This is a genomic window from Rudaea sp., assembly GCF_057139185.1.
In genome coordinates this window covers 1-113,464 of sequence record NZ_DBNHDN010000006.1, presented here as the reverse complement: position 1 = coordinate 113,464, position 113,464 = coordinate 1, and the positions used below count along the sequence as shown (strand labels likewise).

The following is a 113,464-nucleotide window of genomic DNA, read 5'->3' as shown; positions in this document are numbered from 1 at the left end:
CCGATGTCGCCGAAGAAGCCGATGCCGTCGCGCAACGTGGACGGCCCGACGAACGGGATCACGAGGTACGGTCCCGGCTGCATGCCCCATTTCGCCAGCGTCGTGCCAAGCCCGGTCGCCGCCGCCGAAAGACGCAATTTCGCTGCGACATCGAGCAGGCCACCGATGCCCACCGTGGTGTTGATCAGGAAGCGGCCGATGCTGCGCGCGGAGTAGATGAGACGGCCCTGCAGCGCGAAGTTGACCACGCTGTTCAGCTCGCCCAGATTGCCGAAGAAATTGTGCACGCCCCGCTGCAATGGTAACGGCATGCGCCGGTACGCGTTGGCCACCGGGAAGAACACCGCTTCGTCGAAGCGCGCATTGAAGCGATAAGTGAAACGGTTCATGCGCTCCCATGGATCGTAGGTGCGCAGCGAGGGCGCATCGGCGGGCGTGACCGGCGGCAACTCCGCCGCCCTCGCCTCTTTCGTCGCCTGCGCGTCGGCCTCCGCCGCCTGCGCGAACGCGGCGTAGCGTTCCGCCGCGGCCGCGTTCGCCGCTGCGGGCCGATCGGGCGCCAGCGTGCGCAGCTCAACGCGCCCGACCGCGCAGCCGGCGAGCAGGCCGGCGGCGAGCACGCATGCCAGCGCTTTCATCGCGCGGCTCCGCGCCAGCGCCCGCCGAGCATGTCGAGAAGATCGGCAACCTGCCTGCGTTCGCCGAGATTGCCCAGATGCCCGCCGTGGTCGTACACGGCGATGCGCGCGCCGAGCGTGCGTTCGAGCCAGGCGAGCTCGGCACCGTCCAGAATCAGATCGTCTCGGTTGGTCTGCGCATAGGTATCTGGATCGTTGCGCAGCGCATCGCCGATGATGTCGAGCCGGCTCTGCGCGATGAGCGACTCGCGCGTCGCGCCGGCGCGGTGCCGCGTGTAGTACGGCACGAACACGCCGTCGAAATACTCGGCAAAGGTCTTGCCGCGCAGCGCGCGCGCGTAGTGCTCGAGATCGTCGCCCACTTTCGGCGGTTGCGCAGGATTGACGACGACGCCGGCGCGCGCGTACAGATCGCCGGCGAAGAACAGGTTGACGAAGGCGACACGAAACGTCAACGCGATCGCCGCGGAGAACTCCCGGTCGTTCGTCAGGATCGCCGCCGCCGCACCGAGCAGGAAGTTCGCATCGAGCTGCACGGCGTCGGACGCGCGATACGCATTTGCCAGTTGCGCATACAGGCGCTGGTAGAAGCGCTCGACCGCGCCCTCGTCGGTGCCGATGCTCTGCGCAAAAAGCCGGTCGAGGCGACCGATCGAGGCGATGAGACTGACCGGCGGGTTGATCATCACCGCGCGGCGGATACCGAGCCGATGCTCGCGCGCGTCGATCGCCTTGACCACCGCCGCGTGCGCGCCGCCGAGGCTGGTGCCGACGACGTCGATCGCGGAGATCTTCGTCTCGCGCGGCAGATTCGCGCGCAGGACCTCGATCGTCGCGTACAGATCCTCGCTGTCCTGCCACAGGTCGCCGGCGACACCGGTATGCGAAGCCGCAACGATGAAGCCGGGAAATGTCGGCGACGGCAAGGTCAGCACGTGATAACCCGCGCCATAGAGCACCGCACGCAACGTCGCATTGTTTGCCGAGTTGCCGCCGCTGCCGGTGCCGGCGATGACCACGGCGAGCGGTGCCTCGCCCGGCTGCGCGGAAAACCACGCGCGCAGGCGGACATTGAACCAGAAGACGGCGGGAGCTGGCAGCCGCCACGGCAGCGCGATATCGACCTCGGTCAGCGGCACCGTCGCCGGCAGCGGCGCCATGTCTTGCGGCGGCGTGCCGAACACGGTCGCGCGCAATCCCGCGGAATCGGCCAAGCCGACAACCGGAACCGCATACGCAGGCGGTGCCAACACGGCGACCATTCCGATGCAACCGACGGCGAGCAGGGCACGACACACGCCCGCGCGGCAGGCATTTGCCGCCCGACTACGCCCCCGGGTGGGCGAGGCGCGCCGAACCACTCAGAACGGAATTTCGTCGTCGTCGAAGTTGTCGGCCGGCTTCGGCGCCGGCGCGCTGCGCGGTGCGGGCGCGGATTGCGGACCGCGCGCGGGACCGCGCTCGCGTTGCGCGCCGTAGCCGCCACCGCCACCATAACCGCCACCCTCGCCGCCACCGCCCTCGCGGCCACCGAGCATCTGCATCTCGTCGGCGACGATCTTGGTCGAGTAGCGCTTGACCCCGTCCTTCTCGTATTCGTCGGTGCGCAGGCGGCCTTCGACGTACACCTGGCGGCCCTTCTTCAGGTACTCGCCGGCGATCTCGGCCAAGCGGCCGAAGAAATCGACGCGATGCCACTCGGTGCGCTCTTGCTGCTCGCCGGTCTGCTTGTCCTTCCACGACTCGCTGGTGGCAATGCGGATCGAAGTGATCGCTGCGCCCGACGGCGTGTAGCGCGTTTCCGGATCGGCACCGAGATTGCCCACGAGGATGACCTTGTTGATGCCGCGTGCCATGTGTTTTCGTCTCCGGTCCGGTGCGATTGCGTGAGGCAAATCATAGCATGCGCGCGAACGGCCACTGTACGAAACGGCGACCGGTCGGCGTAGGATATCGCCGACATCTGGACTACCGTGCCGGCACCACCGGCAGCTCGATGTAACTCGCGTTGGCACCGCCGCGGTAGACGCGCTGTGTCGCCTTGACGTAGTCGCCCGGCTTGGCGAAGAACAGGTTCGGCACGAAGGTCTGCGGGTTGCGATCGTAGAGCGGGAACCAGCTCGACTGCACCTGGACCATGATGCGATGCCCCGGTTCGAACACGTGGTTCGCGGTCGGCAGGCCGAATTGGTAAACCAGCGGCTGGTTCGCGGCAATTGCCTCGGGCTTTGCGAAGCTCGCGCGATAGCGACCGCGGAAAATGTCCATCGAGATGCCGAGCTCGTAGCCGCCCATCTCCGGACGCGACGGCACCGTGTCCGGATAGACGTCGATCAGCTTGACCACCCAGTCGCTGTCGGTGCCGCTGGTCGAGGCGACCAGGTGCACCTGCGGCGCGCCGCCGATATGCAGCGGCTGCTTGAGTGGTTCGCTGACATAGGTCAGCACGTCGGGGCGACCATCGACGAAACGCTGATCGACGACGAGCCAGCGCGTCCACGCGTCGTGGTCGGCGAAGTGCACGGGGCGCGGCTGATACGGTACGGGCTTGGCCGGGTCGGAGACGTATTCGTCGAAGGTGCCCGCATCCGCGGCAGGCGCATCGAACGACAGGCCCTGCCTCGCCGCGAGATACAGCGGCTTCGGTTTCGCCGCGCAGCCGTCTGCGCAGCTCAGCGGCCACGCGGCGTAGCGGTCCCAGTGATTCTCGCCGGTGTTGTAGATGTACACCGGTGGCGTATCGACCTTGGGCGCACCGTCGACGAGGTACTGGTCGAAAAACGGCTTGAGCACGTCGCGGCGGAACTGCAATGCAGTGTCGCCGTCCCACTGCAGCGGGCCGAGCGAGGTGCCGTCGTAGTTGACCTGGCTGTGCCGCCACGGACCCATGACGAGGAAGTTTTTGTCGTTGTGCTCGTCCTTGCTTTCCATCGCCGGGTAGCAGTGGATCGCACCCCACATGTCCTCCTGGTCCCACAGGCCCTGCAGCCACATCGTCGGCACCTTGAGTGGCGTGTTCGCCATGGTTTTGTCGAGTGCCTGCTCGCTCCAGAACTTGTCGTAGGCCGGATGCTCGGTGATCTTGCGCCAGAAGCCGAGTTGGTCGAGTCCCGCCGCGCGCGCGAAATCTCCGGCCGAACCGGCGCGCAGGAAGTTGTCGTAGTCGTCGAAGCCGGCACGCACGATCTTCTTGCCTTCCCCGTGCGCCGTGGTTTGCCCTGAAATGTAGTCGAAATTGGTTTGCCGGAACGCGCCATAGTGGAACCAGTCGTCGCCCATCCAGCCGTCGACCATCGGGCTTTCGGGTGCCGCAACTTTCAGCGCAGGATGCGGATTCACCAGCGCCATGATCACGGTGAAGCCCTCGTACGACGAACCGAGCATGCCGACCTTGCCGTTCGATTCCTTCACGTTCTTCACCAGCCAGTCGATCGTGTCCCAGGCATCGGTGGAATGATCCACCTTGCTGTGGTTCAACGGCCCGATCAGCGGCCGCGTCATCACGTAGTCGCCCTCGGAGCCGTACTTGCCGCGCACGTCCTGGAACACGCGGATATAGCCGGCCTTGACGAACACCTCGTCTCCCTGCGGCAGGGATGCGAGCATGCTGCCACTGACCTCGCGCTCGGCGCGCTTGGCAGCGTTGTACGGCGTGCGGGTCAGGATCATCGGCGCGTTGTGCGCCCCCTTCGGAATCATGATGACCGTGTACAACTTGGTCCCGTCGCGCATCGGAATCATCGCCACGCGCTTGACGTAGTCGTAGTTCTGCGTCGGCACGGCGAAGTTTTTCGGGATGTCGGGCGACAGCGGCGGCGTATCGGCCTGTGCCGAAACGGCACCAACGAGAAACAGCAGCCCGGCGAAACGAATCGGATTCATCGCGAAGCCTCGGTGCGGAAATGACAGGCGATACTAGACGTGAACGCGCCGCGCGCATAGCGCCAAAAGTTGGTTTGAGGCATGTACCAAGTGGCTATGGCTCGATTTGCCGCTGGCGCACGATCTCGCCCGCAATCCCGGCAGCGAGACGCGCGTTGTCGAGCACCAGCGCGATGTTCGCCGCGAGCGAACGGCCTTGGGTCCGCTCGAACAGGCGCTGCAACAGGAACGGCGTCACCGCCTTGGCGACGACGCCCTGACGCGCGGCGTCGGCCAACGCTGCTTCGATCGCCGGCACGATCTCATCGCGCGGGATCTCGGCCTCGTGCGGAATCGGATTGGCGATGAGTTGCCCACCGGGCAGGCGCAGGCGCGCGCGCAGCAGGTGCGCCGCGGCGATTTCGCCCGCGCTGTCCAATCGCAACGGCGCGACCAGCCCCGACGAGCGCGACCAGAACGCCGGGAATTCCTGCTGGCCGACGGCGATCACCGGCACGCCGAGCGTCTCCAGCACCTCGAGCGTCTTCGGCAGGTCGAGGATGGCCTTGGCGCCGGCGCTGACCACGGTGACGCGCGTCTGCGCGAGTTCGTGCAGATCCGCGGAAATGTCGAACGAGGACTCCGCGCCGCGATGCACGCCGCCGATGCCGCCGGTGGCGAATACGTCGATGCCGGCGAGCGCGGCGGCGATCATCGTCGCCGCAACCGTGGTCGCGCCGGTGCGGCCGCTGGCAAGACAAGCGGCGAGATCGGCGCGCGACAGCTTCATCACCTCGCGCGCGCGGCCCAACGTTTCGAGTTCGTCGTCGGACAAGCCGATGCGGATGCGGCTCGCCATCACCGCGATCGTCGCCGGCACCGCGCCCGCGGCGCGCACCTGTGCCTCGACGCGGCGCGCTGTTTCGACGTTTTGCGGATACGGCATGCCGTGGGTGATGATGGTCGATTCGAGCGCGACCAGCGGCCGCGCATCGGAAAGCGCGCGGCGTGCTTCGTCGGAGAAAGCCAGGAGCGCGCTCATGCGCCGACTTCCGGCAGGGACGACGATGAGGCAAGAACGGGCTCGGCAGGCATGTCGTCAACAATACCCTGCCGCCGGCAACTCGAACAGCGCCGCCCGCAGCCGTTATGATCTTGCATCGCTCCGACCAAGGCACGCCATGACGATACGCCCGCGCAAGACTCCGCTCTCCTGGTGCCTCGTCCTCGCCGGCGCATTCGTCGCCCGGACGGGATCGGCCGACGCTCCCGCCGCCGCGGTGGACGGCGCCGTCAATTCGATTCTCGCGCGCACCGGCGTGCCTTCGGCTTCGATCGCCCTGGTGCGCGACCACACCATCGTCTACGCCCAGGCCTACGGCTGCGCGCAGCTCGATCCATGCCGCCGCGCCACGCCCGCGATGCGCTATGCGATCGGCTCGATCAGCAAGGAATTCACCTCGACGGCACTGCTGCTGTTGCAGGAACAGGGCAAGCTCGGCATCGACGATGCGGCCGGCAAATGGCTGCCGAACCTCGGCCCCGCCGCCGACGCGAGCATCCGTGCGCTGCTCTCGCATACCTCCGGTGTGCGCGATTTCTGGCCGCAGGATTACGACCCGCCCGCCATGCTCAAGCCGGTTGCGCCGAAGGACATCATCGCGCGCTGGGCGAACCAGCCGCTCGATTTCCCGACCGGCACGGCCTGGCAATACAGCAACACCGGCTACACCATCGCCGGTCTCATCGTCGAAAAAGCCGCCGGCAAGCCGCTGTTCGATTTCCTGCGCGAGCGCGTCTTCGAACCGCTGGCGATGAAAAGCGTCTACGACTTCGACGCCGCGCCGCTGCCGCCCGGCGATGCGGTCGGCTACATGCGCTACGGCCTCGGGCCGCTGCGCGCGTCGGCGAAGGAAGGCCGCGGCTGGTTGTTCGCGGCCGGCGAACTGGCGATGACCGCGTCCGATCTCGCGCGCTGGGACATCTCGCTGATCGACAAGCGCGTATTGAGCGACGCCGGCTATCGCGACCTCACCGGCGAGATCCGCCTCACCAACGGCGCCGGTTCGCAATATGCGCTCGGCCTCGACGTCAAACTGCGCTCGGGCCGGCGCGTGCTGTCGCACGGCGGCGAAGTCGGCGGCTTCACCGCGACGAACGTGATCCTGCCCGACCAGGGCCTCGCCGTCGTCGTGCTCACCAATCAGGACGCGACTGGTGCTTCCGGGCAGATCGCCGACAGTCTCGAGAAGCTGCTCCTGGCACAAGCGTTTCCGGTCGACACGACGGCGCTCGCCGAAGCCCGGCGCATCTTCGACGAGCTGCGCGATGGCAAGATCGATACCACGCGTCTGACCGCCAACGCGAAGAGCTACTTCACCGCCCAGGCACTGGCCGACTTCCACGCCGGCCTGTCCCCGCTCGGCAAGCCGAAATCGTTCGAAGCCGCCGGCTACAGCCTGCGCGGCGGCCTCGTCACGCGCACGTACAAGGCCAAATTCGCGCAGAAGGACCTGAACATCGTCGTGCGCTCCACAGCGGACGGGCTGATCGAGCAATACACCTTGAGCGCGGAGTAGCACCCTCCGCCCGGCGCTGCCCGGCCGCGCGTGGCGGCACCGGTCGATGTCGTATCGCTTCGGCATGCGCGGGGAACGACGTCCGCGCTACAACGCAGAGAGTCGCATCCGCCTGTTACAATCGGCGCAGAATCCCGCCTCGCCCCGCACATGTCCAGCGTCCGCGTTCTGCCTGCCGAATCCACTCCGCCCCGCTTTGTCGACGCCCAGACGCTGGCCGCGCCGGACATGGCCGGGGTCAATGCGCTGATCCGCGCGCGGCTCGCCTCCGACGTGGTGCTGATCAACCAGATCGCCGAGCACATCATCGGCGGCGGCGGCAAGCGTCTGCGGCCGATGCTGCACCTGCTCGCCGCGCAGGCCGCCGGCTACGCCGGCAAGGATCATGTCCAGCTCGCCGCGGTGATCGAGTTCATCCACACCTCGACCCTGCTGCACGACGATGTCGTCGACGAGTCCGACCTGCGCCGCGGGCGCAAGACCGCGAACGCGCTGTGGGGCAACGCGGCTTCAGTGCTCGTCGGCGATTTCCTCTACTCGCGCTCGTTCCAGCTGATGGTCGAACTCGACTCGATGCCGGTCATGCGCATCCTCGCCGACACGACCAACCGCATCGCCGAGGGCGAGGTGCTGCAGCTGCTCAACATCCACAATCCGGATACCGACGAGCGCGCCTACCTGCAGGTGATCGAGCGCAAGACCGCCGTGCTGTTCGCCGCGGCGACGCGCCTTGGCGGCGTGCTCGCCGGCGTGCCGGCGGCGCAAGAGCAGGCGCTGTACGCCTACGGCATGAATCTCGGCTACGCGTTCCAGATCGCCGACGACGTGCTCGACTACGTCAGCGACGCCGGCACGCTCGGCAAGAACATCGGCGACGACCTCGCCGAAGGCAAGGCCACACTGCCGCTGATCTACGCGATCGAGCGCGCGCCGGCCGCGCAGGCCGCCTCGCTGCGCCGTGCAATCGAAACCGGCGGCCTCGATTCGCTGGACAACATCATTGCCGCGATCCGCGACACCGGCGCGATCGAACGCGCGCGCGCACTGGCCCGGCAGTACGCCGAAGCGGCAAAAGAGAATTTGTATACCTTGCCGCCTTCCACGGCGCGCGATGCGCTCGCCGCGCTCGCCGACTACGCGCTGCAGCGCGACCATTGACTCCGGAGTCCACGATGACCCGCTCGCTTCCCGTTGCGCTGTGCGCAGCCCTCGCAGTGACCCTCGCATCCCTCGTCACGGCGCGAGGACAGCCGGCGCCGGCGCGGCCGATGGCGGCGCCGGTTGCCGTCGCCGGCGAGAACGGCAAGACGCTGGCGCTGGATGTCGCCGCGCTCGACAAACTGCCGCAGCGGCGCGCGCTGGCCGAAGCGCATGGACACAAGGTCGACTGCCGCGGCGCGAGCCTGATCGACGTGCTTGCCCAGGTCGGCGCGCCGGGCGGCGAGAAGCTGCGCGGCAGGGACCTCGCGCTCTACGTGCGCGTGCGCGCGGCCGACGGCTATCAGGTCGTCTACGCGTTGGCCGAACTCGACCCGATGTTCCACGGCGCCGATGTCCCGTTGCTCACCCACGAGTGCGACGGCCAGCCGCTGACCGCCAAGGACGGCCCGTTCCGCATCGTCGCGCCAAGCGAAAAACGCCCGGCGCGCTGGATCCGGCAGGTCACCGCGATCGATCTGCTGCGCGCGCCCTAGCCTGCGGGCCGGCGCCGTTACGAAACGCCTTCCGCGGCCGGCCGCGGGTAGCCTACTTGCGTGAAGCCACCGCAGCGGCGAAGGTATCGACGAAGAATTCCCTCATCTGCGCGAACGCACGCCTGGCTGTCCGCTCGTCGTACTTGCACCCCGGCACCTTGCCGTCGGCGCTGGGGATCGCGAAACAATGCACGGCGCCGCCGTAGCTGAGGAACTGCCAGTCGGCGCCGGCGTCACGCATCTCCTGCTGGAATCCGGCGACCTGCTCGGGCGATTCGAACTTGTCATCGGCGCCATGCAGCACGAGCACCTTGGCCTTGATCTGGTCCTTGAACGCAGGATCGCCGGCGAGGTTGCCGTGGAACGAAACGACGCCGGCCACATCCGCGCCGCTGCGCGCGAGATCGAGCGTGGTAGCGCCGCCGAAGCAGAAGCCGATCGCCCCCCAGTGCTGGCCGTCGAGCGGCGCCTTGCCAACTTGAGCCTTGAGCCGGGCAAGCGCGGCATTGATGCGCGCGCGCAACTCGTCGCGATGCGCATACATGTTCTTCGTCGCCGCACCGGCTTCTTCTGCGTTCTTCGGCCGCGTGTCGATGCCGTAGACATCGGCGACGAGGAGAACGTAGTCCTTGCCGGCAATCTGCTTCGCCAGCGCGATATTGTCGGCGTTGATGCCGAGCCAGTCCGGCGTCATGACGAGGCCGGGGCGTGGCGTCTTCATCGCGTCGTCGTATACCAGCACGCTCTGCATCTTTTTGCCGCCGACCTCGTAGTCGAGATTCTTCGTCACCATCGCGGCATGCGCGGCGGTCGCCGCAAAGCAGGACAGCAGGCAAAGCACCAGCAGGCGTTTCATCACGGTACTCCTCGAGACACGGGCGGAAAGTCGACGCCGACACGCGCGCCGATCTTCCCGCCATGATAGCGCGATCGCGGCGCGCCCTTCGTTGCTGCGTTTGCTACACTCGTCCGGCATTCCGCAACCGCCATGAGGCCGCCATGCTCAAGCCACGTCTGCTCGTCGCCGCTTCCACCCTCGCTCTTTCCGCGCTCGCCTTCGCCCATGACAGCGCGAAGCCGGAAGACGTGATCGACTACCGCCAAGGCTTGATGACCGTGATCGGCTGGAATTTCGGCCCGCTTGGCGCGATGGTCAAGGGCAAACATCCATTCGAAGCCACGGAGTTCTCCAAGCATGCGGGGCGCATCGCCAATCTGGGCGACCAGATCCTCGAGGGCTTCGCCAAGGGCTCCGACAAGGGCAAGACGGACGCCAAGCCCGAGATCTGGGCGAACTGGGACGACTTCCAGGGCAAAGCCAGGGACCTCGACACGCAGGCCAAGCTGCTCGCCGAAGTCGCCAAGGCGGGCGACGAGGCGAAAGACAAGGAGCAGTTCAAGAAAGTCGCGGCGGCGTGCAAGGCCTGCCATGACAAGTACAAGAAAGATTAGGCCGGCAAAACCGGCCCAATTTCCGCCGTTCGGGCGGCCTGCGGCCGCTCAACGCCGGCGCTATTGGCCTTGGCTGGCCAACGCCAGCGTCAATGCCGCGACGACGAGGAACAACAAGAGTGCGCGCCAGCCGCTGACGAAACGCATCGGCGCGGGCTGTGCGGCAGGCTTGCACCCGGTGATCATCGGCGTGATCAGATCGTCGTGCTTGAGCAGCCGGTGCAGCAGCACCGCGGCGATATGCAGCGCGATCAGGATCAGCAGCACGTTTTCACCGAGGTGATGCAGCCGCGTGGCGAGCTTCACCGTCGCACCCGACACGGCGTCGACGAACGGGCCATCCTCGTCGATGCCGTCGCTCGCGAACAGGCCGCTCGTCGCCTGCGCAAGCACGCACAGCAGCATCGCCACGACCGACCAACCGCCGAGCGGGTTGTGGCCAATGTGTGCCGGTACCGAAAACATCGCCCTGACATAGCCCGCGACGGCACGCGGCCCGCGCACGAAATCGGCGAAGCGGCTGGTCTGCGAGCCGGCGAATCCCCACAGCACGCGGAACACGATCAGCGCCAGCGTCGCCCAGCCGAAGCGGTAGTGCCATTGCATCGAGAGAAAGCCGAATTCGGCGGTGGCGAACTGCAGCGCGATCAGCACGACCAGCGCCCAATGGAACAGACGCGTCGGCAGGTCCCAAACGCGCACCGATTTTTCTTCCGTGTTCATCGCGTCACTCAGTTCAGGTAGGCAGGGAATTTTGGCAGTGCGGTGAAGTCGGCAGGATCGTGCTGGATGACGAAACGCGCGTGCAGGTTCTTGACGATGGTTTCGATGCGATCCATGGAGGCCAACGTGTCGGCGCGGCTGTCGTTGAACGCGGGCACGCGGCGGAACTGGCGACTCTCGCGTGCGTGGTACAGATCACCCGACAGGACCACGACGCCGGCCTTCTTCAGGCGCAGCAGCAGTACCTGGTGGCCGGGTGTGTGGCCCGGCGCTTTGAGGATCAGCACGCGACCGTCGCCGAACACGTCGTGGTCGCGCTCGATCATCTGCTTGTTCGCCGATTCGTAGACGCTGAACGTCGCCGGGTCGACCCCGATCGGCGTCGGCGTTGCGCTCGCCCAGGCGATCTCCTTCGCGTTCATCAGGAACGTCGAACGAGCGAACAGGTTTGCGTTGCCGGTGTGATCGGCATGCAGGTGCGAGAACGCGACGAACGTGACGCTCGCGGGAGTCAGTCCGATCGCCTGCAACTGGTCGACGAGGCGCACGTTCACGCTCAGGTGCGTGCCGCCGTCGTCGACACCGCCCTTGGCCTCGGCATATCTGTCGCCGAGCCCCGTGTCCCAGAGCAGCACGCCCTGCGGATGGCGGATCACGAAGCACGGCGCGCTCATCGTGCGCGGCTTGCCGTCGTACTCGCCGGTATCGGAGTAGCCGCCGAAGCTGCTCTCATCGATGCGTCCGCAATCGAGCGCATACAGCCGCACTTCGTTGGCCGCCAGAGCATCGACAGCCCTCGGTTGCGGCGAAGACGCCGGGTGCGCAGCCGGCCTGGCTGCGGGCGGCGAGGCCGCCGATGCACAAGCCGCAAACGCAAAAAGCAGCGAAGCCGAAACTCTCTGCCAGCCTGTCATCGCACAACACCCCCGCATCGAAACCTGCCCTGCGCCGTGCACGCAATCCGGCGCGCCGGCTTATGCGACCGCGAACGGGCCGGCGAGTTCACGCAATGCCCAAGCCCTCGACCTGCATGATCGCCGCCGGGTCGAAACCGGCGAGGCGGGCGAACTCCCGGCCACGTTCGGCGTAGTCGTTGAATTGATCGAAGCTCGGCGCACCCGGCGAAAGCAGGATCGCACCGTCTTCGGGCGTGAGAGAGAGGGCGCGCGCGAACGCGTCGGCCAATGCATGTGCCGAAGCAAGCTCGAATCCGCGATGCGCGAGGCGGGCCAGCGCCGCTGCGATCGCATCGCCGTTGGTGCCCATCGTGACCACCGCGTGCGGCGGGCGCCGCGCAACGAAGTCGGCGAATGGCTGCCAGTCGATGCCGCGATCGAAGCCACCGACCAGGATCGTCGTCGTGCGGCCATCGAGACTGCGCAGCGCCTCGATCGCTGCGTATGGCGTGGTCGAGATGCTGTCGTTGACGTAATCGATGCCGCCGCGAATGCCGAGGTGCTGCAGGCGATGCGGCAACGGCTTGAAGGTGGCGACATGGCGCGCCAGCGCTCTCGCATCCTCGCCCGCCGCCTCGATCGCCGCGAGCGCGGCGCAGACATTGAGCGCATTGTGTTCGCCTGACAACGGGATCTGGCGGCTTGCAAGCACCTCCTCGTTGCCGCGCCAGACCGCACAGTCGCGCAGATGCCAGCCGTCGAAATGGTTGAACGCATCGTTCAGATTCCACTGCCCCAGATCGACCAGCTTTTCCTGCCGCGCATTGACGACGACGCGTTGCGCTTTCGCCGCGATGCGCAACTTGTCCTTCGAATAGTTTTCGCTCGTGACATGCCAGTCGAGGTGCTCCTCGTAGAGATTGTTGATCAGCGCCACGGTCGGCGCTCCCTCGAAATCGCGCGCCTGAAAACTCGACAGCTCGATCACCCACCAATCCGGTTCATGTGCGGGCTCGAGCAGATCGAGCAATGGCAAACCGATATTGCCCGCCAGTGCCGTCAGCCTGCCGCTCTTGCGCAGAAGATGCGCGATCAACGCAGCGACGGTGCTCTTGCCCTTGGTACCGGTGATGCAGATGGTCCTCGCTTTTGCGTGCTCGGCGAACCAGATCGCCGTACCCGAAGTGAAGCGCACGCCCATGTGTTCCGCGGAGAGATGCGGTTCGCGATACGGGCTGATGCCGGGCGACTTGACGACGATGTCGAAGGCCGCCAGCACGGCCTCGTCGACCGGCGTGGTGACGACGAGTACCCGCGTGCCGCGACCCCCGGCTTCCCTGGCGAACAGGTCGGAAGATTGCGCGATCAACGCGGCCGCCTCGGCCTCGCTGCAAAACAGGGTGAAGCACTCGGCGGGAAATTTCTGCGTCAACACCGACAGCGCAGCCCTGCCCTCGCGGCCATAGCCCCAGACGGCGACGCGCCTGCCTTCGAACTCAGAGAGGCGCATTCGGCAGCGAAGTGAAACGCGTAGGCAGGAAATGTTCGCCCGTCGGGGCAAGCAGTGGCTCGAGCGCGAGCGCGGCACGATCGAGCTGCGGCAGGATTTCGTTCAAGAAGCGGGCGACGAGTGCGTCCTCGCGCCATTCCGCGCGCTGGGTCAGCGCGTACATCGCCGCACGCGATTCGCCACCCTCGCCGACGCATTCGAACGGCTTGTGGTCGCGATATTCGAGCAGCGCGTCGAAGCCCGGCGCGAGCGCCGCATCGTCGAGCAGGTTGCGGCCGAAGATCCTGAGCAGGCGCGGCTTGGCGACAAAAGGCGCCAGCGCGAGGAAGACGAAATGACACTTCGGGCACTGCCCGCACCAGCGATCGGACGGGTGCTCGCCGAGGATGCGGAAGTTGCGGTTGCAGCTCGAAAACACCGCATCGTACTGCGGGTGCTTCGCGAATTCGCGCGCCACGGCCAGTTCCGACCAGGGCCGCAGCAGCGAGAAATAGTCGAGGTCGGCTGCAACGTGCGCGTGGACCTGCGCGCGCAGCAGGCGCTCGAAGTCCAGCGATTTGCTCCACTGGTGGTTGATCTGGCGACCGAGGTATTCGAGCGTCGCGCTCGACGCGGAACGTTCGTTGGAAAACGCGATCGCGTCGTAGCCATACAGAATCGCGGCGCACACGAGGATCGCCGAGTTGATCGCGGTGACCGGCACGTGACCGTTCCACGCGCCCTGGCGGTTGTACTCGAACAGCGCCGGCGCGATCTGGCGCTTGATGTTGAGCAGCGGCAGGCCGCTGCGCTCGGCGCAGGCCGCGATCAGCGCGGAATCGCCGATCCAGACCGCCGTCGCCGGCTCGTCGATGCTTTTGCACATTTCCACGCTGACCAGCGAGTCCTTGCCGCCGCCGATCGGCAACAGCGTGCGGCGCGGCAGATTCAATGCAGGCGCTTTTTTTTCGTCATTCCCACCTTCGCGGGAATGACGAACAAGAGTGGAGAAGCGTAAACGCTCCGTCAGATCGAGCTTGTTCTGATAAGCGAACTCGGCCAGACCGTGGAAATACAGCTCGTGCAGAAACCCTGCCGTATCCGTGGCGAGCGCGCCTGTCTCGACGCGCAACTCGGGCGGAATGCCGGCCTTGTAATAGCTGACCCCGGCGACCAGATGCAGCAGGCGCAGCGCTTGTGCGAATGCGTCGGCGCGTTCGGCCGGCAGCGCCGGCGCGTCGGGAAACACCACGCGCTCGGTCAGCAACGGGCCGTCGTCGAAGGCATACGCGAGGCTCGCCGTGCCACTCGCCGCGTCGAAGTCGCAGGCGGTAAAACGGAACGCCTGCGTGTCGCGTGGATCGGCGAATTTTTTGTCGATCGTCGCGGTCACAGCACAGTCTCCGCAGCGCGTCCGCGCAGGTTGTAGTCGGACGACATGACCGCACCGTAGGCGCCGGCCTGGGCGATCAGGATTACGTCGCCTTCCTGCGTCCTGGCGAGACGGCGGTGATTGCCGAGCACGTCGCCGGATTCGCAGATCGGACCGACGACCTGCACGAGTTCGGTCGCGGGCTCGTCGATGCGCGAGAGATTGACGATCTCGTGGTACGCCTCGTACAGCGCGGGCCGGATCAGCGTGTGCATGCCCGCATCGACGCCGAGGTAGCGGAACTCGCCCTTGCGCTTGAGCTGGTTCACGCGCGCGAGCAGCACGCCGGCGTCGGCGACGAGGAAGCGGCCCGGCTCGCTCCACAGCTCGAACTGCGGATAGGCGGCCTTCACCTCGGCGAGCCCCGCGGCGACGGCCTCGAGATCGAGCGGCGCCTCGTCGGCGCGCGCGGGCACGCCGTAGCCGCCGCCGACGTTGAGCGAGGCGACCGTGCCGATCTTCTCGGCGATGCTTGCATGGTGGGCGAACACTTCCTTCCAGTGCTTCGCATCGAGAATGCCCGAGCCGAGATGCGCGTGCAGGCCGACGATGCGCGCGTTGTGCCGTTCCGCCAGGTGCAGGAACTCGTCGACTTCGCCCAGGGCAAGACCGAATTTCGATCCGGCGCCGCCGGTCTTGACCTTGTCGTGATGGCCGCGCGTGAAGTCGAGGTCGAGGCGCAGTTCGATGTCGCGCCCGGCGAACAGGTCGCCCCAGTGTTCGAGCGGATGCAAGTTGTCGACGGTGATGCGCGCACCGGCCGCGATGCCGGCCGCGTAGTCCGTGCGCGAGCAGAAATTCGGCGTGTAGAGGATATCGACGGCGGCGCCGAAGATTCCGCGCACATGCGCGATTTCGCCCGGCGAGACGCATTCCAGACCGAAGCCCTGCGCCGCGATCTCGCGCAGGATCGCAGGATGCGAATTCGCCTTGATCGCGTAGAACCAGCGATCGACGGCCTGGATCGTGCCGCGCAGCGCCTGCGCCTGTGCGCGCACGCTGGCGAGATCGTAAACATAGTGTGGTGTTGCCTTTGCGGCCAGCGCGAGCAGGTCTTCGCGACGCGCACGCCACCACGGCGCACTCTGCAACTGCGGCTTTTTATACAGATCCACCCAGCTCGGGCCGAACACGGCGGCGTCCTCGACCCGCATCGCTTCGGCCTTGATCAACAGATCATGCAACTGCGGCACGAGATCGGTTGCAGCGCTCTCGTCGACGACGAAAGTGAGGTTGAGATTGTTCGACGACTGCGAAATCAGGTGCACGCGCAGCGAGCCGAACTCGGCCAGCACCGTGGAGAACTTGTGCAGCATCGAGCGCATGCCACGGCCGACCAGAGTGATCGCCGCGCACGGCGCGATCACCTTCACGCGGCAGATTCCGGCGAGATCGGTGCACAGCGCCGAGAGCACATCGGTATTGACCAGGTTCTCGCTCGGATCGAGCGAGACGGTGACGTTGGTTTCCGCCGTGCCGACCAGATCGATCGACAGGCCGTGGCGCTTGAAGATCTCGAACACGTCGGCGAGAAAGCCGACCTGCTGCCACATGCCGATCGACTCCATCGAGATCAGGGTGATGCCGGTGCGCTGCGAAATCGCCTTGACGCTGGGCAGCGCGTCGGCAACCGCCGCACAGATTTCCGTGCCGGCGAACTCGGGATAGTTGGTGTCCTTGATCGTCAGCGGCACGCCGGCCTCGCGCACCGGGTTGATGCAGCGCGGATGCAGCACCTTGGCGCCGGTCGTGGCAATTTCCTGCGCTTCCTCGTAGTCCAGACGCGAGAGCAGGCGCGCATTCGGCACGCTGCGCGGATTGGCGCTGAACATGCCGGCGACGTCGGTCCAGATCTCGACGATCTCGGCATCGAGCAATGCGCCGAAATAGCTCGCCGAGGTATCCGAGCCGCCACGACCGAGGATGACCGTCTCGCCGGCCGCGTTGCGCGCCATGAAGCCCTGGGTGATGAACGTCTCGCCGAGCGACGGCAGCCTCGCGATCAGCGCCTCGTCGCGCGCGGTCGGCACCTGCGCGGAGAGATAGCGGCCCCACGCGCTCTGGTTCGGCAACGCCTCGCTGAGCAGATGCTGGCGCGAATCTAGCCAGTTCGTCGTCAGGCCACTCGCGCTCAAATACTGCGCACCGAGCGTCGACGACATCATCTCGCCGAGCGCGAGCACCTCGGCCTGCCAGGTCAGCGCGCCTTGCGCGCGGCGCGGGTCGGCGAGCAGTTGGTCGAGTTTCGCCAGCCACGCGTCGATACCGCCCGCATCGGTCAGTTCCAGTTCGGCAAACATCGCGCGATGGCGCGCGACGATCTCGTCGGCCACGGCCCGGCACTTGCCGGCGTCGGCGTGGCCGTCGCAGATCGCTTTCAACTTGTCCGTCGTGCCCGACAGCGCCGAGACCACGATGAGTACGTGTTTGCCCTGCGCCCGTTTTCCCTTGGCGATCGCCGCGATCTTGTCCCAGCGCGGCCGCGTGGAAACGCTGGTGCCGCCAAATTTGAGCACAACCCAATTGGCGCCGGTCAGGGGCGCGGCATTCACACTCACGGTGGTTCCCGAAGTTGAGCAGACAAAGCGATCAAGCGCAATTCATGCGCAATGTACCGGCAATAGTAAGGCGAAATGCTGCGCTCGCACAGATTGCCGCGGTACGCTTGGCGCCTGCCGACGCCACGGCGGCCCCGTGGGGACGAGGCCAGCTTGTTCAGTGCATGCCCCACAAAGGCCGTAACAATTGTAAAATACGCTTAACGATTGACGACAAATCAAGGATTACCGATGCTGATATCCGTCCGTGCCAAGGTCCTTCCCGTTGCCATCGCCGCATTGCTTGCGGTCTCCACGGCCAACGCCCAGAACATCACCACCTCCGGCATCAACGGTCGCGTGCTCGACGCCGCCGGCAAGCCGGTCGCGGGGGCCACGGTGACGATCGTGCATCGCCCCTCGGGCACGACCAAGGAAGTGAACACCGACGCCGACGGCCGCTACAGCGCGCAGGGCCTGCGCGTCGGCGGGCCGTTCGACGTCGTCGCCAACCGGGGCGGCGCCAAGGTCGCCGAGCAGGATGACGTCTACCTGCAGCTGGGCCAGCCGGCCTCGATCAATCTCGCCGCAGCGAGCGCTGCGAGCACGACGCTTGAAGGTGTCACCGTGACTGCCTCGGCGCTGGCGACGACGTTCGCTTCGGACAACCGCGGTTTGTCGACGACGCTGACCCAGGCGCAACTGCAGGCCACGCCGCAAGGCAACCGCTCGATCGACGACGTGGTGCGCATGGACCCGCGCATCACCGTGATGGATCAGGGCCTGGGCTCGGTTTCGGCGCTCGGCATGAACAACCGCTACAACAACGTCGCCGTCGACGGCGTCACCCAGGGCGATCCGTTCGGCCTCAACAAGAACGGCCTGCCCTATCTCAAGTCGCCGATTTCGCCCGAGGCCATCGCCGAGTACAACATCTCCACGGCGAATTACGACGTGATCAGCGATGTGGTCGGCGCCGACGTCAACGCGGTGACCAAGTCGGGTACCAACGATTTCCACGGCTCGGCCTACTACGCCTACCGCAACGCCAACCATCTCGTCGGCGACGCGGGTTGGCTGCCCTCGAGCAATCCGGGCTACAAGTACAACGGCTACGACAAGGACGCGACCTACGGCTTCACCCTCGGCGGCCCGATCATCAAGGACAAGCTGTTCTTCTTCCTCAACGCGGAAAAGGAGAAGACCACGGGGATCGGCGCCGACTCCGCCAACGGTCTCGACTATTCACTGGGCAGCGGCGCTTCGACGTCGACGAAAGTCTCGCCCGGAGACGTGCAGAAAATCATCGACATCGCGACCAAGCTCGGCCTGAAGCCGGGCACGTTCGGCGGTTCGTCGGCGCTGGTCTACGACGACAAGCGCTATCTGGCCAAGGTCGACTGGAACATCGTCGATGGCCATCGCGCGAGCTTCAGCTACCAGAGCAGCAAGGAATCCCAGCCTGCGGTCGGCGGCAACAGTCCGACCAGCATCGGCCTGTCGAGCTACGTGTGGACCAAGGCGATCAAGACCGACAACTACGTCGCCCAGTTGTTCGACGACTGGACCGAAAACTTCTCGACCGAACTGAAGATCGGCTACCAGAAATTCGTCCAGGACACGACCGCGCCATACCAGCAGCCACAGGTCAGCGTGAATCTCGATCCGGCCGGCAAGGGTCCCACGGTTTACCTCGGCGAAGAGCAGTACCGCCACTACAACCACATCGACACGAAGAAGACCTCGGTGTTTTTCGCCGCCACGTACGCGCTCGGCGAGCACCAGTTCAAGGCCGGCATCGACTACGTGCAGAACAAGATCGTCAACCTGTTCGGCCAGTCCGAGTTCGGCGTATACAGCTTCTGGGGCCTCAACAATTTCGCCGCGGCCAACTACAACTCGTACCTGCTGTTCCACCCCGCTCCGGGCTTCACGATCAACGACATCGCGGGCAAGTGGACGTATACCCAGTACAACCCGTTCATCCAGGACACCTGGCAGGCGACCGACGCGCTGTCGCTGCAATTCGGTCTACGCTGGAACATCCCCGAGGCGAACAAGCCACCGGTATACAATGCGGCATTCGCCGCTGCGTTCGGCTATCCGAACAACTACACGATCAAGTCGAAGAACGGCCTGGTCGAGCCGCGCGTGTCGTTCAACTATCAGTTCGACAGCGAATACAAGACGCAGCTTCGTGGCGGCGTCGGCGTGTTCCAGACCGTGCCGCCCGCGGTGTGGCTGACCAACCCGTACCAGAACAACGGCATCACCACGCTTTCGTACACGAACTTCGATCCGTCGAAGGCGCCGTTCAGCCCGGATCCGTTCCACCAGCCGATTCCGGTGGGTGGTGGCGCAGGATCGGTCGACACGGTCGCGAAGAATTTCAAACTGCCCAGCGTGATCAAGACCAGCATTGCGCTCGATCGCGAGTTGCCGTGGTGGGGCCTCGTCGCCTCGGCCGAGTACGCACATGTCGAAGTGCAAAATGCGATTCTCTATCAGGCGATCAACTTCGGCGCGCCGACCGGCATCCTGCCTGATGGCCGCGAGCAATTCTGGAAAATTCCCGGCGAAGCGCCGAAGACGGCCGACCAGCTCGCCAACCAGAATCGCAAATTCGGTACCTCATCGACCCTGCTGACCAACACCAGCGAGGGCAAATCCGACAGCTTCACCCTCGGCGTGACCAAGCCGTTCACCGATGGCCTGTCGGGCGATGTGTCGGTCACGTTCAACCACGCCACCGACGTCGATCCGGGCACCGACACGATCGCGTTCGACGGCTACCGCCGCATCGCGCGCATCAATCCGAACAGCCGCCAGGTGGCCACCTCGAACTACAACGTCGCGCGCAGCTTCAAGGCCGCGTTGAACTGGAAGCACAACTTCTTCGGCAACTACGCGACGCAGGTATCCACGTACTACAACGGCCGCACCGGCAACCCGTACACGTGGGTATTCTCGAACGACGCCAACGGCGACAGCGTCGCCGGCTGGGATCCGGTCTACATACCGACCGCGAACGATCCGAAGGTCGCATTCGCGGCGGGCACCAGCCCGGCCGTGATCCAGCAGTTCAACGACTACCTCGCGAACGACAAGTACCTGCGCGGACACCGTGGCCAGATCGCCGGCCGCAACGGCGCACGCACACCATGGATCAATACGCTGGATCTGGGCCTGCAGCAGGAAATCCCGGGCATCTTCGCCGGCAACAAGGGCATCTTCCGTCTGGACATCTTCAACTTCCTCAACTTGCTCAACAAGAAGTGGGGCGACCAGCAGAACACCGGCATCTACCCCACGCGCACGCTCGCAGCGTATTCGGGTGTGAACGCCCAAGGCCAGTATGTCTACACCCTGCCGACCAACAAGGCCGGCAACTTCGCCCCGCAGGCGCTGCAGGTCTACGACGGCGGTTTCTACGATCCAAGCCGTGTCGTCTCGCGCTGGTCGATGATGGCGACGGTAAAGTACACGTTCTGATCCATTGGCATACCTGAACCGCGGAAACGGCCCGCCCTGCGCGGGCCGTTTTCGTTCCGGGTCCCGTTTCCACGCGAGGCACGACGCCCCATGTCGACGCTCAGCACGACCTGCCTCTCGACAGCGGCACGCGAGTTCGCCATGCTCGCGGCTGAAGACTGGGAAGTCCGTGCATGTCCGAACAACCCGTGACCGCTTCTGCCCCCCCGGCTCCGGGCTACCTGCGCCGCCTCGGCGTCTGGGACGCGAGCATGATCGTGGTCGGCGGCGTGATCGGCTCGGGCATCTTTCGCGTACCGGCGGCCGTGGCGAAACAGACCGGTTCCGGGGCCGAACAGCTCGTCGCCTGGGCCATCGGCGGAGTCATCGCGCTGATCGGCGCGCTGTCCTACGCCGAACTCGGCGCGCGCCGGCCGAACGCAGGCGGCGGCTACGTCTACCTGCGCGAGGCGTTCGGACTCATCGTCGCCTTCGTCTACGGCTGGAACCTGCTCGTCGTGAATCACTCCGGTGCGATCGCCGCCGTCTCCACCGTGTTCGTCGAGTACTTCGGTGCCGCGCTCGGCGTGAAGATCGCCAACCCTGCGCCGTGGGCGGTCGGCACGATCGTGTTCCTGACCGGAATCAACTGGTTCGGCATCCGCGCGGGATCGTGGCTGCAGAACGTGCTGACCGTGCTCAAGCTGCTCGCGCTTGCGCTCCTGATCGCGGTCGGCCTCGCGTTCGGCGGCGCGCCCGCACCCGCTACGCCACCGCCCCCGCTGCAGCCGTTGACCTTCATCGGCGCGCTGATGCCGGTGCTGTTCTCGTACGGCGGTTGGTACTACGTCAACGATATCGCCGGCGAGATCCGCGATCCGCGGCGCAACCTGCCGCGCGCGCTGGTGCTCGGCATGCTGCTTGTCGCCACCTGCTACGTCCTCGCCAACGCGGCATATCTCGCCGTGCTCGGCCACGCCGGCCTCGCCGCGAGCGCCGCGCCCGCGGCCGACGCGATGCGCCAAATATTCGGCGAGCCCGGGGCACGCCTGATCGCGCTCGGCATCGCGATCTCCACCCTGGGCTTCGTCAACATCTCGCTGGCCGCGGCTGCGCGCGTGTTCCAGGTCATGGCATCCGACGGTGTGTTCTTCCGCTTTGCCGCCACACTGCATCCGCGCTGGCATTCGCCGAACGTTGCGCTGCTGATGCTCGCCGCGTGGGCCTGCGTGCTTGCGCTGACCGGCACCTTCGAGCAATTGCTGAACTATTCGACCGTCGGCGACTGGATCGGCATCGCCGCCGTAATCGCTACCCTGTTCTGGTACCGGCGCAGATGCGCCGACGATGCCGCCGCGCCGGCATTCCGCGTACCCCTGTATCCATTGCTGCCAATCTTTTTCCTCGTCGTCGTTGCCTGGGTCGTCGCCACCACCGTATGGGAGAATCCTCACGATGCGGGCATGGGCGTGCTGATCACCCTGGTCGGAATCCCCATCTACTGGTACTGGACGCGCCGCCGGCGTACGACGGATACGCGCGGATGAACGAAACAACGCGCGAACACGCCGGATCGGGAGCGACGCGCCGCCAATGGCCCGAAGCACGGGTCGCGGATGCGGCAGGTCGATAACGAGCACCGACCCGCGCGATCCCGTTATCATGGCGCCCTCGCCGAACGCCGCCGCACCATGCCCCGCCTGTACCTGCAACGCTACCTGATCACCGGTCTGCTCACTTTCATTCCGCTGTGGCTGACCTTCCTGGTGTTCGCCTTCGTCGTCAGCGTGCTCTCGCATGTCGGCGCGCCGGTGGTCGCCGCAACGTTCGCGTTGATCAGCGCGATTTTTCCCGCCGCGGCCGAATGGCTGGGCCAGGAATGGTTCCGTTCGATCGTCGCCTTCATCGGCACGATCGTCGCGCTGTACCTGCTCGGCTTCGCCACGAGCCGCATGCTCGGCCAGCGCCTGCTCGCCGCGTTCGAGCGTCTGATCGCGCGCATCCCGCTCGCACAGACGATCTACGGTGGCTCGAAGAAGCTGATGACGATGATGCAGAGCAAGCCGGGCGGTACGCAGCGCGTGGTGCTGATCGGCTTCCCCGCGCCAACGCTGAAGACATTCGGTTTCGTCACGCGCACGTTTCTCGACGGCACGGGTCGCGAGATGGCCGCGGTGTACGTGCCGACGACGCCGAATCCGACCGGCGGCTATCTCGAGATCGTGCCGCTGGACGAGCTCGTGGCGACCGACTGGAGCGTCGACCAGGCGATGGCCTTCATCCTTTCGGGCGGCGCCGCCGGTCCCGACAAGCTGCCCGACATTCCGGCGCACGGTCATCCGCAGCCGTGATGCGACGACTGCGGTGACGGGCGCCGCGCCTTTACGGCGCTGGGCCCGAATTCGGCGCGCATGCCTTTCGGCACTGCCCGCAACGGAAAGAACCCGTCAAAGTACGTACCGAACGCAGTCTCCTGCCTTCAACATCTTGTCATTCGGCCGGGGTCTCGCCGGCCGTTTTTTTTGTGCATGACTTTCTGCACTGCTGCACGCCGTCTCCAGCCCCTACCGTGACCTGTCGCAAACCTTCTGCAACCCGGGAGAATTCGCCATGATCCATCGCCTGCGCACGTCGCTCGCCGCCGCCGTCGTCTTCGCGCTCAGCGGCAGTGCATACGCGCTTCCGCCGACCGTGAACAGCGCCTTCGATCCCGCCTCGCTGGATGCACGCTTCAAGCCCTGTGACGACTTCTACGACTATGTCAACGCGAAATGGATCGCAGCCAATCCGATCCCGGGCGACCGTACGCGCTGGGGTACGTTCGACGAGTTGCGCGAGGCCAGCCTCAACGCGCAGCACAAGCTGATCGAAGATCCATCGATCGCATCCGCGGCCAGGGGCACGATCGAGCAGAAGCTCGGCGATTTCTATGCGAGCGGCATGGACGAGGCGACGATCGAGAAAGCCGGCATCGCCCCGATCCGGCCCGAGCTCGCCAGGATCGCCGCGATCAAATCTGCGAACGATCTCGCTGCATACATGATCGATGCGCATGCCCGCGGACTCGGCGGCTACTTCAGTTTCGGCGCCTACCCTGATTTCAAGAACTCGAGCGTGGTCATCGGCTTCGCCAGCGAAGACGGTCTCGGCCTGCCCGAGCGTGCCTACTACCTCGAGGACAAGCCGGACTACGTGAAGATCCGCGACGAATACCTCGCGCATATCGAGAAGACACTGGTCCTCTCCGGGATAAAAACCGAGGAGGCCAGGCAGGACGCGCAATGGATCATGGCGCTGGAAACGCGCGATGCGAAAGCCTCGCTATCGCCGATCGAGGCACGCGATCCGAAGAACCAATACCATTACGCAAGCGTCGCCGAGGCGGACGAGGCGACGCCGCATTTCTCGTGGGCGAAATTTCTCGCCGCGCAGGGACTCAAGGACGTGCAAGGCTTCTCGCTGTCGCATCCGCAGTGGTTTGCCGAATTCGACAAGATGCTGACCGAGGTGCCGGTTGCGCAATGGAAGGCCTACCTGCGCTTCCATGCGATCGACGATGCCGCGCCTTTCCTGTCGCGCGCCTTCGTCGAGGAACACTTCGATTTCGGCGCACACAAGCTGCGCGGACAGAAGGAAATCGAGCCGCGCTGGAAGCGCGTGCTCGGGGCGGTGAACGGACAGATGGGCCAGGCGCTGGGCCAGCTCTACGTCAAGGAAAACTTTCCTCCCGAGGCAAAACAATCCGCAGAACGTCTTGTCGCCAACTTGCAGGCCGCGCTCAAGCTGCGCATCGAGAAGCTCGACTGGATGTCCGATGCAACCAAGGCCAAGGCGCTGGAAAAGCTGGCGGCGTTCAAGCCGAAGATCGGCTATCCGGACAAATGGCGCGACTGGACCGGTCTTGCGATCGCACGCACCGGCTACGTCGACAATCTGCTCGCCGCGAGCAAATTCAACCACGACTGGCGCATGGGCCGCGTCGGCAAGCCGGTGGACAGGACCGAATGGGGCATGACCCCGCAGACGGTGAATGCCTCATACTCGCCGCTGAAGAACGAGATCACGTTCCCCGCTGCGATCCTGCAGCCACCCTACTTCGACGCCAAGGCCGACGACGCGCTCAACTACGGCGGCATCGGCGCGGTGATCGGCCACGAGATCACGCACGGTTTCGACGACAAGGGCAGCCAGTTCGACGCGCACGGCAACAACAGCAATTGGTGGACCGACGCCGATCGCCAACAGTTCACCGCACGCGCCGACAGGCTCGTCGCCCAGTTCGACGGCTACGTCGCGCTCGAGGACATCCACGTCAAGGGCAAGCTCACGCTCGGCGAGAACATCGCCGACCTCGGCGGCCTCAACGTCGCCTACGACGCGCTGCAGATCGCGCTGAAGCAGAATCCGGCCGAGGCCGCATCGAAGATCGACGGTTTCAGCCAGGACCAGCGCTTCTTCCTCAACTTCGCGCGCCTGTGGCGCACGAACACGCTGCCAGCCACCGCCAAGGTCAATCTCAACACCGACCCGCACGCGCCGGGCCAGTTCCGCGCGATCGCCGCACCTTCGAACATGCCCGCGTTCGCGCAGGCGTTCTCGTGCAAGACCGGCGATGCGATGGTGCGCGCGGGCGAGGCGCAGGTGAAGATCTGGTAGCACTTCGTCCCCACCCCACCGCGGGCAGAAGACAAAAAAAAAGGGCGCGATTTCTCGCGCCCTTTTTTTGTGCGGAGAGGCGACTGAACCTACTTGACCTGGAACGACGTCGTCGACAGCGTCTTTCCGTCGGAGACGACTTCGAGCGTGTAGTTGCCGACCGGCCAGCCCGACGCCTTGGTCAACTTGTCGTCGATCGTGCCGGTGCTCGGCTCGGCGATCGTCTTGGCGTTGTCGGCAACCGTCTGGCCATCCTGGAACTTCCAGCGCAGGTTGACCGCCAGGTTCGGCACCGTCGTCGTCAATGCGACTGTCGCGTAGATCGTGTCCTTGGTGGCGAAGCTGCCGACCGGCGCGCTGATCTTGCCGCTCGCATCGACGGCGTTGCCGAGCACGACCGAATTGACCTGTGCCGGCGCGGCGGGCGCCGGGGCGGGAGCAGGAGCGGGTGCGGCGGCCGCGGGAGCCGGTGCAGGCGCGGGTGCCGGCGCCTCTTTCTTGCCGCAAGCCGCCAGCGCGACGGCGCCGGCCAGAACGATGGTCAACGGGATGCGTTTGCTGAGCTTGTTCATGGATACCCTCTTTCGTATGGATTCAAGTTTGCTCACCTCGATAACCGCTGCGCGCCGGCAACCCGCCCTGCTCCAGGCAGGACCGGCTCTTCACGCGCTACGGTTTTTGGAGGTGCCGTTTGCCGCGCATGTACCGCGATCAGGCTGTCGCCTTGGCCGAGGTGGGCGCCGCGGGAATCGTGAGCACCTGTCCGGGATGGATCAGGTCGGGATTCTTGATCTTGTCGGTATTGGCGTCGAAGATCTTCTTCCATTGATTGGCGTCGCCATAGAAATGTTTCGCGATCTTCGACAAGCTGTCGCCGCCGACGACCGTATAGGTCTGGCTCGAAGGAGCGGAGCCTGCCGTCGATGCCGCGCTCGGCGTCGGCGTCATGTTGACCTTCACTTCACTGTTGACGTCGGAAAAGTCCGCTTTCGGATCGTTGCTCATGAGCGATATGTCCTCCTGCCCTGGTGGGAAAATGCGATGCGGGTCTCAAGACCCGACGCACCCGCACCATACACGTTTTTTCCTGCACTCGCATGCGTTTCCGCACACGAAAAATTCAGTTCGTGCACGGCTAACGATTACCTAACGAACCGGCACGACAGCCAATGCAATTGCGCGCGCGCATGCATCGGCGTGAGGATTGAGTCATTCGTCAACCGCGCCGGCGCAACGCTTGTGCGCGCCACCAGCGCAGCAGCACGAAGCCCGCCGCCGCACCGCCGAGATGGGCGAAGTGGGCGACGCCCTCCTGCGTGCCGGTGACGCCGAGCACCAGCTCGACCGCCATGTAGCCGAGTACGGCGATCGGCGCCGGAATCGGCACCGGGAAGAAGATCATGATGATGCGTGCCGAAGGATAGATCATCGCGTAGGCGAGCATGATACCGAACACGCCGCCCGATGCGCCGAGCGTCGGATAGAAGTCGCCGGGCTTGAAGTAGTGGATCGTCGCCAGTTGCGCGAACGCCGCGCCGATCACGCAGACAAAGTAGAAAAAAGTATACCTGCGCGAACCCAGTGCCTGCTCAACCGGGCCGCCGAACATCCACAGCGCGAGCATGTTGAACGCGATATGCGTGATGCCGCCGTGCAGGAAGGCGTAGCTGACCACTTGCCACGGTGCGAAGGCGACGCGCAGCACGCTGCCGTCACCCAGCTCGAACAGACGCGAACCGTCGAGCGGCCACAGCGCGAATTGCGCGATCAGCCAGTCGCCGGCCATCTGTTGCAGGAGGAAGATCAGCACGTTGGCGATCAGCAACGCGCGGGTGACGGGGGGAATGTTCTGCATTGGATCGTTGTCTTTGCGGGGGATTCAGAAGCGCCAGATTTCGGCGTCGAGATTGCGCTGCCAGCCGAACAAGGCAAGATCGACGCGGCCGGCCTTGACCGTCACGCCCTCCTTCATCAGGCGCGCGCGCTGTTCGCGGAACGCACGGCTGCCGGGCGCAAACGCGAAGCGGCCGTCGGCGCGCAGCACGCGATGCCAGGGCAATTTCGCCTCGGCGCCGGCGTCGCCGAGTACGCGTCCGACCAGACGCGCGTGCCGCGGCAGGTTCGCGCGCGCGGCGATCTCGCCGTAGCTGGCGACGCGGCCACGGGGAATTGCCGCAATCGCGCGCACGATCGCGGCATGTTCGGGCTTGACGCCCGTACCGGCTGCCTGCTTCGCGGCGGATTTCGCTTTTGCCATGACGCTCCACTTCGTTGCCGCGGCACGTTAGCATATGCGCCGTCCACCGGAGAGACCCCATGCATTCGTTCGAGGAAATCCGCGCGTACATCGCGGCGAAGCATCCGCTGCGCATCAACGATCCGTACCTGATCTGCTTCGACGTCGCACTCGAACGCGGCAAGCGCCACCAGGGCCTGTATCTCGCGGAACTCAACGACGAGGCCGGGCGCACCTATTTGCGCGTGTCTACGCCGATCGGCCCGCTCACGGGCATGGACGCGCGCCGCTGCCTGCGCTTCAACTGGGAGCAACGTCTGGGCTACCTCGCGGTCAGCGATCTCGACGGCTCGCCGTACCTGCACCTGTGCGAGAATCGTCCCTACGAATTGCTCACCGCCAGGGAAATCGACCGCCTCGTGGCCGAACTCGGCCCGCTCGGCGACAAGCTCGAGCAGGCGATCTCGCAGGGCGGCGACGCGCTGTAGGCCGCCAGCCACCGCCACGCCGGCCGGTCAGGCGCAGGAACGCCTCGTGCCGGTGGCGGCGCAGCGCAACTGCTGCCCCATGCTCAGCACGAACACGTGGCGGCCGTTTAACCAGGGATGGATCGCCGCGATGCGACCGACGTTGACGATCGCAGGCCGATGCACGCGCGCGAAGTGGCACGGGTTGAGGCGCGCGTCGAGCGAACCCCTGCATGCCCTCGCGCACCCGCAGCGCGTAGCGTGGAGAGCGCGGCATCCGGAGCGGCGTCTTTTTTTTGGTTACTTTTTCGTCGCTGGAGAAAAATAAAGTGGCCCGTGCGCTGGATGCGCGCGGAAAAGCAAAGGGACTCGAGTGAAAAATCAGGAGCCACAGCAAAGACACCGGATTCCGGCTTTCGCCGGAATGACGGGCAACGGCAAAAGCCAAGCGTGACGAACGCGCGTCTACGCGAACAGTGCTTCGACGAGTCGCACGAGCAGATAGGCAATCGCCCCCGCGATCGGAATCGTCAGCAGCCAGGCCCAGACCATGCGTTCGACGATCGTCCACTTGATCGCGCGCGGATTCTTGGCGACGCCGACGCCCATGATCGCAGCGGAGATGTTGTGCGTGGTCGAAACCGGGATGCCGACCGTGGACGCGGCGATGATGACCGCGGCCGAACTGGTTTCCGCGGCGAAGCCGTTGATCGGATGCAGCTTGACCATCTTGTGGCCGAGCGTCTTGATGATGCGCCAGCCACCGGCCGCCGTGCCTGCGGCCATGGTCAGTGCGCAGACGAGCTTGATCCACAGCGCGATCTCGAACGACTTCGCAGCATCCTGCTCGACGCGCAGGAAGTGCAGGAACCAGGGCAGTTGATCGAGCGAACCCGCGCTCGTCGCCCCGGCGAGCGCGAGCGCGATGATACCCATCGTCTTCTGCGCATCGTTCATGCCGTGCGAGAGACCCATCGCGCTGGCCGAGACGATCTGCGCCTTGCCGAAGAAGGCGTTGACGAACTTCGGCTTGCCGAACTGATTGATCAACGGGCTCGCACGCGATCCCAGCCAGGAGATCAGCGCGAACAGCAGACCCATGACGACGACGCCGAGAACGAAGCCGCCGAGCGGCGAAGTGATCATCGGCAGGATCACTTTCGGCCACAGGCCCTTGCCGTCCCACCAGTGCGTGCCGGCCTGGCTCCAGATCAACGCATGCCAGTTGTTGTGCGCGCCGGCGAGCGCGGCGCCGCAAAGGCCGCCAACCAGCGCGTGCGACGAGCTCGACGGCAGCCCCCACCACCAGGTGATCAGGTCCCACACCGTCGCGCCGAGCAGCGCGCAGATCAACAGTTCCGGCGTGACGTTGACGATATGCGAGTCGATCAACCCCGACGAGATCGTCTTGGCCACGGCCGTGCCCCAGAGCGCACCGACCAGGTTGGTCGCCGCGGCGAGCAGCACGGCCTGGCCAGGACTGAGTACCTTGGTCGCAACCACGGTCGCGATCGAATTCGCCGTGTCGTGGAAACCATTGATGTACTCGAAAACGAGGGCAACGAGGACGACGGCGAGAACAAGGGTCAGGGTCACGCGGCAGTTTCCTGGGTGAAGAGCGGGCAGTGGGCGGTGGGCGGCGAGCAGAAAAAACACAGAGGCCGCGATGCCCGCTCTTTCCACTCACCGCTCGCCGCTGTTGCGCTCACAAGCCTCTCGCCGCTCAGGAATTCTTCAGTGCGATGGCGTAGATCACATTGCCCGCGTCGCGGCAGCGATCGATGGCCTTTTCCAGCAGCTCGAACAGATCCTTGCGCAGCAGCAGGCGGGCGACGTCGTTTTCCTTGGTGAACAGGTCGCGGTAGAGGTCGAGGATCAGTCGGTCGGCCTCGCCTTCGATCGCCTGCATGCGATCGTTGAGTTCCTTCATCTTGTCCAGCGGCATGCCCTTGCGCAGCAGGCCCACCATCTCGGCGATGACGTCGCAACCCTTTTCGAGCATGACCGCACGCGAGCCGAAATCGACGTCCATGAGCTGGGCGGCGAACAGCGCGTAGCGCTCGGCGAACTTCTCCACCGTCTTCGGAATCTTGTACAGCGCCGCAGACAGCGCCTCGATGTCCTCGCGTTCGAGCGCGGTGACGAAGGTATTGACCAACTCGGCGCTGATGTCGTTGAAAATCTGCTTCTCGCGCCGGCGCGCGAGGCGGAACTCGTCGAGCGAAGGATTCGGCGTTTTCTGCCGGGACAGCGCGATCAGCGCGCGCGCGCTCTGGCGCGCGGCGTCAGCGCTGGCCTCGAGCAGGCCGTAGAACTTGTCGCCCTTGCCGAAGATGGTCTGTAACGAAAACATGTGAACGGATCCCTGCCTGGCCGGCGGCAAGTTTACCGTTTTGTTGCACGCTTGGGCTCGGGGCCGGGGGTCGAGGGCAGAAAAGCCACCCGATCCGGAGGTTTCCGCCATCCCGGCCCTTGCCCCTCGACCCCCGCCCCGCGCCTGTCATAAAACTTTCAAGTCCCCCGCGTAGCCTGCGGCACCCAGGAGCGGCGCGGGATACGTCGTCCGCGCCTCCGCAAGAATTTCCACCTACGGAGGTTTTCATGTTCCACAGCATTCGTCATTCCCTCACCGCGTTTGCCGTCGCCGCCGCGCTGTTCGCGGGTTCGGCCCATGCCGTCGATGTCACCGGCGCCGGTTCGACCTTCGTCCAGCCGATCGTCGCCAAGTGGTCGGCGAGCTACGCCGAGAAGACCGGTAGCCACATCAACTACGGTGGCGGCGGTTCGGGCGCGGGCATCGCCCAGATCAAGGCCGCGACCATCGACTTCGGCGCCTCGGACAAGCCGCTGTCGCCGGAAGAGCTCGCGGCCGCAGGCCTGGGCCAGTTCCCGATCGTGATCGGCGGCGTCGTGCCGGTGGTCAACATCGAAGGCGTCAAGGCCGGCGAGATCAAGCTGACCGGCGCCCAGCTCGGCGACATCTATCTCGGCAAGATCAAGAAGTGGAACGATCCGGCGCTGGCTGCGAACAACGCCGGCATCAAGTTGCCGGACGCGGCGATCCAGGTCGTGTCGCGCTCGGACGGCTCGGGCACCACGTTCAACTACACCAACTACCTGTCCAAGGTCAGCCCGGAATGGAAGGCCAAGGTCGGCGAAGGCACCTCGGTGCAGTGGCCGGTTGGCGTCGGTGGCAAGGGCAACGCGGGCGTCGCCGCCTACGTGCAGCAGATCAACGGCTCGATCGGCTACGTCGAACTCGCCTATGCGCTGCAGAACAAGATGGCCTACACCCAGGTGCAGAATGCGGCCGGCAAGTTCGTCACCCCGAACCTTGCCAGCTTCGCCGCCGCCGCCTCGCACGCGGACTGGAAGAGCGCCAAGGACTTCCAACTGGTGATCACCAACGCGCCGGGCGATGATTCCTGGCCGATCACCGCGACCGCGTTCGCGCTGATCTACAAGACGCCGAAGGACGCGGCCCGCTCCAAGGCCGTGATCGACTACTTCAAGTACGCCTACACCGAAGGCGGCAAGGCCGCAGAAGCGCTCGACTACGTGCCGCTGCCGGCCGCGCTGGTCGCGCAGATCGAGGCCTACTGGAAGGCAGAAGTCAAACTGTAGTCTCCCTCCCGCCCCTCGCGGATTCGTTCGCGAGGGGCGTCTTTTTTTCGACAGCAGCACAAAGAGTTTTCCGGAATCGATCATGGTCATGGCCGCGAGCGCCGAATCCATCGCCGTCCCGCAGAGCGACGAGACGCGCGCGCGCCGCGACGGCTTCGCCGATCGCCTGTTCCGCCGCATCGTCGCCGGCGCCGGCATCTTCGTCCTCGCCACTCTTGCCGGCGTCGCCCTGACCACGCTCTGGGGCGGGCGCGAGGCGTTCGCAACCTTCGGTTTCAAGTTCGTCGTTTCCTCCGACTGGGACACGGTCGGCAAGCAATTCGGCGCGCTCGCACCGGTCTACGGCACGCTGGTAACGGCAGCGATCGCTTTGATCATCGCGGTGCCCGTGAGCTTCGGCATCGCGCTCTACCTCACCGAGATCGCACCGCCCTGGCTGCGCACGCCGGTCGCCGCGGCGATCGAGCTGCTCGCAGGCATCCCCTCGATCATCTACGGCATGTGGGGCCTGTTCGTGTTCGTGCCGATCATGGGAAGACATCTGAATCCCTGGCTCAACGAACACCTCAGTGGCTGGCCTGTAGTCGGCGCGCTGTTCAGCGGCACGCAGTACAGCATCGGCCTCGGCATGCTCACCGCGGGCATCGTGCTCGCGATCATGGTCATCCCGTTCATCTCCTCGGTCATGCGCGAGGTGTTCCTCACCGTGCCGACGCGGCTCAAGGAATCCGCCTACGCGCTCGGCTCGACGACCTGGGAAGTGGCCTGGGACATCGTTCTGCCGTACACGCGCACCGCGGTGATCGGCGGCATCTTCCTAGGCCTCGGCCGTGCGCTCGGCGAGACGATGGCGGTGACCTTCGTGCTCGGCAACGTGCATCGTCTGTCGCTGTCGCTGCTCGAACCGGGCAACTCGATCGCGGCGACAATCGCCAACGAATTCGCCGAGGCCGATTCGGAAATCTTTCGTGCATCCCTGATCGCGCTGGCCTTCCTGCTCTTCGTCGTCACCTTCATCGTGCTTGCGATCGCCAAGTTGATGCTGCGCCAGATGGAAAAGAAGGAAGGCAAATGAGCGATGCCGCACGCCAGGCGGTCGCCGACCGCCTCTATTTCCGCCGTCGCATCGTCAACGGCGTCGGCCTCGTCTTCGCCACGCTGTCGACCGGTTTCGGCCTGTTCTGGCTCGCCTGGATCCTGTGGACCACGTTCACCACCGGCATCGCCTCGCTCAACGGCAAGCTGTTCACGATGATGACGCCGCCGCCCGGCGACGAAGGCGGACTGCTCAACGCCTTCGCCGGCAGTGCGATGATCTGCCTGCTCGCGATCCTGATCGGTGCGCCGATCGGCATCGCCGCCGGCACCTACCTCGCCGAATACGCGAAGAAGTCGCGCCTCGGCGAGGCGATCCGCTTCTTCAACGACATCCTGCTGTCGGCGCCGTCGATCGTGCTCGGCATGTTCGTCTACACCGTCGTGGTCAAGCAGGTCGGCCACTACTCTGCGTTCTCGGGCGCGCTCGCCCTGGCCCTGATCGTGCTGCCCGTGGTCGTGCGCACCACCGACGAAATGCTCAAGCTCGTGCCGAGCGCGATGCGCGAAGCCGGGCTTTCGCTCGGCGTGCCGCAATGGAAAGTGACGGTGCAGGTGCTCTACCGCGCCGCCCTGCCCGGCATCGTCACCGGCGTGCTGCTCGCACTCGCGCGCATCTCGGGCGAGACCGCGCCGCTGCTGTTCACCGCCTTCGACAACCAGTTCTGGAGCACCAACGTGGCCCAGCCGATGGCCTCGGTACCGGTGGTGATCTACAAATTCGCGATGAGCGCCGACGCCGGCTGGAAGTCGCTGGCCTGGGCCGGTGCGCTGGTCGTCACGCTGTTCGTGCTCGCTTTGAGCCTGATCTCCCGCGCGATCCTGTTGCGCAACAAGGTGTCCAATGACTAACCCGAACATTCCGCTCGCGACGGCGAGCACGGTTTCGCTGATCGCAGCGCCGCCCGGCGCCGACGCGAAAGCGGCGGCAGTCGCCTCGACGCCGAAGATGTCCGCAAAGGGCCTCGACTTCTACTACGACAAGTTCCACGCACTGAGGAACGTCAACCTCGACATCGCGGAAAAGAAAGTGACCGCGCTGATCGGCCCGTCGGGCTGCGGCAAGTCGACGCTGCTGCGCATCTTCAACCGCATCTATTCGATCTACCCGAAACTCGAAGCCAGGGGCCAGGTGCTGCTCGACGGCGACAACATCCTCGACCCGAAGTACCCGCTCAACCGCCTGCGCAGCAAGGTCGGCATGGTGTTCCAGAAGCCGGTGCCGTTCCCGATGTCGATCTACGACAACGTCGCCTACGCGATCCGCCACTACGAGAAACTGTCGAAGGCCGACATGGACGTGCGCGTCGAGGAAGCGCTGCGCCAGGGGGCGCTCTGGGACGAAGTGAAGTCGAAGCTCAACGGCAGCGCGCTCGGCCTGTCCGGCGGCCAGCAGCAGCGCCTGTGCATCGCGCGCGCGGTCGCGTTGAAGCCGGAGGTGGTCCTGCTCGACGAACCGACTTCAGCGCTCGATCCGATCGCGACCGGCAAGATCGAGCAGCTCGTCGAAGAATTGAAGGAACGCTACACGATCGCGATCGTCACCCACAACATGCAGCAGGCCTCGCGCGTCTCCGACTACACTGCCTTCATGTACCTGGGCGAACTGATCGAGTTCGGCGACACGACCACGATCTTCGAGAACCCGACGAAGAAAATGACCGAAGACTACATCACAGGGCGCTACGGCTGATCCCATGTCCGACCATATCGTAAAGAGTTTCGACGACGAACTTTCCCAGCTCAACGCCGCGATCGCGCGCATGGGCGAATCGGCGCAGACCCAGTTCGTAGCGACGATGACTGCCCTGCGCAAGCGCGACGTGGAAGCCGCCGCGTGCGTGATCCGCGACGACATCGACGTCGATGCGCTCGAACGCGACATCGAGGCGCGCGCTATCCGCGTGCTCGCGCTGCGCCAGCCGATCGCGCGCGACCTGCGCGAGGTGATATCGACCCTGCGTGTCGTCGTCGAACTCGAACGCATCTGCGATTTCTCGGCGAACATCTGCAAGCGCGTAATCGCGCTCAATGCGCACTCGCCCGAACAATGGCTGATCGAAATCGGCGAACTCGGCGAATTGGCATCAAGGCAGCTTGCCGACGTCGTCGCCGCATTCGGCGAACGCAACCAGGAAAAAGCGGTCACGGTCTGGGCCTGCGACGAGCAGATCGACGACACCTACACCGGGCTCTCGCGCCGCCTGATCGACTACATGAAGGCCGATCCGCGCAACGTCGCGATCGGCATGCACTTGATGTTCATCGCCAAGAACGTCGAGCGCATCGGCGATCACGTCACCAACATCGCCGAGTCGATCTACTACCTCGTCACCGGCAGCGTGCTCGATGCACCACGGCCCAAGGGCGACAAGACCAGCCTCGATCAGGTCGAAGCGAACTCCTGAGAGCGTCGTTCGCAAAGGCTCGCGGCCGGCACCGCGGCAAGCGCCGTGCCGCCCGCGCAGCAGAAATGCGGACCGTTTGGCACCTTGCCGCTGCTGCGGTAGGATGCCGTCGAGCCGGCATTTCCCCCAAGCACAAGGAGTGAAACATGCAAGTTTCGAAGGCGTTGTGGGTCAGGGTGTCCGCCGCTGCGATCGCGGTCGGTGTTTCCGCAGTGGCGTCGGCGCAGACGAAACCCGCGCCCGCCGACACGCATCAGACGGCATCGACGGACGCAAGCCAGCACGGCCTCGCGGCGGTCTACAGCGATCGCCTCAACGGCCACCGCACCGCCAGCGGCGAACGCTACAACCGCGATGCGCTGACCGCAGCCAATCCGAGCTATGCGTTCGGCACCAAGGTCAAGGTGACCAACAAGAAGAACGGCAAAACCGTCGTCGTACGCGTCAACGACCGCGGTCCGGTGCAGAAGGGCCGCGTCATCGACCTGTCCGTCGCCGCCGCGCACCAGTTGGGCATGGGCCGCAATTCGACTTTCGAAGTGGACCTCGAGCCAGTCAACTGAGCACCGTCGCGCGATGCCATGGCAGCCATCGCGCGAGCCTTTCCCGGCGCGCGGGATGGCTGTTCTGGATCGGCAATCCAGCGATGAGCGGACTGGCGTGGTGCCCGGAGCCGGAATCGAACCGGCACGAACCTTTTGAGTCCGGCGGATTTTAAGTCCGCTGCGTCTACCGATTTCGCCATCCGGGCCTTGCGGGCCGTACCGATCTGCTTCGTAGCGAAAGAATACCGCATTGCGCGCAAGGCGCGCCGGGGATACACGCCATGGCGGGCCATTTCGTGATCTTCGCGGTCAGGGGCGAGCGCACAAACACGGGAGGGTCGGAATCGAATTCTTTCAGGTTTTTCGCATCACTGCGCGGTTCTCGCAACTACACGTTTTCGACTTACCGCCAAACCTACCACCATCCGTTCGCGACCACCCTGAAATCTCTCGCCCCTCGTCGGCATCGAAGGGCGCAAAAGGGTAACAGACCCAGCCTGCGCCGTCATGCTCGCCCCGTAGCGAAGCTAAGCCACCGATGTGCGAGCACTCTTGCGCTACTCTGGAGCGAGTCTCCGGCCTGTCGTATTTGGCGATGGCTTCCTCGACGGTCGCAATACAGAAGTCCGCTTCCATCGTGATCGATACGCGGTGCACGAGGACCTTGCGCGTGGTCCATCAACCTGCGCCTGGCGTAACGGAACGCAGCGCTGACCATCTCGCGCACACGGCCCGCCCTGTTGAGCGTGCCGCGCGTCACCAGCTTGCGGAGCATGACGAGGATGTCCGGCGACCCGAGCTCCGCGATCGACACGGCGCCGATGGTCGGATTCACGTGCTGCTCCAACCACGCGCGAATCTTCCGCGTGTGGTCATCGACCCACTCGCTCCGCATGGTGTCCAGCCACTCCGCGGCGACGGCTTCGAAACTGTTCGCTGCACGCACTTCGGCCGCGCGCTGCGATGCCTTGCGACTCTCGCCGGGGTCGATGCCGTCAGCCAGTAGCTTTCGTGCCTCGTCGCGCTTCTCACGAGCGCGCTTCAACATCACGTCTGGAAAGGTGCCGAGCGAAAGCGTGTTGCGTTTGCCCGTGCCTGGGCGGCGATGGTCCACGCGCCACCAGCGTGAATCGTTCGGCTGCACAAGCAGGTACATGCCACGTTCGTCGCGGAGCTTGTACGGCGCGGCTTGCGGTTTGGCGTTCCGGACTGCTGAAGGTGTCAGCATGGCGGCAACTCCGATCCCGAACAGGAGCTGTTACCGCCAGAATTGGATGACGACAAGTGATCTATAAGGAACAGGTGTTACCTTCGAGCAACAAAAAACCGCGTCGTAGCGCGGTTTTAGTGGTGTCGCATGATTTCTGGTTATCCGATGTTGGAGGCGAGGGTCGGAATCGAACCGGCGTACACGGCTTTGCAGGCCGCTGCATGACCACTCTGCCACCCCGCCTCTGCATGATGGCTTCCGGAAGCGTAGCAACGTATCCCGGAAAAAACAAAACCTCGGTTTGCCGAGGTTCTGTATTGAAAAGTGCGACCTGGGATGGTCGCTTTTTTGATCCTCGCGATCAGGGACGATCGCGAAAATACACAAATGCTGGAGCGGGAAACGAGACTCGAACTCGCGACCCCGACCTTGGCAAGGTCGTGCTCTACCAACTGAGCTATTCCCGCGCGAGCCCAAAATGATGCCGTTTTACGCGCCCCATGTCAACCACTGGCAGCAAAGTTTCCACCCAGCGCATCAGATCCGGTTGCGCAACGCCGGCCAGGCCGCGCGCAGGTATTCGAACGCCGACCAGATCGTCATCGCCGCGGCGATCACCAGCAGGGTTTCGCCGACATGGAACAGACGCAGGCCCTCGAGGTCGTGCTGGTAGAGCAGCACCTCGATCGCGATGATCTGCATCACCGTCTTGATCTTGCCGAGCATGGCGACGCTGACGCGCGTGCGCTCCCCGATCTCCGCCATCCATTCGCGCAGCGCCGAGATCGTGATCTCGCGGCCGACGATGACCGCGCTGGTTACCGCAAGCAGCGGAGTCGGGTTTTCCTGCACAAGCAGGAACAGGGTCACCGCGACCATGAGCTTGTCCGCGACCGGGTCGAGAAACGCGCCGAATGCCGACCACATGTTGTAGCGCCTGGCGATGTAGCCGTCGAGCCAGTCAGTGATCGCGGCGAGCAGGAAGATCAGCGCGGCGGTGACGTTCGCGCCACGGAAAGGAATGTAGAACACGACAACCATCACCGGCAGCAGCGCGATGCGGAACAGGGTGAGGATGGTCGGCCAGGTCAGATGCATTGCGTGGATATCGCGGTGGATTTCGATTTGCCGCAGTGTGACACAGGAAAGCAACGCGAGTTCAGCCGTGGAACAACGCGTAGATTTTCTCAGCCAGCTCGCGGCTCATGCCTTTGACCCGGGCGATCTCCTCGACGCCGGCGTTGACGACGCCGGGCAGGCCGCCGAAATGCTTGAGCAGGGCCGCGCGGCGCTTGGCGCCGATGCCGGCGATGTCTTCGAGCCGGCTCGTGTCGCGGGCCTTCTGGCGCTGCTTGCGATGGCCCGTGATCGCGAAGCGGTGCGCCTCGTCGCGCACGCTCTGGATCAGGTGCAGCGCAGGCGATTCGGGGCCCGGCCACAGGGTTTTGCCGCTGGCACCGAGGATCAGCGTCTCGTGCCCCGCCCTGCGCTCGACGCCTTTGGCCACGCCGACGACGAGCACCTCCGCGATAGCGAGATCGGCGAGCACGTCGAGTGCCTGTCGCACCTGGCCCTTGCCACCGTCGATCAGGAGAATGTCGGGAAAATTCAGTTTCTCCCCCTCTCCCCCGGGCGAAGCATCCGTGGGAGAGGGCTCTGCGGCGCCGCGTCGAAAACGCCGCTCCAGCGCCTGCCTCATCGCCGCGTAGTCGTCACCCGGCTCGATGCCGGCGATGTTGTAACGGCGGTACTGCGCCTTGATCGGCCCTTCCGGCCCGTAGACGACGCAGGACGCCACTGTCGCCTCGCCCATCGTGTGGCTGATATCGAAACATTCCAGACGCTGCGGCACTTCGTCGAGACCAAGCAGATCGCGCAGCGATTCGAAGCGTTCGCGCTGCGTCTCGTTGCTCGCCAGGCGCGCAGCCAGCGCGCCTTCCGCGTTCTTCGCCGCCAGTTCGAGGAAACGCGCGCGTTCGGCGCGGACGCTGTGCTTGATCGCGATCTCATGCCCCGCCCGCTCGGCGAACGCCTGCGCCAGCAGTTCGGCGTCGGGCAGCGCCTGTTCAACGAGCAATTCGCGCGGCACCGGCTTGTCGACGTAGTACTGGGCGATGAACGAAGTCAGCACGTCGGCAACTTCGGCATCATGCGGCAGCTTCGGGAAAAAATCACGTGAACCGAGGTTGACGCCGCCGCGAAAATACATCACCGACACGCAGGCGACGCCGCCGTCGATGCGGCAGGCGATCGCGTCGAGATCGGCGCTGGCGCCCTGCACGTAGTTCTTCGCCAGAAGGCGCTTCAGCGTCGATACCTGGTCGCGCACCTTCGCTGCTCTTTCGAATTCGAGCGCGCGGCTCGCGCTTTCCATCGCGCCGACCAACTCGCCGATCACCGCATCGCTCTTGCCGTCGAGAAACATCGCCGCGTGGCGCACGCCTTCGCGGTATTCGTCCTTGCCGATGAGGCCGACGCAGGGCGCGCTGCAACGGCCGATCTGGTATTGCAGACACGGCCGCGAGCGGTTGCGGAAGTAGCTGTCCTCGCACTGACGCACGAGAAAGATCTTCTGCATGTGGTTGAGGCTCTCGCGCACCGCCCACGCGCTGGGAAACGGGCCGAAGTATTTGCCCTTGCCCGCTTTCGCGCCGCGATGGAATGCCATCCGCGGGAAATCCTCTCCCTCGGACAGATAGATGTACGGATAGCTTTTGTCGTCGCGCAGCAGGATGTTGTAGCGCGGTTTGAGCGACTTGATCAACTGCGCTTCGAGCAGCAGCGCCTCGCCTTCGGTACGCGTCAGCGTCGTCTCCATGCGCGCGATCTGCGAGATCATCGACATGATGCGCGGCTCGAGGCGTGGCTTGAGAAAATAACTGCCGACGCGCTTCTTCAGGTTGCCGGCCTTGCCGACATAGAGCAACTCGCCGCGCGCGTCGAACATGCGGTACACGCCAGGCGAACTGGTCAGCGTGCGCACGAACTCCTTGCCATCGAATGAGATATTCGATTCCTGATTCATTGCGAGGCGCGGCCGCGGATGGCCGCCCGGTGATCTCCCCCATCCTGGATGAGGGCTGAAACGCGCCGAATCAATCCGTCCACACCGCGCTCGGCGAGGGTGACGACAGTGTCGAAGTCCCGCTCCTGCCCGTAGTACGGATCGGGCAGGTCATGCGGATCGGCGAGTCCGGCCCACGGCAGGAACATCGCGATCCGGTCGTGCTCCTCGCCCGGCGCCACGCGCGTCAGATCACGCAGGTTCATGCGATCCATGACCAACAGCTTGTCGAAGCGCTCGAAGTCATCGGCGGCCACCCGGCGCGCGCGATGCGCGGACAGATCGTAGCCGCGTGCCAGCGCGCTCGCGCACGAGCGCGGATCGGCCGCATTGCCCGCATGCCAGCCGCCCGTACCGGCCGAGTCGACCTCGATATCGAGCCCCGCGCGCGCGAAGCGTACCCGCGCCACCACCTCGACCACGGGCGAGCGGCAGATGTTGCCGAGGCAGACGAAGAGGAATCTCACGTTTTCATTATAGACCAGCACGCCTGGAAGCCATCGCTGCGAACTGCTTCGTGCGAGGGCTCGACCATGTGCATCAACGCGAATGCACATCCACGGCAACCATCGAAGCGGGACGAAATTGCCGTGCAGTGTGCGCGACCAGCCCTACCGGCAGCTACCCGTCACTGCCCGTCTCGAAGCACTGATTGCGATTGAAGCAGACGCGTGCGGGCTGCGTCAGTTTTCGAGTTTCTTAAGCCAATCGCCGGCGGTGGTCGGCCCTGTCGCGACCGTGTCGCTGTGCTCACTGATGGCTTGGCGAATCGCGACCCAGAATTTGGCGCCGGTCGGCGCGCCGAGTTTCTTCAGCGCCGCGTCGACGAGCGCCTGCTTGGCTGGGTCGGCGTTCTCGTTCTGGATCAGGAGAAAGTCCCACGATCCGCCATCCGAATGTACGTACAGTTCGCGCGGTGGCAAACCCGCCTGGCGATTGGCTTCGTCGTATTGCGCGATCAGCTTGAGAAACTCGACGTGCTTGCCGGGCGCGATGTGGTAGATCTCGATCATCCGCGAATCGTTCTGCGCGGCGAACGTGGGCTCGATCGGCATCAACACAACCGCGAGGGCAAGCAGGGTTTTAGCAAGCGTCATGGGAATCTCCTGGTTGAAGGCAGTTCGTCTGCCGGATTGAAATCGAGCGGAGCCCAGCCGAACCGGCTGGCCAACGGTGCCTGCCGGCCCGGAAAGCGAATCAGGGTACCTGCGCGAGTTTGATCTCTTCTCTTTCCCGCGTGAACCACTGCGGCGGCAACTTGCGCGGCTGCGGATAGAGTTCGTCGAGCGTCGCCGCGTCGTAGAGACGTCCGTTCTTCATCACCCAGCGGATCGCGAGCGCGTTGCGGATGTCGTCGAGCGGATTCTTGTCGAGCACGACGAGGTCGGCGAACTTGCCGGCGTCGAGGCTGCCGAGCTCGTCCTGCCGCCCGATCGTCTCGGCCGAGCCGATCGTCGCCGCGTGCAGCACTTCGTGCGGCGTCATGCCGCCGGCCGCGTGCGCCTGCATCTCCCAATGGATGCCATAGCCGGGCACCTCGCCGTGCGCGCCGATGCCGACGAGGCCGCCCGCGCGCTGCACGCTCGCCGCGCCCTGCGCGATCGCGCCGAAGAAATATTCACTGGGAGCGTACCAATGGCGCCGCGAGAATTTCTTTTCGGCGAGCAGCGGCGGCGAGAAATGCGCGAGCTTCGGATCGTTCTGCGGCAGGTCGTGCTCGATGTAGAAATTCTGCGCGGGCGGTCCCCCGTGCGAAATCTGCAGCGTCGTCGTGTAACTTACGCGCGTCTGCGCGAGCAGCTCGATCACATCCTTGTACAGCGGCGCCGCAGTCAGCGCGTGCTCGTTGCCGGGGAAACCGTCGATGATCTGGGTGAGGTCGAGCTTCATGTCGAGCGCGCCTTCGCAGGTCGGCTGCATGCCGAGTTCCTTCGCCGCCATGACCACCCATTCGCGCACGCGCCGGTTGCCGGTGCGGTATTCCTTGAGGTTGCGCGTGCGGAAATGGTCGGGATAGCGCGACAGCACTGCGCGCACCTGGTCGAGGCTCGTGAACTCGTTGTAGGAAAAGATCGCCGGTCCGGTCGAGTAGACGCGCGGGCCGAGCGACAGTCCCGCATCGATCAGGTCCTGGTAGGCGAGCATGTCGATCGACAGCGGCGAGGGATCGAGCCCGGCGGTCTTGCCGTAGGCGAGATCGGTCAGGAAGCTCCAGTTCTGCATGTCGAGCACGCCGCGGCGCACCTCGGCCCAATGGTCGTGCGTGTCGATGAATCCGGGCACGATGAACTTGCCGTGCACGTCGCGCACGGCGGCGTGTTCGGGAATCGCCACCGTGCCGCGCTTGCCGATCGCGGCGATGCGATCGTCGACGACGACGATGTCGGCGTCGTCGATCACCTCGTCGCCGCGCATCGTCACCGCGGTCGCACCGCGCAGCACGAGCGTGCCGTGCGGAACGTCGCGCGGCACTTCGACGTCGATCGCGAACGCTTCCACACCGTCCTTGCCGGCCTGCGGCGATGCGCCCTGCCCTTTTTCGCCGACGCGATCGAGCGCGATCTGCGCCAGCGGCTGCTTGTACAGCGTCGAGCCGACCGCCCAGAACACGCTCTTGCCGCCATCGGCCCAGCCGAAGAAATCCGCGCCGACGTCGGTCAGTTTGCGATGCGCGACCGGCGGCGCTGCGAGGTCGATCGTCTCGCCCGGCTTCTCCGGCATGCGCAGCAGATAGAGCTGCTCGACGATCTGCGCGAGCGCGTAGCGCCCGTCGGGGCTGATACGCAGATCGTCGACCGGCACGCGGCCCTCCTGGAAATAGAAACCCGGGCCGGTCACGGAGACGAGCTTGCGCCGCCCCGAACCGTCGAGCTTGACCGCGTCGAGGCCGTCGTCGAACACGACGTCGACTTCGCCACGTCCGGCGCCGAAATGCGGCACGCCGCCCATGCGCCCGCTCGCAAGCACGCGCGCTTCGCCGCCGCGTGCGGGCAGCGCGATCAGGTCGGCCTGGCGCAACGGGCCGTATTCCATGTAGGTGTGCATGCGATCGACGTTGCTCGAACGCTGCGCGACGATCGCCGAACTGTCCGGAGTGAAAACCGGATTCGTGTAATACGACGATTCGTGAGTCAGCGTCTGCGGCTTGCCGCCCGCCGCGTCAATACGCCAGATGTTTCCCGCATCCTTCGCGCTCCAATCGACATAGACGATGGATTTGCCGTCGGGCGACCACGACGGCTGGAACGCCGCCACGCCGGCCGGCGTCAGCGCGTGCGGCGCGGCGTGCGGCGCGAGATCCATCGTGTACACGCGGCCGAGCGCCGAGAATGCCACGCGGCTGCCGTCCGGCGACAGCGCCGGGAACTGGACGAGGCGTGCCTTCACCGGCCCGGTCTCGTTCTTGAACGATTGGCGCAGCGACGGGCCGACGTCGACATCGACATGGGCATGGAACGGAATCACATTCGCCCTGCCGCCGGCGAGTTCGATGCGATGGATCTTGCCGGCATAGGCTGCGATCAGCGCGCGGCCGTCGGGCGTGAACGCGTAGCCCGGCACGAGATCGCGCGATCCCTCGCCTTCCTGATCGTCGTGCTGTGCGACCCGGATCAGTTCGCGATCGGCACCGCTTCCGAGATCGCGCACGCGCAAACCGGTCTGACCGCGATCCCGCACGGCATACACGAGCGTTTTGCCGTCGGGCGACAAGGCCGGTCGCATCGCGCTGCCTTGATTCGTGGCGACAATATCGCTGGCGCCGCTGGCGAGATCACGCCGTTCGATGCTCCATATCGGCAGCGTCATGTCCTCCTCGAAGGTGCCGTAGGACCCGGCAAGGTAAAGCGTACGCCCATCGTGTGCCGCGACCGCGCCCAGCGCGCTGTAGCGCTGGTCCTTCGGCTGCGCATCGTAGGTCTTGCCTTGCGTGATGCGCTCGCCTTTGCCCTCGCCGTCGAGCGCGAAGCGGTACAGCTCGAACGCGGTCAGGTCGGGATGGAAGATCGAGACGAAAATCGCGCGCCCATCCGCGGACCACGCAGGCGACGTGAACACGGCGTTGTCGTCGTAGCGAGAAATCTGATGTGCATGCGCACCATCCGGATCGGCGATCCAGACGTTCTCGTTGCCGGAGCGGTCGCTGACGAAAACGATGTGCTTGCCGTCGGGTGCAAAGCGCGGCTGCGAATCAAACGCAAGGCCGTGCGTGATCGCCTTCGCCTCGCCGCCGCCGATCGGCAGCGTGTACAGATCGCCAAGCAGCTCGAACACGATGCTGCGGCCGTCGGGCGCGACGTCGAGCGAGATCCAGGTGCCTTCGTCGGTATCGAAGCGGACGTGCCGCGCCGGCACCAGCGGCAGCGCGTTCTCGGCCGCCGCGAAGCCCGCGGCCAGGCAAAGCGCAGCGAGCACAAGCAGACGTTTCAGGCCCATGGGTGGTTGGCTCTGGTAGTGGACGAGGACGCGGGCAGCATCGCGAAGGCGTCAGGGACGGTACGCGGGCGGCCAGCGATCCTGCGCATGCTGCGGCGCATAGCGGTCGCGCAGCAGCGTTTGGCGCGTGATGCGCGATGCCTGCACGCCGCGCACGAACACGACGTCGGGCGCGCTCGCCGGCTCGAGCGGATCGCCGTTCCAGACGACGAGGTCGGCGTCGAGGCCGCGCGCCATGCTGCCGTAATGATCGGCGATGCCGAAGATGCGCGCGGGATTCACCGTCAGCGCCTGCAGCGCCTGCGCGTAAGGCAGTCCGTCGGCGACCGCCAGGCCCGCGCCTTCGCGCGCGGCGACGCCGGCGTTGTGGCTGAGGTAGATCGTGTTGCCCGACACGCTGAACGCGATCGTCACGCCCGCGCGCGCGAGGAGCGCCGCGCTGTCGGAGCGCGCACCGAGTTCGTCGAACGTCCACGGCAGGTTGGCTTCGGGGTCGAGCACGACGGCGGCCTTGTGCGCCGCGAGCAGGTCCGCGCAGCGCCAGGCTTCGGCGCCGCCGAGCACGATCAGCGGCAGGCGATAGTCGTCGGCGAGCGCCACCGCCTGGCGGATGTCCGATTCGCGCGCGGCGCGCACGGCGAGCGGCATGCGCGCTTCGAGCATCGCGTGCAGCGCCGCGATGTTGAGCACGTTCTGCACCTGATCGCGCGGCGCGCCCGCGCCGGACTTCGGCGGCGCGTAGGTCTTCGCCTCGGCGAACGCGTTGCGCATCAGCTGCCACTGCGCGCTGCGCGATCCGCCGTTTTGTTTGATCTCGAGGCCGCCGACGCTCGCGTACATGGCCGCTTTCGCGCGGTCCAGGGTTTCCGCGCCGGGCTGTATGCGCAGCACCGCGCCCATGCCGAGGAACGCCGGGTCCGAAGACGCCGTGGGGCTCGTCGCCGCGCGCGTGAGTCCGTCGGCCAGGGCGACCGGCAGCAGCAGCGAATTCGGATTGAGTGCGTACTCCACGTCGAAGGCCGCGCCGAGCGGGCCGCCGCTGGCCGCGTAGTCGCGCGTCTCTTCGAGCGAGGCCACTTCAACGAGGCCGAGGTGCGTGTCCGCGTTCATCAGGCCCGGCGTGACCGTGCGGCCCGCGGCGTCGATCACGCGCGCGCCCGCCGGCGGCGGCGCCTTGGCGACGACCGAATCATAGACGCCGTCGCGGATGACGATCGTCGCATCGTCGATGCGGCCGCCGTCCGCGCCGGTCATCGTCCACGCCTGCGCATGGACGACGGCGATCGTTTCGGCAGCTGCCGCAGCCGCCGCGGCCAGCGCGCACGATGCGAGCAAGAGTATATTTATGGCTATTTTATACTTAATTGCCATCGCCGTTCACTTCGCCATGCTCGGCTCGCCGAGTTCGAAATCCGAACGCGGCTGACGCTTGGGATCGGCCCGGTCGTAGACCAGCGCGCCGTCGATGAAGACCTGGTCGGCCTTGGTGTAGACGCTGAACGGATCGCCCGACCAGACCACCACGTCGGCGTTCTTGCCCGCTTCGAGCGAACCCGTCTGCGCGTCGAGGCCGAGCACCTTGGCCGGATTGAGCGTGACCCAGGTGATCGCGTGCTCGGGCGCGATCGCAAGGCCAGCGCGACGGCCGGCGGCGAGCGCCTTGCCCGCTTCGAGGGTCAGGCGCTGGCCGAGCCATGGCGAATCCGAATGCATCGTGACGCAGGCGCCGGCGGCGTCGACGAAGGCCGCGTTCTCGCGGATGCCGTCGAACGCTTCCATCTTGTAGCCCCACCAGTCCGACCAGACGACGGCGCAGGTATGGTTGGCCACGAACAGTTGCGGAATCTTGTACGCCTCGACCGCATGGTGGAACGCGTCGATATGGAAGTGCGCTTCCTTGGCCACGTCGAACAGCGTCGCCATGTCGTCGGCGCGGTAGCAATGCCAGTGCGTGCGGATGTCGCCGTCGAGGATGCCGGCAAGCGTGTCCTTCTTCAGGTCGTCGTCGGGCCGCTTGCCGTGGCCGGCGACGTAGTCGAGCCATTTGCTCCGGTACTCGGCCGCTTCGATAAATGCCGCGCGCATGCCGGCGACGTTGCCCATGCGGCTCGACGGGAACCGGCCCTTTTCGCCGTAGGTGTACTTCGGATTCTCGCCGCAGGCGAACTTGACGCCGTAGGGCGCGCCGGGAAACTTCATCGCCTGCACGGTCGTCGCCGGCACGTTCTTGAGCACGACGCTGCGGCCACCGATCAGGTTGCTCGATCCCGGCAGGATCTGCAGCGTGGTGACGCCGCCCGCGCGGGCGCGGGCGAACGAGGGGTCCTGCACCGCGATGGAGTGCTCGGCCCAGACATTCGGGGTGATCGGATCGCTACCCTCGCTGACGTCGGAGTTCTCTGCGTCGAGGCTGGTGAACGGCGCGGCAAAATCGCCATCATGCGAGTGCACGTCGATGATGCCGGGCGTCACCCAGCGCCCCTTCGCATCGATCGTTGTGGCGCCCGCGGGTTCCGGGATGGCTCGCGTGGATAGCGCGACGATCTTGCCGTCGCGCAACAGCAGGTTCGCGTGTTCGAAACGATGCCCCGCACCGTCGAGAACGGTGGCGCCTACGATCAACGTGTCCTGCCGCGGCAAGGGCCGGTATGTGCTGGGGAACGGATCGCGCTTCCATGGCAGCGCGTTCCCGGCCCCTCCGCGTCCCCGCGCGACGTGGGACTTTCCCTCGTCGTCGCGCGCACCAGCTTGCGCCAGCGGCGCGCCAAGCGCGAAAACCAGCAACAACGCGGCGAGCTTCATGCGGTGGGCTTCAGAACTTGCGCGTAATCGTGAAATTGGCCGCACGGCGCAAGCCGTAGAAGCACTGCGCCGTGCTCGAGCACCGCGACAGGTATTCCTTATCGAGCAGATTCGCCATGTTGAGCTGCATCACCCATTTGTCGAGATTGTAGTGAACTGTCGCGTCCCAGAGTACAACGGACGGCGCGGGAAACTGGTTGAATGAATCGCCATAGCTCTTGCCGACATAGCGCATGCCCAGGCTCGCGCCGAGGCCGGCGAGCGACCCGTCCTGCTGTGTATAGTCGGCGAGCGCCGAGAGCATTTGCTTTGGCACCTGTACTAGTTTCTTGCCGAGGCTCGCATCGGTGGCCTTGGTCACCTCCGAGTCGGTGTAGGTGTACGCCGCATTGAAGCTCCAGGTTTCGTTGAAGCGGGCGACCGCCTCGAGTTCAATGCCTTTGACTTCGACCTCGCCGGTTTGCACGCTGAAGAACAAGTGCGCCGGATCGGCGGTCAGCACGTTCTTCTGGGTCAGATCATAGGTCGCCGCGGTGAACAGCAGGCTCTTGCCCGGCCCGAGCGAAGGCTGATATTTGATGCCAGCTTCGATCTGGCCGCCCTCGGTCGGCTTGAACAGGTTGCCGTGATAATCGGCGCCCGGCGTCGGCAGGAACGATGTCGCATACGAAACGTACGGCGCGATGCCGCTGTCGAACAGGTAGTTGAGGCCGACGTGATACGTGAACTTCTTGTTGGTCGACGACGTGCTTGAACTGGTGGTGTCGACGTTGTCCTCGCGGCCACCGAGCGTCACTACCCAGCGATCGACCTTGATCTGGTCCTGAACGTAGAGACCGGTCTGTTTCTGCACTTCGTTGACGTACGGGTACAGAGTCGTGGGCGGCGTACCGATGTTGCCGTAGACGGGATGGAATAGATCGAGCGGCGGAGCAACGGCGAAACCGAATTCCGAACTGTCGGTGTAGCGTCGGTAGTCGAGACCGATCAGCAAATCCTGCTTGATAGAACCGCTGTCGATCTTGCCTTCGACGCGCGAATCGATGTTGAACGACTTGACATTTTCGTTGAACGGGAAGTTGTAACGGTTGACCAGACCATAGTTGAGCGAGCCATCGGCGTTGCTGGCAAGACCGGCACCGTAGATCTGCTTGATCTTTACATCGGACGAGAAGTACTTGAGGTTCTGCTCGAAGCGCCAGTCGTCATTGAACTTATGGTTGAAGTCGTAGCCGACGCCGTACTGGTCGCGGTCGAAATGGTTGTAGTCGGGTTCGCCCAAGTTTGTGCCCGTCGGCACGCGACCGAGCGGATTCGGCGCGTCGACGCCGTATATCGGTAGGAAGCCGCCGCCGTCGCCGTAGACGTCGTCGTGCTGGAAATAGCTGAGCCAGGTCAGGTTCGTCTCCGGCGAAATCACCCAGGTGAATGCCGGCGCGATGTAGTAGCGGTCGGTGTCGACGTTGTTGGCCTGCGTGCCCTTGTCGAACCACAGCGCGGTGATGCGGCCGAGGAAGCGGCCATCCGTATCGAGCGGGCCGGTGAAATCGGCGGCAAGCTGGGTGTTGCCGTAGCTGCCGTACTGCGCCTGCGCTTCGCCGCTGAACTGCGCCTCGGGGCGGCGGCTGGTCAGGTTGACGATACCGCCCGGGGGTGACAAACCGTACAGCGTCGACGACGGGCCCTTGAGCACTTCGACGTTCTGGAAGCCGTACAGATCGACACCGACGCTGCTGACCGAGCCAATCGGCGCCTGCAGGCCGTCGATGTATTCGGGCGGATAGAAGCCGCGCAGCGTGAGCCAGTCATAGCGCGGATCGGGGCCGTAGTTCTCGCCGATTATGCCCGATGTGTAGCGCACGACCTGGCTGAGGTTCTGCCAGTCGAGCAGGTCGATCTGGTCGCGCGTGATCACCGTCACCGACTGCGGCGTCTCGATCAGCGGCACGTTCGACTTGGCCGCGCCGTTGGTTTCCTTCGGCACGTAATTGGGCGCGGAAACGATGATGCTCTCGAGTTGCGCCGCATCCTGCTTCTGGTCGTTGTCGGCAGCCGGGTCTGTGGCGGCGGAATGTGCCGCGACGGGCAGGAGAAAGGCGAGCAGCATGCCGGCGTACAACGGATTCCTCCGGCAAGGATGAGACGGAAAAATCGATTCACGAACGATCATAGGTCACCCCAAGGGCAATGTGTGAAAACGATGCGGGGACTGTATCCCCCTCTGCCATGTCTGGACTTTCGATGCCGCTCCGTCGCATCCACTCTCATCCTCTTCCGTCCGCCATGCCTACGCGGCAGGGTCTTTCATCGTCGAGTTCAGGCCATTGCAAAGGTTGAACTTCGCTTCCGATCGGGATACGCATGGCTGCCTCTGAACAATCCGTCGACCACCCCAACCGAGTATCGATACCGCTACACGAACAGCCTGGACAACCAGGCCGCACCGTCGGTAATCGCCCGATCGGCGAGTTCCGATACGGACACGGCTTCGAGAAAACTGTGCGTCGCGCCGGGATATTCCACGAGATCCGCCGACACACCTGCCGCACGCAACTTCGCGGCGAAAGCGATGCTCTGTTCGGCCAGCACATCGCATTGCGCGCCGATCAGGAATGCGGGCGGCAGGCCGGCAAGTTCGGCACGCATCGGTGACACGAGCGGATTGCGAGCCTCGCCGGGTCGTTCGAGGTAGTTGAACCAGAAACTCGCCATCTCCGCGGCCGTAAGCAGATTGCCTTCGGCGCCGAAACCGTTCGCCGCGGCGTCGGAAATCTCCGGTGCGTAACAGCCGTAGATCAACAACATGCCGCGCAACCATTGCGACGCACCAAGATCGCGCAGCACCAGGCTCGTAGCGACGGACAGATTGGCGCCGGCCGAGTCACCGCCGATCGCAAGGCGCGCCACGTCGAGACCCAAATCCGCGGCCTGCTCGCGCAACGCACGCACCGCGTCAACGATTTGCTCGAGCGCAAAGGGGAATTTCACGTCGGGCGACAGCGCGTAGTCGATGCCGACGACCGTCGCTCGCGCCCTCGCGGCGAACTCGCGCATGACGCGATCGTGCGTGTCGAGGCTGAACATCATCCAGCCACCGCCGTGGAGATAAACGATGCCCGGCTGAACGGCAGCGCCCACGGCCGGGCGATAAGTCCGTGCGCGCACGGGACCGTGGCGCGTCGGCAACGATATTTCCCGCGTCTCCGCCATTTCGGGGCCACCCCGACGCCACGGTGCCCGCACGATTTCGGCAATGCGCCGCTTTTCTGCGACCGGCAGCGAATTCATGGCGGGATATTCCGCCCACGCCCGGGCGAGAGCGTCGACAAAGCGGCGGATCTGCGGATCGAGCGAATCGCCAGCGAGCATTTCCGCACTCATGCCTTGTGTACCTTGTTGCGCATCGACGCTCCCAAATCGAGAATTGGTGGCGATTGCGTGACCTTCGCTTCTGTGCTTAGAATCGAACTCACGATTTCACCCAACGTCGGCCAATCTAGTCCGCACCAAAAAATACGCTGTCGAAAGGGGATCATTCGCCGTCTCGCGTGGGCCACATGCAGCGCAGCAAGAGAAGCATCGACTACCAGTTTGTGCCGCGACCGATCGCGGTGCTGGCTGACGACTATCCCCCCGGTTTCCACGACCCGAAGCATCGACACGTTCGCGCGCAGCTCGTCTACGCCATCAGCGGCGTCACCATCCTCAGCACGCACGACGCAAGCTATGTGGCACCGCCGCAGCGCGCGATCTGGATTCCTCCCGGAGTCGAACACGAAGTCCGCTGCCGCGGCCGCGTGCAGATCCGTACCTTGTATATCGCGGCCGATGCCGCGCCCGATCTGCCGCGTAACTGCCAGGTTTTCGAAGTATCGAACCTCCTGCGCGAGCTGATCCTCGCGGCAACCGAGCTGCCGGTGGAGTACGCGCTCGAGGGCCGCGATGCACGCGTCATGGCGCTGATCCTCGACGAAATTCGATTGGCACGGCGCATTCCACTCCACGTGCCGATGCCGATCAACCAACGCCTCGCACGCATCTGCCAGACCATCCTCGCCGATCCGGCCCAGCACGACGTGCTCGATGCGTGGGCCAGCGCCGCGGCGATGGGCCGGCGCACGTTCACGCGCACGTTTCGCCGCGAAACCGGGATGAGTTTCGCGACATGGCGTCAGCAGGTTCGCCTCGTGGACGCCCTGGCGCGCATCGCAACCGGGCATTCGGTCACCTCGGCAGCGCTCGACGTCGGCTACAACAGCCCCAGCGCGTTCGCGGCTATGTTCCGACGTACATTCGGAGTATCGCCAACCCACTACGTCATCAGCGAACCCACGTCTGCCATCCCGCCGGACTGAACGGTCCTGCATGGCCGGCGCAGGATTGGCTCGCATCGTCCGGGCAACCGACCAACGAACCTGCGCACCAAGATGGCCCGTTCGCAACAGCGAAAGTCCCCGGACAAAAGGCCACGCCCCCTGTTTGATCCGACATTGACGCCAGTCAGACTGCATCCACAACGAAGGCTTCGAGTCCATGCGCTCGTTTCTGCGCACCGCGCACAGATACCTCAGCCTCACCTTTGGACTGCTCTGGCTGCTGCAGGCTGCGACCGGCATGCTGCTCGTGTTCCGCGGCGAACTCGACGACGCGATGCTCTCGGGCCCCGACAAACCACTCTCGCCCGCGGCATTCGGCAGCGCAGTGACAAGGATGGCCGCGGAGCGCGTTCCGGCAACGCTAACCTTCATTCTCGCCAGCGAAGGCTCCCGCAATCGTTTCGATTTGCTGTTCGAGGATCCGGATGGGCTAACCCGCAGCGTTCGCGTGGACGGCGAAGGCCGACTCGTCGCCGATCGTCCGCGCGATCACGGTTATCCCGCGCCGGGTCTGTTCCAGACCGCACTCGACCTGCATGAAAGCATGTTTTCTGGCCAGCGCGGCATGTGGTTCGTCGGCATCAGCGGCCTGCTGTTGCTGTCCAACCTCGTTGCCGGCGTGATCATGGCCTGGCCCGCGCGTGGCCAGACGTGGTACCGCGTGCTGCTGCCCGTCACGGCGGGCCCGCTTCCGGCGAGCCTGTTTAAGTGGCACCGCGCGCTCGGCTTGATCCTCGCCGCGTTCGGCACCGTGATCGTCGCCACCGGCGTACTGCAGGAATATCCGGTCGACGACTGGATGGGTGTGCAACGACCGGAGCCGGCAGCACGGACGAGTCCGCTACCGCCCGCCATCGCGTTCGGCGATGCGTTGACGACTGCGCTCGGCCGCCATCCCGGCGCGCCGATCGCGATCGTCGAAATGCCGGGTACGGATCATCCGTGGTATCGCATCCGCGTGCGCGAAGACGGCGAATCGCGGCGCGTGTTCGGCTGGACCTCGGTACTCGTCGATGCCCAGGACGGCAGTATTCTGCTCGACAAACACGCCACCGACCTGCCGCTGAATGCAAAAATATACAACTCGTTCTATTCCATCCACACCGGAGAATTCTTCGGCCTGGGTGGGCGCTTCCTCGTACTCGCAGTCGGCCTCTGGCTGACCACGATGTGCGTGCTCGGCTTCATGCTGTGGTGGACCCGGCGCAAGGCACGCACAACGATTCGACCGCCGCAATTCAGGATGGTAACGACGAAATGAGCACGAATCGCTTCAGCCCGCGCAACGATGCCGACGTTAGCGATCTCGTCGCGCGGCACCCTCTCGCCTTCGTCGTCTCGCACGGTCACGACCGCGTGCACTCGACGCTGCTTCCCCTGCGCATCGAGCGCTTCGACGGTGACCGCATCGCCAGCTTGACGGGGCACATCGCCCGCGCGAATCCACAGGTCGCAGCACTTCAGGCGGACGCACGCGCGACACTCTTGTTCCGCGGCCCGCACGGCTATGTCTCGCCCTCTTGGTTGAGCGATCGCACCCAGGCTCCGACCTGGAACTACGCCACCGCAAATTTCGCTGTGCGCATCGAGTTTCTCGACGACACGGCGAGCCTCGACCGCATCGTGCGTGATCTTGTCGACGCGATGGAAGCCGGCCGCGAACGTGCATGGAGCGTCGATGACATGGGCGCGCGCTATTCGCAGCTGGCCACGCGCATCGTCGCGTTTCGCGCCACCGTGCTCGGTGTCGAAGCGAAGTTCAAGCTCGGCCAGGACGAGCGCGACGATGTCTATCCCGAGATCGTCGTCGGCCTGCGCAACGAAGGCGGTCACGAAGAGCTCGCCACGATGATGCAACGATTCAACGCCCATCGCGAAGCGGGAAGTTCCGCATGAAGACCTCGCGTGTGTTCGCGCGTAAGTCGATCGAGACCCTGCGGCGCCAGACACGGGAAAACGGCATGCACAAGGTGCTCGGGCCGCTGCAGCTCGTGCTGCTCGGCATTGGTTGCATCGTCGGTGCTGGCATCTACGTGATGATCGGCCCGGCCGCGGCGAACTATGCCGGTCCCGGGGTGATGCTGTCGTTCCTCATCGCCGGCGCCGCATGTGCGCTTACTGCGCTATGCTACGCCGAACTGGCCGCGGCCGTGCCTGCAGCGGGCTCGTCGTACACGTATTGTTACGCGGCGATGGGCGAGATTTACGCGTGGACGCTCGGCTGGCTGCTGATGCTCGAATACGGACTCGCCGGATCGCTGCTCGCGGTCGGCTTCGCCGGCTATCTAGTCAGTCTGTTCGGTGATTTCGGAATTCATCTGCCGGCGGCGATTTCGACATCGTGGCTGCAGTCGTCACTCGTCGACGGCCACCCCGTGTTCCACATCAACGGCGGATTCAACCTCGTCGCCGTCTCCGCCCTTGCCGTGATTGCCGGGGTGCTCGTCATCGGTGTGTCGAAGTCGGCCTGGGTCAACGCGATGCTCGTTGCAATCAAGATTGCGGTGCTTGCCTCATTCGTCGCGATCGGCGCGGGCGCCGTCGACGCGCATCACTGGTCCCCGTTCGTGCCGGACAACGAGGGCGGCTTCACCTACGGCTGGCAAGGCGTATTGCGTGCCTCCTCGATTCTGTTCTTCGCCTACCTCGGCTTCGAAACCGTATCGACCGCCGCCGGCGAAACGAAGGATCCGCAACGCGCGATGCCGATCGGCATCCTCGGCGCGCTCGGCGCGAGTACCGCAATCTACATCATCGTCGCCGCGGTGCTCACCGGCATCGTGCCGTTCCGCGAGCTCGGCGTGCCGGACCCGATCGCGATCGCGGTCGATCGCATCGGCCATCCCGGCTTCGCCGTACTGATCAAGGTCGGCGCACTTACTGGGCTTGCGTCGGTGCTGCTCGTCAACGGCTATGGCCACTCGCGAATCTGCTACGCGATGGCGCAGGACGGTCTTTTGCCCGGCGTGTTCGCACGCTTGAACCCCGGCTTTCGCACGCCGTGGATAGGCTGCATCCTAGTCTGCGCGGTTTCCGCGCTGCTCGCCGCGCTGCTTCCGTTGTCGATTCTCGGTGACTTCGTCAGCATCGGCACGGCGCTGGCTTTCATCATCGTCGCGTTGAGCCTGATGTGGCTGCGTACGACGCGACCGGACATGGAACGTCCGTTCCGCGTACCCTTGGGTGGCTTCCACGTCGGACACGCCTGGATTGGCTACATCCCGGTCGGCGCCATCATCATGTGCCTCGCGATGATCCTGCCGATCGTGCTCGACATCGTAGAGCAGACTCGCAGAGGCGACATCCTGCCTGCCGCCGTACTGTGCGGCTACGCTTGCCTTGGCGTACTCATCTACGCGTTTTACGGGATCAAGCATGCCGTCCGCACCGAACCAGGCCAGCTGGCCACGCGGCAAGGCGAGTGACGAAACTCGTCACGCGGACAGCACCGGGCACATGCAACAAATTCTTCCCATCGTCGTTACATGAAAGGGGCAAACAGCGAGCATCGAATCATGCGGACGCTTGCGCCGGTCCCCGCTGCCGCAATAGTGCCTCCGCACGCGCGAGATCGTGCGCCGTGTCGACGCCGGGCGGAAACGGCTCCGGCGCTACGCACACGGCGATACGGAAGCGGTGCTCGAGCGCACGCAGCTGCTCGAGCGACTCGACACGTTCGAGCGGCGTTGGCGCCAGCGTGGCGAAGCGCCGCAGGAAACCGGCACGATAGGCATAGATGCCGACATGGCGCAGGAACGGCAAGTACGACGGCAGTGCGCCGCGCGATGTCGCGAACGCGTCGCGCGGCCACGGCACCGCGGCGCGGCTGAAGTACAGCGCGTGGCCGTCGCCGGCACACACGACCTTGACGCAATTCGGGTCGAGGAACTCCTCGACGTTCGCGACCGGTGTCGCCAACGTCGCCATCGGCGCGTCGGTTCCGGCGAGGGCGGCGGCGACTGCACGGATGCCGCTTGCCGGCGCGAGCGGCTCGTCGCCCTGCAGGTTAACCACGATCGCGTCGTCCGCCCAGCCGAGAAGTTCCGCGCACTCGGCGAGGCGATCGCTGCCCGAGGTGTGATCGGCGCGCGTCATCGCGATCGTTGCGCCGGAATTCTCCAGCGCCGCAGCGATGCGCGCATCATCGGTCGCGACGACGACCTGCGCCGCACCGGCCGCCTGCGCGCGGCGCACTACATGGCGGATCATCGGTTCGCCGCCCAGCGGCAGCAGCGGTTTGCCCGGCAGGCGCGTCGATGCGAAGCGCGCGGGAATGGCGACGATGAAGGGTTCGCTCATGGTGATCGAGTGCAAACAACCGCAAGGGAGACCGCATCTTAATTCAATGCCGGTGAAAGGAAATCAAAAGAGTTGCCGCGAAGACAATCCTCTCCAGATATTTTTCTCCGCAATCTTCGTGGCTTCGTGGTGAATCTCTGGATCGGTTACGGCTGCGACAAACGTTCGATATGGCGCTTGGCCTTTTCCTCGGCGACCGTCTTGCGCACATCGGCGAGCAGTTGCCTGGCGTCGAATACGATGCCGTCCTTGATCGTGTACTCGATGCCGCCGACGCGGCGCAGCTTGCCGTCGTCGCCGAGGCGGATGTGACCGGTGCCATAGAGCACCTTCAGATTGGCCAGCGGGTTTTCCTTGAGCACGACGAGATCGGCGAGCTTGCCCGGCTCGATCGTGCCGAGCCGCTGCTCTTCGCCGAGCGCCTGCGCACCGTACAGCGTCGCCGAACGGATCACTTCGAGCGGGTGAAGTCCCGCCTCGCGCAGCAGTTCGAGCTCCTGGATCGTGCCGAAGCCGTAGAGCTGGTAGATGAAGCCCGAGTCGGAACCGACCGTGACACGGCCACCGCGGTTCTTGTAATCGTTGACGAAGGCCATCCAGCGCGTGTAGTTGCCGCGCCAGACGACTTCGTCCTCGCTGCCCCAGTCGAAGAAGAAACTGCCGTGGTGGTCGCGGTTCGGCGTGTAGAAGTCCCACAATTGCGGCAAAGTATACTCTTCGTGCCAATCCGCGCGGCGGGCGCGCATGAGATCGCGCGCGGCGTTGTAGATCGTGAAGGTCGGATCGATCGTGAAGTCGAGCTTGAGCAGTTCGGCAATCACCGCCTCGTACCTGTCGCTGCCTTTCTGCGCGGCCTGCGCCCACAGGCGCCCGGCCTGGCCGAAACGGTCAGCCTCGTTGTTGTAGTTGTAGGCGGGCGGATAGTCCTGCACTGTACGATCGTCGAACAATGCCTCAGGCAAACCGTACCAGTGCTCCATCGAGGTCAGACCCCAGCGCGCCGTGGTCAGCACGTTGACGCGCGCCACATCGAGCTGCGCATGGTGACAGGCGCTGCGCATGCCCTGCTTCTTGAGTTCGTCGAATGCTGCCGCGAGCACGTCGGGGCGGTAGCCGAAACATTTCATGCCGACGATGCCCTTGGCCTTCATCTCGCGCACCCACTGCCGCGCCTGCTCGGGCCGCGTCATCGGCGTGCGCTCCTTGAAGCCGAACGCAGCGTAGGGAAAGATGCGCGGCGCGGTGATCGCGTTCGCCGCGCTGCGCCTGGCTTCGCTCACGCACCAGTCGACACCGTTCATGCAACCCGGCTCGCGCACCGTGGTGATGCCGTTGCCGAGCCAGAGCTTGTAGACATATTCCGCCGGCGTGCCCTGTTCCGCGCCGCCGATGTGGCCGTGCATGTCGATGATGCCCGGCAGCACGTAGTGCCCGGCCAGATCGATCTCGCGGCCGCCAGCGGCGAGCCTGGGCCGCTTGTCTGCATCGATGGCCGCGCCCGGATTGCCGACCGACTGCACCCTGACGATGCGGTTGCCCTCGATCACGACGTCTGCGGGCCCGAACGCCGGGCTGCCGCTGCCGTTGATCACGGTCACCCCGCGCAGGATCAGCTGCGGATACGGGCCTTCGCCTTCGTGGCGCGGCGGTGCCGGCGCTACTTCGCCGCTCGGCGGCGGCGGTGCGGCCGCCGCAAACGCGATGTCGTGCGCGCAAAGCAGTGCCGCGGCGAACGCCGCCACTACGACCCGAATACGCATGCCGCCTCCCCGCCGCTCCCCGTCGCGGTCCCATAAAGTATCAGAGATCGCGCACCGACGGCGTCGCCGACCACGGCGACTTTGGCTCCCTGTCATGCAATCGAATCGGATCGGGTCTCTTCGCCCGACATGCGATAATTTTCCCGACGACGCAAAACCACCCGATTTTCCCACACGCATCGAACAAGCCATGGCCGTGCTGCGCAAATGGACTCACACCTTCGCGTTCCTGATTGCGGCACTCGTCGGCATGGCCGGCGTGATCGGCTTGGCCTGGTGCAACAAACAACAATCGCGGCCAGCCGTCGCGCATCAGGAACTGGTGCGCGGCGTATGGGTGACAAGCCAGGTGTCGCTGGAGGACATCCGCGGGGGAAAACTCCACGGCGCGCGCATGTTGATCGATCTGCGCCCCGACGGTGAAGCGCCCGACCAGCCACCATCCGCGCAGGTCGCCGACGCCGCCAGGGCCGCCGGCATCGATTTCGCCTACATCCCGGTTGCGCATGGCGCGATTGCCGACGAGGCGGTGACGAAGTTGCGCTCGACCCTCGCCGGACAGCCCGGCCCAGCCTTGCTCTACTGCCACAGCGGCAGCCGCGCGGCGCGCACCTGGGCGCTGGGCGAAGCGACCGACGAGCGCGGCTTGCCGGCAGCAACGATACGCGACATCGTGGCGCGCGCCGGATTCGCCACCCGTGATCTCGATGCCGATATCGACGCGCGCATCGCGGCGCGGAAGCAAGGGGCAAATTGAAGATGGCCCGGCAACACCTCGATGCCGAAGAAGTCGATTTGAGCCCATGCGTTTGCGTCAAATGGAGCCTTGCGATTCTCCTCGGTTTGATTCTCGGTGCGACCGGCGGTTTCGTACTTGCGCTATACCTCGGCTTGATCGAGTTCACTTGTTGAACCGCTCCCCGCTCTACGCCCCCATGCTGATGGCCGCGAGCGCGGTGCTGTTCGCGCTGATGGCGGTCACGCTGCGCTTCGCCACGGCACAGGTCAGCGCGTTCGAGGCGGGGTTTTTCCGCAGCCTGTTCGGCCTGGTCTTCGCGCTGCCGCTGCTGATCAAGCCGGGCCTCGGCATGCTGCGCACGCGCAGCTTCGGCCTGTACCTCGTGCGCGGCACGACCGGCACGCTGTCGATGCTGGCGAGCTTCTGGGCACTGGCCCACCTGCCGCTTGCGCAGGCGATATCGATTTCGTACTCGACGCCGCTGTTCGTCACCGTAGGCGCCGTGCTCATCCTCGGCGAGGTCGTGCGCGCGCGGCGCTGGAGCGCAGTCGCGATCGGATTCGTCGGCGTGCTCATCATCATGCGTCCCGGTGGCATGCACTTCTCGTTCGACATGCTTGTCGCGCTCGCCGGTGCCGCGTTCGCGGCGATGTCGTACATCGCGATAAAGTACCTTTCGCGTACCGAATCGCCCGACGCGGTGGTGATCTACATGTCGGCGATCATGACCGTGATGTCGCTCGTGCCCGCGCTGCTGCACTGGAGCTGGCCCGATGCGGGCGGCTGGTTCTGGCTCGTGCTGACCGGCCTGCTCGCGACCATCGCGCAGGTGTGCATGACGCGCGCCTACCAGGCCGGCGAAGTCTCGGCGTTGATTCCCATCAACTTCATCCAGCTGCCGGTCGTGGTCACCTGTGCCTGGTTCGCGTTCGGCCAGACCATCGACGCGGCGACCGTGGTCGGCGCAGCGATCATCGTCAGCGCCAACGTCTACATCGCGCGACGCGAGGCGATGCTCGCGCACCGCGCCGCGACTGCTCCCGCGATTGCCCCAGGCGGATCGCGACAGTCAACCTGAGCGTCGGTTCGCGTGAACGCCAGCGCCCCGCTTCGGTTACATTTCGTGCACCACCTCCGGGATCAGCGGCATGGACCATGAAGAAACCGGCGTCGGCACGCAGCTGCGGCAAGCCGCAGTCCGCCTGCGCTTCAGCGAGATCGGCAGTTTCGCCGCGCTGGCGTTCAGCCTGCTCGCCCTGGTCACTTCGGTCTATCAGACCCGGCTGATGCAGGCGCAGACCGAGCTGATGCAGACGCAGGCGCGCGCGAGCGTGTGGCCCTACGTCACGATCGGCAAGAACGAGGACTCGACTCCGGGCCGCGAGGCGTTTTCCTGGCGCGTCGACAACAACGGCGTCGGCCCGGCGAAGATCGAGTCGGTGCGCGTGCTCGTCGACGGTCAGCCCTATCGCAACTGGACGGAGGTGTTCGCCAAGATCGCACCCGACCAGGAATTCCACGGCCAGACTTCCTCGCTCAACGGCATCGTGCTGCCGCCAAGCACGAACCGCGAGACCGTGGTCGAGATGGTCAAGCCGAACACGCCCGAACGCGCCAAGGCGTTCCAGACGGCGGTGCCACGCACGACGATCGAAGTATGCTACTGCTCCGTCTACGACGAGTGCTGGCTCGTGCGCTCGCTGCAGACCGAGAACAAGCCCGTACCGCGCTGCGTGATCCAAGGTACAGCGCAGTTCACCCAGTAATCGTTTCGACTCCTCGCCTGGCGCGCGCCTCCGCGCTACCCTTGGCGCGGACACCACCCCGCCCGATTCACATGCCCATCCAATCGCCGCCGCCGGACACGGATCCGGCCACGTTACCTGCCGATGCGCGCCTCGCGCCGACGCCGGCAGTCGCAAGACAGTCCTCGACCGCGCAGATCAGCAGCATCGTCGCACTCGCGGTCAGCGTGCTCGCGCTCGCCACGGGCGCATACCAGACGCGGCTCATGCAGGCCCAGGCACGCGCCAGCGTGTGGCCCATCGTTTCGCTGGGGCTGAGTTACTTCGGCAGTCGTGACAAGGGCGGCTTCACCTGGGAGGTCGAGAACAATGGCGTCGGCCCGGCGCTGATCAAATCGGTCACCCTGAGCCTCGACGGCAAGCCGATGCGCAACTGGGACGAAGTCTACCAGGCGCTGTTCGGCCGCGGCCGCGAAAACGCGACGGTATCGAGCGTCAACGGCAACGTGCTGCCGCCGAGCACGAACCGCGATACGACGATCGCCGCGATCCGCACGTCGCAGCCCGACGAGGCCAAGGCCCTGTTCGAGGCCAAGGACCGCTTCAAGATGACCGTTTGCTACTGCTCGGTCTACGACGAATGCTGGGAAGCACAGTGGCTCAAGCGCGAGGTGAAGCCGGTCGCGCAATGCACGGTGGCGAACACGGTGCAGTTCGAGCAGTAGCCACTCACGCGGCGCACCGGGTGAAGCGCGTCCCAAACAGCTACTTGTCCGAGTCGTCCGGGAAAACCAACTCGTGCCAGTCGCCGCGGGAGGTGAACCGACTGGACGGCAGTATGACGTCATCTACGATATTGCCATGTTCAAGCTCGTGCTCGACACCGACGTGATGGTCTCGGCATTCCGTTCCAGAGCAATGCGGGTGCCTCGTGCCAGCTCTTGCGGGACGCACTCGAGCGCCGCCACGAGTTGCTGCTGTCCGTGCCGATGCTGCTCGAATACGAGGCGGTTTTGACCCGGTCGAAGCATCTCGCCGAAGCGGGAATCACGGAGCACGACGTGATCGACGTGCCGGATGAGATCGCCGGGTCATGCGTGCCTGTCGTGTTCGATTGCCGCTGGCAACCGAGTGGCGCCGATACGGACGACGAACTGGTCGTCGAAACCGCGATCAACGGCCAGGCAAATACGATCGCCACGTTCAACACGCGACACATGCAGCACGCCTGCCGCGGGTTCGGCGGACTTGCCGAGCGTCCTGCGCTTTGCCTCAAGAGGATACGCACAAGAGCAACATCGCCAGTTTTCCGCTGCACGTTCCCGCCGAGTTGGAGGACGAAGCGCGCGACACCGCGACGCCGCGGCGTGCGAAGGCGGTGCTCGAGCGTGCCGGCAAGGCAGCAAGCCGCGCCAGGGTGATGCCACCTGAGCCCAAGCCGACCCTGGCCCGAGTATTCTCCGACGTTCATCCCCGCTTTCAGGATTCGCCAATGGATCGGAAAACAGCGTCAATGGTTGGGTTGCTCTTCGACACGAGATTGCGAATGGCGAATCAGCGGGCAGCAGCTTGTCGCAGGTATAAGCGCACCACAAGATAGCCTTGGAAGTTGTTGAATTTCTTGTCAATCTTCCACCCCATAAAAATGCCGCCCAGCAACTAGTGCCGCGCAAATTTTCGCGCAATATAGTTCTCGACAATCCCGACGAATTCCTGCGCGATGTTCTCGCCGCGCAAGGTCATCGCCTTCGCGCCGTCGATGAATACCGGCGCGGCGGGCGCCTCGCCCGTGCCGGGCAGCGAGATGCCGATGTTGGCGTGCTTGGATTCGCCGGGGCCGTTGACCACGCAGCCCATCACCGCGAGCGTGAGGTTCTCGACGCCGTCGTACTTGACCCGCCACTCCGGCATCTTCGCGCGCACGTGCTCCTGCACGGTCTTGGCGAGCTCCTGGAAGAACACGCTGGTGGTGCGCCCGCAGCCCGGGCAGGCGGTGACCAGCGGCGTGAACGCACGCAGGCCCATGGTCTGCAAGAGTTCCTGCGCGACGATCACTTCACGCGTGCGCGACTCGGCAGGCTCCGGCGTCAGCGAGATGCGGATCGTGTCGCCGATGCCTTCCTGCAGCAGCACGGCGAGCGCGGCGCTCGATGCGACGATGCCCTTCGAACCCATCCCGGCTTCGGTCAGGCCGAGGTGCAGCGCGTAGTCGCAGCGCGCGGCGAGGTCGCGGTACACGGCGATCAGCTCTTGCACGCCGGAAACCTTGCACGAGAGGATGATGCGATCGCGCGCCATGCCGAGTTCCTCGGCGCGCGCGGCCGAGTCGAGCGCGGAACGGATCAACGCTTCGCGCGCGACATGCGCCGCGTCCCACGGCTCGGCGCGCGCGTGGTTCTCGTCCATCAGCGCGGCGACCATGGCCTGATCGAGCGAGCCCCAATTCGCGCCGATGCGCACCGGCTTCGCGTACTTCAAGGCAAATTCTATAATTGTGGAAAATTGCACGTCGCGCTTCCTGCCGAAACCGACGTTGCCGGGGTTGATGCGGTATTTCGCCAGCGCCTCGGCACAGGCCGGCTCGCCGGCGAGCAGCTGGTGACCGTTGTAGTGGAAGTCGCCGATCAGCGGCACGCCGACACCCTGCATGTCGAGGCGCTCGCGGATCTTCGGCACCGCAGCGGCGGCCTCGGGCGTGTTCACCGTGATACGCACGAGTTCGGAGCCCGCGCGCGCAAGCTCGGCAACCTGTTTCGTCGTCGAGGTGACATCGGCCGTGTCGGTATTCGTCATCGACTGCACGACGACGGGAGCCGTGCCGCCGACGCGCACGTTGCCGACGGCGACAGCGACGGCGGCGCGGCGCGGCTGGGTGCCGACTCGCGCAAGGTGGGGACCAGAAAACTCGTTCATCGGCAATCGGACTGGACGGATGGGATATTCGATCGGCCGACACTAACCGGCATGTGGCGGATTCTAGCGAATGCGCATGAATCCGGTGCGGTCGCACCACACCAGAACCCGTCGACCGGGCGCAGTCACGCTTGCCCGAGGCGTCCGGACGCCTCGTCGGACAGAAGGATTTTCTGATACAAACCCACGTCGCGCAGGCCGAACTTCGCCACGCGCACCGGACGGGCCATCACCGCGGTGGAAGCCTCATCGATGCGCAGCACCTCCAGCGCCACGGCGTCACGCGCGAACGGCTTCGCCACGAAGATACTCGCTTCGACGCCGTCAGCCTCGACGAGAAGGCCGCGCACCGGCGCGCGCGGCGCGCCGCCGGCATCGAACGGATACACGGCCACGGCGACGGGACGCGCGGGCAGGAGTTCGACGCCGGCCTCGATTCCGGCGTCTGCATCGGCACGCAACCAGCGCAATGCGCCGAAACTCCATTCGGGCTTGCCGCGCGCGACAACGGGCGTGAGCGCAATCAGCTCACCGACGCGTGCGCGCGCGTCTTCACCGGCAGCCCAGCGCAGGCGGTATCCCTGGCGACTGCGGTCGACCGCCTCGGCGCGGGCGCGCCTGGGCATCGCACGTTCCGATGGGCGCTGCGCCCAACTCGCCGTGAACATCGACGACGCATCGGTCAGCGGCAACATGGCTTCGAAATCCTGATTGCCGGAAAGAATGTAGTGCAACCCCGACAAGCCGACCTCCGTTTCGAGCAAGGCGTTGTCGGCATTGCGCGGAAATCCGCGCTCGGTGCGCTCGCGCCAGACACGTCCGAGCACGGTGACTATGTCGCGGTCGAGCACCGCTTCCCCGCTACCGCGGCGCGCGCGAAGCACGACCTCGCTTTGGCCCTGCGCCAACGCCGCATCGAACTGCGCCAGCAGGCCGCCAATGTCGAGCATCCAGCGCTCGCCGGCATCGCCCTGCAAGCCGCGCGGCGGCGACTGATCGCTCCCGGTATGCACCGCGATCATGCCCGCGGAAGCATGTCCGGGCGACACATGGCACCACGACGCGAGCACCGGCAGGGATGAGTACAACTGCCTGTTCTGCGCCTGGGTAAACTGGTTGGGCTTGGCGAATGCATGCAGCAGCGCCTGGATGTAGACCGAGCGCGGGCTCGCTCGACCGCCACCCGTCAGCGTGCTTTCGCGATCCGCATATCCCGCTTCGACGGCGTAGCGGAACAAGTCGTGCATCCCATGCCAGGCGCCCACCGGTGGTGCACTGTGCATCCGGCTTGCCTGCCACAACTGCGCTGCCTGATGCAGGCATGCGCGCACCAGCGCCTTGACGGCCATGCCGCCACGCAGCAGCGGCGCCTTGCCCGCCGGCGCGCACAGATCACAAATGATCTCGGCATAGCCAAGCGCGAATTCGTATTCGATCCCGGCCAGGTGTCGCACCTTGTCCATGCGCTCGGCGGACATCGGAAAGAACTCGCGCACCTCGTTGCTGCCGTCGTCAACAAGCGCCGCGGCGGCCCGCTCGAGCATTTCGAGCATGGTCAGGCGGCGCTGCGGCACGATCTCCGCGGCGTTCAATTCGCGCAGGACTTCTTCCATGCGCATGAGCGCGAAACCGCGATTCGCGAGCGGGAGCTCGGCGAGCCAGGCATGCAGCCGCAACGGATCGGAGGCCAGCGCGTCCTGCGGCGGCGCGAAACGCACCGGCATCTTCGATTTCAAGCGGGCGTAGGCGGCAAACGTACTCATGACAGCCTCAATTGCGTCCAGCCAGCGCGGCAAGCACCAGTCGGCGGGTAAGCCTCTCGACAAGTGTCGTGGGTTGATCCAGTTTCAGCCGCGCCATGAGCAGCTCGCCATCGGCCACATGCGGGCGATTCAGGTAGGCCCCGAGCAAAAACAATGCCAATTTCAACTTGCTCGCCGATATCGCTTTGAGCCGGGCCAATGCCGGCAGCAGGCGCAGTTCCTCAGAACTGAAATCGCTGCCGAACGGAAAGGCCGGAAAGTACGGCGCGAGCTCGCCCTGCTTCAACGCGGAAGCGATGCTTTCTGCGGTATTTCCGCGCCATGCGGGCGGAATCTCGAAATCGTGACGCAATTTGCCGGCAGCCTTGGCCTGCGCGACAAGCCCGTCCTGGAAGCGCGCATCGGCGATGGCGAGCATGGCAAGGATGCAGTCCTCGTCAGACTTGCCGCGCAGGTCGGCGCTGCCGTATTCGGTCACATAGATGTCGCGCAGGTGACGTGGAATGGTGGTGTGGCCGTAGTTCCAGAGGATGTTCGACTCGACCTTGCCGCGCTGCTCGCGAGTGGCGCGCAAGAGCAGGATCGAGCGTCCGCCCGCGAGCGCGTGCGCCATCGCGACGAAGTTGTACTGGCCGCCGACACCGCTGACGACCTGGCCGTTCTCGAGCGCATCCGATGTCGCCGCGCCGAGCAGGGTCGCCATCATGCAGGTATTGAAGAAGCGCGCATCGCGGCGTTGCAGCGCATCGAGCGACTCGCGCCCACCGTACAACTGGTTGATGTCGGAGACGCGGGTCATCGACAGGCCATCGAAATCCGCGCCTTTCAGGCCGCACAACCAGGCATAGAATTCCCTGGATCCGAGATAGAACGCACCGCGCAGGTAACGGCCTTCGCGCAACGTGCGCCCGGCAAGCACGCGGTTCCATTGCGCGCGCGCTTCGGCATTGCCCAGATCGAGCGGCAGGCTGCTGCCATCGGGTAATTGCAGGGCGGTGAATCCCAGCTGCGTGCCTTCCGGCAGCAAGCCGAAGCGGAGCAGGCGTGCCAATTCCGCCTTGTCGACAAAAGGACCGAGCGCGCCGCACGCGTACAACGCATCGGCGGCGTGCGCATGCAGCGTGTCTTCGATGCTGCCGTCCTCGAGCGCCTGCTCGAGCGCCTGATCATCGTAGACGCGGCGCCTGAGGATGCCGGCGCGGGCCAGATGCATGAATCCGTCCATGACCATTTCGCTGGCGCCGTACAGCCCCGTGGTGAACCCGTCGAGGTTGCCGAGTCGCGCCGCCGGCGTGCTTTCGCCCACGCGCGCGCCGACCGCATCCAGCCCGGCGCGGTACGCGGCGTTGTCGCGCTGGCGCAGCAGCAGCGCATGCACCAGCGCATCGGACAACGCGCCGATGCCGATCTGCAAGGTGCCCCCGTCGCGCACCAGCGCCGAGGCGTGCAGGCCGATCGCGTATTCGGCCGGATCGATGTTCGCCCGCGGCAGGGCGAACAGGGTGTGCCGGTTCGCCTGATCGAACAGCAGCGCGTCGAAGAATTCCGCCTCGACCTCGGCCTCGTTGCCGACAAACGGCAGGTCGGGGTGCACAACGCCAACGACGCACGGCCGCGGCGCACCGGCGGCGTGCATGCTTTCGAGCAATTCCGCGGTGACGTCGGGATTGCAGGCAAGGCTGTAGCGGATGCGTCCGGCCTCCTCGCGCGCGGCGATCAGTTGCACGATCACGTTGATGTCGCGATCGACGAGATCGCGCGCCACGTGGGTGTAGTTCAAACTTGTGTAGTCGCGCTGCGCCGACTCGACGCCAAGCATCGCGCCCGACTGCATGTAGAACTCGTGGATGCGCACGTTCGCCGGCAATGCGCCGGCCTTCTGCGCGGCGACATACGCCAGATCGGGATAGTCGGCGCCCAGATGGCGTGCAAGGAACGGCTCGATGAAACGCCGCTCCAGATCGGACTTCCACTGTGGTCGAGCCAGCGACAACGCGGTGAAGATGTCCAGACGCATAGCTGCGTCGCCGGCCACGCGCGCATACAGCGCGTTCAGCAACACGTTCGGCTTGCCCAACCCGAGCGGCGTCGCCACGCGCAGCGCGGAACCGGCCTGCGCGAGCACATGCTCGACACAGGCGCCCACCGAGGTCAGTATTTGCGGACTCACGTTCACTCCCTGAAATGTCGTTGCAATGATCGCAGATCAGCCAGCCCGCGGCCATGCGCGGATGCGATCGGGCGTGTCGATTTCCCGGCCCGCCGTTCGTCGTCTTGATCGAACCATTTCTTCGCGTTTCTTCGTGATCTTCGTGTCGACGTCCTGTGATCTGGCGTTGTCAGCCAACTGAACAAGCAGCCTCGAACCAGCCAGACAGCATGAGCAAGGCCATGTCCAGATTGCGCGTACTGAATTTCTCGGTTTCCCTCGACGGCTACGGTGCCGGCCCCGATCAAAGCCTCGAACACCCGCTCGGCTTGCGTGGCCCGGAATTGATGGAATGGTTCTTCGCATCACGCACCTGGCGCGCGATGCACGGCCTCGACGGCGGCGAAAGTGGTATCGACAACGATGTCGCCGCGGTCGGCATGGCCGGAATCGGCGCCTGGATCATCGGCCGCAACATGTTCGGCCCGATACGCGGACCGTGGCCGGACGAGAACTGGAAAGGCTGGTGGGGAGACGAACCGCCGTATCACGTACCGGTGTTCGTGCTCACCCATCATGCGCGCGCGCCGCTGGCGATGAAGGGCGGCACGGTGTTCCACTTCGTTACCGCAGGCATCCACGCCGCGCTGGAACAGGCGCGCGCGGCCGCAGGTGATCGCGACATCCGCCTCGGTGGCGGCGTGGCCACGGTGCGCGAGTACCTGCGCGCGGGTCTGGTCGACGATTTGTATCTCGCCGTGCGCCCGGTCCTGCTCGGCCGCGGCGAAAACCTGTTCGCCGGCATCGACCTGCACGCGCTCGGCTACGAATGCGGAAGGACCGTCCCCGGCGAGCGCGCGACGCACATCTACCTGCGCAAGCGCGCGTGACGCGCCCGCGCCAACCCGAGGAAGCTCCATCGTGGCAGCCGACATGCGACACATCAGCGCGATCAGCCTGTTCGTCGACGACGTGCAGAAAGCAAAGACGTTCTATCACGCCGTGTTCGAGGTCGAGACCATCTTCGAGGACGACGTCTTCGTCGCAGTCCAATTCGATAACCTCATCCTCAACCTGCTTCACATCGACAGCGCCGGCGAGATCATCGAGCCGGATCAGCCCGGTGCGCGCGGCGCCGGCCCGCGCTTCCAGCTCAGCATCTGGGTCGACGACGTAGACGCCGTCTGCGCGCGCCTGCGCGGACGCGGCGTGACCCTGCTCGCCGGCCCCAAGGATCGGCCCTGGGGCAGGCGCACGGCCAACTTCGTCGATCCGGCCGGACACAGCTGGGAGGTTGCGCAGAAGCTGGCCGCAGGCTAGGCCGCGGCCAGTCGTCGCGCAGCGACCGCGTGTCGCGCGCTGGCGCCGCGATCAGTCTTTCGCTGCGAAGCCCAGCGCCGCCGAGTTGATGCAGTAGCGCAGGCCGGTGGGCTTGGGTCCGTCCGGGAAAACGTGACCCAGATGCGAATCGCAGCGCGCGCACTTGACCTCGACGCGGCGCATGCCGTGGCTCGCATCCGCATGCTCGCTGACCGCGTCCGCGTCGAACGGCTGCCAATAGCTCGGCCAGCCACTGCCGGACTCGTATTTCGCCGCCGACGAAAAGAGTTCCGCGCCACAGGCCGCGCACAGATACGTGCCAGCCTCGTGGTGGTCGTAGTACTTGCCGGTGAACGGCTGCTCGGTCGCCGAGCAACGGCAGACCGCGTATTGCTCCGCACTCAAATCCTCGCGCCACTGTGCATCGGTTTTTTCGATCTTGCCGCCCATCGTTTTCTCCTCGTGTTTCGCGTCTGCCGGATTGGACGGAACATGGGGGTAACCCTTACGCAGGCAAGGCGTTGAAGATGAACGCAGCGGATGCCCGCGGATTGCCCGTGCTCCCCGTTTCGGGCAAGCTTGCCGGCCTCACGTTAGCCTTGCGACGTCCCCGTGCCGCCATCCCCGCTGAACGACCGCCGGCTCCGGCATTTGCCGCTACGCCTCTTGCCCCTGCTGCTCCCGGCCGCGCTGGTCGAACCGGCTTCCGCACAGACCGCGGTGATCGCGCCTTCGGCCACGCAGACGACCTGCCCCGCCGGCGTAATGCGCTGCGTGGCGCCGAAGAACGACTACGGCAAGTGCAAACGCAACGATCTGCTCGACTTCTTCGTGCCCGGTCTGCCGCCCGCGGGCGACCGCTCGAAGGCGCATTCGGTAGCCGACGCGAACAAGGTCACCTGGACCGACAAGAACCACGCGCAACTCGAAGACGACGTGCGCATGCAACGCCTCGACGCGCTGCTGCGCACGGATTTCCTCACCTACAACAGCGAGACCACGGACTACGTGGCGACCGGTCACGTACGCTACCAGGATGCCGGCATGCTGATGTCCGCGGACAAGGCGCGCGGCACGACGACGCCGAGCGTCACCTGGCTCGACAACGTGCGCTACCAGATGCTCGACCAGCGCGGCAACGGCGTCGCCGCGATGGTCAACCAGACCGACCCGGATCATTCGAAGATGAGCCGGGGCACTTTCTCGACCTGCGATCCGAGCGAGCGCCAGTGGGAAATGCGCGCGAACGATCTCGAAATCGACAAAGTGAAAAACGAGGGCTACGGCCACGGCGTCACCCTGGCCTACCAGGGCGTGCCGTTCCTGTGGCTTCCCTATCTGTCGTTCCCGATCGACGAGGGCCGGCACTCGGGCTTTCTCATGCCCGTGCTCGGCTACAGCAACCGGCGCGGGTTCAAGCTCGGCATCCCGTACTATCTGAACCTGGCGCCGAACTACGACCTAACCGTCAAACCGATCGAATACACCAAGCGCGGGCCGATGCTCGACACCGAGTTCCGCTACCTCTCGGAGTGGGACCGGCTCATGCTCAACGTCGGCTACATGCCCAAGGACGACGTCACCGACGAGACCTCGCGCGGCTACCTGCGCCTGCAGAACTGGACCACGTTCAACGCCAACTGGGGCGCGACCGTGGACGTGCACCGCGTTTCCGACAACCGCTACCTGCGCGACTTCGGCGACAGTTTCCAGAGCACCGCGATCAGCCTGCTGCCGTCGAGCGCCTACGTCAACGGCAACGGCGGCTGGTGGAACATCGCAATCGGCGGCGACGACTGGCAGGTCAGCGACCCGAGCATCGAATCGGTCTGCGCCGGCGGCACTTCGCCGAGGAACTGCGCCTATCCGTCCGTGTTCAAGCCCTATACGCGCCTGCCGCGCGTGGCGTTCAACATCCTGCCGCAGACCTACGCCGGCTTCGAAGTCGGCATGGAGTCGGAGTACATCAACTTCCAGCGCGGCTATTCGCTGACCGGTCGACGTCTGGACCTCTATCCGCACATCTCGTATCCGATCGAAAGCTTGGCCTGGTTCCTGCGTCCGACCATCGGCTATCGCATCACCCAGTACGACCTCTCGGACATGCGGTTCAACAACAATCCGCTGATCACCGGCACCTCGCCCTCACGCCGCCTGCCGATCGCCAGCGTCGATTCGGGGCTGTTCTTCGAGCGCGATGCCAAACTGTTCGGCAACGCCTACATCCAGACACTGGAGCCGCGCCTGTTCTATCTCTGGGTGCCGTACCGCAACCAGGACAAGCTGCCGAGCTTCGACACCTCGCTGCCCAGCCTCGACTTCCCGAGCCTGTTCCGCACCAACGCCTACACCGGCGGCGACCGCCAGTCGGACGCCAACCAGGCCACCATCGCCCTGACCTCGCGCCTGATCGACGCGGACAGCGGCGACCAGTTGCTCAGCGGCAGCATCGGCCAGATCCGCTACTTCAAGACGCCGCGCGTGACCCTGCCCTATTTCGGCGGCCCACAAAGCGGCGCCGGCAAGGACCTGTTCACCGAACTGCAGCTCACCATCAACAAGCGCTGGAGCCTGACCTGGGACATGCAATGGAATCCCGATCCGACAGCCCTCGACCCGGTCACGCAGAAATACGTGTCGACCAGCAAGCACACGGATCTCGGCGCGGTCTCGGTCCAGCATCGTTTCGGCAGCGACGGCGTGGTCAACCTCGCCTACCGCTACCGTCGCGGCTTCCTCGAACAGTACGACGCGACCACGCTCATCCCGCTCAACCTGCGCTGGAGCATCGTCGGCCGCTACTACTATTCGGTGCGCGACAAGCGTCTGCTCGAAGCGTTCGCCGGCGTGCAGTACGATAGTTGCTGCGTCGCCGCCCGCCTCGTCGCGCGGCGCTGGCTCAACAACGTCAGCAATCCGTTCAACGATGCCGTCTACATTCCGAACGACGTCAAGGCCGAAAACACCGTCTTCTTCGAGGTCGAATTCAAGGGCATGGGCGCGAGCGGGCAGCGGACGCAGAACTTCCTGCGCCATGCTATCCTTGGCTATCAATAAGTTGCGCCCCGACGCTACGCCGGCACGGCCGCGCGGGATCGCGTTGGCCTGATGCGCGGACTCCGTTCAGGGTGTGCACGCTATCTTCCTTTCCCCGCACGCGGGCGCGACGGCGCCCGTTACGTCATTCGATTGCAGAGCCGCCGATGAACAAGCTTTTCGCCGCCTTCCTCGCCCTTCTCCTCACCGCAGCCGTACCCGCGGCGCGCGCGCAGATCCAGCCGATCGAGCCGCTGGATCACATCGTCGCGATCGCCGAGGACGACGTGATCCTGCAGAGCGAACTCGACCGCGCCGTTGCGCAGATCCAGGCCCAGTACCGCAGCAACCCGCAACAACTGCCGCCGACCGACGTGCTGCGCAGCCAGGTGCTCGATCGACTGATCATGAACCGGATCCAGATCCAGCGCGCGCAGTCGACCGGCATCCGCGTCACCGACAACGACATCGACCAGGCGATCCAGCGCATCGCGCAGAGCAACAACATCGACATCACCCAACTGCGCGGCGCGCTCGCGCGCGACGGCATCGACTACGACGACTTCCGCAAACAGACCAAGGAAACGCTGCTCACCCAGCGACTGCAGCAGCGCATCATGCAGGGCGCGGGCAACGTCACCGATGCCGAGGTCGACGCCATGCTCGCCACGGGCAACGTCAGGACCGGCGAAATCCACCTCGCCCACATCCTGATCGCGACCCCCGAGAACGCGAGCGCCGAGCAGATCAAGGCTGCCAAGGACAAGGCCGACGACGTGAAGAAGCAGATCGACGGCGGCCTCGATTTCGCCGCGGCGGCGATCCGCTACTCGAACGGCCAGGACGCGCTCGAAGGCGGCGACCTGCAATGGCGTCCGCTCAACGCACTGCCCGAGGCGTTCGTGCAGATCGCCGAGACGCTGGCGCCGGGCCAGGTTTCACAGGTGATCCGCGGCCCGAACGGCTTCCACATCATCAAGGTCATCGACAAGCGCGGCGGCGGCAAGCAGGTCGTGACCGAATACCACGCCCGCCACATCATGATCCCGGTCACCGAGCTGGTATCCAGCGCCGAAGCGCAGAAGACCGTGGCCGACCTGCGTCGCCGCATCGTCGACGGCCACGAGGATTTCGCCAAGCTCGCCAAGGAATACTCCAAGGACCCGCCCACCGCGAACCTCGGCGGCGACATGGGCTGGTTCCCGATCGACCGCTTCGGCACCGCCGTCGCCACCGCACTCAGCTCGCTCAAGTCCAACAACGACGTGTCGCAGCCGTTCCAGACCGATGTCGGCTGGCACATCCTGCAACTGCTCGGCAAGCGCGAATCCGATCGTACCGTCGAGAACCAGCGCGAACAGGCGCGCGAGCTGATCCGCCAGCGCAAGGCCGAGGACGAGATCGAAAGCACCCTGCGCCAGTTCCGCTCGGATTCGTACATCTGCGCGGTCGACCCGGCCTACGTCACCAAGGAACGTCCGGCCTGCTCGGGCGCGGCGGTCAAGAAAGCCGAGTCGAAGTGACGGCACGATAAGTATTCGTCATCCCGGCAGGGGCTGCCGGAATGACAAGACAATGCTCCCGCGCATCGCCATCACGAGCGGAGAACCGGCCGGCATCGGTCCGGAACTCGTCGCCGCGCTGGCCGCAACCGACGTCCCCGCCGACCTCATCGCGATCGCGGATCGTGGCCTGCTGACAGCGGCGGCCGCCGCGCGGAACACCGTGCTCGACATCGAGGATTATGCCGCCGCACGCATCGCCCGGCGCAGGCCCGGCGCACTGCGTTGCCTGCACGTGCCACTGCGCGTTGCCCGCACTCCAGGCAAGCTCGATCCACGCAACGGAGCCTACGTCATCGACTCTCTCGCACGCGCCGCCGACGGTTGTGCCGCAGGCGAGTTCGACGCACTCGTCACCGCGCCGGTGCAGAAGAGCGCGGTTGCCGATGCCGGCATCCCGTTCACCGGCCACACCGAGTTTTTCGCCGAACGCGCGCAACGCGAGGTGGTGATGATGCTGATCGCACCGGATGGCGGCGACCGCGCGCTACGTGTGGCGCTCGCGACCACGCATCTGCCGCTCGCGCGCGTGCCTGGCGCGATCACGCGCGTGGGGCTCGTGCGCACGCTGACCATCGTTTGCGAAGAACTGATCGCGAAGTTCGGCATCGCCGCACCGCGCGTCGCCGTACTCGGCCTGAATCCGCACGCCGGCGAAGCGGGCCACCTCGGCCGCGAGGAAATCGACGTCATTGTTCCCGCGATCGAGCAGGTGCGCGCGGCCGGATTCGACATCGTCGGCCCGCTGCCCGCCGACACCGCCTTCGTCGCCACGCAGCGCGTGCGCTTCGACGCGGTGCTGGCGATGTACCACGACCAGGGCCTGCCCGTGCTCAAGGCGCTCGGCTTCGGCGACTCGGTCAACCTCACCCTCGGCCTGCCGTGGATCCGCACCTCGGTCGACCACGGCACCGCGCTCGATCTCGCCGGCACCGGCCAAGCCGATCCGTCCAGCCTGATCGCCGCGACCCGTCTCGCGCTACAACTCGTGGCGAAGCGCCACTAGCGCCGTTCAACCCTGCTCGCGACAGAGCTTCTGCCCGATCCGCGGTACCGGCCTGCGCGCGAACCCCGGCACTTTTTCGAAGATCAACGCGACCGCGAACAATACGAGTGCGCAACCGGTCGCAGCAGCCCAGGTGATCGGCTCGCCGAGGAACAGCGCGGCCCAGATCAGCGCGAACAATGGCACGAGGAAGGTCACCGTCACCGTGCGCTCGACGCCCGCCGCGCGCAGGATGCGGAAGTACAGCGCGTAGGCGATGCCGGTGCAGAGGATGCCGAGCGCGACCAGCGCCGCGGTCACGCCGCCCGACGGCAGCGCAGCCGGTGCCGTGGCGATCGCGAGCGGAACCAGCGGCAGCGAACCGCCGATCAGGTTGCCTGCGGTGATCACGAGCGGATCGGCATCGCCATAGCGTTGCTTCGCCATGATTGCGCCGATCGCGTAGAGGAATGAGGCGAACAAGGCCGCAGCGAAGCCGAGCACGGTCGGCCAATTCATTTCGAGATGACCGAACTTCGCCAGCGTCGCAACGCCGCAAACGCCGACGACGACTCCGGCGAGTTTTGATGCCGACGGCCGCACACGGCTGCTGGCCCAGCCGATCAGCACCGCGAACAGCGGCACGGTCGCGTTGAGCACGGCGAGGTAGCCGGCCGGCAGCGAACGCGCGGCGACCGCGAAGCAGGTCAGCGGCAAGCCCATCACGATGATGCCGACGACGACATAATCTCGCCAGCGCGCACGCCACTGCAAAGGTTTGCGCAGCAGGGCGAGCACACCGAGCAGGGTCAACGCGGCGAAGATCATGCGCCCCGCACCGGTCATGCCGGCGCCGATCACCGGCACGGTGATGCGCTGGAACATGAACGATGCGCCCCAGATCATGCCGAGCACGACGAGTTGGGCGAAGATGGAAGCGTTCATCGGAAACTCCTCGGGTCGGCCCGCGCAAATGATCAGGCGAAATGCAATGACGCATCCTAAGCCTCGAGCGCGCGCACCAGAAACGCTATTTTCTCGCGTCAGCTGTGAGCATTCCTCACAGATGCTAGACTGCGGCCCCGATGCTCCACAGAGCCGCTTGCGCATGAATCCCTGGCACCGCCTGCCGCCGTTGCGCTCGCTGCGCGTACTCGAGGCCGCGGTACGCCACCAGAACTACACGCGCGCCGCGGACGAACTCAGTCTGACCCACAGTGCGGTCAGCCACCAGATCCACGCACTCGAGGCGGCACTCGGCATGCCGCTGCTGCGGCGCGCCGGCCGGCAGATGTGCGCAACCGACGCCGGGCGCCAGCTCGCCCATGACGTGCGCGCGGCGCTCGACCAGCTCGCGGCTGCGCTGGAACGCCTGCGCGACCACGACAGTGCAAATTCGCTCACAGTCAGCGTACTGCCCTCGTTCGCCGCAGCCTGGCTGGTCGCGCGCCTCGGCGGCTTCCTCGAACGCCACCCCGGCATTGAACTGCGCCTGGAAAGCACACCGGCCGTGTCGAATTTCCGCAGCGACGGTGTCGACGTCGCGATCCGCTACGGCACCGGCGACTACGAGGGCCTGATCAGCGAAAAGCTGTTCGACGACGAGCTGTTCCCGACCCTGAGTCCGGCGCTGGCGCGGCGCACGCGCCTGCGCAACCCGGCCGACCTCGCGCGCGTGCCGTTGCTGCGCATCCGCCAGCAGCCGTGGGCGCCGTGGTTCGCCGCCGCCGGCGTCAACCTCGCCGAGCCGCGCCGCGGCCCGGTGTTCAACGACTCCGAGCTCGCCCTGCAGGCGGCGATCCAGGGTCAGGGCGCGGTGCTCGCACGCGGCTCGCTCACCGCGCTCAAGCTGCGTGCGGGTACGCTGGTGGTACCGTTCGCGCAGCGCATTCCTTCGCCGGCCACCTGCCATCTCGTCTATCCGCCACAGAATGCGAACAAGCCGGCGCTGCTGCTGTTCCGCGACTGGCTCCACGAAGAGCTGCTCGCGTCGCCCCCCATGTATTGCCCTGCAACGAACCCGCCCCGGACGCCATGAGCGATTTCGCCCCGCACGTCACCAAGAAGCGCTTCGGTCAGCACTTCCTCCACGATAAAAATATACTTCGCCGCATTGTGGAGTATGTAGCACCACGGCCGGGCGAGCACATCGTCGAGATCGGACCCGGCGAAGGCGCGCTGACCCTGCCGCTGCTGCGCGCCGCCGGCAGCCTGACCGTGATCGAACTCGACCGCGACTTGATCGAGCCGCTGCGCGCGCGTGCGAACAGCGTCGGCAAACTGGCGATCGTGCACCGCGACGTGCTCGAGGTGGACATAGCCGCGCTCGCCGCCGGCGGCGGAATCCGCCTCGTCGGCAACCTGCCCTACAACATCTCCACGCCGATCCTTTTTCACTGCCTCGACCACGCCGCGGCGATCCGCGACATGCACTTCATGCTGCAGAAGGAAGTCGTCGAGCGCATGGCCGCCGGCCCCGGCAGCAAGACCTACGGCCGGCTCTCGGTGATGTTGCAACTGCGCTGCACGGTCGAGTCGCTGTTCGACGTGCCGCCCACTGCTTTTTCGCCGCCGCCGAAGGTCGATTCCGCCGTGGTGCGCCTCGTGCCGCTGCCGGCCGACAAGCTGGCGCAGGCCGATTCCGATGTGATCGAACGCGTCGTCCGCACCGCGTTCGGCCAACGCCGCAAGACCCTGGGCAACGCATTGCGAGGCGTGGCCGACACGGGCGATCTCGCCGCCGCGGCCATCGATCCGCGTGCGCGCGCCGAGCAGTTGCCGCCTTCCGCCTTCGTCGCGTTGGCGCGACACCTGCAGAACAAAGGTTGATTCGCCCACCGCGGCTGCGCACAATCCGGACATGAGCAACGACAACCCTTATGCAATCAGCGTGGCCGTGCAAACGCATTTCCTGCACGACCAGTCGATGCCGGATGCGAACCGCTACGCGTTCTCCTACACGATCCGCATCGCCAATACGGGCCGCGTTGCCGCGCGCCTGATGTCGCGCCACTGGATCATCACCGACGCCAACGGCAAGGTGCAGGAAGTCCGCGGCGATGGCGTGATCGGCGAGCAACCGTGGCTGCGTCCCGGCGACGATTTTCAGTACACCTCGGGCGCCGTGCTCGAAACCGCGGTCGGCACGATGCGCGGCAGCTACCAGATGCTCGCCGACGACGGCCGCCGCTTCGACGCGGCGATTCCGCAATTCACATTGTCGATTCCACGCACGGTGCACTGACAACCATGGCTCTGGGAATCTGCCCTCAAAGCGTAGCGAGCCAGGACAATTTGCGCTTCGCCGGAGCGCAGGAACCAGGGTGTACGGTCGAGTACATGAGGATCGCGAGCATCGCCGGGGCGCAAATTGTCGAACGCAGTGGCCTTGAGGGCGGATTCTGATGGCCGTCTACGCGATTGGCGACGTGCAGGGCTGCCACGACGAGCTCGTGCAGCTGCTGGAAAAAATCCGCTTCGATTCCGCGCGTGACATGCTCTGGTTCTGCGGCGACCTGGTCAATCGCGGCGGCCAGTCGCTCGCCGTGCTGCGCCAGGTGCAATCGTTCGGCGACCGCGCCATCGTCGTGCTCGGCAATCACGACCTGTCCCTGCTCTCGATCGCCGAGCGCGAGGAGGCAGCCCAGGCCAGGGTCAACCCGGAGTTGCGCGAGGTTCTGTTTGCCCCCGATCGCGATTCCCTTCTCGACTGGCTGCGCACGCGCCCGCTACTGCATGTCGACCCTGCGCTGAACTTCGCCATGGTCCACGCCGGCTTCGCGCCGGGCTGGACCCTCGACCGCGCCGCGCGCGCCGCACGCGAGGTCGAGATACGCCTTGCCGGCGAAGGTGGCAAGCGCCTGCTGCTGGCGATGTTCGGCAACAAGCCGGACCAGTGGTCGCCGAAGCTTCGCGGCATCGAGCGCATGCGCGCGACGATCAATGTGATGACTCGCATGCGCTACTGCGATGTGCGCGGCCGCATCGCCTACGCCGAGAAGGGCGCGCCCGGCACGCAGAAGCCGGGGCTGTATCCGTGGTTCGAAGTACCGGGGCGCGTGCGCCAGGACGCACGCATCGTCTGCGGCCACTGGTCTACGCTCGGCCGCTTCCAGGGCATGGGCGTGTACGCGATCGATGGCGGCTGCGTCTGGGGCGGCGAGCTGATCGCGCTGCGCCTCGATGGCGAGGAGCCACAGTTCGTCTCGATAAAATCCGCGCGACCACGCGTGGAAGGTGACTGAAGCGCGCGCAGCAGGGCGGCCGCGGAGGTTGTATAGTCCTTTTCCCGGGCCGCGCGAGGTCGCCGCGATGCAGCAGCATATCCGCTACGCGGTAACCGCCGACGACGTCAAACTGGCGTGGAGCGCGGTCGGTCACGGTCCGCCCCTGGTCAAGGCCGCGACCTGGCTCACGCACCTGCAGTACGACCTGGAAAGCCCGATCTGGAAGCACTGGGTCGATTTCTTCAGCGGGCACTTCCGCTACATCCGCTACGACGAGCGCGGCTGCGGCCTGTCCGACCGCAAGGTGCCGAAGATAGCCGCGACGCACTGGGTCGATGATCTGGAAACCGTGGTCGAGGCTGCCGGCCTCGCCCAGCCGTTCGCGCTGCTCGGCATCAGCCAGGGCGCAGCCACCGCGGTGCGCTACGCGGTCAAGCATCCCGAACGCGTATCGCACCTGATCCTCTACGGCGGCTACGCGGTCGGCGGCAATCTCAGCGACGATCCGGAGCGGCGCAAGATGTTCAGCGCGGTGATGGACGTGATCGGGCTTGGCTGGGGCAACGACAACCCGGCGTTTCGCCAGCTGTTCACTTCGCGCTTCGTGCCCGACGGCACGCAGGAGCAACTCGACTGGTTCAATGAACTGTGCCGGCGCACCGCCTCGCCCGATGTCGCCGCCGAACTGCTCGAGGCACGCGGCAAAGTCGACGTGCGCGAACTGCTGCCGCGCGTGCGCATGCCGACGCTGGTGCTGCATGCAAGCCGGGACAAGATTGCGCCGCTGGAACAGGGCCGCCTGCTCGCCGCACACATTCCCGGCGCACGTTTCGTGCAGCTCGAATCGCGCAATCACGTGCTGCTGCGGGATGAACCTGCGTGGAAGGAATTCTGCGCCGCGGTGCTGGAATTCACCGGCCAGGCCAGCGCCATCCGCGAAGCGGGCGAGAACGGCCTGACCGTGCGCGAGCGCAACCTGCTCGCACTGCTGCGCGAAGGGCGCAGCAATGCGCAGATCGCTTTCCAGCTCGGCATCGCCGAAAAAACGGTGCGCAATCACTTCTCGAACCTGTATCGCAAACTCGGCGTGCGCAGCCGTGTCGAGGCGCTGCTGCATACGCGGCCGGGTGCCTGAATCTTCGCTTCCCGCGATCACCGGGATATTTGTCCCGATTCGAATCCGTTTCATCCCGCGATCGGGACAAGCTGCCCATGGCGGAGTACACCCGCACCGAACAACATCGCGGCAGCACTTCGCACATCAAGGTCTGCCGCCATGTCCCGCTTGCTCGTACTGCTCTACGGAGCCATTGCCTACCTCATCTTTCTGCCCACATTCCTCTACGCCATCGCTTTTGTCGCAGGCATTGCGCCGAAGCACATCGACGCAGGCCCGGCAGCACCGCTCGCCACCGCGCTGGCTATCGACCTGGCCCTGCTCGGCCTGTTCGCCGTGCAACACAGCGGCATGGCGCGGCCCGCATTCAAGCGCTGGTGGACGCGTTTCGTGCCGGTGGCAGTCGAGCGCAGCACCTACGTGCTGGTCAGCTCCCTCGCGCTGATCCTGCTGCTCTGGCAGTGGCAGCCGCTACCGCAGACCGTCTGGCAGGTCGATGCGACACCTGCGCGCGTCGCGCTGCATGCACTGTCGGCGCTCGGCTGGGTGCTCGTCTTCACCAGCACCTTCCTCATCAATCATTTCGATTTGTTCGGGCTGCGCCAGGTGTGGCTGTACGCAAACAACCGCTCGGCGCCCGAAACGCCGTTCGTAGTACGCGCGCTCTACCGCATCGTGCGTCATCCGCTGATGCTCGGATTCCTGATCGCGTTCTGGGCGACTCCGGGCATGAGCGTTGGTCACCTGCTGTTTGCGGTCATCACCACCGGCTACATTCTCGTCGCAGTGAAGTTCCTTGAGGAACGCGATCTCGTCGCACAGTTCGGCGAAACCTATCGCGATTATCAACGGCGCGTGCCGATGATCCTTCCGATCCCGAAGCGCGCCGCCGAAACGCGGCATCCCGCAGCAGGCGCACCCTATCCGCGCGCGTAATCGACGAAGGCGAAACCGTATTCATGGCGCGCATCGGCCGCATGCGCTTCGCGTGCGGTCTCACGCCATCGCGCGGGATCGAAGTGCGGGAAGAATGCGTCGGGATGGTCGGCGACGGTGTCGATCCACGTGAGGTGGAGTTTCGACGCACGAGTCAATGCGAGCGCGTAGATCTCGCCGCCACCGATGACCATGAGCTCTCTACCCTGCGCCGCAGCGATCGCGGCTTCGAGCGAGGCGACGACTTGCTGACCTGCGTATGGCGCGACGCCGCCGCGTGTCAGCACCAGATTCGTGCGCCCCGGCAGCGCGCACCCGATCGCGAGCGCCGTCTTGCGCCCCATCAGCACGGGCTTGCCCAGCGTGAGCGCCTTGAAGCGTTTGAGATCGTCGGGGAGGTGCCACGGCATGGCACCATCGCGACCGATGGCGAAATTGCGATCGAGCGCAGCGATCAGGGAAATGGGTGAAGCCATCAGACGGCGATCGGCGCCTTGATCGCCGCGTGCGACCGGTAGCCTTCGATCGCGATGTCCTCGTAGCGGAAGTCGTCGATCGCGCGGATCGCGGGATTCAATTTCAGTTTCGGCAGCGGCAGCGGCGTACGCGTCAGCTGTTCGCGCGCCTGATCGAGGTGATTCTTGTACAGATGTGCATCGCCGAGCGTGTGCACGAAATCGCCCGGTTCGAGATCGCAGACCTGCGCGACCATGTGCGTGAGCAGCGCGTAGCTGGCGATGTTGAACGGCACGCCGAGGAAGATGTCGCCCGAGCGCTGGTAGAGCTGACACGACAGGCGCCCTTTCGCCACGTGGAACTGGAACAGTGCGTGGCAAGGCTGCAGCGCCATCTTCGGCAGATCGGCGACGTTCCACGCGCTGACGATGAGGCGGCGCGAGTCGGGATTCTTCTTGATCTGTTCGACAACGCCAGCGAGCTGATCGATGGAAGATGCTGGTTGAGAAGTGCCGGCAGCGATGCCGGCTTTTTGATCTTCGCGCGAAGGCCGCGCGCAAGAGCTTACTGTCCAGGCGCGCCACTGCTTGCCGTACACCGGGCCGAGGTCGCCGTTCGCGTCGGCCCATTCATCCCAGATGCCGACGCCGTGTTCCTTGAGATAGCCGATATTCGTGTCGCCGCGCAGGAACCAGAGCAGTTCGTGCACGATCGATTTCGTGTGCAGCTTCTTCGTCGTCACCAGCGGGAACCCGTCGGCGAGGTCGAAGCGCATCTGCCAGCCGAACACCGACCGGGTGCCGGTGCCGGTGCGATCCGATTTCTCGTCGCCGTGATCGAGCACATGGCGCAGCAAATCGAGGTACTGGCGCATCAGGCGGCTTCCTTCGTCGAAACCGGCGCCGCATTGGCCGCGGCCGGATCGGGTTGCAAGGTCGGCGCGCGGCGCGACAACCACAGCAGCACGAGGCCGACGACGACGAGCGGCAGCGATTGCACCTGCCCCATCGTCAACCAGCCGAACGCGAGATAGCCGAGCTGCGCGTCGGGAATGCGCACGAATTCGACCGCGAAGCGAAACACGCCGTAGAGCAGCGCGAACAGTCCCGACACGGCGTAGCGCCGGCGCGGCTTGAGCGAGAAAACGTACAGCACGGTGAACATCACGACGCCTTCGAGCGCGAATTCGTAGAGCTGCGAAGGATGCCGCGCCTGCCCATTGAGCTGGCCGGCGAGGTACATCTGGTGCAGTTCTGCGCGTGTCTTGTGCAGGTCCTCGAGCGCGCCCGGGAAGATCACGGCCCAGGGTTCCGTGGTCAGCTTGCCCCAGAGTTCGCCGTTGATGAAATTGCCGAGGCGGCCGAGGCCGAGGCCGATCGGCACCAGCGGCGCGACGAAATCGATCGTGTCGAAAAAGTGTACTCTGTTGCGCCGCGACCAGATCCAGCCGGCGAGCAGCACGCCGAGCAGGCCGCCGTGGAACGACATGCCGCCGTCCCAGACGCGCACGATCGCGAGCGGATCGTGCACGATCCAGTCCAGCGAAACATACGAGAGCATGTACCAGATGCGCCCGCCGAGGATCACGCCAAGCATCACGTAGAAGGCGAGGTCGGAGAATGCCTCGTGGCTGACCGGCAGCCGGCCCTGCCTGCGGCGACGTTCGCCGAGGAACCAGGCGCCGGCAAAGCCGAGCAGGTACATGATGCCATACCAGTGCACGGCGACTGGGCCGAGCTGGAAGGCGATCGGATCGATATCGTGGAAGTATGGCGACATTCAACTCATGCCGGCAAAGCCGGCGTTGCGTTCATCTTGGCTTCGGGATTTTTCTCGTATCGACGGACGAGCGCACCAAGTTTAGCGGATTCGGATGTGGCCGGGTGCGCGCGATGGGTGCGCTGCCCGGTTCTGCCGGCATGGCATAATCATGGTTCTTCCCGGAGAGAAATCCATCCATGCTCAAACATGCCTGTCTGGCCGTGCTCGCCGCGCTCGTCACCGCCATACCCATCGCCGTCGCCGACGAGGCCAAGCCGGTGACGTTGCCGAGAGTCACCGTCATCCCGGAGGTCGATTTCGCCAAGCATCCGCCGCTCGGCCCGCCCGTGCTGTCGCCCGACGGCCAGCATATCGCGGTCACGGTGAAGACCGAGGACAACGGCGGCGACAACAAGTATCAGCTCGCGATCCTGCACCTGCCCGATCTCAAGTACGTCAGCCGCCTCGACATGGCCGCCACATTCCTGCCGATCGATGTGACCTGGGTCGACAACAAACGCCTGGTCATGGGCACGGGCAAGGAAACCGCGTTCGCCGAAGCGCCGGCCGCGACCGGCGACATCATCGCGGTCGACTTCGACGGCAAGAACAAGCGCATGCTCTACAGCGACCGCTCGCGCGGATCGAGTGCTGCGGCGATGAACATCCTCAAGATGCCGATCGGCTTCGGCACGATCAGCGGCACGCCGGACAAGGCCGACGGCCATTTCTATCTGACCGTCAATCCCGCGGCCGAGCGCGGCGGCAGCGATGCGCAGGCGCACAAGACCCTGATCTTCGACGTCGACGCGGTCACCGGCAACGTCAAGGAAATCGGTTCGATCAACGCCGACGGTTACGATTTCCTCGTCCACGACGGCGTCGCGCGCTACGCCTGGGGCCAGGACAACAATCTCAAGGATCACGTCTACTATCGTGCCGGCGCAGACAAGGACTGGACCGAGCTTGCGGCCAGCGTGGTCGGCAAGCAGTTCCAGCCGTATGCGATCTCGCCTGACGGCAGCAAGCTCTATTCGATCGGCAATCCCGACGGCGGCCCCGGCCAGTTCGCGATCAGCAACCTCGACGGCAGCGAGCGCCAGGTGCTTGCCTCGAATCCGCGCGTCAGCGTGCGCCGCGTGTACTGGTCGCCCGCGCCGCACCTGCCGTATGCGGTGTCGTTCGAGGACGGTCGCACCTCCATCACCTGGCTCGACGACAGCAAGTACGCGCAGGCGCTGAAGGCGCTCAACGCCAAGTTCGCCGACCACTACGTCGGCTTCTCGGACATTTCCGAGGACGGCTCGGTGGCGCTTGTCGGTGCCGCCAGCGATCGCGATCCGGGCACCTACGCGATGTTCGATCTGAAGACGAACGCGATCCGCCCGCTGTACCAGAGCAAGCCCTGGTTCAATCCGGAGCAGCTCGGCGAGCGCAAGCCGTTCTGGTTCAAGGCTTCCAGCGGCACGGAACTCGGCGGTTACCTCACCCTGCCGCCGGGACGCGTGGAAAAGAACCTGCCGGCCGTGCTGATCGCGCACGGCGGGCCGATGGGCCCGAACGACGGCTGGTCGCTGGCGAGCGGCTGGGAGAACACCGAAGCGCAATTCCTCGCCTCGCGAGGTTATGCGGTGGTGCAAGTCAACTACCGCGGCTCGGGTGGGCGCGGCGCGAACTTCTACGACGCCGGCTACCGCCAGATGGGCACCGGCATGATGCAGGACATGCTCGACGGCCTGAAGTGGGCCGTCGACCAGGGCTATGTCGACAAGAGTCGCGTCTGCGTCTACGGCGCCAGCTACGGCGGCTATACCGCGTTCTTCCAGCCCGTGTACGCACCGCAGGGCACGTTCAAGTGTTCGGTCGCGATCGCCGGCGTTTCCGACATCCGCGTGCAGGCCGAGCGCAGCGACACGCGCCGCTCGCGCGGCGGGCGCAACTTCCTGCGCGAGGCCTGGGGCATGGGCGACGAGGCCTACATCAAGGCCAACTCGGCGATCGACCACGTCGACAAATTCAACGTGCCCGTGCTCATCATCCACGGCGAGGACGACAAGCGCGTGCCGGTGAAGAATGCCGAGGAAATGCGCGATGCGCTGCGCAAGGCCGGCAAGCCGGTCGAGTACATGACCCGACCGAAGGAAGGCCACGGTTTCTTCAAGGAAGAGAACAATACCGAGCGCTACAAGATCACCGAAGCGTTTCTGCTCAAGTACCTGGGCCCCGGCGCGCCGAAGCAGTGAGCTGATCCGCGTTCGCGCGGCAAGCCACGCCCGGCCTTGACGCCGGGCGTTTTTTTTGTCGGTTTCAGGATCGATCGGTTAGGCTTGTCCGATGACCAATCGTCTCGCCGCCGAAACCAGCCCCTACCTGCGCCAGCATGCCGACAACCCGGTCGACTGGTGGCCGTGGAACGCCGCGGCGCTCGCGGCGGCGCGCGCGCAGGACAAGCCGATCCTGCTGTCGATCGGCTACAGCGCCTGCCACTGGTGCCACGTCATGGCGCACGAAAGCTTCGAGGATGAGGCCAGCGCACGCCTGATGAACGAAAAGTTCATTTGTATAAAAGTGGATCGCGAGGAGCGGCCCGACCTCGACAGAATCTATCAACTCGCGCACCAGGCACTGACCCGGCGTGGCGGCGGCTGGCCGCTGACCGTGTTTCTCGCGCCCGACGACCTCGCCCCATTCTACGCCGGCACGTACTTCCCGAGGGAGGCGCGCCACGGCATGCCGCCGTTCGCCTGGGTACTCGAACAGGTGCGCGGCTTCTGGGACACGCGCCGCGACGCGGTGCGTGCGCAGAACGCGACCTTGCGTGAATTCCTTGCGAACTACGATGCGTCCGATGCGCATGCCGGGGCGCTCGACGACGCGCCGATCCGCGCCGCGCTCGCGCAGATCGAGCGCGGTTTCGATCATGAACACGGCGGCCACCTCGGCGCGCCGAAATTCCCGCATTGTCCGGAGATGGAACTGCTGCTCGATATCGGTTCCACCGACGCGCGCGCAATGGTCGAACTGACCCTGGCGCGCATGGCCGAAGGCGGCATCCACGATCAGATCGGTGGCGGCTTCTGCCGCTACAGCGTCGACGAGCGCTGGGAGATTCCGCATTTCGAGAAAATGCTCTACGACAATGCGCAGTTGCTGCCGCTGTATGCCGACGGCGCCGAGGTCGGCGGCGAAAAACTCCGGTCGGAAGTCGTGCAGCGAACCGCCGAATGGCTGAGCCGCGAAATGATCGCCGGGCCGGGAACTTCGAAGCATGGCGCGTTCTACGCCGCACTCGATGCGGATTCCGAAGGCGAGGAAGGCAAGTTCTACGTCTGGCAGCGCGACGAGGTGCGTGCGCTGCTGACCGACGAGGAATTCACCGCGGCCGAACACCGCTTTGGTTTCGACCGTCCGCCGAACTTCGAGCATCGCGCCTGGAATCCGATCGTCGCGCAATCGCTCGAAACCGTTGCCGCCACGGCGAATCTTTTGGTGCAACAAGTCGATGCGCTTCTGTTCCGCGCGCGCAAGAAGCTGTTTGCCGCGCGCGCCGAACGCACCCCGCCTGGACTCGACGACAAGATCCTCACGGCATGGAATGCGCTGATGATTTCCGGTCTCGCACGCGCCGCGCGCACGACAGGCAATCCGGCATTCACCGCACTCGCGGAAAATGCATTGGACACACTGCGTGCCAACGCATGGCGCGACGATCGGCTTCACGCGAGCATCGATGATCGCGGCGCACGCCTGCCGGCCTATCTCGACGACCACGCCTTCCTGCTCGACGCATTGCTCGATTTCCTGCAGGTGGACTGGAACAACCGCCATTTCGACTGGGCGATCCGCCTCGCCGACATCCTGCTCGAACGCTTCGAAGACCGCGAGCACGGCGGATTCTTCTTCACCGCACACGACCATGAACAGCTGATCCAGCGCCCGAAACCGTTCGCCGACGAAGCGCTGCCCTCCGGCAATGGCGTCGCCACGCGCGCCTTGTTGCGCCTCGGTCACCTGCTCGGCGAAACGCGCTGGCTGGATGCCGCCGAACGCACGCTGCGTGCCGCGTACGCCACGATGCAGCAGATGCCGCAGGCCTGCGCGACGCTGCAGCGCGCGCTCAACGACTTCCTTGATCCACGTGCGCTGGTCGTCATCCGCTGCGGCGCGCCGGCAGAGGAAACGGCCTGGCGCGCCGCGCTGCTTGCCTGCGACAACGCGCGCCGCGTCGATGCGTACTTCGTTCCCGACGACGCAGGCGAATTGCCGGGAACGCTCGCCGCACAAACGTATATTGCCGGCGGCGTCGCCTACGTTTGCCGCGGCCAACAATGCGATCCGCCGATCACGGAGCCCTCGCTGCTCGAAGCCGGAATAAACCGGAAATAGGATGCGCGCGGCTGCTCAGAGCCGCACCGGTCTATCCGGCAGTTCGTTGGCGACGGGTTCGCCGTCGGCGGGAAAGTGGCGCGCGAGGATTTCGCTGACTGCTTCGACCGCGGCGACCGCACCCGATTCGAAATCACCGGCACGGAAGCGTTCGCGCAGCTGCGCGCACACATCTTGCCATTCAGATTCGGCCACGCGCGCGGCGATGCCACGGTCGGCGACGATCTCGATCGCATGATCGGCGATGAGCACGTAGATCAGCACGCCGGAGTTGTGCTCCGTATCCCACACGTGCAGACGCGCGAACACCTCGCTCGCGCGCGCGCGCGCGCTGCGCCCACGCAGCAGTTCGCCGAACGACAGCGCGCCTTCGATGGCGAAGCAGACCTGGCCCCGATGCCGCGCCTCGCCGGCTTCGACCGCTTTCTGGATCGTGTCGAGTACGCTGTTCGGAAAGCAACGCCGCGCGCTGCCTTCGGAAAACAGATGCGTGGCTATGCGTGCGATGTCCATGTCACCAGCTCCCCGAGGCGCCGCCGCCCCCGAACGAACCGCCACCGCCGCTGAAACCGCCACCGCCGCCGCCTCCAAAACCACCACCGCCGAAGCCACCGCCCGGAAATCCGCCCCAGCCTCCGCGGTTGGCGAAGCCCCCGCCGCCACCGCCGAGCAGGCCCAGGACCAGGCCGACAACACCGAGGCCCACCGCCAATGGCAGGATGCCGCCCGACAACAGCCACGCGGCACCGCCGCCGACGAGCCCGGTCAACCCCGCGCGAGGCGGCGCGGACAAACCGCCGAACAGCGAGCGCGCGAACAGGATCGCGAACACGGCGAAGATCGCGGCGTTGAACGGGTCACCGTCGCCGGACGAGGACTTGTTCTCGTCGGTCAACGGCGGCGGCAGCGGTTCGCCCTGGATCAACTTGGTCAGCGCATCGGTCGCGTCATGGATGCCGCCGAAAAAATCACCGGTACGGAACTTCGGCGTGATGTATTCGCGGATGATGCGTGACACGGCCGCGTCCGGGACCGCGCCTTCGAGGCCGCGCCCCACTTCGATGCGCACGCGCCGGTCGTTCTTGGCGACGATGAGGATCACGCCGTCGTCAGTGCCCTTGCGGCCGAGCTTCCATGCGTCGCCGACGCGGATGCCGTATTGCGCGATGTCCTCAGGCTGCGTCGTCGGCACGATCAGCACGCCGAGCTGCGAACCCTTGCTTTGTTCGAGCGCGGTCAGTTCGCCTTCGAGTTGCTGTTGTTGCTGCGCATCGAGCGTGCCGGTCAGGTCGGTGACGTGCGCCTTGAGCGGCGGAATCGGCTGCGGGTCGCCGTCGGCGGCGAGCGCCGCCAGCGAAAGCGCGATCGCGGCTACGCAGGCAAACGCGCGCCGGCAGATGCACAGCGCGCGACGCCAACGGCTCATCGGCTTCATCTAAGTGCGGCGCGGATCAATGCGCCGGCTGGGCGGGCGGTTGCGCCGGCTGCGCCGCGGGCTTGTTGAAGTCGACGGTCGGCGCGGTGGAAATCGCCTTTTCGTTGTCGACAGTGAAGTTGGCCTTGGGTTTGTAGCCGAACATCATCGCGGTGAGGTTCTGCGGGAAGCTGCGGGCGAAGGTGTTGTAGTCCTGGATCGCCGTGATGTAGCGGTTGCGCGCAACCGCAATCCGGTTTTCGGTGCCTTCCAGTTGCGCCTGCAGATTCTGGAACAGGCCGTCGGCCTTGAGGTTGGGATAGTTCTCCGATACGGCCATCAGGCGCGACAGCGCGCTGGACAGCTCGCCCTGGGCCTGCTGGAAGGCCTTCATCTTCGCCTCGTCGGAAAGGTCGTCGGTCGTCAGGGTGATCTTGCCGACGCTGGCGCGCGCGTTGGTGACTGCCTCGAGCGTGGACTGCTCGTGCTCGGCGTAACCCTTGACCGTGTTGACCAGGTTCGGTACCAGGTCGGCGCGGCGCTGGTACTGGTTGACCACTTCGGACCAGGCGGCCTTCACCGCCTCGTCCTTGGACTGGAACGCGTTGTAGCCGCAGCCGGACAGGACGAACGCGGCGATCAACAGCAGTGCGATGCGTTGCAGGTGCATGGTCTTACCCCTCCGATGGACGATGACGGGAACATCATACCGAATGCGCCCGCACACCGCGCAAGCGGCGTTGCGGCATTGCCGCAGATCAGGCCGGCGGCTTCTTGCTCCTGGCTTCGAGCAGGTTGAGCACCTCGACCACCGCGGAGAACGCCATCGATCCATAGATATAGGCGCGCGGGATGTGCAGATCGAAGCACTCGGCCACGAGTACGACACCGATCAGCACGATGAACGCCAGCGCAAGCATGCGGATCGCTGGGTTGTTGTCGATGAACTCGCCGACCGGGTTGGACGCGAACAGCATCACCGCGACGGCGAGGATGATCGCGCCGACCATGACCGGAATGTTGCGCACCATGCCGACCGCGGTGATCACCGAGTCGATCGAGAAGACGATGTCGATGATCGCGATCTGGGCGATGATCCAGGCGAAGCTCGCCGCCGCCGTGCTGGCGACGACCTCGGCGTGCTTGCCGCGGATCGCATCGACGATCTCCATGATGCCCTTGACGATCAGGAACACACCGCCGCCGCCGAGAATGATGTCGCGCACCGAGATGATCTTGCCGAACAAGCGGAACAGCGGCATGTGCTTGTCGTCCATGCGCGCGAAATAGGCCAGCGTGACCAGCAGCGCGATGCGCGTCAGACAGGCGAAGGCGAGGCCGAGCTTGCGCGCGAGCGGGCGCTGCTGCGCCGGCAGCCGGCTGACCGCGATCGAGATGAACACGAGATTGTCGACGCCGAGGACGATTTCGAGCGTACTCAGGGTGAACAGGGCAATCCAGAGTTCGGCATCCAATCTCGTCTAGCCTCGTGAAAAAAAAGCGCGCGTCACACTCAGGTCGTGGCGTGTTGCCAGAGGATCAAGCCCCAGCACAGCGCCACGTTCAGCATGAGCAGGAATACCGCCGCCGAACCCATGTCCTTGGCGCGACCGGCCAGTTCGTGGAATTCCGGGGTGGTCTTGTCGACTACGGCCTCGATCGCCGAGTTCAAAATCTCGGCAGCGAGAACCAGCACTAGGCAACCGGTCAGCATCGCCTTCTCGACCGCGCCGCGGCCGAACCAGAGACCGAGCGGGAACAGCACGATCGAGAGATAGACCTCGAGACGGAACGACGCCTCGAACGTCCAGCTCGCGCGCAAGCCCTTCAGCGACCAGATCAGCGCCTTGTATATCTGCTTCGGGCCGCGCGGCTCGGTGCTGGGCATCTCCCTCTCCCCTTTTCCGCGTGCTCAGACCGCGGCAGGCGCCGCCGTCGTCATGTGGATATGCGGCGCGTGCGGCGCCTTCCAGGCGATGTCGAGATCCTTCGCCGCCTTGACGTCGTCGAGACGACGCACCGGCTGCGTGACCGGCGCGTCCTTCATCTTCTGCGGATCGCTGGCCGCGAGCCGGATCAGTTCGCCCATGACCTCGACGAATTCGTCCAGCGTCTCCTTCGATTCGGTTTCGGTCGGCTCGATCAGCAGGCATTCGGGAATCAGCAGCGGGAAGTAGTTGGTCGGCGCGTGGATGTTGCGGTCGAGCAGGCTCTTGGAGAAATCGAGCGCAGTCACGCCGTTCTCCTTCTTCTGCTTCGACACGGTGACGATGAATTCGTGGCTGGCGCGGCGATTCGGATAGGCGAGATCGAACCCCTTCTCCGCCAGTCGCCTGGCGAGGTAGTTCGCGTTCAGCGTAGCGTATTCGGCGACGCGCGGCATGCCTTCGCGGCCGAGCAGGCGTGCATATACGTAGGCGCGCAGCAGCACACCCGCGTTGCCGGCGAAGCTGGTCAGGCGGCCGATCGACAGCGGGCGGTCCTTCTTGCGGATCCAGCCATAGCGGCCGTCGGCGCGTTTCTCGATCATCGGAATGGGAAGAAACGGCCGCAAACGTTCCGACACGCCGACCGCGCCCGCGCCCGGACCGCCGCCGCCGTGCGGCGTCGAGAAGGTCTTGTGGAGGTTCATGTGGATCGCATCGAAGCCCATGTCGCCCGGACGCACCTTGCCGAGGATCGCGTTGAGGTTGGCGCCGTCGTAGTAGAGCAGGCCGCCGGCCTCGTGCACGAGTCGGGAGATCTCGGCGATGCGGCGCTCGAACACGCCGATCGTCGACGGGTTGGTCAACATGATGCCGGCGGTCGCAGGCCCGAGCACCTTCTTCAGCGCCTCGACGTCGATGTCGCCATCGTCCCGGGTCGGGATCTCGCGCACCGTGCAACCGCACATCGTCGCCGTCGCCGGATTGGTGCCGTGCGCCGCGTCGGGCACGATGATTTCGGTGCGACCGAGGTCGCCGCGATGCTTGTGGTAGGCCATGATCATCGCCACGCCGGCGAACTCGCCCTGCGCGCCGGCCATCGGCGCGAGCGAGACGCCGCCCTTCATGCCGGTGACGTCGGCGAGGATTTCCTGCAGCTCGTGCATGCAGGCGAGAAAGCCCTGCGACTTCGACTCGGGCGCGTACGGATGGCGCGCGAGGAATCCGTCGAGCAGGGCGAGCGAATTGCATGCGCGCGGGTTGTATTTCATCGTGCACGACCCGAGCGGGTAGAACTGCGTGTCGATCGAGAAATTCTTGCGCGACAGGTTCGTGTAGTGGCGCACGACCTGCAGTTCGGAGACTTCGGGCAGGCCGACCGGCGTCTTGCGCCGGAACTGTTCGGGCAGGTCGGCCGGCGTCGAGCTTGCGGCCGGGATTTGCGCAGCCGCGGTGCGGCCGGGTTGCGACTGTTCGAAGATCAGCATGGGTTCGGGAAGCGGAATTTAACGAAGGTGACGTATGATGCCATAACGTGACAGGCAAGGCCTTTGCCGGCGGGGAAATTCCAGCACGAAACCGCCACCGCGCGAGCAATCTTCCACATCGTCAGACCAAACTATTTCTACGCACCCGACCATCACCTCCCATGCCTGAATTCCTCCGCGTCGTCCTGCTCGGCATCATCGAAGGCATTACCGAATTCCTGCCCATCTCCTCTACCGGCCATCTGCTCGTCGCCGAGCATTGGCTCGGCGAGCGCAGCGAGATGTTCAACGTCGTCATCCAGGCAGGCGCGATCCTCGCGGTCGTGCTGATCTATCGCCAGCGACTGTGGCAACTCGCGACCCATTTCCAACAGCCGGAGAATCGCGACTATGCGCTCAAGCTCATCGTCGCGTTCCTGATCACCGGCACGCTCGGCTTCGCGATGACCAAGCTCGGCTTCAAGCTCAAGGACGACGTCACGCCGATCGCCTGGGCGTTCGTCATCGGCGGCTTGTGGATGATCGCGGCCGAGCATTTTGCGGCGAAACTGCGCGACTCGTCGACGATCACCTGGAAGGTCGCGATCCTCGTCGGCCTCGCCCAGGTCGTCGCCGCGATCTTCCCCGGGACGTCGCGCTCGGCGGCGACGATCTTCGTCGCCATGCTCGCCGGGGCGAGCAATCGCGCGGCCGCGACCGAATTCGCCTTCCTCGTCGGCATCCCGACCATGTTCGCGGCCTCCGCCTACGAACTGCTCAAGGCGATGAAAGCCAGCGCAGGCCACGAGGACTGGAGCGCGCTCGCGCTCGGCTTCGTCGTCTCGACGGTCGTCGCCTTCGTCGCGGTGAAGTGGCTGCTCGGTTTCATCCGCACCCATCGTTTCACACCGTTCGCGCTCTATCGCATCGCACTCGGCGCGGCCCTGTTGCTGTTGATGCCGGCAGGCGCGTAGCCGGCTCGGCTTTCGCGTGGCACGCGTCCCGCGGGCCATTCGCAGCGCGAATGCCCGTTTCGGCATCCTGCCTCGGCAGTCCCGCCTGCACCGGAACAGACGAGCAAACAGAGCATCGGCGCACGCCGTAAGCGGATGTAAGCATTTGCAAAAACTAGCGCAGGGAGGTGACAGTGCGCGCTGGCGCGGTATAGTTGCCAGCATGAGTGATGCCAACATTCTGCTCGCCGATGACGACGAGGAACTGAGCCAGTTGCTCAGCGACTTCCTCGAGCGCGAAGGCTTCCACGTCGATGTCGCCGGGGACGGCAATTCGGCCCTGCGTACCCTCACCGAAGGCAACTACGACGCGGTGATCCTCGACGTGATGCTGCCGCAGAAATCCGGCATCGACGTGCTGCGCGAGCTGCGCCGCGCGTCGCAGTTGCCGGTGCTGATGCTGACCGCGCTCGGCGAGGACATCGATCGCATCCTCGGCCTCGAGCTCGGCGCCGACGACTACGTGCCCAAACCGTGCAACCCGCGCGAGATCGCCGCGCGCCTGCGCGCGATCCTGCGCCGCACGCGCGGCGAGGCCGAGACAGCGCACATGGGCGACCTCAGCCTGGGCCCGGTCAAGCTTGCCGCGGCGGCACGCACGGTCAGCGTGCGCGGCGAGGCGATCGCGTTGACCGGCACCGAGTTCAATATCCTCGCCATGCTGATGCGCGAGGCCGGTCGCGTGGTCGGCAAGGACGCGATCGCGCAGGCGGTACTCGGACGCACGCTGCGCCCGTTCGATCGCAGCATCGACGTGCACATCTCCAAGCTGCGGCGCAAGCTCGGCCCCGCCGCCGACGGCGACTCGCTGATCCACACGATCCAGCGCGGCGGCTACCTGTTCCGCGTGGTCGACGAAACCTGACGCCATGCGCCGCCTGTTCTGGCGCATCTTCGCCCTGTTCTGGACCGGCACCCTCGTGCTGATTCTCGCGATCGCCTGGAGCACCTCGTACACGTTCGAGAACGAGGAAATTCCAGGGCTCGGCATCACGCGCATGGAATCGGTGCTCAACGACCAGTTGCGCGGCGCGAGTCGTGCCCTGCACGCGGGCGGTATCGAGGCGCTGCGCGAGGTGCAGCGAGGCGCGAGCGATCGCGGCATCACCCTGTACGTGCTCGACGCGAACAACCGAGACATTCTCGGCAACGAGACCGGGCCCGGCATAGCCGAGGAGGTAGCCGGCGCAGTCGTCGACGAACAGGGGCTACATTCGCGGCGCACGCGCATCCGCGCGATCTCCCTGCCCGACGGTACACGCTATACCGCGGTCGCCGCCTATCTCCAGTCGGCGGTGTTGCGCATTCTCACCCGGCGGCCGACGTATTTCTGGGACCAGGTAGTCATCGCCAGCGTGATCAGCGCGATGTTCTCCCTGATCCTCGCCGCCTACATCGCGGCGCCGCTGTCGCGCATCCGCGCCGGCGCGCGGCGTGTTGCCGGCGGCGATCTCGACGCGCGCGTCGGCGCACTGAAATTCGGGCGCAGCGCGGAGATGCTCGCCCTCGCCAGCGAGTTCGACGGCATGGCCGCGCGCCTCAAGGAACTCGTCGAGGGTCAGCGCCGCCTGATCCGCGACGTCTCGCACGAGATGCGCTCGCCACTCGCGCGCCAGCGCGTGGCGCTCGAACTCGCGCGCGCGCAGGTGCAGGCCGGCGACGCCAAACTCCAGCTCGACCGCATCGAACGCGAGTCGGAACGGCTCGAAGAAATGATCGCGCAGGCGATCCAGCTCTCGCGCATGGAAACGACCACGCCCTCGAGGGTGGAGCCGCTCGCACTCGACACGCTCGTCGCCGACATCGTCGCCGACGCGGCATTCGAAGCACAGGCGCGGCATTGTTCGCTGCTGATCCAGCAAAGCACGCCGCTGCAGGTGCAGGCCGAGGCCGACCTGCTCGGCAGCGCGATCGAAAACGTCGTGCGCAATGCGGTCAACTACACGCGCGCCGACTCGACCATCCGCATCCGCCTCGACCGTAGCGAGCGCGAGGCGCGGTTGCGCGTCGCCGACGCCGGTCCCGGCGTGGACGAATCCGACCTCGCGCGCATCTTCGAGCCTTACTATCGCACCGACGATGCGCGCGCGCGCAAGAGCGGCGGTTCTGGCCTGGGCCTGGCGATCGCCAAGCGCGCGATCGAACGCCAGGGCGGGCGAATCTGCGCCGGCAACGTCTCCGGCGGCGGCCTGGAAATAGAGATCCATCTGCCTCTGGCCTAGGGCGGGGCGATCGTCCGGTCTGCCGGCCACGGCTGCCGGGACCGGCCCGCCGCGATGGACCAGCGGAAAAATTTGTGCTTCCGGATTTACCCGACCGGCCGATTTGGCGCTATGCTGATTCCGCCGTCGTTCTGGGTGAGTTTGCCGTCTCCGTGAAACCCGCTTTACAACTCCGCCTGCATCAGCAGCTTTCGCTGACGCCACAACTGCAGCAGGCGATCAAACTGCTGCAGATGTCGAGTGTCGAACTCGAAATCGAACTGCGCGAGGTGCTCGAGTCCAATCCCCTGCTCGAACTGAGCGAAGCCGGCAACGACGACGACCCGGCAGCAAGCGACGAATATTCGTTCGACGGTGAATCCGCGACGACCGAGCCCGCCGAAGCCGAGCACGATGCCGGCGAACGCAGTGACAACGCCGGCGACGAAACACGCGAGGTCGACGATTTCGAACTCGCCGGAGACTTCGAGGACGACGGCAGCGACTACGGCAGCCCCAAGCCGGTCGACGAGGACGGCGTCGAGAAGCAGGATCCCGAACCCGAAGACCTGCGCGATCACCTGCTCTGGCAACTCAACCTCACCGCGCTGTCGCCGCGCGACCGCGCGATCGGTGCGGCGATCATCGAGGCGATAGACGAGGATGGATATCTGCACGAGGATGCCGAATCGCTGTGCGGTTCGCTCGCCGGCCTGCCTTCCGTCAACGGCAACGCGGCGACGGCCGCGGAAGTCGAGGCGATGCGCCACCGCATCCAGCATTTCGATCCGATCGGCGTGGCCAGCCGCAACCTGGGCGAATGCCTGCGCGTGCAGCTCGACACTTTCGATCCGTCGACCGCTGGCTGGAAGGCCGCGCGCGAGATCGTGACCGCGCATCTGGAAACGCTGGCGCGCAACGATCGCGCGCGCCTGGCAAAGCTGCTGCGCGCCGATACCACCGAGATCGATGCGGCGATCGCGCTGATCCGTTCTCTCGACCCGAAACCCGGCGCACGGTACAGCGCGACCGCGACTGAATTCGTCGCACCCGATGCCTACGCGCGTCGCCAGGGCGGACGCTGGAACGTCACCCTGAGCCCGCATTGCCAGCCGCGACTGTCGATCAATCGCCACTACTCGGGCCTGATCGCGCGCGCGCAGCGCGACGACGCCCAATATCTGCGCGGCCAATTGCAGGAGGCGCGCTGGCTGATCAAGAGTCTGGCAACGCGCGCGGACACGATGCTCAAGGTCGCAAGCGCGATCGTGCGCGCGCAAAGCGCCTTCCTCGATTTCGGCGCCGAAGCGATGCGCCCGCTCGTGTTGCGCGACATCGCCGACGAGATCGGCATGCACGAATCCACGGTCTCGCGCATGACCACGCGCAAGTACCTGCACACGCCGCGCGGCACGTTCGAGTTCAAGTTCTTCTTCTCCTCCGGGGTCGGCACGGTGGACGGCGGCGCGGCCTCGGCGACCGCGATCCAGGCGATGATCAAGAAGCTGATCGACGACGAAACTCCGCGCAAGCCCTTGTCGGACCAGGCTCTCGCTTCCGAGCTGAACAAGCGCGGCATCGAGGTCGCCCGGCGCACCGTGGCGAAGTACCGCGAGGGCATGAATATTCCTTCTTCCTCCGAGCGCGGCCGTTTGTGTCTGGCCGCCTCCGCGCCATGACCGGCGCGCCACGACTCAACCCACTTCCATCCAACGAAAAGGAGGCAGGCACGGAACCAACCATCGAGGCATCGGTCTGAATTTTTGTCCGCCGCGTTTGGCGGGCAACCTGAAACTTCAATACAGAGGATTTCGTCATGCAGATCACCGTCAGTGGGCATCAAGTCATCGTCACCCCCGCGCTGCGCGATTACGCCGAATCGAAGCTCGGACGCATTGTCCGACATTTCGAGCACCTGCATGATGCCGCTGTGGTCCTCTCCGTCGAGAAGCTGTTCCAGAAAGCCGAAGCCACCGTGCATTGCGGCGCGAACAAGACCATTCACGCCGACGCCACCGGTGCCGACCTCTACGCAGCGATCGACGGCCTCGCCGACAAGCTCGACCGCCAGGTGAAGAAACACAAGGAAAAACTGCAGAACCACCACCGCGACACCGTACGCGAGGCACGCTACGCGAGCTGACGTCCTGCCGCGCCTGCCGCCCGGTTGACGTAAACTGGGCGGCATGGCGACTCCCACGCTCTTGCACCGCGGTGCGCTGATCGTCACCGACTACCGCTGCGACGCGGGTCCGCACACGCGCCCGTTCGCCGAGCGACACGGCGGCCATTCCTTCTCCTACGTGCGCCGCGGCAGTTTCGGCTATCGCTGCCGCGGTGCCGAGCACGAACTCGTTGCCGGTTCCTTCCTGCTCGGCCGCGCGGGCGACGAGTTCGTCTGCACCCACGAGCATCATCCCTGCGGCGACGAATGCCTGTCGTTCCATCTCGCGCCGAACCTGTTCGACGCGCTGGCCTGCGCGGACGGCCTTTGGCAAAGCCGCGGCCTGCCGCCGCTCGCCGAACTGGCCGTGTTCGCGGAATTGGCCCAAGCCTGCATCGATGGCTTCGGCGACCAGGCGCTCGACGAGATCGGCCTCATCGTGGCTTCACGGCTCGTCGACCTGCTGCGCGGGCAAGGGCGGCGCCAAGCCGCAGCTTCGCCGCGGGACCGCCGCCGCGCGGTCGAGGTGGCCTTGTGGATCGATGCGAACGCGCACGCGCCGATCGACCTCGATGCCGCCGCGCGCAAGGCGGAACTGAGCGCCTTCCATTTCCTGCGCGTGTTCACCCAGGCGCTCGGCGTGACCCCGCACCAGTACCTCGTGCGCGCGCGCCTGCGCCGCGCGGCGCGCCTGCTCGGCGATGCCGACCATGCGGTCACCGACATCGCCTTCGAGTGCGGCTTCGCTGACCTGTCCAACTTCGTGCGCACGTTCCGTCGCGCCGCGGGCGTGTCGCCGCGCGCATTCCGCCAGCTTCGGCGCGGCGACCGCAAGATTCTCCAAGAACGGTTCTTGTCCTCGCCCTAGCATCGGTTTCCGCGAGGCGCATCCGCGCGTCGATCAGGAGAACCGATGACCTTGCCTTTCCGCTTCAAGCGAGCTGCATTGCTCGCCGCCGCCCTGTCGCCGGCTATGGCACTTGCCGATGACGCCGCCACGGTTGCCTCGCTCGACACGCAATACCAGACCGCCGTCGCCGCGAACGATGCGGCGACGATGGACCGTATCCTCGCCGACGACTTCACCCTCGTCAGCGGACGCGGCCAGGCCTACTCCAAGTCCGACCTGCTCGCCAGCGCGCGCGCCAAGGAATACGTCTACGAACGCCAGGAGGAAATGCCCGGCACGCAAAAGGTGCGCGTCTACGGCGACACCGCCGTCGTCACCGCCCTGCTCTGGATCAAGTACACGCGCGAAGGCAAGACAGCCGACTACAAGCTCTGGTTCAGCGACGTCTACGTGCACCGGCGCGAAGGCTGGCGCTACGTGTTCGGCCAAGCGGCGCAGCGGCTGGAGCCGGAGAAGAAGTAGCCGTCGCAGCGCCGCCTCGTGCGGCGGCGTTGCGCCATCGCCGGAACGTGCGCACGCGGCCGCGCGCCGCGTGTCGCAACCGCTCCGTCGAACTGGCAGAATGTCGATCCTTCGATCCGATCTGCCGTCATGGAACGCCTAACCGCCCGCGAACTGTTCGACAAGGTATCCGAGCGACTTGCCCTGCGCTGGGTCGCCGGCGAGGCAGGCGACAGGCGAGCGCTCGCACCGGCCGAGAAGCAGGCGCGCCGGCCTTCGCTGGCCGGTTACCTCAACATCATCTATCCGAACAAGATCCAGATCATCGGCACCGAGGAGCTGAACTGGCTCAACGGCCTCGACGCGCGCGAACGCTGGGAGGCGGTCGAACGCATCGTCGCAGCCCAGCCCACCGCGTTGATCGTGACCAAGGATCAGGACGTGCCCGCCGATGTACTGACCGCGGCCAACGAGAGCAACACGCCCATCTGGCTCAGCCCCAAGCGTGGCCACGAGTTGCTGACCTATCTGCAGTATCACCTCACGCGCCTGCTTGCGCGGCGCGTCACGCTGCACGGCGTGCTCATGGAGGTCTACTCGATCGGCGTGTTGATCACCGGCGAGTCGGGTTCGGGCAAGAGCGAACTCGCGCTGGAACTCATCACGCGCGGCCATCGCCTCGTCGCCGACGATGCGCCCGAATTCACCCAGATCGCCCCTGACGTGATCGACGGCTCCTGCCCCGAGATCCTGCAGGACCTGCTCGAAGTGCGTGGCCTCGGCATCCTCAACGTACGCGAGATGTTCGGCCAGACCGCGGTCAAGCCGTCGAAATACCTGCGCCTCATCGTGCACCTCGCCACGACGAGGAAGATCGACAACGACGACACGGGTCTGGAGCGCATCTACGGCGACAACAGCTATCGCGAGATCCTCGACACGCGCGTGCCGCAGACCACGATTCCGGTCGCCGCCGGACGCAACCTCGCCGTGCTTGTCGAGGCAGCCGTGCGCAACCACATGCTCAAGACCAAGGGCATCGACCCGGCGCAGACATTCCTCGACCGTCAGGCGCATCAAATGCTGAGGCAGTCGCCATGGTGAGCCTGGGAGCCGGGGTCCGGGACTCGGGATTCGAGTTCCGGTTCCGTTGCGCACATGTTCGCCTCGATCGCCGTCGCCGTACCTGCGGATTGGCCAGTCGCACGGCATTCGTTTTTCCCGGACCCCGATTCTCATGAGCGAAAAGACCGCCAGTTCGGCAACGCGCCTCGTCGTGATCAGCGGCATGTCGGGCGCGGGCAAGACGATCGCGCTGCGTGCGCTCGAGGACCTCGACTACTACTGCGTCGACAACCTGCCCGCGGCATTGATGTCCGCGTTCGTCGCCGCGGCGACGATCGACACGGAGAACCCGCACCAACGCCTCGCGGTCGGTATCGACGTGCGCAACCGCAGCGAGGATCTGCAGCGTGTGCCGGCAATCCTCGCCGGGCTCGCGCAGCAAGGCATCGAGTACGAGCTGATTTTTCTCGATGCGCGCGACGACGTGCTGTTCAAACGCTACTCCGACACGCGTCGTCGTCATCCATTGACCGGCGACGGCATTTCGTTGACCGACGCGATAATGCTGGAGCGCAAGCGCCTCAAGCCGGTTTCGGTCATCGCCAATCGCGTGGTCGACACGAGCGAGCTCAACGTGCACCAGTTGCGCCGGCTCATGGCGACCGAGCTCGGCATGGTCGGCGGCGAGTTGTCGCTGCTGTTCGAGTCGTTCGCCTACAAGCGCGGCGTGCCGGCCGACGCCGATTTCGTCTTCGATGCGCGTTGCCTGCCGAACCCGCACTGGGACGCGCGCGTGCGCCCGCTGTCCGGCCGCGACGCGGCAGTCAAGGATTGGCTCGCCGCGAAACCGGAGGTGATGCAGTACCTCGACGAAGTGTCCGCTTTTCTCGACACCTGGCTGCCGCGCTTCGAGGCCGACAACCGCTCCTACGTGACGATCTGCCTCGGCTGCACCGGTGGCCGGCACCGCTCGGTCTACCTCGCCGAGAAGCTGGCCGAGCACTTTCGTGCGACGCGCGAACAGGTACTAACCTTTCATCGGGAGTTGGAATAATGGCGGTCGGCATCCTTCTGCTCACCCACGAAAGCATGGGCGACGCGCTGATCGAAACGTCGCGCCATCTGCTCGGCAAGATCAGCCTCAAGGTCGATGCGCTCGCGATTCCGCCCGGTGCCGACATCGATTTCGCGATGGAGGCGACTGGCGCGCGCATCCGCGCGCTCGATTCGGGCGACGGCGTGCTCGTGCTCACCGACGTATTCGGCGCAACGCCGAGCAACGTGCTCGACCGCATCGCGCCGACGGGGGTGGCTACCAAGCGCGTCTCCGGCCTCAATCTGCCGATGTTGTTGCGCGTGCTAAATTACCCGGAACAGTCGTTGCTCGAGCTGGCGCAAACAGCCGAGCAAGGCGGTCGCGCGGGGATCAAGATCGACTGAGAACGCAAGGATCACGGATGCTCGAACGCGAAATCACGATCAGCAACAAGCTCGGCCTGCATGCGCGCGCCTCGGCCAAGCTCGTGCAACTGCTGCAAGGCTACAAGGCCAGTGCGTTCCTGATCTTCAAGGGCCGCGAGGTCAACGCGAAGAGCATCATGGGCGTGATGATGCTCGCCGCCGGGGTCGGCAACCCGATCACGCTGCGCACCGAAGGCGCCGATGAAGAGACGGCGATGGACGCGATGGTCGACCTGTTCAACCGCAAGTTCGACGAGGGCGCGTGAGTGATCGACGCAAGCGTTCACCTGGATGGTCCTCTCCCGCGACGGCTCCTTGCCGGGGAAGGCGGCTTTGAGGGTGCGCCATTCATCGTTTCCATCCCGCGGGAACGAGATCAAAAGCCCCCCTCGCCCCAATCCTTTCCTCTCAGGCGCAGCTTGAGGAAGAGGGGGAGTGATCGTCGCGCGCCGAGCGCACGACAACTTTTTTTGACGGGAGCGGTTGCGTGAGCGGCCGCCTCGTCCTGACCGGAACCGCCGCCGCGCGCGGCATGACACTGGGCCGTGCGCGCCTGGTCCAGCCGAACCAGATCAGCGTCGACGAACGCCCGCTGCCAGCCGCCGAAGTCGAAGCCGAAGTCGCCAAGCTCGCCACCGCGCTGAGCGCCGCCCGCTCGGAACTCGCCGCGCTGCGCGACAAACTGCATGGCGCGCTGTCGCACGAAGTCGGCGAATTCATCGACGCGCACAGCATGATCCTCGACGATCCCGAACTCGTCGACGGCCTCTACGACCTGATCCGCACCGGACGCCTGCGCGCGAGCGCGGCGCTCAAGGTGCAGCGCGACCGCCTCGTCGCCGCCTTCGATGCGATCGACGATCCCTACCTGCGCAGCCGGCGCGAGGACGTCGACCACGTCATCGGCCGCGTGCAGGGCGAACTGACGCGCGACAAGACTCCGGCCGAACGCCAGATCGCCGCGCGTGTCGGCACCATCCTGGTCAGCGACACGGTCGCGCCGGCCGAACTTGCGCAGATGCGCGAAAGCGGCGTGCTCGCGCTGGTCACCACAGGCGGCAGCCCGCTGTCGCACAGCGCGATCCTCGCGCGCTCGATGCGCATGCCGATGCTGGTCGGCGTGCACGACGCGCTCAGGGAAATCTCCGACGACGACCTGATTCTGGTCGACGGCCGCCGCGGCGAAGTCGTCGTCCATCCGACCGCGCAGGATCTTGCCGTCTACCGCAACTACCAGCGCGAGCAGGCGCGCAGCGCCGACGAACTCTCGCGCCTGCGCGGCGCGCGCACGCTGACCCGCGACGGGGTCGAGATCCGCCTCTACGCCAACGCCGAGCAGCCGGCCGACATCGCCCAGGCGCATGCGCTCGGCGTCAGCGGCGTCGGCCTCTACCGCACCGAATTCCTGTTCCTGCAGCGCGGCGACGCGCCGGGCGAGGAGGAACAGTTCGAGGCCTACCGCGAACTCGTGCTCGGCATGGGGGGCCTGCCGGTGACGATCCGCACGCTCGACCTCGGCGCCGACAAGGCCGACAGCTCGGGCATCGCGCTGACCGACGAGGACAATCCCGCGCTCGGCGTGCGCGGCGTGCGTCTGTCGATGAAGCGTCCGCACCTGTTCGCAACGCAGTTGCGTGCGATCCTGCGCGCGAGCCGCTATGGCCCGGTGCGCATCCTCGTGCCGATGGTGGCGACGGCCGAGGAAGTCATCGCCACGCGCGCGCTGGCTGCGCAGTGCGCGCGCGAGCTGCGTACCGAGGGCCACGAGATCGCCGACCACTACGAGTTCGGCGCGATGATCGAGGTGCCCGCGGCGGCGATCGCGCTGTCCACGCTGCTGCGCCATCTCGACTTCGTCTCGATCGGCACCAACGACCTGATCCAGTACCTCCTCGCCGCAGACCGCGGCAACGACGCGCTCGGCGTGCTGCACGACCCGTTGCATCCGGCCATGCTCAAACTGCTCGCCCAGGTCATCGCCACCGGCCGGCGCGCGAACAAGTCGGTCGCGCTGTGCGGCGAGATGGCCGGCGACACGCGCTACACGGCGATGCTGCTCGCGCTCGGCCTCACCGACTTCTCCATGCACCCGTCCTCGCTGCTCGAAGTGCGCCAGGTGATCGCGCTCAGCAATCACGCCAGGCTGCGTGCCGCGGCCAAGGCCCTGCTGCGCGCGCAGTCGCGCGCCGGCATCGAGCGGGTACTCGAAACCCTGCAACACTGAGCGCACACCCGCGCTGAGCTCGTCACGCGGGCCTGTGTCATTATTGCGGCCCTCGTTCTTCTCCCTCCGACTGCATGGAAATGTCGAGTCTGATCAATCCGGACGTCATTGCAAAACAGGACGATCTCGCTGCGCGCTTCCACCCGCGCGCGCCGTTCCGCCACGTCGTCATCGACGACTTTTTCGATGTCGACTACGCCACACGGGTGCTCGCCCAGTTCCCGCCGTTCGAGCACGGCAACGCACGCAACGAAGCCGGCGAGCTCGGCAACAAGTCCACCGTCGAGAAGATCCGCGGCCTCGGCAACGCGTACGCCGCGCTCGACGATCTCGTGCAGTCGCGCGAATTCCTCGATCTCGTCGGCAAGGTCACAGGCATCGACGACCTGCTCTACGACCCGTGGTACTTCGGCGGCGGCACGCACGAGAACCGCCACGGCCAGGACCTCGACGCGCACGTCGATTTCAACCGCCACCCGGCCAACCGCTGGCATCGGCGCCTCAATCTCATCGTCTACCTCAACCACGACTGGGACGATGCCTGGGGCGGGTCGCTGCAACTGCACAGCGACCCGCGCAGTGCCGACGACCGAATCATCACCATCACCCCGAAGTTCAACCGCGCGGTGATCTTCGAGACCACCGAAACGAGCTGGCACGGCTTCCCGCGCATCGCGCTGCCGGAAGACAAGCGCATGCTCACGCGCAAGTCGGTCGCGCTGTATTTCTACACGCGGGACCGCCCCGTCGAGGAGACCGCCGGCACGCATTCGACGATCTACGTCGATGCGCCACTGCCCGAGCGCATCGCCTGCGGCTACACGCTCGACGCGGCCGACGTCGACGAGCTACGCGTCCTCGTCGCGCGCCGCGACCAGCACAACCTGCGCCTCTACCGCGACCTCGCCGCGATGACCGCGCAGTTCGAGCGGGCGCAGGCGGCGCTGTACGGCGGCAGGCTCGGCCGCCTGCGCCACCTGGCGCGCGTCGCTTTGCGCCGCTGGCGCGGCTGAGCCGACCGCGTCCGCGGCGCGCGTGGCGACGATGATCCGCACCTTCCTGCGCCGTCATGCCGTGCCGCTGGCGCGACGCCTGCCGCCGTCGCTGCAGCAACCGCTGCGCGAAGTGTGGCGAGCCTTCGCCCCGCGTGCGGTTGCGCGCGCGGGACGCATCGACGACGCCACCTACCGCAGCCACATCGAGACCGAGACCGCCCGCTTCGACGCGCAGACCGAGGTACACGACCTGCCGCCGATTGCCCACTACTGGTCGAACAAGCATCTTCGACCCGTACTCGAAACCTTCGGTTTCTCCGATCCCGAACAGTTTTTCGGCCAGGTTCTCGAACGGGCTTTCCACGACGCGCGCGCAAGGCCGGCGCGTTTCGTCAGCATCGGCGCCGGCAACTGCGATGCCGAAGTACGCATCGCGCAAAGCCTGATCGGGCGCGGTATCGAGGATTTCACGATCGAATGTCTCGAACTCAACGGTTCGATGCGCGAGCGTGGTGCCGCGTTCGCGCGCGAGGCGGGCGTGTCGGCGCACGTGGTTCCACTCGAAGGCGACTTCAACCGCTGGCAACCGCAAACCCGATACGACGCGGTCGTTGCGAACCAGAGCCTGCATCACGTCGTCAATCTCGAAGGACTGATTGATGCGATCGCCGCATGCCTGACGCCGCAAGGCGTCTTCGTCGCCTCTGACATCATCGGACGCAACGGACATCAGCGCTGGCCGGAAGCACTCGCGATCGTGCGCGAATTCTGGCGCGAGTTGCCGATGGAGTACCGGTACAACCTGCAACTCCGGCGTCGCGAGAAGACGTTCCGCGACTGGGACTGCGCACGCGAGAGCTTCGAGGGCGTGCGTGCTCAGGACATCCTGCCGCTGCTGCTCGGTCGCTTCGACTTCGATTTCTTCTACGCCCACTCGAACCTGATCGACCCGTTCATCGATCGCAGCTTCGGTCCGCATTTCGATGTGCAATCAGCACGCGACTGCGCCTTCATCGACCGCGTGCATGCGCGCGACGAGGCCGAGATCCTCGCCGGCAACCTCTCGCCCACGCACATGCTCGCGGTGATGCGTGCCGGGCACGGCGCAGGCGCCGGCCACGCGCCACGGATCTGGAAGCACCTGACTCCGCGCTTCTGCCTGCGTCGGCGCCCCTGAATCAGGTTTTCTCGCGGATGACGAACTGCGGCTTCTTGTTGATCTTCAGGTAAGCGCGGCCGAGATACTCGCCGAGCAGGCCAAGGCAGAACGTCTGCATGCCGCCGACGAACAGTATCGAGACTATCAACGAGACCCAGCCCGAGGCGAGATCCGGATGCGAAAGCTTGCGCAGGATGATGGCTACGCCGATGATCAGGCTCAGCGCGGTGATCGACAACCCAAGCACGGTGGCGATGCGCAACGGTACCACGGAGAAACTCGTCGCCATCTTGAGCCACAGCGACAGCGAGCGGCGCAGGTTGTAGTTGCCTTCGCCGGCGAATCGCGCCTGGTGCTCGATCGTCAGCACGTCGATGTTGCGGGTGACGTCGAGGATCAGGCCGTCGACGTATGCGTACGGGCCGTCGTACTTCACCACCTCGTCCACGACGCGCCGGTGCATGGCCTTGAACGAGGACAGGTACAGACCCGCAGGCTTGTTCAACAGCAACGTCGCAACGCGGTCGTTGAACCAGCTGCCGAGCTTCTTCCATGCGGCGTGCTGCCGGTGCGCGTAACGCGTATAGCACACATCGTGGCCGGACTTGATCGAGTCGACCAGCTTCAAAATCGCCTGCGGCGGATGCTGCAGGTCGTCGTCCATGACGATCACGACCCCGCCGCGTACCTGGCCGAGGCCGGCCATCGTCGCATTGTGCTGGCCCACGTTCTTCGACAGGCAGACGCCACGGACGAAGTTGTGCTCGGCGGCCAGGCGCTTGATCACCTCCCAACTCCCGTCCGGGCTGACGTCGTTGACCAGGATCAACTCATAACCGAGACCGCTGCCTGCCATCGCTTCCTGCACCTTGGCCACGAGATGCGGCAGGATCGCCTCGCTGCGATAGACCGGCACGACGATGGAAACCGAAACGCCCTGGATGGTGTGGTCAGTCATAGAATTTGGCTATGGTTCTCGCCAGATACGCATCGTCGAAGACAATGCCGCAACGGTGGATCGACGCCGCGATGCGCGATGTATCGATGGCGTATTCGCCGCCCTTGTCGACGACATCGTAGATCGCCCGGTGCCCGGTCGTCGATTCCAGCGCAGCGACGATATCGGGCAGGCTGGAGTTGCGCGGACTGGCGATGTTGATCGTCTCGTTGCGCGCGCCCTCGTTTTCGATCAGGTCCATCGCAATCCGCGCCACATCATGCACATCGACGATGTTGCGTGCGGCCTGTCGCCACAGGTCGAAACGTTCGGACCGCGTTATCCGCGCATGCAGATAGTTGAGTATCGTGTGCGGGTTCGGCGTACGTCCTGCCACCTGCGGAAGCCGGAACACCAGATAGTTGCCACGCTGCCTCACCAGGTCCTCGAGCGCGAGTTTGTGCCGAACGTACGCGCTGGATTTCGACCACGGATCCTCGACGCTGCAGGTGCTGAAGTACACGAACAGGATATCCGCGGCGACGTCTGCCAGGTGTCGCTCCAGCCTGAGCCGGTCGCGCTCGAACTCACGCGCATCGCCGCACGAGGAATTCGACACACCCGCAGCGTAGAAGCACACTGACTCGTCGTCCGCCGCATGGCGAGCGAAGGTAGTCGCGATCAGCCCCGAGCCGACGATCATGGGCATCGCATGCACGTTGCGACATGCGCGCATGTGTGCATGCACGAAGTGTCCGCCCCGGGCAGCAGGCAATGAGCGACCGCGGAATTGTGGGGAAATCTTGTCATCGGATGGCGAAAATCGTTACGCACGCCGGAATACGAAGGACTTCTGCAGGAAATAGGATAGCAATACGGTGGCCGGAGTCGACAGCATTCCGGCCAGGTAGGCGTCGAGTCCGCAGCGCATCAACAGCCAGATCAGGCCGAGGTTGGTCGCATAGAGGATCCCCCAGACCACAAAGTACGGCAGCAGCTTCCACGGATTGCGATTGTCGAAGACGAAGCGGCTCTGCGTAGTGAAATTGATCAGGATGCCGACGACCAGCGACGCGAGGCTGGCCAGCGGCACCGCGAGCCCGATCCAGAGAAATGCCCAGTAGACGAGAATATTGAAGCCGGTATTCGCGGCACCGACGAGAAGAAAGCGCATGAACTGCGGGCGCAGCAGCGGCGCGATGCGGCGCGTCCAGAAACTTCCCGACGCGGCCACTTACGCTGTCCGTCGGTAGACCAGATGCAACTCGTGGAACACGAACCAGTCGCCGACCGATGCCTTGTCGATCGGGAAATAGTTCGCGCGCTCGAGCGTGTAACCCTCGCATTGCTCGAGACCGTTGTCGCGCACCCATTCACGCGTGATGAAGGTCTTGTGCGTCGCGTCCGAGGCATAGCCCTTGGCGCCGGGTACGATGGCGACGATCGTGGTCACGCCAAGGCGCGCGCAGGCACGCCAGAGCTTGCTCATCACCGCGGGCGTGTCCGCGAAGTGTTCGAGCACGTGCGAGATCGTGAACGCTGCGTAGCGTCCACCATCGAGCAGGCGCAGCGAGAAATCGTCGACGTAGGCGTCGTACAGCCGCGCGTCGAGCCCTTCCGCGCGCAGCGCCTCGACCAGATGCGGGTTGACCTCGAGCCCGACCGAACCCGCCGGCAGGCGCGCGAGCAACTGCCCCGCGCCGCAACCGAAATCGATCGTCGGTCCGGCCTCGACTTCGCCGAGCACGCGATCGAGATAGAACTTCTTGATCAGGCGCCGCAGCGGATGGCGGCTGCGGCGCAGCTGCTCGGCCGCATAGTTCGAGCCGAATTCGGATGATTCACTTGCCACTGCGCTTCCTCATCTTCGTGTCGGGCCGGGGGCGGATCAGCGCAACCACCAGCGATAGATCCATTGCCGCGCCCGGGCATTGATCCAGCCCATCGCAATGCCCTGGGCGAGATCACGCGGGGCGATGCGGTATTGCGGCATCGCCGCGTACTTTCTGGCGAAATCGCGGAACTCCTGATACTGGCGCGCACCGATCGCCACGCTCCACGAGCCGCCGGAAATGCGGAACGCCGAGAGCGTGTCGGCCAGATAATACGCATCGCCGCACCGCAACGCACGGAACCAGTAATCCAGATCGATCATGTAGCCGTAGGTCGCGTCGAACGGGCCGAGCCGCTCGACCAGCTCGCGCCGCAGCAGCACGTTGCCGGGCTCGCCGATCAGGTTGGTGCCGCGACGCAGGCAGGCGCGGATCAGTGCCTGCGCCTCGATGCGTCTGGATTCGCCGCCAAACGCGGCACGACGCAGGATCTTGCGGCCCGACGCATCGACGACGTCACGCGCGCCAAATACGAAGGCGAGCCGATGTTCTGCATCCTGCTCGAACACTGCCAGCTGGCGCGCGAGACAGTCCGGCTCAAGCAGATCGTCCTGAGGCATCAACTTGAAGTACCTGCCGCGCGCCTCGTCGCGACAGCGGTTCCAGTTGCCCTGCGGGCCCAGGTTGCTCGCGTTGCGCAGGTAGCGCACGCGCGGATCAGCATACCCTGCCACGATTTCCGCGGTGGCATCGGTGGAGTTGTCGTCGATCACGACCAGCTCGAAATCCGCGTGCGTCTGCGCCAGCACCGAGTCGATCGCCGCACGCAGATGCGCCGCGCCGTTGTAGGCGGGCATGCATATGGAAACGGACGGCGTCGGAGCGGACATCGGTGTCGCGATTCCGGATTCGGAATCGATTCTGCAAAAAGGGGCGCAATCATACCCGATCGGCTTGCATCGACAGTGCCTTTCCTGCGGGCGGGGAGTTTGGGGAGAGGGGTGGCGCCTGCGCAGCGGGCGCCTTCGGCACCAACCCTCTCACGACGCGGTTCGCGCGCCCACCTTCCCCGCAAGAAGAGAGGTACGAGCACACTGTCACAATCACATGATTCGGAAATGTTCTAGACTACAAGACTGCTCATACCGCTAGGAACCATGGCAATCAGCAACTTGCCCGATGCACAGACGCAGCCGGCGACGACGCGGGCCACATCCGCGCTCTTGCCCCGCATTGCTGTCCGCTACCTGCTGTCCATCTGGTTCTGGGGCTGGACGATCTTCTTCGCCTGGACCTCGATCTGCGCGATCGTCAACTTCAGCCTGCGCCAGCCGTTCTCGGACGAGTACGTCAACTACCAGACTTTCCTCAACCTGCCGTTTCCGGCCAATGTGCTGCAGTCGGGCAACGGCCATCGTCCGATCTTTCCCAATCTGCTGATCGAGGCGGAGAGTCGCTGGTTCGCCGCCGACCATTCGCTGCAGTTCACCTTCGGCCTGTTCTGCGCAGTCGCGACCGCGCTCGTCGTCGCACTGTGCGCGTGGCGCGAGCGCAGGCTGACTGCGGCCGGGCGCGCGGCCTGCGCCATGCTCGGCGTAGTCTGCGTGCTCGGCCTGGTCAACGGCCGCATGCTGTTCCACAGTTACGAATCGGTGCACGTCTACCTGCTCACGCTGTCGGTCGCACTCGCCGGCATCGCCACCTTCGAGGCCTGGCGCCGGCAGCAGCGGCGCTGGCTCGCGTGGGCCTGCGTCGCGTGCACGGTGGCGATGTTCTGCTTCGGCTCGGGCGTGGCGAGCTTTCCCGCGGTGATCGTGCTCGCCTTTGCCCTGCGCCTGCCCTCGCGCTGGTATGCGATCCCGTGCGCGGTGCTGGCGCTTTGTCTGTTCTTGTACCTGTTCGCCCTGCCCGGCGACCAGGGCGTGCGCAATATGCTCGCCTTCCGCCCGATCGACAGCGTTCTTGTCGCGGCAGACTGGATCTCCTCGCCGTGGGTGCGGCTCTGGCTCGGTCATGCCCCGCCGCCGCTGGAGGACTCGTTCACCCACGCGATGCCCTACGCGGATCTCGGCCGGCAGGTCGTCGCCAGCGCCGCCTGGCTGCAAGGCGCCAGCGGCCTGTCGTGGCGCATGCTCGCGCGCCTCGCCGGCTTCGCCGGCATCGGCCTGTTCCTGCTCCTGCTCGGCCGCTTCACCTTGGTGCGCGAGGCGAAGCCGACGCGACTGCAGACGCTGGCGCTGATGTTCTGCCTGTTCGCGCTGGCCACCGCGACCGTGATCAGCCTCGGCCGGCTCGACTACTTCGTCGAATATCCCGAGCAGGTCTGGGCCGACCGCTACGTCGTCTGGCCCAACCTGTTCTGGTGCGGGCTCGCGATCCTGCTCGTGCTCGAAGCGCAACGTCTGCGCTGGCGAGGGCTCGGTGCCGTCGGCGCGATACCCCTGATTCTGCTGCCGCTGGTTGCGCTGCCGACGCAACAGACGTACGCGGACTGGGCCGCCATCGTCTACCGCCACGCGCAACAATCGGCCGCGATCGTGCGCAGCGGGCTGTTCGAGGCCGACTTGTTTCCGAACGGCGACGATGCCAGCGCCGACGACGTGCAACGCAGCCTTGCGATGTTCCGGCAGCGGCATCTGGCGATGTTCGCCGATCCGGCGTTCGAACGCGTCGGCAGTACCATGAACGCACCGCTCGAACACTCGACTCGTTTCGCCGCCGAAGCGCGCATCAGCAACACGTTCGACGATTCGCTGACCGGCATGCACGCTGCGCACTTCGAAGGCAAGGTCATTGCCGGCACCGCCGGAATCCCGCACGACGGCCAGCTTGCCGTGCTCGACGAAGACAAACGCATCGTCGGCCTTGCCGAGTTCAGCTACCTGGTGCGCGACAGCGCGCTGCTCTACGACACGCCGCGCAAGAGCGGCTTCGACGGCTACATCCGCAACTATCGCAGCGAGGGCGAATACACCCTCGCGCTCCTCCCGCGGACACAAGGACCGGCCATCTTCCTTGGCGACATCGCCCGAACGGCGGCGGAAAAGTAATCGCGAAACGTTCCATCCCCGAGCGCGGACAACCGCGTGCCGTGGCGCAAACCGGGTCTGGGCTATAATCGCCGTCCGTTTTCCGGAGCACGCTGGATGGACATAGCCGAACTTGCTACCCGCTCCAAGGATTTTCTGCGCACGCTCGACGAACGCAAGCGCACGCTCGCACCGACCGGGTTCGGCTGGTATCCCTACGGCACGATGCACAATTTTCCGATCCTCGATCAATTGCTCAGCGGCGACAACCGGGTTTTCCTGCCGGACCCCGCACGATCGGGCCCGATCGCGGACATCGGCGCGGCCGATGGCGACACGGCGTTTTTCCTCGAGTCACTCGGCTACCGCGCGCACGCGATCGACTATGCGCCGACCAACTACAACAGTTGCCGCGGCATCCGCCTGCTCAAGGAATCGCTCGGCTCGAGCGTCGAAATCCTCGAGACCGATCTCGACTCGCAGTTCTCCCTGCCCGCGCAGGAATATTCGCTGGCCTTCTTCCTCGGCATCCTCTATCACCTGAAGAACCCGTATTTCGTGCTCGAGTCGCTCGCGCGTCGCGTGCGCCACGCCTTCATCAGTACGCGCATCGCGCGCTACAACATCGCGGATGCGTCCGACAACCGCTATCGCGGCACCAATCGCGAGCGTGTCGAGATCGCGAGCATCCCCGCCGCCTACCTGGTCGCGCCGGACGAGACCAACAACGACGCGACCAATTTCTGGATGTTCACCGATGCGGGACTGCGCCGCATCCTGCAACGCACCGGCTGGGACGTGCTCGACTTCGTCACAATAGGCAACACCGAGAGTTCCGATCCAGCAACGAACACGGGCGACGAGCGCGCGTTCTGCTACGTGCGCAGCCGGCATTTCTGACAACCGGCACGTCATCGGAAATATCTGCGCAATTCATGCGCTGAATCGGTGAACGCGGAAAAGATGTCGCGAGTTCGGCGGCAAATTCGTTGCACCTTCGTCGACCGCATGCAGGCGCGCGACGAAGCGGAGATCCTCGCCGGCAACGTCTCGCCCCACGCATGCTCGCCGTGCTGCGCCGGCGCCGGCCGGCGGCAGTGGATAATTTGCGGAAAGAGCCCAAAAACATGACGATCCGGAAGCGCCTCACTCCCGAATTCTGCCCGCGCGAACCGCGCCACGGACCGGCCGCGCAGCGCGCGCGAGACGGGCGCATGAACCTGCGTCGCACACTCGTCGTACTCGCTTTGCTGTGGTTCACGGTAACCGGGCTGTATTACGTCGGCAACAGCATCTATGTCGTGCTGCGCTTCGCGCCGCATGCGTTGTATGCGGACCAATGGCGGCAATACCTCACCTATCTGCAACTGCCTTTTCCCGGCAACGTCTGGTTTTCCGACAACGGCCATCGCTCGGTATTGCCCAATCTCATCGCCTGGCTGGAGATTCGCTGGTTCGACGGCAACCAATGGCTGCAGATCGCGATCGGCCTGCTTTGCGGCTTCGCCGCGGCCGCGACTGCGGCGTGGGTCTGCATGCGCGACCGCGGCATGACGGCAGTGCGTCGCGCGGCCGCGGCGTTCCTGTGCTGCTTGGCGATCTTCTGGCTGGGCAACGTGCGCACGCTGTTCCATTCGACCGAGCTGCTCCACACCAAGCTACCGATGCTCTGCCTGATGCTCGCGATCGCGCTGTGCATCCGCGCGACGCGCGGCGAGCGCACGCTGCACGGACTGATCGCCGCGCTGCTGCTTGGTTTCGCCGCGACCTTCAGTTTCGGCTATGGCCTTTCCGTTTTCGTCGGCGTCGCGGCCACGCTCGCCGCACGCAAGGCGGACCGTCGCCAGCTCGCCGTCTGCATGGGCGGCCTGCTGCTCGCCGCGGGCCTGTATCTCGGCGCCCCCGGCGGCACCGGCGTCACCGCCTCGATCGACTTCGCCCCGCTCGACAACCTGCTCGTCGGCGCGCGCTGGCTCGGCGAGCCGTTCGTTGCCTTGTTTTCGTTTCTGTGGGATCCGGGCGCGACCGGGTTGGTGACCAACCGGGCTGCACGTCACCTTGTCGTTGCCGTCGCCGGCTTTGCCGCGCGCCACGGCGTCGACCTGCACGCCAGCGTCATGCCGCAGGCGCTGTTCGGCGCACTCGGCATGCTCGCACTGATCACCGCATCGCTGCGCCGCCTGCTCGCGCGCGAAGCGGCCGCACCGACCGAGGCTCTCGGTCTCGGCATCGCCTGGTTCGGACTCGGCGCCGCAGGCATCGTTTCGCTGTCGCGGCTGACGTACTTCCAGCAATATCCCGGCCAGATCTACGCCGACCGCTACCTGTGCTGGGCATGCCTGTTCTGGCTCGGCCTCGCCCTCGTCGGCCTCGCGCGCGCGAAGCG

101 protein-coding genes, 3 tRNA genes and 2 pseudogenes (1 of these 106 cut by a window edge) are annotated in these 113,464 nt (G+C 65.4%); 54 read left to right on the top strand and 52 right to left on the bottom strand.

Features of this window, described 5'->3' with window-relative positions:
• The 5 genes from AC16HO_RS01850 to AC16HO_RS01830 form a co-directional block, all read right to left on the bottom strand.
• Window positions 1–638: the 5' portion of an MlaA family lipoprotein gene (locus AC16HO_RS01850; protein ID WP_395642590.1), read on the bottom strand. It extends 238 nt beyond the left edge of the window; only the first 638 of its 876 coding nucleotides appear in the window; it begins with the start codon at window positions 636–638; its stop codon lies beyond the left edge, outside the window.
• Window positions 635–1,891, bottom strand: coding sequence for an alpha/beta fold hydrolase (locus AC16HO_RS01845; RefSeq protein ID WP_395642591.1), 1,257 nt, complete (start codon window positions 1,889–1,891; stop codon window positions 635–637). The genes AC16HO_RS01850 and AC16HO_RS01845 overlap by 4 nt, the downstream gene beginning before the upstream one ends.
• Window positions 1,892–1,999: 108 nt before the next feature.
• A complete protein-coding gene (gene ssb, locus AC16HO_RS01840) occupies window positions 2,000–2,494 on the bottom strand; it encodes a single-stranded DNA-binding protein (RefSeq protein ID WP_395642592.1) in 495 nt (164 codons plus the stop codon).
• Window positions 2,495–2,606: 112 nt separating this feature from the next.
• Window positions 2,607–4,520, bottom strand: coding sequence for a CocE/NonD family hydrolase (locus AC16HO_RS01835; RefSeq protein ID WP_395642593.1), 1,914 nt, complete (start codon window positions 4,518–4,520; stop codon window positions 2,607–2,609).
• A 94-nt stretch (window positions 4,521–4,614) separates the two neighbouring features.
• Entirely contained in the window at window positions 4,615–5,541 is a 927-nt protein-coding gene (locus AC16HO_RS01830; RefSeq protein ID WP_395642594.1) for a pseudouridine-5'-phosphate glycosidase, read from the bottom strand.
• 139 nt (window positions 5,542–5,680) lie between these two features.
• Between AC16HO_RS01830 and AC16HO_RS01825 the strand changes: the two genes are divergently transcribed.
• From AC16HO_RS01825 to AC16HO_RS01815, 3 genes are all read left to right on the top strand, one after another.
• Complete coding sequence (locus AC16HO_RS01825; RefSeq protein WP_395642595.1) at window positions 5,681–7,078, top strand: serine hydrolase domain-containing protein; 1,398 nt, start codon at window positions 5,681–5,683, stop codon at window positions 7,076–7,078.
• Between the two features lie 150 nt (window positions 7,079–7,228).
• Window positions 7,229–8,236: a polyprenyl synthetase family protein gene (locus tag AC16HO_RS01820; protein WP_395642596.1), complete on the top strand. Its 1,008-nt coding sequence runs from the start codon at window positions 7,229–7,231 to the stop codon at window positions 8,234–8,236.
• A gap of 14 nt (window positions 8,237–8,250) precedes the next feature.
• Entirely contained in the window at window positions 8,251–8,772 is a 522-nt protein-coding gene (locus tag AC16HO_RS01815) for a hypothetical protein (RefSeq protein ID WP_395642597.1), read from the top strand.
• A 52-nt stretch (window positions 8,773–8,824) separates the two neighbouring features.
• Here the strand turns inward: AC16HO_RS01815 and AC16HO_RS01810 are convergent, their stop codons facing one another.
• Window positions 8,825–9,628 carry a dienelactone hydrolase family protein gene (locus AC16HO_RS01810; protein WP_395642598.1) on the bottom strand — a complete coding sequence of 268 codons (804 nt, stop codon included), beginning with the start codon at window positions 9,626–9,628 and terminating at the stop codon, window positions 8,825–8,827.
• Window positions 9,629–9,771: 143 nt separating this feature from the next.
• Between AC16HO_RS01810 and AC16HO_RS01805 the strand changes: the two genes are divergently transcribed.
• A complete protein-coding gene (locus AC16HO_RS01805; RefSeq protein WP_395642599.1) occupies window positions 9,772–10,224 on the top strand; it encodes a c-type cytochrome in 453 nt (150 codons plus the stop codon).
• A 60-nt stretch (window positions 10,225–10,284) separates the two neighbouring features.
• On the opposite strand, the gene AC16HO_RS01800 is transcribed toward AC16HO_RS01805, so the two are convergent.
• From AC16HO_RS01800 to AC16HO_RS01780, 5 genes are all read right to left on the bottom strand, one after another.
• Window positions 10,285–10,947 (bottom strand): cytochrome b/b6 domain-containing protein, encoded by a 663-nt coding sequence (locus AC16HO_RS01800; protein WP_395642600.1) that lies wholly within the window; start codon window positions 10,945–10,947, stop codon window positions 10,285–10,287.
• An 8-nt stretch (window positions 10,948–10,955) separates the two neighbouring features.
• Window positions 10,956–11,714, bottom strand: a complete 759-nt coding sequence (locus tag AC16HO_RS01795) for an N-acyl homoserine lactonase family protein (protein ID WP_395642601.1) — start codon at window positions 11,712–11,714, stop codon at window positions 10,956–10,958.
• A 235-nt stretch (window positions 11,715–11,949) separates the two neighbouring features.
• Entirely contained in the window at window positions 11,950–13,353 is a 1,404-nt protein-coding gene (murD, locus tag AC16HO_RS01790) for a UDP-N-acetylmuramoyl-L-alanine--D-glutamate ligase (protein WP_395642602.1), read from the bottom strand.
• Window positions 13,340–14,725 (bottom strand): UDP-N-acetyl-alpha-D-muramoyl-L-alanyl-L-glutamate epimerase, encoded by a 1,386-nt coding sequence (gene murL / locus AC16HO_RS01785; RefSeq protein ID WP_395642603.1) that lies wholly within the window; start codon window positions 14,723–14,725, stop codon window positions 13,340–13,342. Before murL ends, murD begins: the two co-directional genes overlap by 14 nt.
• Entirely contained in the window at window positions 14,722–17,316 is a 2,595-nt protein-coding gene (locus tag AC16HO_RS01780) for a bifunctional aspartate kinase/diaminopimelate decarboxylase (protein ID WP_395642642.1), read from the bottom strand. The genes murL and AC16HO_RS01780 overlap by 4 nt, the downstream gene beginning before the upstream one ends.
• A gap of 237 nt (window positions 17,317–17,553) precedes the next feature.
• On the opposite strand from AC16HO_RS01780, the gene AC16HO_RS01775 reads away from it, so the two are divergent.
• From AC16HO_RS01775 to AC16HO_RS01760, 4 genes are all read left to right on the top strand, one after another.
• A complete protein-coding gene (locus AC16HO_RS01775; RefSeq protein ID WP_395642604.1) occupies window positions 17,554–20,793 on the top strand; it encodes a TonB-dependent receptor in 3,240 nt (1,079 codons plus the stop codon).
• Window positions 20,794–20,966: 173 nt separating this feature from the next.
• Window positions 20,967–22,319, top strand: a complete 1,353-nt coding sequence (locus tag AC16HO_RS01770) for an APC family permease (protein ID WP_395642605.1) — start codon at window positions 20,967–20,969, stop codon at window positions 22,317–22,319.
• Between the two features lie 144 nt (window positions 22,320–22,463).
• Window positions 22,464–23,123, top strand: a complete 660-nt coding sequence (locus AC16HO_RS01765) for a DUF502 domain-containing protein (RefSeq protein WP_395642606.1) — start codon at window positions 22,464–22,466, stop codon at window positions 23,121–23,123.
• Window positions 23,124–23,382: 259 nt separating this feature from the next.
• Window positions 23,383–25,428, top strand: a complete 2,046-nt coding sequence (locus AC16HO_RS01760; protein WP_395642607.1) for a M13 family metallopeptidase — start codon at window positions 23,383–23,385, stop codon at window positions 25,426–25,428.
• Window positions 25,429–25,517: 89 nt separating this feature from the next.
• On the opposite strand, the gene AC16HO_RS01755 is transcribed toward AC16HO_RS01760, so the two are convergent.
• From AC16HO_RS01755 to AC16HO_RS01740, 4 genes are all read right to left on the bottom strand, one after another.
• Window positions 25,518–26,000, bottom strand: coding sequence for a hypothetical protein (locus AC16HO_RS01755; protein ID WP_395642608.1), 483 nt, complete (start codon window positions 25,998–26,000; stop codon window positions 25,518–25,520).
• A 139-nt stretch (window positions 26,001–26,139) separates the two neighbouring features.
• A complete protein-coding gene (locus AC16HO_RS01750; RefSeq protein ID WP_395642609.1) occupies window positions 26,140–26,433 on the bottom strand; it encodes a LysM peptidoglycan-binding domain-containing protein in 294 nt (97 codons plus the stop codon).
• A gap of 211 nt (window positions 26,434–26,644) precedes the next feature.
• Complete coding sequence (locus AC16HO_RS01745) at window positions 26,645–27,283, bottom strand: rhomboid family intramembrane serine protease (RefSeq protein ID WP_395642610.1); 639 nt, start codon at window positions 27,281–27,283, stop codon at window positions 26,645–26,647.
• 24 nt (window positions 27,284–27,307) lie between these two features.
• A complete protein-coding gene (locus tag AC16HO_RS01740) occupies window positions 27,308–27,685 on the bottom strand; it encodes an MGMT family protein (RefSeq protein WP_395642611.1) in 378 nt (125 codons plus the stop codon).
• A gap of 59 nt (window positions 27,686–27,744) precedes the next feature.
• On the opposite strand from AC16HO_RS01740, the gene AC16HO_RS01735 reads away from it, so the two are divergent.
• The gene (locus AC16HO_RS01735) at window positions 27,745–28,152 is read left to right on the top strand and encodes a hypothetical protein (protein ID WP_395642612.1); all 408 of its coding nucleotides are present in this window, start codon (window positions 27,745–27,747) and stop codon (window positions 28,150–28,152) included.
• A gap of 27 nt (window positions 28,153–28,179) precedes the next feature.
• On the opposite strand, the gene AC16HO_RS01730 is transcribed toward AC16HO_RS01735, so the two are convergent.
• The 3 genes from AC16HO_RS01730 to AC16HO_RS01720 all read right to left on the bottom strand — a co-directional run bounded on the left by AC16HO_RS01730 (window position 28,180) and on the right by AC16HO_RS01720 (window position 30,484).
• Complete coding sequence (locus tag AC16HO_RS01730) at window positions 28,180–28,317, bottom strand: hypothetical protein (RefSeq protein ID WP_395642613.1); 138 nt, start codon at window positions 28,315–28,317, stop codon at window positions 28,180–28,182.
• Between the two features lie 279 nt (window positions 28,318–28,596).
• Window positions 28,597–29,727, bottom strand: coding sequence for an inorganic phosphate transporter (locus AC16HO_RS01725; protein ID WP_395642614.1), 1,131 nt, complete (start codon window positions 29,725–29,727; stop codon window positions 28,597–28,599).
• A gap of 127 nt (window positions 29,728–29,854) precedes the next feature.
• On the bottom strand, window positions 29,855–30,484 hold the full coding sequence (locus AC16HO_RS01720) for a DUF47 domain-containing protein (protein WP_395642615.1): 630 nt from the start codon (window positions 30,482–30,484) through the stop codon (window positions 29,855–29,857).
• Window positions 30,485–30,732: 248 nt separating this feature from the next.
• Here AC16HO_RS01720 and pstS point away from each other — a divergent pair, with 248 nt between their 5' ends.
• The 6 genes from pstS to AC16HO_RS01690 all read left to right on the top strand — a co-directional run bounded on the left by pstS (window position 30,733) and on the right by AC16HO_RS01690 (window position 35,821).
• Complete coding sequence (gene pstS / locus AC16HO_RS01715) at window positions 30,733–31,755, top strand: phosphate ABC transporter substrate-binding protein PstS (RefSeq protein WP_395642616.1); 1,023 nt, start codon at window positions 30,733–30,735, stop codon at window positions 31,753–31,755.
• A gap of 82 nt (window positions 31,756–31,837) precedes the next feature.
• Window positions 31,838–32,830 carry a phosphate ABC transporter permease subunit PstC gene (pstC, locus tag AC16HO_RS01710; protein ID WP_395642617.1) on the top strand — a complete coding sequence of 331 codons (993 nt, stop codon included), beginning with the start codon at window positions 31,838–31,840 and terminating at the stop codon, window positions 32,828–32,830.
• Window positions 32,827–33,702 (top strand): phosphate ABC transporter permease PstA, encoded by an 876-nt coding sequence (gene pstA / locus AC16HO_RS01705; protein ID WP_395642618.1) that lies wholly within the window; start codon window positions 32,827–32,829, stop codon window positions 33,700–33,702. The genes pstC and pstA overlap by 4 nt, the downstream gene beginning before the upstream one ends.
• Window positions 33,695–34,543 (top strand): phosphate ABC transporter ATP-binding protein PstB, encoded by an 849-nt coding sequence (gene pstB / locus AC16HO_RS01700; protein WP_395642619.1) that lies wholly within the window; start codon window positions 33,695–33,697, stop codon window positions 34,541–34,543. Before pstA ends, pstB begins: the two co-directional genes overlap by 8 nt.
• A 4-nt stretch (window positions 34,544–34,547) precedes the next feature.
• Entirely contained in the window at window positions 34,548–35,258 is a 711-nt protein-coding gene (gene phoU / locus AC16HO_RS01695) for a phosphate signaling complex protein PhoU (RefSeq protein ID WP_395642620.1), read from the top strand.
• A 146-nt stretch (window positions 35,259–35,404) separates the two neighbouring features.
• Window positions 35,405–35,821 (top strand): septal ring lytic transglycosylase RlpA family protein, encoded by a 417-nt coding sequence (locus tag AC16HO_RS01690; RefSeq protein WP_395642621.1) that lies wholly within the window; start codon window positions 35,405–35,407, stop codon window positions 35,819–35,821.
• A gap of 98 nt (window positions 35,822–35,919) precedes the next feature.
• Here AC16HO_RS01690 and AC16HO_RS01685 read toward each other — a convergent pair.
• From AC16HO_RS01685 to AC16HO_RS01625, 13 genes and pseudogenes are all read right to left on the bottom strand, one after another.
• Window positions 35,920–36,009 (bottom strand) — tRNA-Leu (locus AC16HO_RS01685).
• Window positions 36,010–36,548: 539 nt separating this feature from the next.
• Window positions 36,549–37,031 (bottom strand): annotated as a pseudogene (locus AC16HO_RS01680) (tyrosine-type recombinase/integrase); the annotation flags it as partial.
• Between the two features lie 151 nt (window positions 37,032–37,182).
• Window positions 37,183–37,256 (bottom strand) — tRNA-Cys (locus AC16HO_RS01675).
• 148 nt (window positions 37,257–37,404) lie between these two features.
• A tRNA-Gly gene (locus AC16HO_RS01670) sits at window positions 37,405–37,480 on the bottom strand.
• Window positions 37,481–37,550: 70 nt separating this feature from the next.
• On the bottom strand, window positions 37,551–38,111 hold the full coding sequence (gene pgsA, locus AC16HO_RS01665; protein WP_395642112.1) for a CDP-diacylglycerol--glycerol-3-phosphate 3-phosphatidyltransferase: 561 nt from the start codon (window positions 38,109–38,111) through the stop codon (window positions 37,551–37,553).
• A gap of 61 nt (window positions 38,112–38,172) precedes the next feature.
• Window positions 38,173–40,038 carry an excinuclease ABC subunit UvrC gene (uvrC, locus tag AC16HO_RS01660; RefSeq protein WP_395642111.1) on the bottom strand — a complete coding sequence of 622 codons (1,866 nt, stop codon included), beginning with the start codon at window positions 40,036–40,038 and terminating at the stop codon, window positions 38,173–38,175.
• Complete coding sequence (locus AC16HO_RS01655) at window positions 40,035–40,544, bottom strand: low molecular weight protein-tyrosine-phosphatase (RefSeq protein ID WP_395642110.1); 510 nt, start codon at window positions 40,542–40,544, stop codon at window positions 40,035–40,037. Before AC16HO_RS01655 ends, uvrC begins: the two co-directional genes overlap by 4 nt.
• A 216-nt stretch (window positions 40,545–40,760) precedes the next feature.
• A complete protein-coding gene (locus AC16HO_RS01650; RefSeq protein ID WP_395642109.1) occupies window positions 40,761–41,174 on the bottom strand; it encodes a hypothetical protein in 414 nt (137 codons plus the stop codon).
• A 100-nt stretch (window positions 41,175–41,274) separates the two neighbouring features.
• Window positions 41,275–44,511 (bottom strand): amidohydrolase family protein, encoded by a 3,237-nt coding sequence (locus AC16HO_RS01645; RefSeq protein WP_395642108.1) that lies wholly within the window; start codon window positions 44,509–44,511, stop codon window positions 41,275–41,277.
• Between the two features lie 51 nt (window positions 44,512–44,562).
• Window positions 44,563–45,846, bottom strand: a complete 1,284-nt coding sequence (locus tag AC16HO_RS01640) for an amidohydrolase family protein (RefSeq protein WP_395642107.1) — start codon at window positions 45,844–45,846, stop codon at window positions 44,563–44,565.
• Between the two features lie 42 nt (window positions 45,847–45,888).
• Window positions 45,889–47,313 carry an amidohydrolase gene (locus AC16HO_RS01635; RefSeq protein WP_395642106.1) on the bottom strand — a complete coding sequence of 475 codons (1,425 nt, stop codon included), beginning with the start codon at window positions 47,311–47,313 and terminating at the stop codon, window positions 45,889–45,891.
• Window positions 47,314–47,323: 10 nt separating this feature from the next.
• Window positions 47,324–49,432 carry a TonB-dependent siderophore receptor gene (locus tag AC16HO_RS01630; RefSeq protein WP_395642105.1) on the bottom strand — a complete coding sequence of 703 codons (2,109 nt, stop codon included), beginning with the start codon at window positions 49,430–49,432 and terminating at the stop codon, window positions 47,324–47,326.
• A gap of 293 nt (window positions 49,433–49,725) precedes the next feature.
• Complete coding sequence (locus AC16HO_RS01625) at window positions 49,726–50,694, bottom strand: alpha/beta hydrolase fold domain-containing protein (protein ID WP_395642104.1); 969 nt, start codon at window positions 50,692–50,694, stop codon at window positions 49,726–49,728.
• A gap of 176 nt (window positions 50,695–50,870) precedes the next feature.
• On the opposite strand from AC16HO_RS01625, the gene AC16HO_RS01620 reads away from it, so the two are divergent.
• The 4 genes from AC16HO_RS01620 (at window position 50,871) to AC16HO_RS01605 (ending at window position 55,114) form a co-directional block, all read left to right on the top strand.
• On the top strand, window positions 50,871–51,668 hold the full coding sequence (locus AC16HO_RS01620) for an AraC family transcriptional regulator (RefSeq protein ID WP_395642103.1): 798 nt from the start codon (window positions 50,871–50,873) through the stop codon (window positions 51,666–51,668).
• A 178-nt stretch (window positions 51,669–51,846) separates the two neighbouring features.
• The gene (locus AC16HO_RS01615) at window positions 51,847–52,950 is read left to right on the top strand and encodes a PepSY-associated TM helix domain-containing protein (RefSeq protein ID WP_395642102.1); all 1,104 of its coding nucleotides are present in this window, start codon (window positions 51,847–51,849) and stop codon (window positions 52,948–52,950) included.
• Window positions 52,947–53,585, top strand: a complete 639-nt coding sequence (locus AC16HO_RS01610) for an FMN-binding negative transcriptional regulator (RefSeq protein WP_395642101.1) — start codon at window positions 52,947–52,949, stop codon at window positions 53,583–53,585. Before AC16HO_RS01615 ends, AC16HO_RS01610 begins: the two co-directional genes overlap by 4 nt.
• Complete coding sequence (locus AC16HO_RS01605; protein WP_395642100.1) at window positions 53,582–55,114, top strand: APC family permease; 1,533 nt, start codon at window positions 53,582–53,584, stop codon at window positions 55,112–55,114. Before AC16HO_RS01610 ends, AC16HO_RS01605 begins: the two co-directional genes overlap by 4 nt.
• 88 nt (window positions 55,115–55,202) lie before the next feature.
• Here the strand turns inward: AC16HO_RS01605 and kdsB are convergent, their stop codons facing one another.
• Window positions 55,203–55,988: a 3-deoxy-manno-octulosonate cytidylyltransferase gene (kdsB, locus tag AC16HO_RS01600; protein WP_395642099.1), complete on the bottom strand. Its 786-nt coding sequence runs from the start codon at window positions 55,986–55,988 to the stop codon at window positions 55,203–55,205.
• Window positions 55,989–56,134: 146 nt separating this feature from the next.
• A complete protein-coding gene (locus AC16HO_RS01595) occupies window positions 56,135–57,748 on the bottom strand; it encodes an amidohydrolase family protein (RefSeq protein ID WP_395642098.1) in 1,614 nt (537 codons plus the stop codon).
• Window positions 57,749–57,938: 190 nt separating this feature from the next.
• Between AC16HO_RS01595 and AC16HO_RS01590 the strand changes: the two genes are divergently transcribed.
• The 5 genes from AC16HO_RS01590 to AC16HO_RS01570 all read left to right on the top strand — a co-directional run bounded on the left by AC16HO_RS01590 (window position 57,939) and on the right by AC16HO_RS01570 (window position 61,653).
• Window positions 57,939–58,505, top strand: coding sequence for a protein tyrosine phosphatase family protein (locus AC16HO_RS01590; protein ID WP_395642097.1), 567 nt, complete (start codon window positions 57,939–57,941; stop codon window positions 58,503–58,505).
• A gap of 178 nt (window positions 58,506–58,683) precedes the next feature.
• Window positions 58,684–59,565, top strand: coding sequence for a DMT family transporter (locus AC16HO_RS01585; protein ID WP_395642171.1), 882 nt, complete (start codon window positions 58,684–58,686; stop codon window positions 59,563–59,565).
• 70 nt (window positions 59,566–59,635) lie between these two features.
• Entirely contained in the window at window positions 59,636–60,253 is a 618-nt protein-coding gene (locus AC16HO_RS01580; protein ID WP_395642096.1) for a hypothetical protein, read from the top strand.
• A gap of 71 nt (window positions 60,254–60,324) precedes the next feature.
• Window positions 60,325–60,957 carry a hypothetical protein gene (locus tag AC16HO_RS01575; RefSeq protein ID WP_395642095.1) on the top strand — a complete coding sequence of 211 codons (633 nt, stop codon included), beginning with the start codon at window positions 60,325–60,327 and terminating at the stop codon, window positions 60,955–60,957.
• 177 nt (window positions 60,958–61,134) lie between these two features.
• The gene (locus tag AC16HO_RS01570) at window positions 61,135–61,653 is read left to right on the top strand and encodes a PIN domain-containing protein (RefSeq protein ID WP_395642170.1); all 519 of its coding nucleotides are present in this window, start codon (window positions 61,135–61,137) and stop codon (window positions 61,651–61,653) included.
• A 238-nt stretch (window positions 61,654–61,891) separates the two neighbouring features.
• On the opposite strand, the gene ispG is transcribed toward AC16HO_RS01570, so the two are convergent.
• From ispG to AC16HO_RS01555, 3 genes are all read right to left on the bottom strand, one after another.
• Window positions 61,892–63,145 (bottom strand): flavodoxin-dependent (E)-4-hydroxy-3-methylbut-2-enyl-diphosphate synthase, encoded by a 1,254-nt coding sequence (gene ispG / locus AC16HO_RS01565; protein WP_395642094.1) that lies wholly within the window; start codon window positions 63,143–63,145, stop codon window positions 61,892–61,894.
• Window positions 63,146–63,270: 125 nt separating this feature from the next.
• Window positions 63,271–64,908, bottom strand: coding sequence for a hypothetical protein (locus AC16HO_RS01560; RefSeq protein WP_395642093.1), 1,638 nt, complete (start codon window positions 64,906–64,908; stop codon window positions 63,271–63,273).
• 7 nt (window positions 64,909–64,915) lie between these two features.
• On the bottom strand, window positions 64,916–67,078 hold the full coding sequence (locus tag AC16HO_RS01555; protein ID WP_395642092.1) for an acetyl-CoA hydrolase/transferase C-terminal domain-containing protein: 2,163 nt from the start codon (window positions 67,076–67,078) through the stop codon (window positions 64,916–64,918).
• Window positions 67,079–67,287: 209 nt separating this feature from the next.
• On the opposite strand from AC16HO_RS01555, the gene AC16HO_RS01550 reads away from it, so the two are divergent.
• Both AC16HO_RS01550 and AC16HO_RS01545 read left to right on the top strand, forming a co-directional pair.
• On the top strand, window positions 67,288–67,947 hold the full coding sequence (locus AC16HO_RS01550; protein ID WP_484335274.1) for a dihydrofolate reductase family protein: 660 nt from the start codon (window positions 67,288–67,290) through the stop codon (window positions 67,945–67,947).
• 31 nt (window positions 67,948–67,978) lie between these two features.
• The gene (locus AC16HO_RS01545) at window positions 67,979–68,377 is read left to right on the top strand and encodes a VOC family protein (RefSeq protein WP_395642090.1); all 399 of its coding nucleotides are present in this window, start codon (window positions 67,979–67,981) and stop codon (window positions 68,375–68,377) included.
• Window positions 68,378–68,428: 51 nt separating this feature from the next.
• Here the strand turns inward: AC16HO_RS01545 and msrB are convergent, their stop codons facing one another.
• Window positions 68,429–68,827: a peptide-methionine (R)-S-oxide reductase MsrB gene (gene msrB, locus AC16HO_RS01540; protein ID WP_395642089.1), complete on the bottom strand. Its 399-nt coding sequence runs from the start codon at window positions 68,825–68,827 to the stop codon at window positions 68,429–68,431.
• 216 nt (window positions 68,828–69,043) lie between these two features.
• On the opposite strand from msrB, the gene AC16HO_RS01535 reads away from it, so the two are divergent.
• The 3 genes from AC16HO_RS01535 (at window position 69,044) to pdxA (ending at window position 73,981) form a co-directional block, all read left to right on the top strand.
• A complete protein-coding gene (locus AC16HO_RS01535) occupies window positions 69,044–71,434 on the top strand; it encodes an LPS-assembly protein LptD (RefSeq protein ID WP_395642088.1) in 2,391 nt (796 codons plus the stop codon).
• 146 nt (window positions 71,435–71,580) lie between these two features.
• Window positions 71,581–72,936, top strand: a complete 1,356-nt coding sequence (locus AC16HO_RS01530) for a peptidylprolyl isomerase (RefSeq protein ID WP_395642087.1) — start codon at window positions 71,581–71,583, stop codon at window positions 72,934–72,936.
• A 52-nt stretch (window positions 72,937–72,988) separates the two neighbouring features.
• Complete coding sequence (pdxA, locus tag AC16HO_RS01525; RefSeq protein ID WP_395642086.1) at window positions 72,989–73,981, top strand: 4-hydroxythreonine-4-phosphate dehydrogenase PdxA; 993 nt, start codon at window positions 72,989–72,991, stop codon at window positions 73,979–73,981.
• 6 nt (window positions 73,982–73,987) lie between these two features.
• Here pdxA and AC16HO_RS01520 read toward each other — a convergent pair whose 3' ends face one another.
• Entirely contained in the window at window positions 73,988–74,905 is a 918-nt protein-coding gene (locus tag AC16HO_RS01520) for a DMT family transporter (RefSeq protein WP_395642085.1), read from the bottom strand.
• A gap of 163 nt (window positions 74,906–75,068) precedes the next feature.
• On the opposite strand from AC16HO_RS01520, the gene gcvA reads away from it, so the two are divergent.
• From gcvA to mddA, 6 genes are all read left to right on the top strand, one after another.
• Window positions 75,069–75,998: a transcriptional regulator GcvA gene (gene gcvA, locus AC16HO_RS01515; protein ID WP_395642084.1), complete on the top strand. Its 930-nt coding sequence runs from the start codon at window positions 75,069–75,071 to the stop codon at window positions 75,996–75,998.
• Complete coding sequence (gene rsmA / locus AC16HO_RS01510; RefSeq protein WP_395642083.1) at window positions 75,995–76,789, top strand: 16S rRNA (adenine(1518)-N(6)/adenine(1519)-N(6))-dimethyltransferase RsmA; 795 nt, start codon at window positions 75,995–75,997, stop codon at window positions 76,787–76,789. Before gcvA ends, rsmA begins: the two co-directional genes overlap by 4 nt.
• Window positions 76,790–76,820: 31 nt before the next feature.
• Window positions 76,821–77,204, top strand: coding sequence for a Co2+/Mg2+ efflux protein ApaG (gene apaG / locus AC16HO_RS01505; protein WP_395642082.1), 384 nt, complete (start codon window positions 76,821–76,823; stop codon window positions 77,202–77,204).
• Between the two features lie 160 nt (window positions 77,205–77,364).
• Window positions 77,365–78,204, top strand: coding sequence for a symmetrical bis(5'-nucleosyl)-tetraphosphatase (locus tag AC16HO_RS01500; RefSeq protein WP_395642081.1), 840 nt, complete (start codon window positions 77,365–77,367; stop codon window positions 78,202–78,204).
• A gap of 67 nt (window positions 78,205–78,271) precedes the next feature.
• Window positions 78,272–79,321: an alpha/beta fold hydrolase gene (locus tag AC16HO_RS01495; RefSeq protein WP_395642080.1), complete on the top strand. Its 1,050-nt coding sequence runs from the start codon at window positions 78,272–78,274 to the stop codon at window positions 79,319–79,321.
• Window positions 79,322–79,462: 141 nt separating this feature from the next.
• Entirely contained in the window at window positions 79,463–80,239 is a 777-nt protein-coding gene (gene mddA, locus AC16HO_RS01490; protein WP_395642079.1) for a methanethiol S-methyltransferase, read from the top strand.
• Here mddA and AC16HO_RS01485 read toward each other — a convergent pair.
• The 3 genes from AC16HO_RS01485 to lgt are packed head-to-tail and all read right to left on the bottom strand — an operon-like array spanning window position 80,224 to window position 82,474.
• Window positions 80,224–80,715, bottom strand: coding sequence for a dihydrofolate reductase (locus AC16HO_RS01485; protein ID WP_395642078.1), 492 nt, complete (start codon window positions 80,713–80,715; stop codon window positions 80,224–80,226). The genes mddA and AC16HO_RS01485 overlap by 16 nt on opposite strands.
• On the bottom strand, window positions 80,715–81,569 hold the full coding sequence (locus AC16HO_RS01480; RefSeq protein ID WP_395642077.1) for a thymidylate synthase: 855 nt from the start codon (window positions 81,567–81,569) through the stop codon (window positions 80,715–80,717). Before AC16HO_RS01480 ends, AC16HO_RS01485 begins: the two co-directional genes overlap by 1 nt.
• Window positions 81,569–82,474: a prolipoprotein diacylglyceryl transferase gene (gene lgt, locus AC16HO_RS01475; RefSeq protein WP_395642076.1), complete on the bottom strand. Its 906-nt coding sequence runs from the start codon at window positions 82,472–82,474 to the stop codon at window positions 81,569–81,571. Before lgt ends, AC16HO_RS01480 begins: the two co-directional genes overlap by 1 nt.
• A gap of 179 nt (window positions 82,475–82,653) precedes the next feature.
• On the opposite strand from lgt, the gene AC16HO_RS01470 reads away from it, so the two are divergent.
• Both AC16HO_RS01470 and AC16HO_RS01465 read left to right on the top strand, forming a co-directional pair.
• Window positions 82,654–84,699 (top strand): alpha/beta hydrolase family protein, encoded by a 2,046-nt coding sequence (locus tag AC16HO_RS01470; protein ID WP_395642075.1) that lies wholly within the window; start codon window positions 82,654–82,656, stop codon window positions 84,697–84,699.
• A 91-nt stretch (window positions 84,700–84,790) separates the two neighbouring features.
• A complete protein-coding gene (locus AC16HO_RS01465) occupies window positions 84,791–86,842 on the top strand; it encodes a thioredoxin domain-containing protein (protein ID WP_395642074.1) in 2,052 nt (683 codons plus the stop codon).
• A gap of 15 nt (window positions 86,843–86,857) precedes the next feature.
• On the opposite strand, the gene AC16HO_RS01460 is transcribed toward AC16HO_RS01465, so the two are convergent.
• The 6 genes from AC16HO_RS01460 to gcvPB all read right to left on the bottom strand — a co-directional run bounded on the left by AC16HO_RS01460 (window position 86,858) and on the right by gcvPB (window position 91,668).
• Window positions 86,858–87,355 carry a TPM domain-containing protein gene (locus AC16HO_RS01460; RefSeq protein WP_395642073.1) on the bottom strand — a complete coding sequence of 166 codons (498 nt, stop codon included), beginning with the start codon at window positions 87,353–87,355 and terminating at the stop codon, window positions 86,858–86,860.
• Between the two features lies 1 nt (window position 87,356).
• Complete coding sequence (locus AC16HO_RS01455) at window positions 87,357–88,268, bottom strand: TPM domain-containing protein (RefSeq protein ID WP_395642072.1); 912 nt, start codon at window positions 88,266–88,268, stop codon at window positions 87,357–87,359.
• Between the two features lie 25 nt (window positions 88,269–88,293).
• The gene (locus AC16HO_RS01450) at window positions 88,294–88,926 is read right to left on the bottom strand and encodes a LemA family protein (protein WP_395642071.1); all 633 of its coding nucleotides are present in this window, start codon (window positions 88,924–88,926) and stop codon (window positions 88,294–88,296) included.
• Window positions 88,927–89,014: 88 nt separating this feature from the next.
• The gene (locus AC16HO_RS01445; RefSeq protein WP_395642070.1) at window positions 89,015–89,731 is read right to left on the bottom strand and encodes a TerC family protein; all 717 of its coding nucleotides are present in this window, start codon (window positions 89,729–89,731) and stop codon (window positions 89,015–89,017) included.
• 38 nt (window positions 89,732–89,769) lie between these two features.
• The gene (locus tag AC16HO_RS01440) at window positions 89,770–90,144 is read right to left on the bottom strand and encodes a diacylglycerol kinase (protein WP_395642069.1); all 375 of its coding nucleotides are present in this window, start codon (window positions 90,142–90,144) and stop codon (window positions 89,770–89,772) included.
• 24 nt (window positions 90,145–90,168) lie between these two features.
• A complete protein-coding gene (gene gcvPB, locus AC16HO_RS01435; protein WP_395642068.1) occupies window positions 90,169–91,668 on the bottom strand; it encodes an aminomethyl-transferring glycine dehydrogenase subunit GcvPB in 1,500 nt (499 codons plus the stop codon).
• Window positions 91,669–91,829: 161 nt separating this feature from the next.
• Here gcvPB and AC16HO_RS01430 point away from each other — a divergent pair, with 161 nt between their 5' ends.
• The 14 genes from AC16HO_RS01430 to AC16HO_RS01365 all read left to right on the top strand — a co-directional run bounded on the left by AC16HO_RS01430 (window position 91,830) and on the right by AC16HO_RS01365 (window position 105,298).
• Window positions 91,830–92,621 carry an undecaprenyl-diphosphate phosphatase gene (locus AC16HO_RS01430; RefSeq protein ID WP_395642067.1) on the top strand — a complete coding sequence of 264 codons (792 nt, stop codon included), beginning with the start codon at window positions 91,830–91,832 and terminating at the stop codon, window positions 92,619–92,621.
• A 202-nt stretch (window positions 92,622–92,823) separates the two neighbouring features.
• Window positions 92,824–93,525, top strand: a complete 702-nt coding sequence (locus tag AC16HO_RS01425) for a response regulator (protein WP_395642066.1) — start codon at window positions 92,824–92,826, stop codon at window positions 93,523–93,525.
• A gap of 4 nt (window positions 93,526–93,529) precedes the next feature.
• Window positions 93,530–94,882: an ATP-binding protein gene (locus AC16HO_RS01420; RefSeq protein WP_395642065.1), complete on the top strand. Its 1,353-nt coding sequence runs from the start codon at window positions 93,530–93,532 to the stop codon at window positions 94,880–94,882.
• A gap of 152 nt (window positions 94,883–95,034) precedes the next feature.
• Complete coding sequence (locus AC16HO_RS01415; protein ID WP_395642064.1) at window positions 95,035–96,540, top strand: RNA polymerase factor sigma-54; 1,506 nt, start codon at window positions 95,035–95,037, stop codon at window positions 96,538–96,540.
• A gap of 137 nt (window positions 96,541–96,677) precedes the next feature.
• Window positions 96,678–97,004 (top strand): ribosome hibernation-promoting factor, HPF/YfiA family, encoded by a 327-nt coding sequence (gene hpf, locus AC16HO_RS01410; protein WP_395642063.1) that lies wholly within the window; start codon window positions 96,678–96,680, stop codon window positions 97,002–97,004.
• A gap of 43 nt (window positions 97,005–97,047) precedes the next feature.
• On the top strand, window positions 97,048–97,893 hold the full coding sequence (locus AC16HO_RS01405) for a helix-turn-helix domain-containing protein (RefSeq protein ID WP_395642062.1): 846 nt from the start codon (window positions 97,048–97,050) through the stop codon (window positions 97,891–97,893).
• A gap of 45 nt (window positions 97,894–97,938) precedes the next feature.
• Complete coding sequence (locus tag AC16HO_RS01400) at window positions 97,939–98,397, top strand: nuclear transport factor 2 family protein (protein ID WP_395642061.1); 459 nt, start codon at window positions 97,939–97,941, stop codon at window positions 98,395–98,397.
• Between the two features lie 129 nt (window positions 98,398–98,526).
• Window positions 98,527–99,480, top strand: coding sequence for an HPr(Ser) kinase/phosphatase (gene hprK, locus AC16HO_RS01395; RefSeq protein ID WP_395642060.1), 954 nt, complete (start codon window positions 98,527–98,529; stop codon window positions 99,478–99,480).
• A 133-nt stretch (window positions 99,481–99,613) separates the two neighbouring features.
• Window positions 99,614–100,495 (top strand): RNase adapter RapZ, encoded by an 882-nt coding sequence (rapZ, locus tag AC16HO_RS01390; RefSeq protein WP_395642059.1) that lies wholly within the window; start codon window positions 99,614–99,616, stop codon window positions 100,493–100,495.
• Window positions 100,495–100,881 (top strand): PTS sugar transporter subunit IIA, encoded by a 387-nt coding sequence (locus AC16HO_RS01385; RefSeq protein WP_395642058.1) that lies wholly within the window; start codon window positions 100,495–100,497, stop codon window positions 100,879–100,881. Before rapZ ends, AC16HO_RS01385 begins: the two co-directional genes overlap by 1 nt.
• A 17-nt stretch (window positions 100,882–100,898) precedes the next feature.
• Entirely contained in the window at window positions 100,899–101,168 is a 270-nt protein-coding gene (locus tag AC16HO_RS01380) for an HPr family phosphocarrier protein (protein ID WP_395642057.1), read from the top strand.
• A gap of 221 nt (window positions 101,169–101,389) precedes the next feature.
• Complete coding sequence (ptsP, locus tag AC16HO_RS01375) at window positions 101,390–103,126, top strand: phosphoenolpyruvate--protein phosphotransferase (RefSeq protein ID WP_395642056.1); 1,737 nt, start codon at window positions 101,390–101,392, stop codon at window positions 103,124–103,126.
• Between the two features lie 80 nt (window positions 103,127–103,206).
• On the top strand, window positions 103,207–104,139 hold the full coding sequence (locus AC16HO_RS01370) for a 2OG-Fe(II) oxygenase (RefSeq protein ID WP_484335273.1): 933 nt from the start codon (window positions 103,207–103,209) through the stop codon (window positions 104,137–104,139).
• A 31-nt stretch (window positions 104,140–104,170) separates the two neighbouring features.
• Window positions 104,171–105,298: a class I SAM-dependent methyltransferase gene (locus AC16HO_RS01365; RefSeq protein WP_395642054.1), complete on the top strand. Its 1,128-nt coding sequence runs from the start codon at window positions 104,171–104,173 to the stop codon at window positions 105,296–105,298.
• A 1-nt stretch (window position 105,299) separates the two neighbouring features.
• Here AC16HO_RS01365 and AC16HO_RS01360 read toward each other — a convergent pair whose 3' ends face one another.
• The 5 genes from AC16HO_RS01360 to AC16HO_RS01340 form a co-directional block, all read right to left on the bottom strand.
• A complete protein-coding gene (locus AC16HO_RS01360; protein ID WP_395642053.1) occupies window positions 105,300–106,238 on the bottom strand; it encodes a glycosyltransferase family 2 protein in 939 nt (312 codons plus the stop codon).
• Window positions 106,231–106,926, bottom strand: coding sequence for an NAD-dependent epimerase/dehydratase family protein (locus AC16HO_RS01355; RefSeq protein WP_395642052.1), 696 nt, complete (start codon window positions 106,924–106,926; stop codon window positions 106,231–106,233). The genes AC16HO_RS01360 and AC16HO_RS01355 overlap by 8 nt, the downstream gene beginning before the upstream one ends.
• 117 nt (window positions 106,927–107,043) lie before the next feature.
• A complete protein-coding gene (locus tag AC16HO_RS01350; RefSeq protein WP_395642051.1) occupies window positions 107,044–107,451 on the bottom strand; it encodes a GtrA family protein in 408 nt (135 codons plus the stop codon).
• A complete protein-coding gene (locus tag AC16HO_RS01345) occupies window positions 107,452–108,069 on the bottom strand; it encodes a class I SAM-dependent methyltransferase (protein WP_395642050.1) in 618 nt (205 codons plus the stop codon). It lies immediately after the preceding gene.
• A 36-nt stretch (window positions 108,070–108,105) separates the two neighbouring features.
• Window positions 108,106–108,939, bottom strand: a complete 834-nt coding sequence (locus AC16HO_RS01340) for a glycosyltransferase family 2 protein (protein ID WP_395642049.1) — start codon at window positions 108,937–108,939, stop codon at window positions 108,106–108,108.
• Window positions 108,940–109,206: 267 nt separating this feature from the next.
• Between AC16HO_RS01340 and AC16HO_RS01335 the strand changes: the two genes are divergently transcribed.
• The 3 genes and pseudogenes from AC16HO_RS01335 to AC16HO_RS01325 form a co-directional block, all read left to right on the top strand.
• Window positions 109,207–111,099, top strand: coding sequence for a hypothetical protein (locus tag AC16HO_RS01335; protein WP_395642048.1), 1,893 nt, complete (start codon window positions 109,207–109,209; stop codon window positions 111,097–111,099).
• Between the two features lie 96 nt (window positions 111,100–111,195).
• Window positions 111,196–111,978 (top strand): class I SAM-dependent methyltransferase, encoded by a 783-nt coding sequence (locus AC16HO_RS01330; RefSeq protein ID WP_395642047.1) that lies wholly within the window; start codon window positions 111,196–111,198, stop codon window positions 111,976–111,978.
• A 227-nt stretch (window positions 111,979–112,205) separates the two neighbouring features.
• Window positions 112,206–113,464: pseudogene (locus tag AC16HO_RS01325) on the top strand (hypothetical protein); the annotation flags it as partial.

What these genes read in the sequence shown, in the direction of transcription:
- ssb (WP_395642592.1), bottom strand. Translation starts at nt 2,494, where the DNA reads ATGGCACGCGGCATCAACAAGGTCATCCTCGTGGGCAATCTCGGTGCC.
- AC16HO_RS01835 (WP_395642593.1), bottom strand. Translation starts at nt 4,520, where the DNA reads ATGAATCCGATTCGTTTCGCCGGGCTGCTGTTTCTCGTTGGTGCCGTT.
- AC16HO_RS01830 (WP_395642594.1), bottom strand. Translation starts at nt 5,541, where the DNA reads ATGAGCGCGCTCCTGGCTTTCTCCGACGAAGCACGCCGCGCGCTTTCC.
- AC16HO_RS01825 (WP_395642595.1), top strand. Translation starts at nt 5,681, where the DNA reads ATGACGATACGCCCGCGCAAGACTCCGCTCTCCTGGTGCCTCGTCCTC.
- AC16HO_RS01820 (WP_395642596.1), top strand. Translation starts at nt 7,229, where the DNA reads ATGTCCAGCGTCCGCGTTCTGCCTGCCGAATCCACTCCGCCCCGCTTT.
- AC16HO_RS01815 (WP_395642597.1), top strand. Translation starts at nt 8,251, where the DNA reads ATGACCCGCTCGCTTCCCGTTGCGCTGTGCGCAGCCCTCGCAGTGACC.
- AC16HO_RS01810 (WP_395642598.1), bottom strand. Translation starts at nt 9,628, where the DNA reads ATGAAACGCCTGCTGGTGCTTTGCCTGCTGTCCTGCTTTGCGGCGACC.
- AC16HO_RS01805 (WP_395642599.1), top strand. Translation starts at nt 9,772, where the DNA reads ATGCTCAAGCCACGTCTGCTCGTCGCCGCTTCCACCCTCGCTCTTTCC.
- AC16HO_RS01800 (WP_395642600.1), bottom strand. Translation starts at nt 10,947, where the DNA reads ATGAACACGGAAGAAAAATCGGTGCGCGTTTGGGACCTGCCGACGCGT.
- murD (WP_395642602.1), bottom strand. Translation starts at nt 13,353, where the DNA reads ATGCGCCTCTCTGAGTTCGAAGGCAGGCGCGTCGCCGTCTGGGGCTAT.
- AC16HO_RS01775 (WP_395642604.1), top strand. Translation starts at nt 17,554, where the DNA reads ATGCTGATATCCGTCCGTGCCAAGGTCCTTCCCGTTGCCATCGCCGCA.
- AC16HO_RS01770 (WP_395642605.1), top strand. Translation starts at nt 20,967, where the DNA reads ATGTCCGAACAACCCGTGACCGCTTCTGCCCCCCCGGCTCCGGGCTAC.
- AC16HO_RS01765 (WP_395642606.1), top strand. Translation starts at nt 22,464, where the DNA reads ATGCCCCGCCTGTACCTGCAACGCTACCTGATCACCGGTCTGCTCACT.
- AC16HO_RS01760 (WP_395642607.1), top strand. Translation starts at nt 23,383, where the DNA reads ATGATCCATCGCCTGCGCACGTCGCTCGCCGCCGCCGTCGTCTTCGCG.
- AC16HO_RS01755 (WP_395642608.1), bottom strand. Translation starts at nt 26,000, where the DNA reads ATGAACAAGCTCAGCAAACGCATCCCGTTGACCATCGTTCTGGCCGGC.
- AC16HO_RS01750 (WP_395642609.1), bottom strand. Translation starts at nt 26,433, where the DNA reads ATGAGCAACGATCCGAAAGCGGACTTTTCCGACGTCAACAGTGAAGTG.
- AC16HO_RS01745 (WP_395642610.1), bottom strand. Translation starts at nt 27,283, where the DNA reads ATGCAGAACATTCCCCCCGTCACCCGCGCGTTGCTGATCGCCAACGTG.
- AC16HO_RS01740 (WP_395642611.1), bottom strand. Translation starts at nt 27,685, where the DNA reads ATGGCAAAAGCGAAATCCGCCGCGAAGCAGGCAGCCGGTACGGGCGTC.
- AC16HO_RS01735 (WP_395642612.1), top strand. Translation starts at nt 27,745, where the DNA reads ATGCATTCGTTCGAGGAAATCCGCGCGTACATCGCGGCGAAGCATCCG.
- AC16HO_RS01720 (WP_395642615.1), bottom strand. Translation starts at nt 30,484, where the DNA reads ATGTTTTCGTTACAGACCATCTTCGGCAAGGGCGACAAGTTCTACGGC.
- pstS (WP_395642616.1), top strand. Translation starts at nt 30,733, where the DNA reads ATGTTCCACAGCATTCGTCATTCCCTCACCGCGTTTGCCGTCGCCGCC.
- pstC (WP_395642617.1), top strand. Translation starts at nt 31,838, where the DNA reads ATGGTCATGGCCGCGAGCGCCGAATCCATCGCCGTCCCGCAGAGCGAC.
- pstA (WP_395642618.1), top strand. Translation starts at nt 32,827, where the DNA reads ATGAGCGATGCCGCACGCCAGGCGGTCGCCGACCGCCTCTATTTCCGC.
- pstB (WP_395642619.1), top strand. Translation starts at nt 33,695, where the DNA reads ATGACTAACCCGAACATTCCGCTCGCGACGGCGAGCACGGTTTCGCTG.
- phoU (WP_395642620.1), top strand. Translation starts at nt 34,548, where the DNA reads ATGTCCGACCATATCGTAAAGAGTTTCGACGACGAACTTTCCCAGCTC.
- AC16HO_RS01690 (WP_395642621.1), top strand. Translation starts at nt 35,405, where the DNA reads ATGCAAGTTTCGAAGGCGTTGTGGGTCAGGGTGTCCGCCGCTGCGATC.
- pgsA (WP_395642112.1), bottom strand. Translation starts at nt 38,111, where the DNA reads ATGCATCTGACCTGGCCGACCATCCTCACCCTGTTCCGCATCGCGCTG.
- uvrC (WP_395642111.1), bottom strand. Translation starts at nt 40,038, where the DNA reads ATGAATCAGGAATCGAATATCTCATTCGATGGCAAGGAGTTCGTGCGC.
- AC16HO_RS01650 (WP_395642109.1), bottom strand. Translation starts at nt 41,174, where the DNA reads ATGACGCTTGCTAAAACCCTGCTTGCCCTCGCGGTTGTGTTGATGCCG.
- AC16HO_RS01645 (WP_395642108.1), bottom strand. Translation starts at nt 44,511, where the DNA reads ATGGGCCTGAAACGTCTGCTTGTGCTCGCTGCGCTTTGCCTGGCCGCG.
- AC16HO_RS01635 (WP_395642106.1), bottom strand. Translation starts at nt 47,313, where the DNA reads ATGAAGCTCGCCGCGTTGTTGCTGGTTTTCGCGCTTGGCGCGCCGCTG.
- AC16HO_RS01625 (WP_395642104.1), bottom strand. Translation starts at nt 50,694, where the DNA reads ATGAGTGCGGAAATGCTCGCTGGCGATTCGCTCGATCCGCAGATCCGC.
- AC16HO_RS01620 (WP_395642103.1), top strand. Translation starts at nt 50,871, where the DNA reads ATGCAGCGCAGCAAGAGAAGCATCGACTACCAGTTTGTGCCGCGACCG.
- AC16HO_RS01615 (WP_395642102.1), top strand. Translation starts at nt 51,847, where the DNA reads ATGCGCTCGTTTCTGCGCACCGCGCACAGATACCTCAGCCTCACCTTT.
- AC16HO_RS01610 (WP_395642101.1), top strand. Translation starts at nt 52,947, where the DNA reads ATGAGCACGAATCGCTTCAGCCCGCGCAACGATGCCGACGTTAGCGAT.
- AC16HO_RS01605 (WP_395642100.1), top strand. Translation starts at nt 53,582, where the DNA reads ATGAAGACCTCGCGTGTGTTCGCGCGTAAGTCGATCGAGACCCTGCGG.
- kdsB (WP_395642099.1), bottom strand. Translation starts at nt 55,988, where the DNA reads ATGAGCGAACCCTTCATCGTCGCCATTCCCGCGCGCTTCGCATCGACG.
- AC16HO_RS01595 (WP_395642098.1), bottom strand. Translation starts at nt 57,748, where the DNA reads ATGCGTATTCGGGTCGTAGTGGCGGCGTTCGCCGCGGCACTGCTTTGC.
- AC16HO_RS01590 (WP_395642097.1), top strand. Translation starts at nt 57,939, where the DNA reads ATGGCCGTGCTGCGCAAATGGACTCACACCTTCGCGTTCCTGATTGCG.
- AC16HO_RS01585 (WP_395642171.1), top strand. Translation starts at nt 58,684, where the DNA reads ATGCTGATGGCCGCGAGCGCGGTGCTGTTCGCGCTGATGGCGGTCACG.
- AC16HO_RS01580 (WP_395642096.1), top strand. Translation starts at nt 59,636, where the DNA reads ATGGACCATGAAGAAACCGGCGTCGGCACGCAGCTGCGGCAAGCCGCA.
- AC16HO_RS01575 (WP_395642095.1), top strand. Translation starts at nt 60,325, where the DNA reads ATGCCCATCCAATCGCCGCCGCCGGACACGGATCCGGCCACGTTACCT.
- ispG (WP_395642094.1), bottom strand. Translation starts at nt 63,145, where the DNA reads ATGAACGAGTTTTCTGGTCCCCACCTTGCGCGAGTCGGCACCCAGCCG.
- AC16HO_RS01560 (WP_395642093.1), bottom strand. Translation starts at nt 64,908, where the DNA reads ATGAGTACGTTTGCCGCCTACGCCCGCTTGAAATCGAAGATGCCGGTG.
- AC16HO_RS01550 (WP_484335274.1), top strand. Translation starts at nt 67,288, where the DNA reads ATGAGCAAGGCCATGTCCAGATTGCGCGTACTGAATTTCTCGGTTTCC.
- msrB (WP_395642089.1), bottom strand. Translation starts at nt 68,827, where the DNA reads ATGGGCGGCAAGATCGAAAAAACCGATGCACAGTGGCGCGAGGATTTG.
- AC16HO_RS01530 (WP_395642087.1), top strand. Translation starts at nt 71,581, where the DNA reads ATGAACAAGCTTTTCGCCGCCTTCCTCGCCCTTCTCCTCACCGCAGCC.
- pdxA (WP_395642086.1), top strand. Translation starts at nt 72,989, where the DNA reads ATGCTCCCGCGCATCGCCATCACGAGCGGAGAACCGGCCGGCATCGGT.
- AC16HO_RS01520 (WP_395642085.1), bottom strand. Translation starts at nt 74,905, where the DNA reads ATGAACGCTTCCATCTTCGCCCAACTCGTCGTGCTCGGCATGATCTGG.
- gcvA (WP_395642084.1), top strand. Translation starts at nt 75,069, where the DNA reads ATGAATCCCTGGCACCGCCTGCCGCCGTTGCGCTCGCTGCGCGTACTC.
- rsmA (WP_395642083.1), top strand. Translation starts at nt 75,995, where the DNA reads ATGAGCGATTTCGCCCCGCACGTCACCAAGAAGCGCTTCGGTCAGCAC.
- apaG (WP_395642082.1), top strand. Translation starts at nt 76,821, where the DNA reads ATGAGCAACGACAACCCTTATGCAATCAGCGTGGCCGTGCAAACGCAT.
- AC16HO_RS01500 (WP_395642081.1), top strand. Translation starts at nt 77,365, where the DNA reads ATGGCCGTCTACGCGATTGGCGACGTGCAGGGCTGCCACGACGAGCTC.
- AC16HO_RS01495 (WP_395642080.1), top strand. Translation starts at nt 78,272, where the DNA reads ATGCAGCAGCATATCCGCTACGCGGTAACCGCCGACGACGTCAAACTG.
- mddA (WP_395642079.1), top strand. Translation starts at nt 79,463, where the DNA reads ATGTCCCGCTTGCTCGTACTGCTCTACGGAGCCATTGCCTACCTCATC.
- AC16HO_RS01485 (WP_395642078.1), bottom strand. Translation starts at nt 80,715, where the DNA reads ATGGCTTCACCCATTTCCCTGATCGCTGCGCTCGATCGCAATTTCGCC.
- AC16HO_RS01480 (WP_395642077.1), bottom strand. Translation starts at nt 81,569, where the DNA reads ATGCGCCAGTACCTCGATTTGCTGCGCCATGTGCTCGATCACGGCGAC.
- lgt (WP_395642076.1), bottom strand. Translation starts at nt 82,474, where the DNA reads ATGTCGCCATACTTCCACGATATCGATCCGATCGCCTTCCAGCTCGGC.
- AC16HO_RS01470 (WP_395642075.1), top strand. Translation starts at nt 82,654, where the DNA reads ATGCTCAAACATGCCTGTCTGGCCGTGCTCGCCGCGCTCGTCACCGCC.
- AC16HO_RS01465 (WP_395642074.1), top strand. Translation starts at nt 84,791, where the DNA reads ATGACCAATCGTCTCGCCGCCGAAACCAGCCCCTACCTGCGCCAGCAT.
- AC16HO_RS01460 (WP_395642073.1), bottom strand. Translation starts at nt 87,355, where the DNA reads ATGGACATCGCACGCATAGCCACGCATCTGTTTTCCGAAGGCAGCGCG.
- AC16HO_RS01455 (WP_395642072.1), bottom strand. Translation starts at nt 88,268, where the DNA reads ATGAGCCGTTGGCGTCGCGCGCTGTGCATCTGCCGGCGCGCGTTTGCC.
- AC16HO_RS01450 (WP_395642071.1), bottom strand. Translation starts at nt 88,926, where the DNA reads ATGCACCTGCAACGCATCGCACTGCTGTTGATCGCCGCGTTCGTCCTG.
- AC16HO_RS01440 (WP_395642069.1), bottom strand. Translation starts at nt 90,144, where the DNA reads ATGCCCAGCACCGAGCCGCGCGGCCCGAAGCAGATATACAAGGCGCTG.
- gcvPB (WP_395642068.1), bottom strand. Translation starts at nt 91,668, where the DNA reads ATGCTGATCTTCGAACAGTCGCAACCCGGCCGCACCGCGGCTGCGCAA.
- AC16HO_RS01430 (WP_395642067.1), top strand. Translation starts at nt 91,830, where the DNA reads ATGCCTGAATTCCTCCGCGTCGTCCTGCTCGGCATCATCGAAGGCATT.
- AC16HO_RS01425 (WP_395642066.1), top strand. Translation starts at nt 92,824, where the DNA reads ATGAGTGATGCCAACATTCTGCTCGCCGATGACGACGAGGAACTGAGC.
- AC16HO_RS01420 (WP_395642065.1), top strand. Translation starts at nt 93,530, where the DNA reads ATGCGCCGCCTGTTCTGGCGCATCTTCGCCCTGTTCTGGACCGGCACC.
- hpf (WP_395642063.1), top strand. Translation starts at nt 96,678, where the DNA reads ATGCAGATCACCGTCAGTGGGCATCAAGTCATCGTCACCCCCGCGCTG.
- AC16HO_RS01405 (WP_395642062.1), top strand. Translation starts at nt 97,048, where the DNA reads ATGGCGACTCCCACGCTCTTGCACCGCGGTGCGCTGATCGTCACCGAC.
- AC16HO_RS01400 (WP_395642061.1), top strand. Translation starts at nt 97,939, where the DNA reads ATGACCTTGCCTTTCCGCTTCAAGCGAGCTGCATTGCTCGCCGCCGCC.
- hprK (WP_395642060.1), top strand. Translation starts at nt 98,527, where the DNA reads ATGGAACGCCTAACCGCCCGCGAACTGTTCGACAAGGTATCCGAGCGA.
- rapZ (WP_395642059.1), top strand. Translation starts at nt 99,614, where the DNA reads ATGAGCGAAAAGACCGCCAGTTCGGCAACGCGCCTCGTCGTGATCAGC.
- AC16HO_RS01385 (WP_395642058.1), top strand. Translation starts at nt 100,495, where the DNA reads ATGGCGGTCGGCATCCTTCTGCTCACCCACGAAAGCATGGGCGACGCG.
- AC16HO_RS01380 (WP_395642057.1), top strand. Translation starts at nt 100,899, where the DNA reads ATGCTCGAACGCGAAATCACGATCAGCAACAAGCTCGGCCTGCATGCG.
- AC16HO_RS01370 (WP_484335273.1), top strand. Translation starts at nt 103,207, where the DNA reads ATGTCGAGTCTGATCAATCCGGACGTCATTGCAAAACAGGACGATCTC.
- AC16HO_RS01365 (WP_395642054.1), top strand. Translation starts at nt 104,171, where the DNA reads ATGATCCGCACCTTCCTGCGCCGTCATGCCGTGCCGCTGGCGCGACGC.
- AC16HO_RS01360 (WP_395642053.1), bottom strand. Translation starts at nt 106,238, where the DNA reads ATGACTGACCACACCATCCAGGGCGTTTCGGTTTCCATCGTCGTGCCG.
- AC16HO_RS01355 (WP_395642052.1), bottom strand. Translation starts at nt 106,926, where the DNA reads ATGCCCATGATCGTCGGCTCGGGGCTGATCGCGACTACCTTCGCTCGC.
- AC16HO_RS01340 (WP_395642049.1), bottom strand. Translation starts at nt 108,939, where the DNA reads ATGTCCGCTCCGACGCCGTCCGTTTCCATATGCATGCCCGCCTACAAC.
- AC16HO_RS01335 (WP_395642048.1), top strand. Translation starts at nt 109,207, where the DNA reads ATGGCAATCAGCAACTTGCCCGATGCACAGACGCAGCCGGCGACGACG.
- AC16HO_RS01330 (WP_395642047.1), top strand. Translation starts at nt 111,196, where the DNA reads ATGGACATAGCCGAACTTGCTACCCGCTCCAAGGATTTTCTGCGCACG.